Source organism: Fibrobacter sp. UWB1, assembly GCF_002210325.1.
In the GTDB taxonomy this organism is placed as follows: domain Bacteria; phylum Fibrobacterota; class Fibrobacteria; order Fibrobacterales; family Fibrobacteraceae; genus Fibrobacter.
In genome coordinates this window covers 1-91,014 of the sequence record NZ_MWQL01000015.1, presented here as the reverse complement: position 1 = coordinate 91,014, position 91,014 = coordinate 1, and the positions used below count along the sequence as shown (strand labels likewise).

General features: G+C 48.8%; 69 protein-coding genes and 1 pseudogene. 16 read left to right on the top strand and 54 right to left on the bottom strand.

Annotated features, from left to right (window positions below; all coding sequences use genetic code 11):
- Window positions 1–13: 13 nt before the first annotated feature.
- From B7988_RS11595 to B7988_RS11555, 9 genes are read right to left on the bottom strand one after another with little or no spacing between them, the layout of a single operon-like run.
- Window positions 14–2,920: a P-loop NTPase fold protein gene (locus tag B7988_RS11595; RefSeq protein WP_170930645.1), complete on the bottom strand. Its 2,907-nt coding sequence runs from the start codon at window positions 2,918–2,920 to the stop codon at window positions 14–16.
- A 29-nt stretch (window positions 2,921–2,949) separates the two neighbouring features.
- Window positions 2,950–4,362, bottom strand: coding sequence for a glycosyltransferase (locus tag B7988_RS11590; protein WP_088658034.1), 1,413 nt, complete (start codon window positions 4,360–4,362; stop codon window positions 2,950–2,952).
- Between the two features lie 27 nt (window positions 4,363–4,389).
- Window positions 4,390–4,743: a hypothetical protein gene (locus B7988_RS11585; protein WP_088658033.1), complete on the bottom strand. Its 354-nt coding sequence runs from the start codon at window positions 4,741–4,743 to the stop codon at window positions 4,390–4,392.
- A gap of 1 nt (window position 4,744) precedes the next feature.
- Complete coding sequence (locus B7988_RS11580) at window positions 4,745–5,176, bottom strand: hypothetical protein (RefSeq protein ID WP_088658032.1); 432 nt, start codon at window positions 5,174–5,176, stop codon at window positions 4,745–4,747.
- Window positions 5,177–5,199: 23 nt separating this feature from the next.
- Complete coding sequence (locus B7988_RS11575) at window positions 5,200–6,543, bottom strand: FISUMP domain-containing protein (protein ID WP_088658031.1); 1,344 nt, start codon at window positions 6,541–6,543, stop codon at window positions 5,200–5,202.
- 1 nt (window position 6,544) lies between these two features.
- Window positions 6,545–16,171 carry a neuraminidase-like domain-containing protein gene (locus B7988_RS11570; protein ID WP_088658030.1) on the bottom strand — a complete coding sequence of 3,209 codons (9,627 nt, stop codon included), beginning with the start codon at window positions 16,169–16,171 and terminating at the stop codon, window positions 6,545–6,547.
- Between the two features lie 35 nt (window positions 16,172–16,206).
- Window positions 16,207–17,895, bottom strand: a complete 1,689-nt coding sequence (locus B7988_RS11565) for a S8 family serine peptidase (RefSeq protein WP_088658029.1) — start codon at window positions 17,893–17,895, stop codon at window positions 16,207–16,209.
- A gap of 1 nt (window position 17,896) precedes the next feature.
- Entirely contained in the window at window positions 17,897–18,559 is a 663-nt protein-coding gene (locus B7988_RS11560) for a hypothetical protein (protein ID WP_088658028.1), read from the bottom strand.
- Window positions 18,549–19,385 carry a TIGR02147 family protein gene (locus tag B7988_RS11555; protein ID WP_088658027.1) on the bottom strand — a complete coding sequence of 279 codons (837 nt, stop codon included), beginning with the start codon at window positions 19,383–19,385 and terminating at the stop codon, window positions 18,549–18,551. The genes B7988_RS11560 and B7988_RS11555 overlap by 11 nt, the downstream gene beginning before the upstream one ends.
- A 204-nt stretch (window positions 19,386–19,589) precedes the next feature.
- Between B7988_RS11555 and B7988_RS11550 the strand changes: the two genes are divergently transcribed.
- The 3 genes from B7988_RS11550 to B7988_RS11540 are packed head-to-tail and all read left to right on the top strand — an operon-like array spanning window position 19,590 to window position 21,172.
- Window positions 19,590–20,159, top strand: a complete 570-nt coding sequence (locus tag B7988_RS11550) for a sigma-70 family RNA polymerase sigma factor (RefSeq protein WP_088658026.1) — start codon at window positions 19,590–19,592, stop codon at window positions 20,157–20,159.
- On the top strand, window positions 20,149–20,508 hold the full coding sequence (locus B7988_RS11545; protein WP_088658025.1) for a hypothetical protein: 360 nt from the start codon (window positions 20,149–20,151) through the stop codon (window positions 20,506–20,508). The genes B7988_RS11550 and B7988_RS11545 overlap by 11 nt, the downstream gene beginning before the upstream one ends.
- 4 nt (window positions 20,509–20,512) lie before the next feature.
- Complete coding sequence (locus B7988_RS11540) at window positions 20,513–21,172, top strand: Spy/CpxP family protein refolding chaperone (RefSeq protein ID WP_212668319.1); 660 nt, start codon at window positions 20,513–20,515, stop codon at window positions 21,170–21,172.
- Between the two features lie 69 nt (window positions 21,173–21,241).
- Here the strand turns inward: B7988_RS11540 and B7988_RS11535 are convergent, their stop codons facing one another.
- From B7988_RS11535 to B7988_RS11520, 4 genes are all read right to left on the bottom strand, one after another.
- Complete coding sequence (locus B7988_RS11535; RefSeq protein ID WP_088658024.1) at window positions 21,242–22,351, bottom strand: (p)ppGpp synthetase; 1,110 nt, start codon at window positions 22,349–22,351, stop codon at window positions 21,242–21,244.
- A 7-nt stretch (window positions 22,352–22,358) separates the two neighbouring features.
- Window positions 22,359–22,922, bottom strand: a complete 564-nt coding sequence (locus B7988_RS11530) for an HD domain-containing protein (protein WP_088658023.1) — start codon at window positions 22,920–22,922, stop codon at window positions 22,359–22,361.
- Between the two features lie 118 nt (window positions 22,923–23,040).
- Entirely contained in the window at window positions 23,041–23,682 is a 642-nt protein-coding gene (locus tag B7988_RS11525) for a hypothetical protein (protein ID WP_088658022.1), read from the bottom strand.
- Window positions 23,682–24,500: an FRG domain-containing protein gene (locus B7988_RS11520; RefSeq protein WP_088658021.1), complete on the bottom strand. Its 819-nt coding sequence runs from the start codon at window positions 24,498–24,500 to the stop codon at window positions 23,682–23,684. Before B7988_RS11520 ends, B7988_RS11525 begins: the two co-directional genes overlap by 1 nt.
- Before the next feature lie 506 nt (window positions 24,501–25,006).
- Between B7988_RS11520 and pgi the strand changes: the two genes are divergently transcribed.
- Window positions 25,007–26,671, top strand: coding sequence for a glucose-6-phosphate isomerase (pgi, locus tag B7988_RS11510; RefSeq protein WP_072800058.1), 1,665 nt, complete (start codon window positions 25,007–25,009; stop codon window positions 26,669–26,671).
- A gap of 211 nt (window positions 26,672–26,882) precedes the next feature.
- On the opposite strand, the gene B7988_RS11505 is transcribed toward pgi, so the two are convergent.
- The 3 genes from B7988_RS11505 to B7988_RS11495 form a co-directional block, all read right to left on the bottom strand.
- Window positions 26,883–27,878: a bile acid:sodium symporter family protein gene (locus tag B7988_RS11505; RefSeq protein ID WP_088658019.1), complete on the bottom strand. Its 996-nt coding sequence runs from the start codon at window positions 27,876–27,878 to the stop codon at window positions 26,883–26,885.
- Window positions 27,879–27,974: 96 nt separating this feature from the next.
- The gene (leuS, locus tag B7988_RS11500) at window positions 27,975–30,662 is read right to left on the bottom strand and encodes a leucine--tRNA ligase (RefSeq protein ID WP_088658018.1); all 2,688 of its coding nucleotides are present in this window, start codon (window positions 30,660–30,662) and stop codon (window positions 27,975–27,977) included.
- Between the two features lie 600 nt (window positions 30,663–31,262).
- Window positions 31,263–32,540: an O-acetylhomoserine aminocarboxypropyltransferase/cysteine synthase family protein gene (locus B7988_RS11495; RefSeq protein ID WP_088658017.1), complete on the bottom strand. Its 1,278-nt coding sequence runs from the start codon at window positions 32,538–32,540 to the stop codon at window positions 31,263–31,265.
- Between the two features lie 230 nt (window positions 32,541–32,770).
- On the opposite strand from B7988_RS11495, the gene B7988_RS11490 reads away from it, so the two are divergent.
- A complete protein-coding gene (locus B7988_RS11490) occupies window positions 32,771–33,664 on the top strand; it encodes a DMT family transporter (protein WP_249268980.1) in 894 nt (297 codons plus the stop codon).
- An 8-nt stretch (window positions 33,665–33,672) separates the two neighbouring features.
- Here B7988_RS11490 and B7988_RS11485 read toward each other — a convergent pair whose 3' ends face one another.
- The 6 genes from B7988_RS11485 to B7988_RS11460 are packed head-to-tail and all read right to left on the bottom strand — an operon-like array spanning window position 33,673 to window position 41,446.
- Complete coding sequence (locus B7988_RS11485; RefSeq protein ID WP_088658015.1) at window positions 33,673–33,924, bottom strand: DUF1653 domain-containing protein; 252 nt, start codon at window positions 33,922–33,924, stop codon at window positions 33,673–33,675.
- Between the two features lies 1 nt (window position 33,925).
- The gene (locus B7988_RS11480; RefSeq protein ID WP_249268979.1) at window positions 33,926–34,795 is read right to left on the bottom strand and encodes a patatin family protein; all 870 of its coding nucleotides are present in this window, start codon (window positions 34,793–34,795) and stop codon (window positions 33,926–33,928) included.
- Window positions 34,795–35,328: an NUDIX domain-containing protein gene (locus B7988_RS11475; RefSeq protein WP_073323000.1), complete on the bottom strand. Its 534-nt coding sequence runs from the start codon at window positions 35,326–35,328 to the stop codon at window positions 34,795–34,797. The genes B7988_RS11480 and B7988_RS11475 overlap by 1 nt, the downstream gene beginning before the upstream one ends.
- Window positions 35,312–37,816, bottom strand: a complete 2,505-nt coding sequence (locus B7988_RS11470; RefSeq protein WP_088658014.1) for a response regulator — start codon at window positions 37,814–37,816, stop codon at window positions 35,312–35,314. Before B7988_RS11470 ends, B7988_RS11475 begins: the two co-directional genes overlap by 17 nt.
- Entirely contained in the window at window positions 37,800–38,903 is a 1,104-nt protein-coding gene (locus B7988_RS11465) for a BMP family ABC transporter substrate-binding protein (RefSeq protein WP_073322996.1), read from the bottom strand. Before B7988_RS11465 ends, B7988_RS11470 begins: the two co-directional genes overlap by 17 nt.
- Window positions 38,900–41,446, bottom strand: coding sequence for a hybrid sensor histidine kinase/response regulator (locus B7988_RS11460; RefSeq protein ID WP_170930644.1), 2,547 nt, complete (start codon window positions 41,444–41,446; stop codon window positions 38,900–38,902). Before B7988_RS11460 ends, B7988_RS11465 begins: the two co-directional genes overlap by 4 nt.
- A 147-nt stretch (window positions 41,447–41,593) precedes the next feature.
- Here B7988_RS11460 and B7988_RS11455 point away from each other — a divergent pair, with 147 nt between their 5' ends.
- Together B7988_RS11455 and B7988_RS11450 are read left to right on the top strand one after the other, a co-directional pair.
- Window positions 41,594–42,682 (top strand): serine hydrolase domain-containing protein, encoded by a 1,089-nt coding sequence (locus B7988_RS11455; RefSeq protein WP_088658012.1) that lies wholly within the window; start codon window positions 41,594–41,596, stop codon window positions 42,680–42,682.
- 17 nt (window positions 42,683–42,699) lie between these two features.
- Window positions 42,700–43,473, top strand: coding sequence for a sulfite exporter TauE/SafE family protein (locus B7988_RS11450; RefSeq protein WP_073322990.1), 774 nt, complete (start codon window positions 42,700–42,702; stop codon window positions 43,471–43,473).
- Here the strand turns inward: B7988_RS11450 and B7988_RS11445 are convergent, their stop codons facing one another.
- Together B7988_RS11445 and B7988_RS11440 are read right to left on the bottom strand one after the other, a co-directional pair.
- A complete protein-coding gene (locus B7988_RS11445; protein ID WP_088658011.1) occupies window positions 43,474–44,424 on the bottom strand; it encodes a tetratricopeptide repeat protein in 951 nt (316 codons plus the stop codon). It abuts the gene before it with no gap.
- 15 nt (window positions 44,425–44,439) lie between these two features.
- Window positions 44,440–46,809, bottom strand: a complete 2,370-nt coding sequence (locus B7988_RS11440) for a fibrobacter succinogenes major paralogous domain-containing protein (RefSeq protein ID WP_088658010.1) — start codon at window positions 46,807–46,809, stop codon at window positions 44,440–44,442.
- A gap of 393 nt (window positions 46,810–47,202) precedes the next feature.
- Between B7988_RS11440 and B7988_RS11435 the strand changes: the two genes are divergently transcribed.
- Window positions 47,203–47,793 carry a mitochondrial large ribosomal subunit protein uL15m gene (locus tag B7988_RS11435; protein WP_088658009.1) on the top strand — a complete coding sequence of 197 codons (591 nt, stop codon included), beginning with the start codon at window positions 47,203–47,205 and terminating at the stop codon, window positions 47,791–47,793.
- On the opposite strand, the gene B7988_RS11430 is transcribed toward B7988_RS11435, so the two are convergent.
- Both B7988_RS11430 and nhaA read right to left on the bottom strand, forming a co-directional pair.
- Window positions 47,764–48,114, bottom strand: a complete 351-nt coding sequence (locus B7988_RS11430) for a GIY-YIG nuclease family protein (RefSeq protein ID WP_088658008.1) — start codon at window positions 48,112–48,114, stop codon at window positions 47,764–47,766. The genes B7988_RS11435 and B7988_RS11430 overlap by 30 nt on opposite strands.
- The gene (nhaA, locus tag B7988_RS11425) at window positions 48,114–49,460 is read right to left on the bottom strand and encodes a Na+/H+ antiporter NhaA (RefSeq protein WP_088658007.1); all 1,347 of its coding nucleotides are present in this window, start codon (window positions 49,458–49,460) and stop codon (window positions 48,114–48,116) included. Before nhaA ends, B7988_RS11430 begins: the two co-directional genes overlap by 1 nt.
- Window positions 49,461–49,985: 525 nt before the next feature.
- Between nhaA and B7988_RS11420 the strand changes: the two genes are divergently transcribed.
- Window positions 49,986–50,876: a DUF58 domain-containing protein gene (locus tag B7988_RS11420; RefSeq protein WP_073057186.1), complete on the top strand. Its 891-nt coding sequence runs from the start codon at window positions 49,986–49,988 to the stop codon at window positions 50,874–50,876.
- Between the two features lie 32 nt (window positions 50,877–50,908).
- On the opposite strand, the gene B7988_RS11415 is transcribed toward B7988_RS11420, so the two are convergent.
- The 10 genes from B7988_RS11415 to B7988_RS11370 form a co-directional block, all read right to left on the bottom strand.
- The gene (locus tag B7988_RS11415) at window positions 50,909–51,556 is read right to left on the bottom strand and encodes a CatB-related O-acetyltransferase (protein ID WP_088658006.1); all 648 of its coding nucleotides are present in this window, start codon (window positions 51,554–51,556) and stop codon (window positions 50,909–50,911) included.
- A gap of 14 nt (window positions 51,557–51,570) precedes the next feature.
- Window positions 51,571–53,541, bottom strand: a complete 1,971-nt coding sequence (locus B7988_RS11410; protein WP_088658005.1) for a TetM/TetW/TetO/TetS family tetracycline resistance ribosomal protection protein — start codon at window positions 53,539–53,541, stop codon at window positions 51,571–51,573.
- 12 nt (window positions 53,542–53,553) lie between these two features.
- Window positions 53,554–53,766 (bottom strand): hypothetical protein, encoded by a 213-nt coding sequence (locus tag B7988_RS11405; protein ID WP_088658004.1) that lies wholly within the window; start codon window positions 53,764–53,766, stop codon window positions 53,554–53,556.
- Window positions 53,767–53,895: 129 nt separating this feature from the next.
- Window positions 53,896–55,296 carry a DNA methylase gene (locus B7988_RS11400; RefSeq protein WP_073322974.1) on the bottom strand — a complete coding sequence of 467 codons (1,401 nt, stop codon included), beginning with the start codon at window positions 55,294–55,296 and terminating at the stop codon, window positions 53,896–53,898.
- A gap of 14 nt (window positions 55,297–55,310) precedes the next feature.
- Window positions 55,311–56,687, bottom strand: a complete 1,377-nt coding sequence (locus B7988_RS11395) for a sensor domain-containing diguanylate cyclase (RefSeq protein WP_088658003.1) — start codon at window positions 56,685–56,687, stop codon at window positions 55,311–55,313.
- A 112-nt stretch (window positions 56,688–56,799) separates the two neighbouring features.
- Window positions 56,800–57,870 (bottom strand): hypothetical protein, encoded by a 1,071-nt coding sequence (locus B7988_RS11390; protein WP_249268978.1) that lies wholly within the window; start codon window positions 57,868–57,870, stop codon window positions 56,800–56,802.
- Between the two features lie 140 nt (window positions 57,871–58,010).
- Window positions 58,011–58,730: a hypothetical protein gene (locus tag B7988_RS15075; protein ID WP_170930643.1), complete on the bottom strand. Its 720-nt coding sequence runs from the start codon at window positions 58,728–58,730 to the stop codon at window positions 58,011–58,013.
- Window positions 58,730–59,467, bottom strand: coding sequence for a tetratricopeptide repeat protein (locus B7988_RS11380; RefSeq protein WP_088658002.1), 738 nt, complete (start codon window positions 59,465–59,467; stop codon window positions 58,730–58,732). The genes B7988_RS15075 and B7988_RS11380 overlap by 1 nt, the downstream gene beginning before the upstream one ends.
- 83 nt (window positions 59,468–59,550) lie before the next feature.
- Window positions 59,551–61,299 (bottom strand): NPCBM/NEW2 domain-containing protein, encoded by a 1,749-nt coding sequence (locus tag B7988_RS11375; protein ID WP_170930642.1) that lies wholly within the window; start codon window positions 61,297–61,299, stop codon window positions 59,551–59,553.
- A 48-nt stretch (window positions 61,300–61,347) separates the two neighbouring features.
- Complete coding sequence (locus B7988_RS11370) at window positions 61,348–62,613, bottom strand: M18 family aminopeptidase (RefSeq protein WP_088658000.1); 1,266 nt, start codon at window positions 62,611–62,613, stop codon at window positions 61,348–61,350.
- A gap of 126 nt (window positions 62,614–62,739) precedes the next feature.
- Here B7988_RS11370 and B7988_RS11365 point away from each other — a divergent pair, with 126 nt between their 5' ends.
- Entirely contained in the window at window positions 62,740–63,714 is a 975-nt protein-coding gene (locus tag B7988_RS11365) for an MlaD family protein (protein ID WP_249268977.1), read from the top strand.
- A complete protein-coding gene (locus B7988_RS11360) occupies window positions 63,708–64,475 on the top strand; it encodes a hypothetical protein (RefSeq protein WP_073322955.1) in 768 nt (255 codons plus the stop codon). The genes B7988_RS11365 and B7988_RS11360 overlap by 7 nt, the downstream gene beginning before the upstream one ends.
- Window positions 64,476–64,589: 114 nt before the next feature.
- On the opposite strand, the gene B7988_RS11355 is transcribed toward B7988_RS11360, so the two are convergent.
- From B7988_RS11355 to B7988_RS11310, 10 genes are all read right to left on the bottom strand, one after another.
- Complete coding sequence (locus B7988_RS11355; protein WP_141225647.1) at window positions 64,590–65,456, bottom strand: hypothetical protein; 867 nt, start codon at window positions 65,454–65,456, stop codon at window positions 64,590–64,592.
- A 94-nt stretch (window positions 65,457–65,550) separates the two neighbouring features.
- Window positions 65,551–66,444 carry an orotidine-5'-phosphate decarboxylase gene (pyrF, locus tag B7988_RS11350; protein ID WP_088657998.1) on the bottom strand — a complete coding sequence of 298 codons (894 nt, stop codon included), beginning with the start codon at window positions 66,442–66,444 and terminating at the stop codon, window positions 65,551–65,553.
- Complete coding sequence (locus B7988_RS11345; protein ID WP_088657997.1) at window positions 66,444–67,694, bottom strand: RNA methyltransferase; 1,251 nt, start codon at window positions 67,692–67,694, stop codon at window positions 66,444–66,446. The genes pyrF and B7988_RS11345 overlap by 1 nt, the downstream gene beginning before the upstream one ends.
- On the bottom strand, window positions 67,691–69,559 hold the full coding sequence (gene dxs, locus B7988_RS11340; protein WP_088657996.1) for a 1-deoxy-D-xylulose-5-phosphate synthase: 1,869 nt from the start codon (window positions 69,557–69,559) through the stop codon (window positions 67,691–67,693). The genes B7988_RS11345 and dxs overlap by 4 nt, the downstream gene beginning before the upstream one ends.
- A complete protein-coding gene (locus B7988_RS11335) occupies window positions 69,559–70,446 on the bottom strand; it encodes a polyprenyl synthetase family protein (RefSeq protein WP_073322944.1) in 888 nt (295 codons plus the stop codon). The genes dxs and B7988_RS11335 overlap by 1 nt, the downstream gene beginning before the upstream one ends.
- A 138-nt stretch (window positions 70,447–70,584) precedes the next feature.
- Window positions 70,585–72,291, bottom strand: a complete 1,707-nt coding sequence (locus B7988_RS11330) for a carboxypeptidase-like regulatory domain-containing protein (RefSeq protein ID WP_088657995.1) — start codon at window positions 72,289–72,291, stop codon at window positions 70,585–70,587.
- Window positions 72,288–73,130 carry a TIGR02147 family protein gene (locus B7988_RS11325; RefSeq protein WP_072800019.1) on the bottom strand — a complete coding sequence of 281 codons (843 nt, stop codon included), beginning with the start codon at window positions 73,128–73,130 and terminating at the stop codon, window positions 72,288–72,290. The genes B7988_RS11330 and B7988_RS11325 overlap by 4 nt, the downstream gene beginning before the upstream one ends.
- Window positions 73,131–73,176: 46 nt before the next feature.
- Window positions 73,177–73,536 carry a hypothetical protein gene (locus B7988_RS11320; protein WP_088657994.1) on the bottom strand — a complete coding sequence of 120 codons (360 nt, stop codon included), beginning with the start codon at window positions 73,534–73,536 and terminating at the stop codon, window positions 73,177–73,179.
- A gap of 123 nt (window positions 73,537–73,659) precedes the next feature.
- A complete protein-coding gene (locus B7988_RS11315) occupies window positions 73,660–74,988 on the bottom strand; it encodes a GGDEF domain-containing protein (RefSeq protein WP_073322938.1) in 1,329 nt (442 codons plus the stop codon).
- 147 nt (window positions 74,989–75,135) lie between these two features.
- Entirely contained in the window at window positions 75,136–76,155 is a 1,020-nt protein-coding gene (locus B7988_RS11310; RefSeq protein ID WP_249268976.1) for a GDSL-type esterase/lipase family protein, read from the bottom strand.
- 206 nt (window positions 76,156–76,361) lie between these two features.
- Here B7988_RS11310 and B7988_RS11305 point away from each other — a divergent pair, with 206 nt between their 5' ends.
- Window positions 76,362–76,814, top strand: a complete 453-nt coding sequence (locus B7988_RS11305; RefSeq protein WP_088657993.1) for a cytochrome c — start codon at window positions 76,362–76,364, stop codon at window positions 76,812–76,814.
- Here B7988_RS11305 and B7988_RS11300 read toward each other — a convergent pair whose 3' ends face one another.
- Both B7988_RS11300 and B7988_RS11295 read right to left on the bottom strand, forming a co-directional pair.
- Window positions 76,815–78,671 carry a hypothetical protein gene (locus tag B7988_RS11300; protein WP_249268975.1) on the bottom strand — a complete coding sequence of 619 codons (1,857 nt, stop codon included), beginning with the start codon at window positions 78,669–78,671 and terminating at the stop codon, window positions 76,815–76,817.
- A gap of 70 nt (window positions 78,672–78,741) precedes the next feature.
- On the bottom strand, window positions 78,742–79,647 hold the full coding sequence (locus B7988_RS11295; protein WP_088657991.1) for a LysR family transcriptional regulator: 906 nt from the start codon (window positions 79,645–79,647) through the stop codon (window positions 78,742–78,744).
- Between the two features lie 116 nt (window positions 79,648–79,763).
- On the opposite strand from B7988_RS11295, the gene B7988_RS11290 reads away from it, so the two are divergent.
- Window positions 79,764–80,330 (top strand): FISUMP domain-containing protein, encoded by a 567-nt coding sequence (locus B7988_RS11290; RefSeq protein WP_088657990.1) that lies wholly within the window; start codon window positions 79,764–79,766, stop codon window positions 80,328–80,330.
- 48 nt (window positions 80,331–80,378) lie between these two features.
- Window positions 80,379–82,061 (top strand): putative transporter, encoded by a 1,683-nt coding sequence (locus B7988_RS11285; protein WP_088657989.1) that lies wholly within the window; start codon window positions 80,379–80,381, stop codon window positions 82,059–82,061.
- Window positions 82,062–82,175: 114 nt separating this feature from the next.
- On the opposite strand, the gene B7988_RS11280 is transcribed toward B7988_RS11285, so the two are convergent.
- From B7988_RS11280 to B7988_RS11265, 3 genes are all read right to left on the bottom strand, one after another.
- Window positions 82,176–83,345 carry a phosphoribosyltransferase family protein gene (locus B7988_RS11280; protein WP_088657988.1) on the bottom strand — a complete coding sequence of 390 codons (1,170 nt, stop codon included), beginning with the start codon at window positions 83,343–83,345 and terminating at the stop codon, window positions 82,176–82,178.
- Between the two features lie 248 nt (window positions 83,346–83,593).
- Window positions 83,594–84,856: a diaminopimelate decarboxylase gene (gene lysA / locus B7988_RS11275; protein ID WP_088657987.1), complete on the bottom strand. Its 1,263-nt coding sequence runs from the start codon at window positions 84,854–84,856 to the stop codon at window positions 83,594–83,596.
- 194 nt (window positions 84,857–85,050) lie between these two features.
- Complete coding sequence (locus B7988_RS11265) at window positions 85,051–85,509, bottom strand: glycogen-binding domain-containing protein (RefSeq protein ID WP_088657985.1); 459 nt, start codon at window positions 85,507–85,509, stop codon at window positions 85,051–85,053.
- Between the two features lie 124 nt (window positions 85,510–85,633).
- On the opposite strand from B7988_RS11265, the gene rpe reads away from it, so the two are divergent.
- Window positions 85,634–86,305 (top strand): ribulose-phosphate 3-epimerase, encoded by a 672-nt coding sequence (rpe, locus tag B7988_RS11260; RefSeq protein WP_088657984.1) that lies wholly within the window; start codon window positions 85,634–85,636, stop codon window positions 86,303–86,305.
- A gap of 17 nt (window positions 86,306–86,322) precedes the next feature.
- On the opposite strand, the gene B7988_RS11255 is transcribed toward rpe, so the two are convergent.
- Window positions 86,323–88,044, bottom strand: coding sequence for a DUF4832 domain-containing protein (locus B7988_RS11255; protein WP_088657983.1), 1,722 nt, complete (start codon window positions 88,042–88,044; stop codon window positions 86,323–86,325).
- 138 nt (window positions 88,045–88,182) lie between these two features.
- A pseudogene (locus B7988_RS11250) lies at window positions 88,183–89,910 on the bottom strand (glycoside hydrolase family 9 protein).
- A gap of 183 nt (window positions 89,911–90,093) precedes the next feature.
- On the opposite strand from B7988_RS11250, the gene B7988_RS11245 reads away from it, so the two are divergent.
- Window positions 90,094–90,753, top strand: coding sequence for a porin family protein (locus tag B7988_RS11245; RefSeq protein WP_088657982.1), 660 nt, complete (start codon window positions 90,094–90,096; stop codon window positions 90,751–90,753).
- Between the two features lie 58 nt (window positions 90,754–90,811).
- On the opposite strand, the gene B7988_RS15185 is transcribed toward B7988_RS11245, so the two are convergent.
- Window positions 90,812–91,014: hypothetical protein (locus B7988_RS15185; RefSeq protein ID WP_212668318.1), on the bottom strand; the 203-nt coding region annotated here is incomplete at its 5' end.

Below are 91,014 nucleotides of genomic sequence, written 5' to 3'. Positions count from 1 at the left end.
ACATCCTATTTTTTTACCCCCTTAGAGGAATTTGCGAAAGAAAATATACGTTACCACTTATTGACTTGAACGTCTTTTCAATCACATCAAATGTTTGATCTAAAAACAATCCCGCATGAACATTATCAAGCAAAATGTTTGCTACGAGACGTTTCTGGTCTTCGCGCCCTTGTTTTAATACAAATTGCAGGAATTCATAATTCCCCTTATACTGATCCAGCCTTTCTTTCGTAAAATCATTCAAAGCCAGAGGAACCAATTTTCCCGTTATTTCGATATCATTTCTTTGACTAAATTGATTTTTAACTATTTCGGCATACACAGGAATTTTATCTAGTTCGCAGATTAAGTCAACAACTTCGTCTTGAGCCAAATAGTTAAATAAAGCCGGAATTTTTGCAATTACAGAATCGCTATGCATATATTTCACAGTATCGCCATTTTCACCATGATTTTCTTGATATAAGGCAGCGTATCTTAATATATTCAGCTGTTCTCTATTTGAAAAATCATTCAAAACAGCAATAACATCAGCCATCGATGCGGTCACAACGCAACCTTCATCAATCAAACGACTATAGAGAGAGACCACATTAGGCGAAAAATCCGCCAACAAGTCATTCACAATTTTTGAAATATAATTTGATTCTCCAAAAAGCTTCATTCTTTCGTACAAATATTCACATAAGGAATCAATCTGTTTTTGAGATTTCCAATCGCTTAACAAAGTTTTATTGTTATTTGGAGCCAATCGTTGAACAAAAGTTTGGTCAATCATTTGAAATGATGTCTGGAGAGCTTGTAGCTCTGGGAAGTCCTCTTTCGCCTTATTTTTTATCACCAAAACAACATCACCAATCATCATGATGTGGTTCTCTATTGTTTTTTTCGCATTTAAAAGATTCAACATCTTCTCAAAGAAGGTGACATAACATTCTTTCGTTACACCCCTTTTCCTCGAAATAATTATAATGCACCTGGACAACTTTGGGTCATTATGATCTAATGAAGAGACCTCATTTACAAATAACGATAATATTTCATTCGTCACCAAATATTTGAAATGAATCGGTTCCAGTTCGTTCCAACTATTAAAGTTGTTATATTGAGCCAAAAGTTTTTCGGACAATTTCTTGAGCATCTTTTCCGAATGGCAACACAAATACTGTCCATCGCCAAATTCCGGCACAGGTTCTTTTTCACCAAGAAGATAATCTATAAACTTTTCTTGCGCATTCGGATACGACGGATTATCCAACGTCAGGAAATCAATGAACTTGCATATAGCAGCAGATTTCGTTAGCCCTCTGTATATTTCCACATATCCAACCCTTTCAAACAAGTCATCAAATCGTTTCCATTCGTTTTTCAGGCCAATCATTTCATAAATTTTAGAGTAAAATTCAAACGATGAGACGATAGCGGCATCCACATTATTGCGAACATACTTATCCAATGTATGATTTAAGTAGTCGACAATTTTGGATTTTGAGTCAACATATTTTTCCTTATTTTCAGTCAAATATTTATCATCAAATTTATCCAAAGCCTCTTTCAAATCAGGATTCAATGAAGTAAAATACAATTCCGTATGAGATAAAGTTTTAGACAACGCTTCTAACGGAACTCTTTTAAAAGACGGTGTGACAATTCGAAGAAACTGATTTTCTTCCTGTTTGCCCACATCTCGAAAATTTTCGTCCAGCAAAATTTGAGGATTACGCAAAATACTCCGATAACATTCAGGATAGTCCTCCCTTATTATAAGGAGAGCACATATTTGCGATTCAAATTTATTTGCAAACGATTCTTCGTAATTCAACTTTTCCGCTTCTAAATTATTGTATAGTTGGATAATACGCCTAGGATTTTTTGAATAGGCTATTGAGGCGAAATACAATGTTTCGGGCTTGAGATTTAACTTATTTTCGCTCGCTACATTCTTCGCAAATTCAAACATATCCATTTCTGCATATGGTTTTATGCGAATCACGGTATTAAAGAACTTTCGCAAAAACTCTTCTTTTTCCTTATCTTCTGAACACATTTCATCTTTAAAATTCTTTTTAAGGGCTACATCATCAACCGGGATTACAAAAATAACGTTCTTATTTATTGGAGCCAAGAATGTTTTTATATCAGTTAGCAAAGAATAAGCCAAATCATGATGGCACCGGTCAATATTATCAAATACAATTACCAACTTTTTTAGACCACGGGCACTACCATTCCCAATTCTCAAAAAGTTCATAACCTTTTTTATAGTATCTGAAGAAAAACACGCGTTTATAATTTCTGAAAAGCATTCCTGAAACTGCTCAGGAGCAAACAAATACGGCTTAGTAATTGAAATATCAAATTTTTCAAACGACCTAAAACACATTAAAATTGAAATATTTGCAATAGAGCAAGCCGCAGCAATCCCAATTTTCGCCTTATAATCTATTACATCAGAAAAAACAAGAACACATGCAATAGCCAGCAGAATAAAAAACATAATAGAAAGTTTTTTCAGAGAAAAAGTATATTTATAGTCAACTTTCTGAGATTCGTTTATATAGAACTTCCTCATCAAATCAGTCTGATCGTATTTTAATTCTTGTTGCATTTTAAGCAAGAACATTCTTCTAAACGAATCATTGACATACTGCCACGCATCGTACGTTACAAAAGCAACATCATGACGATTCTCTTTCTTGTAGGCATCTTTTACAGTATTAATTATGGAGGATTTTCCCGTTCCCCACCCACCAAAAAGGCCAACCGTATAGGACTTATTCCCCGATAAGGAATCTATAGTCGTCTTCAACGTTTTTGCGTATACTTTCGTATTAAGATAGTCTTTATTCTGAAGATTAATTTCTTCGTCTTCTATGTAGCGAACAACTCTCTTTATCGTTTTCTCATCGTCCTTTTTCATTTCTTCCCTCATTGAAATTCGGTAATAATTTACGGTTGCGCAGTGTTCAAATTATCCAACAGCACCTGTGTTCCCGGGCTTTCTGTTTCAACACTCTGGAACACATCACTCAATTTTTTCAGATTCCGCCGTGATTTTCTATCCGATTTCAATTTGACAATTGCGTCAATCAAAACTTTTGGACTGATTTTTTCAATGGGGAGCGTATTATTGATTCCGTATTTGCGCAGGCGCAGCGCGTTATCTATTTGGTCTTTGCCCAAAGGGAGAATCAGGAACTTCTTATTGTTGTAAACGCATTCCTTGATTGTGGCAAGACCTCCGTGAATCAGCGCGAATTCCAAATTATCCGCTTTTAAAATCCGACGTTGTGGGACCCAATCTGCGAAAGTAATGTTGGACATCGTTCTGAACTCGTCCCATTCATAATCATCGACAAGTTTTTTGCCCATTCCTATAATCAAATGATACCCGCTCAATTCAGCAGATTTCATCGCTTCACACATGCAATGGAATAGATGGCGGGCTTTCCCCTCGTAGTCCAACACCTGTGAACCTGCTGTTACGAAAATGATTTTTTCCTTATTTTCTGTAGGCTCATTTTCTTCTATGGTATCTTCTATCAAGTCGTCAAATAGGGAGGAATCATTGCTACCCAAATCCCTATCCAAAATGCAAGGTTCCACATAGTGGACTTTTTCGCCAGGGTTGTAATGGGCATATTCGTAATCTCGCGGACACGGTATCAACTCGTCAAAAGTCTCCAGATCCGAGACAAATTCTTCCATTTCTACTTCGGGATCTTGCAGCAGGTCAACCGAATCTTCCCCTGCAGCCAAGGCAGCTTTGAGATTCCCATACCTACAAAGGTTTACCAGCTTGAAGTATTCCGTCGGTGAAAAGGCCATCAGGTTCTGGATAGCACGCATAGCCGGGTCTTCACTTGGATGACGAAGATAAGTCGTGGAGATAACAACGTTTACTCCGTAAATCTTATGGATAAGCAAACTTTCTAGTGAAGTAAAGTACCCCGAAACAAGTAAATCCGGATTGACAGATGTCATCGCAGCTCGAAAATTTTGTGCGTCTTCATACAAATTCTTATTTAACTTATCCTTGTAATTTACCAAATCAGCACCGAGAGCGCTATAAGCGATAGCCCAAATATGATCTGGACGCCACCGTTCATTTGGACTTGTATGGCACTCGGTCGTATAACCTAAAGGATACGTATTCTGAAATATTGGAGAAAACGGGATAGGCACCAACGTGTCGTTTGAGTCTTTTATTGGGTACGCATCCACAACCCCTTTGCAGTCAAGAATTCCCATATACTTTATGGAATGTCCTAACTTGGACAGGTCTTCTGCCCACTTAAGCGTAGGCAGCCAGTGTCCCTGTTCCTTGTAAACATCTGGCCAAAAGAAAATTGTTTTAGGCATAAGTTGGTCCCTCAACTTTTATAACATTTAACGTTCCTTTGTTTCGTATTCACTTATCGAAAACAAAACAGCGCAATCTTCATCTTTATTCCATACTGTTTTTTCCAAGTTCCAATAAAAGAAATGACTTGTATGTCCCGAAATATTTATTTTTTCACTAATCTTACCTTTTTTTGTATATAAAATGACAAGATCGCCTTTTTTTACATCCTTATCGGGGAACCAATAAGTATTTCGCAACTTATTTGAAATATGTTCGCCGTTATAAGTTGTATCCATTATCAGGAAATCTCCCACATTACAATCTTCACGAACCCTTAACACGATTCGTTCCAATTCCTTACTTCCTGCATCACGAATTGCTCTTATAGACAAATCCATACTATGCCTCCTCTTTTTTTCTTATGTCTGGCAAATAATAGGAAAGAATCGCCCCTATCAATATGACTAATCCAAGAACTAGCATTGGTAAATTAAAAGGATTATCTTTAGAAAAATCATGCGTAGTTAATCCAAAAAAAACACCTGATATTGTCATAAAAAAATTCTTAAATACTTCATAGACCCAATTTCTTTTCTCACGCTCTTTATAGCGTGCAATAATTTCTTTCTGTTGATGATAATTCCTTTCAGTCTGTTCAAGTTGAGTCACTTTTCGTTTCAAGTCATCATTTTCATATATGAGACGTTTAGTTAAAACAGGATTCTTCAAATCCTTTGCCGTAAAACTGCACTTTATCTTTTCGTATGGATTGGATAATGGCGTTGCAATGGTTCCATTGTCCAAATCATCAGTTTGATCTATATCTGCCATGTTCTTTCCTCTTGGATAAATAATTAATCCTTTATACAACGAACAGAATACGCATTTTCTTTGGGCATTGTTGCTTTACCAAAAACATCAGTATTGCCCGCACGAAAAACTCTTGTACGAGCATATGACTCTGCAGGGTAAGCAGTTTGAATAGACTCAGAGGCAATCCAAAAATATGTATATCCATGATATAAATTCCCTTCATCATAGCCTCGACTTTTCCCACCCCAATAACCAGAACCATGTACCACACTATAGCCAAAGAAGTCATACGGAATATAAGATACTTTGCTATTACTTTTAGAACTAAGAATTTCTATAACTGAATTATTTGGTCGTTCTTTTGTGACATAATCTACTAACCGATTATATTCTGTTGAATCAGGTAGATGCCATCCTTCAGGGCAAGCAGTGATAGCATCATCCCATATGTATAATCGTCCAACAATTGAGCATCTTTCAATTGTATCACGATAACAACGACTTTTAATCGATGCGTAATTTAAATTTTGAGCCATCCATACTTGGGAACCTATTTGCACGGTTCTATATACCTGATTGTCGCGAGTATCCAAATATTCACCATATTCAATGTCTGGGTTTAAATGTTTTGTAGTGACACAATTATGCTCTCCACAGTTATAGATTTCTGACGAAATTCTTTCAGAACTAGATGTAACCGCCACGGAGCTTGATGATATCACCGTCAAACTTGATGAGGTTGCTTCCGAATTTGATGAAGCGAATTCGGAGCTTGAAGGAGCCTCCGCTGAAGAGGAAGAGACTATACCAGAACTTGATGAATTCTTATTCGAACTTGAAGATACCGCTCCTGAACTTGATGATATCACCGTCAAACTTGATGAGGTTGCTTCCGAATTTGATGAAGCAAATTCGGAGCTTGAAGGAGCCTCCGCTGAAGAGGAAGAGACTATACCAGAACTTGATGAATTCTTATTCGAACTTGAAGATACCGCTCCTGAACTTGATGATATCACCGTCAAACTTGATGAGGTTGCTTCCGAATTTGATGAAGCAAATTCGGAGCTTGAAGGAGCCTCCGCTGAAGAGGAAGAGACTATACCAGAACTTGATGAATTCTTATTCGAACTTGAAGATACCGCTCCTGAACTTGATGATATCACCGTCAAACTTGATGAGGTTGCTTCCGAATTTGATGAAGCAAATTCGGAGCTTGAAGGAGCCTCCGCTGAAGAGGAAGAGACTATACCAGAACTTGATGAATTCTTATTCGTCGAAGACGATAGAATAGGAGAAAGCGGATTTTGTTCGGAAGAATCATCGCCACATGAGAACAAACAAATATTAAGCAAAAAACAAGATAGAACAAATAATTTATTTTTCATATTAAGCACCCTTTCTTGCTGTGTATTTTATAGAAATAATAATGTTGAATATCTCACTTCCATTAATACCTGGTATTGACAATGACCAAGTTGAATCTATCCCAGCCCCCTCAAAAGGACAATACTTATCATTAGAAAACTTAAGATCAAATTGGTTTATGTGTAAATGGGCTTTACTTGTTGCTATAGTTTGTACGCCTATGCGATTTTCAACGAAATCATTATCGTTTAACCAAAGCTTATTACTTGTTAAAGATAACTCAGCGCTTACATTGCGGTGACTTGAAGGTTGTTTCAAAATTATTTGTATTTGAACATCGCGGATTCTTCCAAAATAGTGCGTGAAATCAAAAGCATCCTTAGAAATTTCAATTCGGAAATTCTGAACTTCCTTTTCTAAAGAATTTAAGGATTCCAAAAAATTACAATCATTATTTAAATCTATTAGCTCATCAAGGTAAATATCTTTGGTTATTTCTAGCTCATTCTTGTCATTCTCAAGATATGCCACTTCCATCGCATGCAAATCGGCTAGCAGTTTCTCGCCTGCGAGCAATCCGCTATGCAGGCCGTCCCAATAGACGCCACAGCCCTTGATAAAGGTCTTTGCTGTCTTGGGATTTTCATCGGTGTCGCCTATCTCGAAATGATAACACTTTTCCGCCTTACGGGCAACCTTCGCGGCAAGCTGGAACAGTGTTTTGTACACAGAGCCTGTTTCTTTTTTCAGCCATGTATACAAATCCTTGTTCGTGTACTTTTCTGAAAGGTGTTCGTACATCTCGTCCTTGAGCTCGATTTCGCGCTCATAGTTCTCGAGCAGCTTCTTGGCGTAGTCGATCTTAATCTCGGCAGTGGTCTTTTTCTTCTGCACGTTCTTAATCTGGTTCGCCTTGGCGGTCTTCTGTATTTCCCAAGATTGTTCAACGCGAGCCTGTTCGCCAAGAACCTTCTTGAGCGCCGCGCCCACTTGTTTTTGCGCAAACTGTGAGGCGTACCCCTCTGCCGCATTAACAAGATTTTCCGCAATCTTGGTTCCGCCCATAGAAATTGAATCAAAGGACGGGCCGCCCAAGCCATTAAGGATTGCTCCCACGCCTAGATCAGGAATCTTGTAAGCAACAGAAGCAGCTTTCTTCATGTTTTCGACAGTTTCTTGTACTTTTTTGACCTTTTCCATGGCCTTTTCGTACTGGATTTCCTGTTCAGACTTCTTGAAGAACGTCGTCTGCTGCTCCTGTTCCGCCTGCAGGTTCTCTTCTTCCGTCTCGACCGCCTCCAGCTCTTTTTCAAGTTCGGTTATGTCGAGTTCCGTGAGGGTCCTCTGCAAGGTAAGCGCCGTCTTTTCATGCGTTACGCGGAGCAAGGCTAACGATTCAGCGTCAATCTTCTCGATGGCATCCATCAGTTCTTGACCAACGCGCTGCACATCGCGAACAATCTCTATCGCCTTCGCTACCATCACCTTGAAGCGGTAATACGGCAGCGCAGACGATGCGTCTGCAAGGGCATCGCTAATAGAAACACCGTTCGCTTTAGCCTTCACGAGCATGGCCGGGTCTATCGGCGGCGCGAACAGAGCGAGTGTCCGTTTGACACCTTCAATGTTGAGGCTATTACGAATCTTGTACAGTCGGTCTGCCACGGTGTCCCAATAGCCCATCAACGTTTCGTTGCGAGGCACATTGAAGTAGAACATCATGCCCGTAGTGTGCGCCAACTGCATCGTATTGCCGGGCAACAGTCTCTGCGGGGTTTCCTTTTCGCGATAACGACCGGAAAGAATCGTATCCTCATAGGTAACAAAGGCATTGTTCAGCACACCATTACCATAATTGAGCAATTTTTTCACACTATACGCAGTGCTATTCTTTGGACCGGGAACCTCGGCGCTTTTCGGACCAAGGATTTCAGCCGCAAGAATGTACATCTGTACGGCAAGGTTTACCGATTCCGTGGTATCTTGTGTAAACAGCTGGTCGCCCCAGCCAATGAGAGCATCAAGATATTTCATCACCACATATTTCTGATAGGCAACAGGCCTATAGCGAGCAATCATTTGAGGGTCAAATGGATCATTTTTCCAACGGTCGATCAACAATTGTAACGATTGATAATCCGGCAATGCATCGTGTGGCGACGGGAACGACAAATCAACAAGAATGGATTTGTCTGCATCCTGATTTGCAAAGAACGGCAGGAATTTCCAATATTTCGCCCCCTTCGGAAGCGCTCGTACAAATCTCTTTGTTTTTTCGTAACTGGAAAGACCTATACGCGGGTCAAATACAAGTTGCATCCATTCAAGTGCAGCGGCATAATTCTGCTCTGCAAGCATCTTATCTGCCAAAAGCATCGGCACAAAGAAGAACAGTTCCCAGTTGTAAATAGACGAGGACGCGCCCCAGTTAAAGTCCACCATCGACGACGGGAAAGGTTCTGCAACGGATGATCCCGGCAAGTAATTATGTTCAAAAAGCGTCTGGGACAAGTCCCATGCCTGCCAGTCACCAGCCGTGTAATAGCCGAGGTATACGCTGAAATAGTAATTGTAGTAGGAATACGAATAGTAATAGCTATCGGAAACAGGCAAAGCCTCCGTCTCGCGAGAATAGAGCCATTTTGTTCCCCCGTACAGGAAACGTCTACGGAATTCGTTCGCCTGCGGATTAGAAATCATTTCTACATGATAGTTGGGAACACTGTTAGCCCCTGCACCACCATCACCGGAAACTGTACGAATCAAGTACGTACCCTGAGAATCCATGTAGAAAAATGGGGCATCAGCCTGATAAAGAAAGCTCATATTAACTGAGAGCAGCTTGAAAGGACCTCGCGTATTACCAAAAATTTCCGTTCCATCTTGCAACACAAGTTCGCCAGCATTACAATGGAAGATATTCCCTATTAACGAACATTTGAAGGGGCTATGATTTTCAAGAGGTTCGCCCATTTCAGGCCTGTACAGTTTCGCCATTGATTCCGCGACATCGAACCCATCCACAGACAATGTGAACTTGCCAATATCAACAATTCTCTGTCCTGATTTGTATTCTCGTCGTGTATCCGTTTTCAACACATACGTGGAAGCATTATTGGGATCAGAACTATTCCCAGCAATTCCAACGGCATACGTTTTGGGAGTATCAACAAAGTTAGAGAAAGTCCTCCACAGCAGTAACGTTAAACATTCAGAATTATCTGAAATATCAAACAAGAAATATCTATTGGCAAGAGTTTCGTTTTCACCCAAAATAAAGTCAAGCTGATTTTCGGACACATCGTACACAGCCTGTTTTCCGACCTTCACGCCGGTCCATTTCGTTCCGGTATAACTAGCCCATTTAAGCTTTATTTCGGCATAGTGTTCAACGGTCACGGCAGCCTGTTGTCCACCAGATTCCCCGGTTTTCTTCTGCCTCTGTCCTTGTACCACCTGCAACCACAAAATGTGCAGGTGCCCACCAAGGATTGCCGGCTGAATGGCCGCCCCATCAATTTCTATGGGCACTTCCTCCCATGGAGTCCAACTTCCGCCATAAAGAGCTGTAGCCTCGTAGGTGCGATAATAATAGGAATGGGGCTCGCCACGAGTACAACCAATAATATGCAACGTATAAAGTGTTCCAGCATGTACACCGCCATCCTGTTTACACGCACCCACAATATCGATCTCGGAAGTGTCCGTGACCTTTTTCAAGTAATCGCCGAGGGCGTCAGTCAGAGCATCCTGATCATTACCAATTTCGGCAAGGCGGTCTTCAAGATCCTTGAAGAAGGGAGTCTTGTCTTCGCGCAAGTCACCGTCTATCCAGTTTTCCGGGTACAGGAACACCTTGCGGTTTGCAACCCATACCTGATAGTTTTTCATCCATTCCCACTGTTCTTTTTGGGTATCGTTCAGTGTGTAGCCACCCTCAAGGCCCATCAATGCACGCTGCACGTATAGCTGAATACAAGATACAGCCTGGACGGTTCGAGAAATCGCCATGTCTGGCTCCATCTTCACGTCGAACAGGTAATAGGAATAAATGTCATTCTCGTCAACAAAAACAACAGGGTAATATGCAGCCGTGTTCGGCATCTGCGATTCATGACACACAACCGCAGCAAGAGCATTACGTTTTGACTGGCGGACTTTATCATGCACGCCTTGAACGAACTTGTTCCATTCTGAATTTGTGCGGACAAGTTTCAGATTGCTTTCCAATTTATCGACATAGCCAGAATACGTTCCTGATGCCGCAAACTGAAGCAAATTTTTCAAGTCACTTGGCAGGGAGTTTGTTTTCCTGTAGAGTTGGAGCAAATCAGCAAAAATACACCACACAAACGGACCTGATTCAGAAGCAGAACCGGCTTCTTGAACAAGATCATCAAAAGCCTCATCTGAAATTTGGATATGATCATTTTCGCTTGTCAAAGCATCCAATTCACCATACTTGTAGACATCCCCCATAATTTGTGAAGATGCGGCAAAGGCATAAAGGACGCTCTTGAACGAATCGTATTTATCGTTCAGTACTCCAAGGGCATTCCAGTCCCACTCAAATCCAAGTTCTACTGTCTGTGTAAATTGGTACAGGGCCGCGCAACGAGCAATACGGTCGCAAAGATTTTTCTGCGACATTTCCGTCGGCTCGTCCAAGGCGATATTTAACCATTCTGCAAAATCATCGCAATTTTCGTTCTTCAACTTGGAGAAAAGTTCCGCTACGACATCTGACGACATCGAGAATTTTTCTGCAATAAACGTCAAAGTCCGCTCGGCGGCAAGTTCTAGACGAAGCGCATCATAGAAGCACTCTTCGCTATTAATCATTGTCGTCCACGATTCATAGGAACCGTACCAATCAACAAGTATTGCATCATCAAAGGAAATATACCGGAATAGACCACTAAAACATTCTTCAGAAATATTTGATGAAGGATCTTTCCATTCACCGAACACTTCTTCTGCATCTTCCCTACCTAACGTTTTCAAAAGACCAAGAATCGCCGTATCATAATCGTAATCTGTCGTACTATTATCATCAGAAGAATTTCCCTGTTGAGAACCATCCGTATTTGGAATAGGCGGCAAAAGTTCCTTTTCTTGGACTTTACATTCATCCAGCGACTCCTGTACAGCAGAATTTAATTCGTGAGCAAAAGCGATAGCTTCTTCAGCACTCATCAATTCTGGATCCAAGATCGTTTTTAAATCATCAATCGACAGCGAGGATTTGCGCAAAACCTCCAGTTCATCAATAGCGCTATTACATAATTCGCGATTTTCAAATGCGATTGGGAACCCGACGCCATGCAAGAAGAGAAAATCTTCTACAGAAAGATTATTCTTGGTTATCCAAATATTGTACGTGTAGAGAACCCTTAAATTTTCCTCCAGCACGTCGTACATATTGTCAATTTGGGACGGTATCGAGTTTTCATTCGTTATCCCAAAGTTTTGCAGGACAAGTATGGCATCCTGCGGATCCATTCCGAGACAGGCCTTGGCTGCGGCCGCCACTTGGTAACAGAGAACATTGAGATTTCTGGCATTTCCCGCCTCCTGCACGGAAGCGTCCATGAGATTAGTAGAGAAAAGTGAATCTATCGGAAAAAGTTTTTTCAACTCATCACTGCCGAGGACACATTTCCCCAAAAGAAGCCCAGCCTCAAGGGCTGTCACACCAAGCCGAGTTTTCAATTCCTGAATAGAGGCGAGTTCAGCAACATCACATTCCCATGTTCTTGCAACTTCATCAACACTCCAGCCCAATGCGGCGCGACGACGGACAAAAACAGATAGTTTAAAGTAAAATTCCTTTTTCTTACTGTTTTCGGCGTCATCATTTTCAAATTCAATAGTGTATCCGTTGACATCGGCAAGCTGGTACAATACGGAATCGGCATTCACCGACACTCCGGTGCACGCCTGAAATACGGATGAATTGAAAATTTCCACAAATTCGTCATAAGTCAATTGAGCACGATCAAGGACAAAGGCTAAATAGCTCAGGACATTGAACCATTTTCCCACATCCGGATTCACAGAAGACAACGCCCCTTCACCTTTCACCCGCCTTGATTTATCTGGGAAGAACAATTCTTCGTTACCATCGTAGTTAAGCCCCCACAGCTCCCAGACATCTTTTGTGTATGTACTTGCATCATTAGAAAGGTATTCCGGAGCATAGCCATTCAACAGGATGGAAATATTTTCACCCAGATCATCGTGAAGTTTTCTTGACAAGGATACAAAATCAAGAGAAAGGTTTTCCAAAATACCCGAAGCACGCACCCTGTCAAAGTTCTTGAGCAAAAGCATCGGGTAGCATTTATTCCCTAGAGCAGCCATGGCCGCAGTTTCTATAACCGATCCCGAATTGTCTTCACCATCTTCACCTTTGTACCAAGGACATGGATTCGCCCTCAAATTTTCTACAGTGGCATCATCTGGAGTTTGATTGCAGAAGGGAACAACGATATCGTCGTATCTCTTACTTTCTTTAGAGACCAGGCTTTCTAAAAGTTCAATAGCCAAATCTATTGTCGGGAGCGAAACCTCGGCATTCGCCTTGGTCATATTCAATTTCAATATATCGGGACGGCGTTCAACAAATCGATTGTAAGCATGTCCCTGCTTCAAGAATTCCAACAAATCCAACAAATACGCCGACGGACTCAAAATAGACTGGTTTTGAGTTCCCGGATTACGATTGAGATTCTTAAACAAGGTTTTCCAGTTGGCATAGTCCTTGTTCTGCAACCTTTGCTTGGCAACATTACTTGAATTTGAAGATGAGCCGCGCAAGACGCCTCTCATTCCGGAAGGACCTTCGTTTCCACTTGGCTCGCCGGCGATATTGGGATCGACTTCTTCACCCTCATTTCTCTGGAATCCACGTGGAATTGACAGAATACTGTCCCCAGATTCATTTAGACTGCCATGATAACGTTCAACATCGAGAGTCGCATTGGCAACAAAATTCTTGGCAAGACGATGAATGTTGGTCGCGAGCTCCTTATCGCCCATGCCAAGCCCGTGCTCAGCCACAAATTGTTCTTCATCAATAAGCGCTATTTTGGCCGCAGAATCAAAATCATTCTTGATGAGATAGGCAACGGCCTCTTGATTATTCGTCAACCTAAATAATCTCTGCAAGGCTTTTATCTTATTAAATTCATCTTCACTAGCTTCCGCCTTTGGGATGCTGCCATCCTCTTCATGGGCATCAGCAGACGCATTCAGGAACAGTTCCAAATCGGAACTGTTTAAGTCAAAATTAGCCCATGCAGCATCATTCGCCAATTTTGCTATTAGATTAGACCAAGCATTTTGTTCATTTATCTCGTTTATTTCATGTATTTGTTCTTTTGTTAATTTTTCTTCCGGTATATTAGAATACGGATTCGGAATAATCGGGAATTTCTCTGTAAGGACATTAGTCAAATTCTTTTGAGGAAATTTTTTCCTAAGCCTGTTTTTTAATGTACGAAGGGCAATCTGCGTCTGTTCATCAGCAGTTGTTCCTGGGAAATAATCGGATGGCAAATCCAGCGGAGCCTTTGTACACCAAGCTTTGTAATGGTTTTTTGTTTGATTAATGACATAACCCCAGAAATATGTTTCATCATCGTCTTTTCTAAGTGTATGATCGATCCTAAATTCATTTTCAAGTTCAAAAATATCTTCAAGTTTTTTTATCCATGATTGGTTACTTTGATCGAGACAAATCGCGTATGTTTTGATTACATTATAAAGACCAAAAATTAAATCAGCGCACCCGTCACAGAAATCACGGATTTCAACCAGTAATTTCAAATTTTCAACATCTTCTTCAGAAATTGACTGTAAAAGTTCAGTTCCATTCGCAAGTTTATAAACATAGGAAAGTCCATTTTTCTCAACTATACGCACCATCTCATGATAATTGCAGTCTGAATCCTCAAACGTATTTACTAGCGCATACAACTTTGCTCGGAAAATGATATCATTAGTATCTGTACTATTTTCATTTAATAATGGAAGACTGGGCTTTTTGTTCGTCGAACCAAACCAATATTCCTTTGCCAGTAACAAATAGAAGAATGTCAATGGAGACAGTTGGTCATCTTGTCTTGTAACGACTTCCTTGGAAGTCTGCAATTTTTTCCATATTTTTTCGTCAAATTCTTCAGCCGACAGAGTAGAACTGATAACATTATCAGCAAGGGCGGCATTTACAAGCCCTATGCACTTGTCTAATCCCAAAGCAATTAATGAGGATATATCTGCAATCTTATTGTTCAGAATAAGAGAATAAAGGTATTGCGCAGCCAAAGCCAAAGGAATGTTGTTTTCGTCAAGGACATTCACAAAGAGCATTTCATGAGCCATTTGGAAAGCTTTGAAATACGCACGAACTTTTTGTTCATCTAAATTTTCGCGACCAACAACCAAAGGCAAACGCGTCACATCGTCCAAGAATTCGGCAATTCTGTCATGTGGCTCCGTCAAAATCGTTTTGTCATACGCGATTACCGTTTGATAGTAAATGTTCAGCAATTCATCAATTTTCTCAAATTCTGACTTATTGCGGCAACTTGATTCAAGGTCAAGAACAAAATTGATTTCTTGAGAGGATTGACCGTTAAATACAAGCGGAGCAGAATAAAAACTTCGTGGAAGGTTGCTGGATGGTCCAGTTCCACCCTCAGTATAATGAATTTCTGCGAAGAGAGAAGCCTTATCTTTTCCGTAGGCAACATTGCTGTCAAGCTTCAGCCCTGCAGGAATTTTAGACGAACTGTATTTTATTTCATAATAGCCATAAGCATCCGGTACAACAGGGGAACCCAGCATTACCTTTACAAACGAACCATTCTCCCCCTCTTGATAATACAGGCAAAATGCGGCAACTTCAATATTGTCTTTTAACGGATAATTCAGTGTATTTTTAATTGTGCCGTATATCTTGCAATCGCAATCCGACGAAGAACCGGAATCGCCACCGGATTCTTGAGCGGGCACCTCAATATTAATAATTTCAAAATTCGTAGCTACATTCGGCCCTTCAATACTTTGCACAACAGATTCATCGGATGAATATACTCGGACAAGTAAATTTGGCCTTTCAATAGATGTATCCCCTTGCTGGAACATGCCAGTCGTATAATTGACAGAATAAAAGCCTTCCTGATTTAACTGACATGAACCAAGTTCATTTTCAACTTCGTTCCGGACGTCAAAAACCTTGATACTGCCTACCGTATATGGGGAATTGTCCGAGTCGCAAATTATGCCGCAGACATTCCATACCTCATTAGCTCCACCATTGACTACGATATCGCCGACATTCATTTCTGCCGTAGGGGCTGTATAGATGTCAGAAATCCACAAAGGATTATTGCCATAATCAGTTACGCGAATTTGTAACTTAGGAAGATCAATAGGCGGAAAATCCAGCTTTTGAAAATTGCTTGTGTGAAACTCAAGTTCAAAAGCACCTGTATTGGAATCAATGTCAGCTTCCGCAATCCATTCCCATCCACTCTGAGGAATTACATGGTATGCCATAATTCGGCCTTGATTGTAGAAGACGGATCCGTCCGCATTGTGGATTGTACCGCGAACATACCAAATATTGGGTTCCTGAGACATATTTGACTCCTTCTTTTCTTTATAAATCCAATTATTTATTCATACCAAAAGTTATAACCAAGAGCGACATTCCCTGTGCCAGAATTCGCATAACGAACTATTCGGATTTTCAAATCGCTATTAGATTTCGCAGTAAACTCAACCGCTTCAAATGAATTCTCCACACTAATGGAAAGCGCAATAATCTCACCATCCTGAAATACATACAAGTCTATATCTTGAGAAACGGTCTTATTCGTAAACACATACGATCCTGGAACAAGCCAAGAAATTGCAATGCGGTACCTTTTATCCTTTACAATACCCGTTTCCGTGAATACTATCGAATCTCCCGTAAAGCAACAGGAATTAGCACCTCGCCAATATCTGGAACGCGTATTCCAACCAAGATCTTCGTACAACGGGATTCCCTTCGCCGCCGCACTATTATTGTCTTGATCAAAAGAAACCGCATTGGCAATCTGTTTCGTACTCCCCGTAATCAGCAGTGCCTTCGCCATTTCAGGGCGATGCTTAAAGAACGGATGCTGATGCAATACATCTGCCATAACACCTGCAGAAAAAGCAGCAGCATCGCTCGTTCCATGAGACACTCCGTTATAAGTAGAATTATAGTCATCTACAAAGTGAGCATCATTCGGAAACGAAAAATAGTCGTATGTTGCTATTTCCGGTTTTTGGTTTTCTACCTCTGAATTTTTCCACCGAGAAAATGTTTCATAGTTGTTTGTAAAGGGGTAAACACCCCCAACCGTAATGGCATTTAGAGCCTTTCCCGGGGTTGTCACATAAAAAGACCCCGTAGAAGACGTTTGGTTTCCGGCTGCAACAAAAGACGCAATATCATTTGCATAAATAAAATCATCTAAATCGCGATCATTTATTTTATATAAAGAATCTCCGCTTACAGAATAGGAGTGAAACCCTATTTCTATTTGTGGATAAGAAGCTATATTCGGCGACTCTCCTTGCGCATACTGGTACAAAACAGCATTGGGCGCCGTTGTCTGGAAAATACGCACCATAGACGTCGCATGTTTTGTGACCCCACTAGCACACAAAGTAGTCTGCACAAAATTAGCCGTATTTATTACAGATGTTTTTGGGCAACCATTTTCTGCAATATATGCCCCGATTCCGCTACCATTGTAGCCATTCGCAAAAGCCCATGTAGACACACGTGTCGTATCTAGAATTTGCGTATAGGCCGCAGCATCTTCTGCTTCCATAATTTCACTAATATAAACCGGTTCCGAACCATTCAGCAACGAATAGATTTCTTCAGCAGTCAATGACGCTGTATAACTCGGAATATAAAAGGACTGATTCGTCTGTATGCTATTAAAATAATCCGTTTCTGAAACAGATACTCCATTTAGCCAATAATGACGCACCCCATTTTCATATCGATATTCCGCAGATATAGTACGCTCATCTTTTTCAGGAATATTTAAAGAAGAAACTTGGACATTCATTTTCACTTGTCGAGGGATAAATGAATGGGTATTTACGGTTCGACTTGACTTCACTTTTCTGCCTAAGGCATCGTAGTTCGCTGCAGCAGAATCCGCGCCCCAATTTAGGCTTCTTGAAGATTCCAAGAATTCCTGAACTCTTGGCGAAACAGAACTATGGGGTTCATAAGGTGGCAAGTACGGGGTTTTCTCTTTGCCCGCACACACCGACAAAGAAACAAGAACTATTCCTAGTACCAATCTTTTCATTTTACCGATTCTCCAAGCACCTTGTTTTCATGTTTTCAGCATAATCATTCAAAATAGACTCAACACCTTCAGTCAAATGCCCCATTGATGCTGAACAAGTCAAATGCAGTTCTCCACCTTGGCAGTTTACAAAATGGATAAACAAGTCCCCACCACGATTCTGACAGTTTTTTTCAAAGTCCAAAAAATCATTTTCACAACCAGCTGGGTCATAATAACGATTGTCTAATTTTTCATGATAGACAAGTCCTTGTTCATCTGCGGTCAAGAAAAATGTCCGCGTATAGCTATCCCCAATCGGAAGATATTCTATAGTTCGCATACCAAAGTCCGACTGGTAAATATTGACAAAGCAATAAGAATAAGGGTTTTCTTCTTCGTAAGCGAAAAAGTTTTCATGTTCGCCGCTGAACCTAATTTCGAACCAGAACCTGGTAGTATCCCTTTCATAATCGTCAATATCTGCCGGTATGCCATCAACAAAGTTCTTGACAGAATCAACTTGATGTTCTAGAATCAACTTTTCATCCGCAGAAATTTCTGCCACAGAATTATCATCTACAGTTGCACCCGCCGTAGATTTTTCGGAACATGCGGCAAGTCCCAACAAGGCGCCGCACAAAGCAAGCCAAAGCGCAACATTTCCAAACATTTTACTTTTCATCGTTTGCACCTTCTATTTTCTGAGTCAACGGGAACAGTTGCAAATTCAGGCGCAGCACCTGATCTACCTTGTCATCGTTCGCAACAATTTCTAGAACCTGCTCGCGGCACTTTTTCAGGACTTCGACAACTTTTGCAATGGCATCATTAGAAACGCCCATGGTAACACCCGCGACATAGCGTTCATCCGCAGCAAAACGGTCAAGTGCATCTACCGCAAAGGTGGCCATTTGCCGGTTCATGGAACGCACTGCCAAAGACATAGACTGCGTGTCGCCACCCAGCAGCTTATCTGTCTGCGAATAATTGCCGTCATCCGTCTTTTTAAGAATTCCCGCACGGACCTGGAAGTTGATGGAGTCCCTTACCTCTTTCGCAGAAACTTCATGAACGCACTTGCCTGCGATTTCTTTTGGCATAGCCCCCGGCATGGCAGGCGCCAATTCACGCACTACCGGGTGCACCCAAGAGTCGTAATACTTGTATGCATCAACACCGATGAGGTTTACTTTACTGGCCTTTGCGATTGACTGCATTTCGGCATAAGCGAAACGTTTCTTGTCATCGGTCTTCGCCTGCGCAAACATCACCAAACTGAAGAAGTACTCTCGCTCGATACCGATAAAATTAAACGCATCCGCCACCTTGACGGTCGCTTTCTTTCCGAGGTTTGCCTTACCCTCGCAAACCTGTTTCATGAACACCGGCGAGGTAAACCCCGCCATTTTCGAATAATCACGCCACGAAAAAGCCGAAGTACGCTTTTTCCAATCGTAAAAGTCCTGTAGATAACGACGAAAATCTTGATATTGCAAAATAGGAGCCATATAGTTCTAAATCTATACAACAGGCTCCCCATTGTCAATAAATTTGATACAAAAAGCGTTTTTTTTTTACAATTAAACAAGTTTTTTACATTATTTTTTAAATTTAAAAAATTTGAATACGCTTTGAATACACCCATGAGAGTTTTCCTATTTTTTCTCTAGAAAATGCAACCAATGCAACTTTTGATGCATCTAAAGGGTACAATGGACGAAAAAGTGATACTTCAACACCTTAAAGGCGGCAGCCGCGAAGCGTTAAGCCTGCTTTGGCAGGCCCACAGCGCGAACGTGCTGAATTTGGCTTTTAGGATGATGAAGGACCGCGACGAGGCCGAAGACATTCTGATGGATGTCTTTGTGCAAGCCCCCAAAGCCGTCCAAGGCTTTCGAGGCGAATCGGCCCTCGGGACATGGCTTTATAGGCTCACGGTAAACGCCTGCCTCATGAAGCTGCGCGCCCAAAAGCGCCACCGCGAACTCGAAGAAGAACACTTGGACTCCATTATAGAAGAGGCTCTTGGAAAAGGCGATTTAAAGAACGAAAATTTCGATCCGGAACTTTTGGAAAAAGGTTTGGCAGAACTTCCGGCAGAATCACGCAGTATGCTCTGGCTCAAGGATGCCGAAGACTTGGATGTAAAGGACCTGGCCGAAATTTACAAGATGCCCGAAGGCACCATCAAGGCGCGACTCAGCCGCGCGAGAACTTTTGTCCGCAACTACTTGAGCGAGCGCAGAGAAAACGCAAAAAAGGAGCTTAACTATGTCTACTAAAATTGACTTCTCGAAAATGGAGCGGCTCACTCCTCGGGCTGACTCGTGGGACAAAGTTTGCGCCCGCCTCGACGCCGAAAATGCGAAGAGCAAGATTGTCTCTATCAAGAGCTGGTACAGTGCAATTCCGCTGGCCGCAAGTTTTGTGCTTGTGAGCCTGACTGCGATTTTGCCGTCTTTCACCAGCGAGATTGAACAAGAAAATTCTGTTTCGACCGAATACATTTCTATCAACAGCTCTGCTCCGTCCGAAGTATTGAGCTGGTATTCTAGCCTCGGAAATTCCACCAGCGACGAATTCGAAACTCTGGAAGAAACTGTCGGCTTTAATTATTTAACCAAGGAGTAACTCTATGAACGGAAACAAGCTCTTTATTGCAAGTATTATAGTGCTTGCTCTCGCCTTAGGCTTTTTCGCCGGAAGGTTCTGCAATTTCAATTGTTGCTCTAGTAGCACAACCTGTTGTCAAAAGGGCGGTCCTTGCGCATGCTCGCAAGGTTTGCCTTGCGCCTGCGAAAAGAACGGACAACCCTGCCATTGCCCGAACTGTGCAAAGCACAGCCACAAGGGTCCACATGGCGACTTCGACAAAGGCCATGGTCCCAAATTCAAGGGGGGCATGGACCCCGCTGCCATGGATTCCTTACTGCAGGTAACGCCGGAACAGAAGGCCGCTATTGAAGCTAGCCGCGCTAAGGGTGATTCCATTTTCAGGGAACTCCGCAAGCAAAAGCACGAAGCCGAAAAGGCTTTAGGCGAAGCTCTTGAAAGCAAGGATTCTGCCGGAATCGATGCCGCCAAGGCACGCGTACTCGATGTAGACAAGTCCCTGTTGGAACACCGCATCAACGGGATGCAGGCCCTTGCCGGAATCTTGACCGCCGAACAGCTTGAAAAGTTCAACGCCTTCCATAAGGAACAGATGAAGAACTTTAGGGAGCGCATGAAGAACGGACCGCACCGCGGTCCCCATGGCGGTCATGAACATGGCAACCCGCCTCCGCAGCAGTAATTTTTAAGCCCCTTCAAAACACAAAGTCCCCGACATCGCTGTCGAGGACTTTCTTTTATTTTTCACTAACTATTTCTTCATAAAAGGCAAATTCTGCGCGACACGGAAAAGACCTTCAGCACGATGCCTGTTGCCCGCAGATTCCCCATTCAAGGTCTCCAGGAAACGAGTCAGTTCCAGCACGCCACCACCTTGCTTGAGCACATACACGGAGCAAAGGGCGATTACGCCGAGAGAAGAATTGATGATATCAAGATCAGTACCCGCCAGCTGGAATGCCGCTAACTGGTATGCATCTTCCATATTTCCTTTTATCATTCTGTCAATGTCGCCGAGAGTCGTAAATCCAAATGATACGAATACAGCCAAGAACCGCGAAAGCGACGTCTCGTGGATTTCGGCCTGGTTAATAGAGGCGATACGCTTATTCAGCGAATCGAAAGGACGAAGTTCCAAGTAGTTGCCAAAGGAATCGCCATTCAGTTCCACTTCGTCAAAACTGCCCGAACTCACCAGGGACTGCACATGACGACGGTAATCATTGATACCCGAACGAATTAGGCAGAACTGCTCATCGACCAGTTCCAACATTCCCGCGAGGCGGTTCAAATTGCGCAAGTATTCCTTGGGGACTTCAAAACCCGACTTGTAACCCGTATCGTGATCCAGCACCGACCACACATGCTGTAAGGCCGTGCGCATCTGCACTTCGAAACGGATTTCGTTTAGTTGGGGGTAGTTGGGGTCAAAGTATTTTTCCCTGGGAAGCTTGCAAATGTAATGTAGTGAATTGTAGCCGAAACTGTGTATTTCGTGCATCTTGCGTTTGTCGATACTGTTTTCCCAGTCAATTGTAAAAATACGTCCGACAAGGGCTGCAATTTTATCCACTTCGTCGCTGTAAAAAGTGATAACGCGGACACCCAAAATATCCGTTAAGTCCGAAAGGGAGTTGTACTTACCCGACTTACGTTCGAGTTTTCCTGCAAGGCTGTCTTCTGCCTTGACGCGCCCTTCGATGGCGTTGATGTATATCTTGTTTTCTTGGATGCTCTCGCGAAGAATTCGCTTGACGATGCGTAGTAGCTTCTCGAAGACGATGTGTTGTTCGCGGTACTCCTCCAGGATAAGCGTTTCCTTGGGGGGCAGGCCGTAGTCCTTGTTGATTACCTGTTCCATGTCGTGTCTATTTCCCAAAGACTTTGTTGATAGTTTCGGCGAATTCGTCGTAAGCGAAAGTTCCCTTGAGGCTAGCGAGTGCACGGGCAAGTCCACGGAAATGCCATTCGTGCGAAACCTTGTCCTTGACACAGAACAAGTCCCACACCTTGTCGCCAATCGCCTGGTAATCGCGGTAGATGGCGCGGATATTACTTAATTTATCTGCAAGCGCTACAATCTTGACTTCGTTAGTCGCCGAAGATAAACGTTCAATCGCTTCTTCTTTGCGAAGGCGCCAACTTTCTTGGCGGCTCTTACCTTCAAATTCAATGTCGGATTCGGCCTCAACAAGTTCCGCAATGCGCTTGCCGAATTCGCGTTCTACGTCCTTGAGCGTCACAGCGGTATCTTCTACCGTATCGTGCAATGCCGCGGCGGCCAGAAGTTCCTGGTCGCTTGTCATGGTCGCCGCAATCGAGACAGCCTCCATCGGGTGAACTATATACGGGAAACCCTTCCCCTTGCGTTCTGCACCCTGGTGCGCCTTGACCGCAAAAACAATCGCTTTGTCGAGAATTGATGTATCCATGTCACTAAATGTATATAAAAGCCTCATTAAAATACATAAATGTTAAAAAATATCGCTGAATTTATTAAAGCTAACGAGATTTATATGTAAAAAAATTTTGAAAGAACTCAAAAAAGCACTACTGTTTATCCGACAAGGTCTTTATATCACTTCGTATTTTAAGAGATTCCTCTGATAACGCTTCAAGAACGCTTTCTTTTATTTCCTTTTTTATACTACGAGCATATTGACTCATCGCATGGACAACTATTACATACAAAAAAATCAACAAAAGAACCAACATCATTACTCCCCCTAATAAAACATCAAACAAACTTAATGGGTCTGTATTTTCCAACTGTATGGTATAATCATTGTTCAACAACCAATTAATAGGCCCCAAAAAAAGCCATCCATAAATAGATAATGTAAAAATAAACATCACGCAGAACGATATACGATTCACAATATTGTCAAAAATACGCAAAAACGGATGTTTCGTTTTGAAAGTTTCGGCGTGTTCAGTCTCCTCTAGGATAAAATCAATTTCTCCATTTTCATTTGAAATATCTTGTTTTACAATTATTTTTGCGAATCTCCAAGCAGAATACCCAGCAAAAAAACTCAACAATAGACATAAGACAAATACACAATAGAACCAAGCACCATCACATATATGAAGCGACGATAACTTCAATGGAAAAGAAAACGACAACACACAAGAAATAACACTTATTAAAAAAAATAATATATCACTCGCTTTATCTAAAATCTGTTTCATTATACAATCCTCCCATTTTCCTCAAGAAAATCGAATTTCATTTTTTTCATTAAAGAATCTTCATCACGATACAATGTGTAATGATTTATATTCATTTTATCAAGCTCCTTCAAAAGATTTACTTTTACAGACGCGGGAATTCGTATTTCCAAAATAGAATCTGATTCTTGACAAGCATCCTTTAAACTACCTTCTAAATCAAACGGGACAAACTTCCATTCGTTTTTATCTAAGTCGAAACAGCAAGCTATCAAGTATTCAGATTGTTGAGTAAGATGCCTTAAATCAGTTTCAATATAATGACCTATTTCATGGATTTCTTTATACCCACTAACCGCATGATTCCACAATTCACTTTGCAATACAAAAACTTTTCCACTTTTAATCTTTTTTGCAGAGTCAACAGCATCTTCACACGCAAAAAACAAAGCGATATATTCAGATAACGTAACATCTATTAAAGGTGATGGAAATCCATGATGTCTTAAATAGGTCAAATATTCTAAATCAGGAAACCTACCATAACTTATTTTGCTATAGTCAGAGAAGTCGAAATCGTAACCATTATATTTCACTTTTCGCTGAAACTTTTTCCCATAAGCATTTATTTCGGGCTTATAGGAATCAACCAATGTATAGTATTTGTTGAAGGTAATGTTATCTAATCCTATTCGTTCAAGAGAGGATTCTATTTTCCACTTTGCATTTGCCTGTCCGCGGAAAAGAATTTTTGTTGATGAATCAACTTGATTACGAAATCTATTGATTATATCAATATATCCAGAGATCGTTCTAACGGTTTTTCTCAAGCACTTCATCTTTTTCGCCTTTCCGCTAAAAGCGGATAGCGGATTATATACCAAATTTTCTGTAACCGGAACAAGAGCTCAGCTCTAATTCTATGTCATCCGAAATATACATTAATAAATCGATTAAACAACGACTATTCTTTTATTCCTACAAAAAACAAAACGAGAAATCAAGAATGTATTCAAAGAAGGAGAATTGGATTCACAAGTGGTATGTGCATTTTTTGCACACACCACTCTCCATGGAACAATTAGGGGGAATATGCGCACCATTCACGACCGATTTTCAATTGTTGACGAAACCAACGAGAAATAAGCCAGGCGTTACGGGCTGGCGTCTGAAGCCCGTAGAGGAGGGTGATGGAAGCCCCGGCTTGGGTGGGTTATAGGAGATCCCCGCCTTCGCGGGGATGACATTAGGGTGGGAGTCGGGGCTGCAATCAGGGGGAAACATCCCCCCTTTTTACTATATTTTCCCTCGCAACAAATAACCGCGCAGCGGAAAGGATTAATCTATGTCGAAACTGACTGATTCTCAGGAATGGAAGGCCCTTGAGGCCCACGCCGAAGTCGCAAAGACCTGGCACATGAAGGAACTCTTCGCAAAGGACCCGGCTCGCGCCGAAAAGTTCAGCGCCGAAGCCTGCGGCCTCTTCCTGGACTACTCCAAGAACATCATTACCGACGAAACCATGGCCAAGCTCCAGGACCTCCTGAAGTCTGCCGGTTTCGAAGACATGCGCCGTAAGTACTTTGCCGGCGAAAAGATTAACACCACCGAAAAGCGCGCCGTGCTCCACACCGCACTCCGCTACAAGGGCAACGATCCGATTTGCGTCGACGGCAAGGACGTGATGCCCGAAGTTCGCGCCGTGCTCAAGCACATGGAAGAATTCACCAAGCTCGTGCGTACCGGCAAGTGGAAGGGCCACACCGGCAAGTCCATCAAGTACGTGGTGAACATCGGTATCGGCGGTTCCGACCTGGGCCCCGTGATGGTCACCGAAGCCCTCAAGCCGTATGCCGACAAGCCGGCTGCTGGCGAATACTCTCCGGAAGTCTACTTCGTTTCTAACATCGACGGCACCCACATGGCCGAAACCCTCAAGAAGGTGAACATCGAAGAAACGCTCTTCATCGTCGCTTCCAAGACCTTCACGACTCTTGAAACCATGACGAACGCCGAAACCGCCAAGGCTGCCGTTCTCAAGGCCTTCAACGGCGACGAAAAGTCCATCGCCAAGCACTTCGTGGCTCTTTCCACCAACACCGAAGCCGTGTCCGCCTTCGGTATCGATACCGCCAACATGTTTGAATTCTGGAACTGGGTGGGTGGCCGTTACTCCCTGTGGTCTGCCATCGGTCTTTCGATTGCGCTGCGCATCGGTTTCGACAACTACATGAAGCTCCACCAGGGCGCCTACGAAATGGATCAGCATTTCAAGACCGCTCCGGTCGACAAGAACCTCCCCGTTATCCTCGCCCTCATCGGCGTTTGGTACAACAACTTCTTTGGCGCTTCTAGCTACGCCATGCTTCCGTACGACCAGTACCTGCACCGCCTCGCTGCCTACTTCCAACAGGCCGACATGGAATCCAACGGCAAGACCGTTGACCGCGACTCCAAGCGCGTGAACTACCAGACCGGCCCGATCCTCTGGGGCGAACCGGGTACCAACGGCCAGCACGCCTTCTACCAGCTGATCCACCAGGGCACCAAGATGATTCCGTGCGACTTCATCGCCCCGGCAAACAGCCACAACAAGGTCGGCGACCACCACCAGAAACTGCTCAGCAACTTCTTTGCACAGCCCGAAGCCCTGATGAACGGCAAGACGCTCGCCCAGGCCCAGGAAGAACTCCGCAAGGACGGCAAGAGCGAAGAAGAAATCGCATTCCTCGCCCCGCACAAGGTGTTCGAAGGCAACAAGCCGACCAACTCCATCATGATGGACTACGTTTCTCCGGAAACGCTCGGCGCCCTCATCGCCATGTACGAACACAAGATCTTCACGCAGGGCGTTATCTGGAACATCAACAGCTACGACCAGTGGGGTGTTGAACTCGGCAAGCAGCTCGCCAAGAAGATCCTCCCGGAACTTGCCAAGGCTGACGCTGAACTGAACCACGACAGCTCTACCAACGGGCTCATCAAGTGGTACAAGGCTCATCAGAAGTAAGTTGAATGTCATTGCACTTCGTGCATGACTGCGTCGGTTATCCAATGCGTGTGCAAGCACTCGCGCTGTATAACCTAGCATGTCATTCTGGAGTGTCCGCAAGGACACGATAGAATCCAGGAACTTAAAAGGAAAGGCCGCGACGAAAAATCGTGGCCTTTTTCATATTCACTTTGTTCGAAAAAAAGCGATTTTACGGATAAATGCTATTTTACTCCGCCTTTTTCTTGTCGCGCCAAGCGAAGATATTCGCGAGCACCGTTCCGCTAATGGAATGGTAGGCGCAACTCAAGGCGCAAGGGACCATGCAAAGCACCGCTTCGGGGTTCTTCGCCACATTTACGGGGTCTGCAAAGAAGGCCATGGCAAGCACCGTCGCCATACCGGCATTCTGCACGCCGACTTCGATGGCGATGGTTCGCTTCTTGGCTGTATTGAATCTGAAAAGCTTACCCACGCCGTAACCAAGCACATAGCCCAGCGCATTGTGGCAGAACACCACCGCAAGCACCAATAAAATCAGGCCGAGGCCGTTTGCGAACAACTGCGGGCGCACGGTCACGACGACACCGCCCACAATCATCATCAAGCCTACCACACTCACTGCAGGCATGTTCGACTGGATTTCCTTGAACACAGCGCGCTTGCCCAAGAAGTAGTTGCAAAGGAATCCGATGGTAATCGGGGCGATCGTCACGTACAGAATATTCAGGAACATGCCCTTCGCATTCACATCAATGCTGGTGTCAGCAAGCCAAAGCACAAGCAGCGGCGTCATAATCGGCGCAAGGAGCGTGCTCACCATGGTCATGCTCACGGAATAGGTGACATCGCCATGGGCCAAAAAACTCATGACATTGCTGGAAACACCGCCCGGGCAGCACCCCACCAGAATGATACCCACGGCAAGGTAGGGGTCCAGCCCAAACACCTTCGTAAGCCCGAAAGCGACAAACGGCATAATCGTGTACTGGGCAACCGCACCAAGCAAAATATGAAGCGGTTGTTTCATCAAGTTCCGCACATCATCTATTGAAATGGTTAAACCCATACTCAACATGATGACACCGAGGATGATGGAAGATACATTCCCGTGAACCCAGCCAAATGCGACCGGAACGAAGAATGCGACTACTGCGCTTGCGATAACAAAGGGGGAAGCGTAGTTCGAAAGCAGACGGCTAATAGCCTTGATTATCTTGAACATGACTTAAATATAAAAAGACCGCAGCGTTTTTGCTACGGTCTGAATTTCTATGGATCCTATCGCGTCCTCACGGGCGCTCCAGGATGACAATCGTAATTACTTCACCACAATATTGACGAGCTTGCCGGGGACGACGATGGACTTCACGACGGTCTTGCCAGCCATGAACTCCTTCACGCGGTCGTTGTCCATGGCGAGCTTTTCCAAAGCGGCCTTGTCCATGTCCTTCGCGACACTTGCCTTCGCGCGGACCTTGCCGTTCACCTGGAACACGACTTCCACGGTGTTTTCCACGGCCTTGGAGTGGTCGGCTTCCGGCCAGGCGACGTTCGTGAGTGATTCGTTGTGGCCGAGGATGCTCCACATTTCTTCGGCGATGTGCGGGGCAAACGGGTGCAACAGCTTCACAAAGGTTTCGCACGGTTCGCGGTAGCGCTTGTCCATCTTCATCATTTCGTTGTTGAAGATCATCAGCTGGCTAATCGCGGTGTTGAAACTCATGTTCTCGATGTCGCTCGTGACCTTGATGACGGTCTGGTGCATCACCTTCTCGATAGCTTCCGGAGCGGTTTCATCAACGTAGACCGGAGCGGCATCGTCATCGCCCACCACGGAGCGCCAGGCGCGGCCGAGGAAACGGTTCATGCCTTCGATGCCCTTGGTCTGCCACGGTTTCACGGCGTCGAGCGGGCCCATGAACATTTCGTACAAACGAAGGCTATCGGCACCGTAGTCGCGCACCACGTCATCGGGGTTCACGACGTTCTTCAAAGACTTACTCATCTTCGCCACAATCTGCTTGAGCTCGATGTCGGTTCCCTTCTTGAAGAACTTGCCGTTCTTCTCCTCGACTTCGTCAGTCGGGACCTTGGAGCCCGCGGCATCTTCGTAAGCGAAGGCGAGAATCATGCCCTGGTTGAAGAGTTTCTGGAACGGTTCGTCGGTAGAGACGAGGCCGAGATCGAAGAGCACCTTGTGCCAGAAGCGGCTGTAGAGCAAGTGGAGCACGGCGTGTTCGGCGCCGCCCACGTAGAGGTCCACGGGCATCCAGTACTTTTCGAGTTCCTTAGCGACGAAGGCGTCGCCATTGCAGGCATCGATGTAGCGGAGGTAATACCAGCAGGAGCCAGCCCACTGCGGCATGGTGTTCGTTTCGCGGATACCCTTGCGGCCGTTCTTGTCCGTAACCTGGAGCCATTCGGTGGCGTTTGCGAGCGGGGACTGTCCGCCGTCACCCGGCTTGTAGTCCTTGAGTTCCGGCAGAAGCACCGGAAGTTCGGCGTCATCGACGGTAGAGATTTCGCCATCTTCCCAGTGGATAATCGGGAACGGTTCACCCCAGTAGCGCTGACGGCTGAAGAGCCAGTCGCGGAGCTTGTAGTTCACGGTGGCCTTACCGATCTTGTTCGCTTCGAGCCATTCAATGACCTTCGCGATGCCCTGCTTCTTGTTGAGGCCGTTCAGGCAAAGCGTGTCGTTCTGGCTGTTGATGTAGGTGCCGTCGGCAGCCCAGCAAGCTTCGCCAGCGAGAACCTTCGGGCGAACGTCTTCGGGGCAGCTTGCATCGGGTTCCATGATGCAGATGACAGGCAAATTAAACTTTTTCGCGAAATCGAAGTCGCGGGTATCGTGAGCAGGCACGGCCATGATGGCGCCGGTGCCGTAGCCGGTCAAAACGTAGTCAGCAACCCACACCGGAATCTTCGTGCCGGTGAGCGGGTTCACGGCGTAGCTACCGGTAAACACGCCGGTCTTTTCCTTGGCGAGTTCAGTACGGTCGAGGTCGCTCTTCAATGCGGCGGCGTGCACGTATTCTTCCACGGCGGCCTTCTGTTCGGCAGTCGTGAGTTCCGGCACCATCGCGTGTTCCGGGGCGACGACCATGTAGGTGGCACCGAACAACGTATCGCAACGGGTGGTGTAAACGCGGAGCTTCTTTTCGGTCGGCTTGCCGTTAGCGTCGGCAATCGGGAAGTCCACTTCGGCACCGTAGCTCTTGCCAATCCAGTTCTTCTGCATGTCTTTGACGCCCTGCGGCCAGTCGAGCTTATCGAGGCCCTTCAGCAGGCGGTCGCCGTACAGCGGAATGCGCATGAGCCACTGCTTGAGGTTACGGCGTTCCACTTCCTTGGTGCCGCACTTTTCGTGAGAACCATCGTTCAAGACTTCTTCGTTAGCGCACACAATCTTGCAGTGCTTGCACCACCACACCTGAGCGTCGGCATAGTAAGCGAGGCGCTTAGAGTCCTTGTATTTGCGGACTTCGGCAACACCCTTGGCTTCCACGTCAGCAGGAATCGGGAGTTCTTCGATGGGGCGGCCCTTCTGCTGGTCTTCATCGAACCAGGTGCCGTAAAGGCGCTTGAAAATCCACTGCGTCCACTTGTAATACTTGGGGTCGGTGGTGTTGACTTCCTTGTTCCAGTCGTAAGAGAGACCAAGGCGCTTGATCTGGCGGCGGAAATTGTCGCAGTTCTTCTTGGTCGTGATGGCCGGATGCGTACCGGTCTGGATGGCGTACTGTTCAGCGGGGAGGCCGAAAGCGTCCCAACCCATCGGGTGCAACACATTGAAACCGCGGCTGCGCTTGTAGCGGCAGATGATATCGGTAGCGGTGTAACCTTCGGGGTGGCCCACATGGAGGCCTGCGCCACTCGGGTACGGGAACATGTCCAGGCAGTAATACTTGGGCTTGGACTTATCGGTGCCCGTCTTGAAAGTCTGATGTTCTTCCCAGTAGGCCTGCCACTTGGTTTCGATCTCTTGCGGATTGTACTTAGCCATTATTTTATACCTCTAGTAGGAGCTGCAAGGTATGAGGTTTGAGGTCGCCGTGCCCATACCTCATAGCTCTATAATTTTTCGGGCATAAATTTAGAAAAAAGGCGAGAGCCGCGGCAAAAGTGCGCAAGGCGACAAAGCGCAAAAAACAAGTTTTTGCATTTTTTGACAGCGGGTTTAAGCATGTAATGAATATCGCCAACTCGCTTTAATAAAGTCCATATTTTAAAATCGTTTTTTCTCGAACTCTTACACAAAATCACACAAAATTGTAAAAAAGGAAGCCCCGCCACTTGCGCAGCAGGACTTCCCGAGGTGTTTGATGGACTCCTAGCCCTCAAAAACAATATTATTGTGAACAAAGTTACAATAAAGGGTATTTATTGACAAGGGGTGCAACTGAATTTATTTTATACAAAAAACTTACACTTCATTTTTCTTTTTTTGTCCACAATTTTTACACAAATTAAAACACTTTTTTATTAATCTATACACAAAATTTTTTTTGATACATTTATTAAAATACGTTATTTTATAAGTAATTTGAGTACAAAAAAAGACTCTTGGCATAGCCAAGAATCTCTTTTTGAATGTTAAAAACAATTACACCTTGTCGAGGGCCTGCGTGAGGTCCGCGATAATGTCTTCGACATTCTCGATACCCACGCTGAAGCGGATCAGGTCCGGTGCGACGCCTGCTTCGATGAGCTGTTCGTCGCTGAGCTGACGGTGCGTGTGGCTTGCCGGGTGCAGCACGCAACTGCGGGCGTCGGCCACGTGGGTCACGATGCAAATCATCTTGAGATTGTCCATGAACTGGATGCTCTTTTCACGGCCACCCTTGATACCGAAGGTGAGAACGCCGCAGGGGAGCCCGCCCTTGAACTGCTTCTGGGCAAGTTCGTGGTACTTGTTGCCCTCGAGGCCCGCGTAGTCCACCCAGGCCACCTTCGGGTGGTTCTGCAGGAACTTCGCGCAGGCGAGAGCGTTCTCGCAGTGGCGCGGCATGCGCAGGTGAAGCGTTTCGAGGCCAACGTTCAGGAGGAACGCATTCTGCGGAGCCTGGATGCTGCCGAGGTCGCGCATGAGCTGGGCCGTAGCCTTCGTGATGAAGGCGCCCTTGCCGAAAGCCTTCGTGTAGGCAAGACCGTGGTAGCTCGGGTCCGGTTCGGTTAAGCCCTTGAACTTGTCATGATGGGCTTCCCAGTCGAAGTTTCCGCTATCCACGATGCAGCCACCCACGGCCATCGCGTGACCGTCCATGTACTTGGTGGTGGAATGGGTCACGATGTCCACGCCGAATTCAATCGGGCGGCAGAGAATCGGAGTCGGGAACGTGTTATCGACAATCATCGGCACGCCGTGCTTGTGGGCGATGTCCGCGAAGCGCTTGAGGTCCAGAATCTTGCCGGCCGGGTTTGCAACCGTCTCGCCAAAGAAGCACTTGGTGTTCGGGCGGAAGGCCTTCTCGATTTCCTCGTCGCTAGCGTCCTGGTCCACGAATGTGCATTCGATGCCGAGCTTCTTCATCGTCACGGAGAAGAGGTTGCTAGTACCACCGTAAATAGCGCTGGTGCTGATGAAGTGGTCGCCCGCCTCGCAGATGTTGAACACGGCGAAGAAGTTCGCCGCCTGACCGGAACTCGTGAGCATCGCTGCCACACCGCCTTCCATGGCCGCAATCTTGGATGCCACGGCATCGTTGGTGGGGTTCTGCAGGCGCGTGTAGAAGTAGCCGCTGGCCTTCAGGTCGAACAGGTCGGCCATCGCGTTGCTGGACTCGTACTTGAAAGTGGTGCTCTGGTAGATGGGAAGGACGCGCGGTTCGCCGTTTTTCGGCTGCCAGCCGCCCTGTACGCACAAAGTTTCGATCTTGGACATTTTTGCCTCTTGTTAAAAACTTATCTATAGGTAGTTGCTCATTTGGGGCGACTAACATATTTTATTTATGGTTAAATATAGAAAAACACTATCGCTTGGCAATGCACTTATGCAAATATCTGCATATATAATTCCGATATCTACCCATAGCTTTTTTCTATAACTAGAAATTCACGATTATTTGATCTAAAAAACTATTTTTTTTCACAATGACTCCCGCACGCAATAATATGGCCCTATGGCATTTACTCGCCATTATAACTATCACCTTTTGGGGCACGAGCTTCGTAAGCACAAAAGTGCTCTTGAATCACGGGTTCTCGGCGGTGCAAGTTTTTTCGCTGCGTTTTGCGGTTACATACCTGATTCTTCTGGCAGCAAGCCACAAACAGTTCCGTTCTGAAAACTGGAAACACGAACTGATTCTTTTTATTTGCGGCATTACCGGATGCACGCTCTATTTCTGGACAGAGAATACGGCCCTCACGCTTTCGCAGTCAAGTAACGTCTCGCTCATCGTCTGCACCAACCCATTGCTTATCATGATTCTCGGCGGTCTCATTTACAAGAGCGAACGGCTCGGCAAGCGGCAAATTCTCGGATGCCTGATCACGTTTGTCGGAATGGTGCTCGTGGTCTTGAACGGAAAATTCATTTTAAAGCTTTCGCCTGTGGGTGATTTACTCGCCTTCAGTGCCGGGCTTATGTGGGCAACCTTTTCGCTAATCATTAAACAACTAAACGGCAAATACAGTTCCCTGTTCATCACGCGCAAGATGTTCTTTTACGGAACGCTCTCCTCTATTCCCGCCATGATTGTCGAAGCCCACGGTAGCGTTTCTAAAGCCCTGGACATTCCGTGGCACCATTTTACGGAACCCGTCGTAACGCTCAACTTTCTATGTCTAACCGTATTCTCGTCGCTATTCGGCTATCTTATCTGGAACAGCGTTCTTAAGCGTTTGGGCGTCGTACTTGCAAGTAACTACGGCTACGCCGTCCCCATGGTGACAATGATTACGGCAACCATCGCCCTCAGCGAGCAAATCACCGCCGTTGCCATCGTGGGTGCGGTAGCGATTATCGCGGGCATGGTCCTTGCGGAAATGAGACGCAGCAAATAAAATCGGAATTAGGGATTCACGGTCATATCGGTAAAGCGGTCGACGATAGTACCGTCGGCAAGCGTCACCTTGCTCTCGAAATCTTCACGATCGCGCACCCATAAAGTTCCCTTCGGGTGGTCGGGAGTCTCGTATTCGCTGCGGTAAACCACGAGCGGCTTGACCGATTCACAATCTAGAGCGTCGGCGGTGACGACGGTGTAGATCATCGTTTCTTTTTTGTAATGGCGATAGCGGTGACCGGCAATTGCTTTCGACATATTACTTTTCCAGAAATGCGAGCAGTTTAGGCATGAGTGCGGTTGCGTCTTTTACGCCGAGATCGTACAGTTTTACGAGTTTGGACTTGTCTTTTTCCAAGCGATCGATTTTGAAGCTTTCGCTCGGACGGATCATGAACGCAGAACCTTGAGCGACACGTTCCTCTAGCGTGCGCAGGCACTGGTTGTAGCGAATGTGGCGGTTTCTTGCCGCTTCGATAAACTTGGGGTACTTGCGGTAGAAAAGCTTGAACAGGGGAATCATGGAGTTCGGTTTCTTGACAAAGCCTTCGGGCTGTGTGACGATAACGACCTGTTTTTTGTAACCCATGCCCGTAAACACTTCGAACGGAATGCTGTCGCCGACACCACCATCCAGAAGCTTCATGCCGTCAACTTCTACGATATGGCTCATGAGCGGGAGCGAGGCCGAGGCGCGAATCTTGTCCATGTCTTCGGGCTTGTCTAAATCGCGGGTGAGCAGATATTCCGCGTCGCCCGTTTCCAAATTCGTAGCGACTGCGTAGAATTTTGTTTCGGATGCATTCTCGCGGAATTTTTTGAAGTCAAACGGATCGATGACACGCGGGATTTCGTTATAGCAGTATTCGATTTCGAAAAATTCACCGGTGCGAATCAGGTTGCCCCAGCTCATGTAGCGCTTGCTTGCTGAATGAATGGTGTCGAGGCGCTTGTTGCGTTCGCGTTGTTCCGACAGATAACTGCAAAGGTGCGTGGCTCCCGCCGAGGTTCCGGCGCATGCTCCAAACTTGATTCCGTTATCTAAAAATACATCCAGTACGCCGGCCGAATACGCGCCACGCATGCCGCCGCCTTCAACAGCAAGCGCAATATCCTTATACATCGCCATTAGGCATTCTCCATGAGCCACAAATAATCTTTCGGATGTTCAACGAACTTTTCAGGGTGTAACTTATGCTTTGCAAAGAATTCTTCGCGAGTCATCCAGGTAAAGCTATCGACCTCGCCGGGTTGCGGCACAAGCGAATTCGCTTCTTCGTCGTTTAACGAAATCTTGTAGACGTCGTAGTATTCGTTGTCGAGGTAAGAGCCGCCGTTAAGCACGCTTTCGTGCTTAGCCTCGAATAGATATTCGAGGTCGCGCGAACTCTTGTGCACGCCCAGTTCTTCGCGCAGTTCGCGCACGGCGGCATTCACGCTGGAATCGCCTGCCGAAATATGGCCCGCGCAACTCGTGTCGAAAAGTCCGGGGTTGTTTTCTTTCACGCGACTGCGAAGCTGGAACAGAATGCGGCCTTTGCTGTCAAACGCCCAGATATGCACCGTGCGGTGCCACAATCCCTTGGCATGAACTTCGGTACGCCCACGAGAATATCCGGCAGGAGTCCCATCCGCATTCAAGATATCAATTTGTTCTTCCATCCATCACTCGCTCTTTAATCGCTTTGACAATGCGTCTGTATTCGCGCATCAAGTCATCATGGCGAACCCGCACATAGTCGTAGTCGCCTTCGTTGCAGGCAAATTCCATCGCCTTTGCAATACTTGCAATCTCAACCGCACCAATGTAAAGCGAAGAACTCTTCAGCATCTGCACCATCAAACGGTAACTTTCGAAGTCTTCGTCCTTGAACAACTTGTTCAAGACCACATCGTACTGTTTATCGACATAAACCATCATCTTCTTGCGATAAAGGGCTTCATTCCTTTCGCAACAGAACAGGCCAACCGAGATATCCAACACATCGCTAGGTAGGTTCTCGTTCGTCTTTTTCGGTTCCTGAATCAGCATCGGTTTCTTTACAGGCTTTTCTTCTGCAGGCGAAGGCTCTTCCACTTCTTCTTTCTTGGGCAATTCATCGTAATGCTTAATCAACTCCTTCGGCAAGAACTTCAGGAGAATCGTAAACAGGGCATCTTCGTGAACCGGCTTCGTCAAGAAATCGGCAAATCCCGTCGTCTCGCAAATCGTCTTTGCAGAAGCGCTATCTTCGGCAGTAAGCATCACAATCGGCGTATGCTGATTCGGGTGATCGTCCAGCGTCTTCATGATTGTCAGAATATCCAAGCCATCGACAATCGGCATCGTATGGTCAAGGAATATCATGTCGTAATGGTTACGCCTGAACTTTTCAATCGCCTCCATACCGTTCGAAACCGAATCAAAGCGGGCCAATGTTTCTTTTATAAGTCCGCTCATCACGCGCAAATTCATGGGCACATCGTCAATGGCCAGAATTGATGCATTCGGTGCAAAGAAATGAATGGACTTGTTTTCGGACACATGCACGAATTCGTTGTACCGCGTCTTAAAATCACCCATCAGTTCGTTTTTGACGACTTTCTGCGGGATTGCAATTTCGACAACCGGAAGCCCATCCGCAATATGGCTACTCCTGATTGTACCGCCGAGAGCGCCCACCAGCATCTTGACAAGCGTCAGCGAAGCCCCCGTCCAGCTGACGCCCGCATCCGGCACATCAATCACCAAGTCAATCTTCTGAGTACTTTCTTCACCGTTTTCGTCTTCGGCCCAGCGGTAACCAATTTGAACAATGTTTGCACTGTTGACGACCAGGCGTTCTGCGTTGAACAAGATATTACTTACAATCTGCCACAAGCGCGATTCATCGCCTTCAAGCTGAGTCGGAATCGAAGAATCGACCAACAGTTCGAACTCCACCGGCTTTTTGCGGTTACGGGCCGCACTGTAACAATCACAGAGGACAGCAAACAGGTCGTATTCCTTGATCGAAATTTCAAGGCTGTTCGTGCGGATTTTGTTCATGTCCAAAATATCGTTCGAAAGCAAAAGCAGTTCCTGGCCCGAAGCGCGCATTTCCGAAACGTATTCCTTGAGCGAAGAATTAGCCGATTCCCTCAAGACAATCGCGCCCATATTCAAGACATTCATCGCCGGATTGCGAATATCCTGGCCCACGGAATCCATCATGCGCAAGCGATCCAGTTCGTCGCTTACCAAATGTCCCTTCAAGTGAGATTCCCGATTCCTGCGAACCAAGAAGAATCGAATTCCAAGGCCCGTCAAGAACAGCAGCATCAAGAATCCGACAACCCAGAACACCAAGAAAGATAACTGGTTCAAACCGTCCGATACATCTTCGCCGGCAACCATTCCCGCAAGCATGAAATCGTCTTGCGAAGGCTTCGCCATATAGAAGTAATAGGTCTCGTTTCCTACTTGGACATTTCTTGCCGAGGCAAGTCCGCCATGGTCCATATCCTGACGGAGCCAGCCATAAATCTTGCCAACATCGACTTCACTCCACACAGAATCCTGGCGCCACTTTCCGGTATTATTCTGGATCAGGACCCGGCCATCGTTATCGATTATCTGAGTAAAGCATTTCTTCTCAAAGCAATCCGCATCGAAGAAATCGTTTATCGGGATTTCGTCGTACTGCAAGTACAGCACAAATCGGACGTTATGGCCATGGAACACCGGAACGCCAAGCAAAATCCCCATCCTTTCGCTGTAGCAAACCGATTGTCTGCCGCGGAACGATCCCATGATACACCGGTAAGTTTCGTCCGGCAGCATGAACCGCGAAGAATCCACGTACACCGTTCCATCAAGCGCAATCAAGCCATAGCTAGAATTTTCGTCCTTCACGTCCGACAGGGCTAAGAAATCTTCCACGCGCGCGCCGTCAGTTTCTATTTTACGCGCAACCATCGAAAGGGCATCCAGCTGTGCATGCAATTTTTCGTCCACAAGATGGGCGGTCAATACGGCTTGCTGCGACACATGCTTTGTTACATAGGCATCCAAAAGTGTATCGAGCTTTACTCGAAGCAATACGCAAACAAGACACAGGACAAACACGACGGAGGCAAGCCAAACCACCATCTTGATGTTGATCTTCGCGCTTCTAGGGGTTAGTTCCATCGACTACCCCCTTGACGAACCAATCGAACCGATTCAGCATCTCATCGTCGGTCATGCTTTCGCCTTCGCCTACACGGATTTCACCTTGGTTATCTTCGATTGGACCGTAAAACACATCGAACTTGCCTTGCGTCAAGTGAATTTTTTCTTCTTCGACAATCTGACGTATCGACGCTTCGACATTGCGAGTCATCTCGGCCAAGTCCATCATGCCGCTTTCTAGCCCAAGCCAATAAGAACGCCCTTCAAATTTATCCTGGAGGACCTCGCGAATCTTGGGAACATAGAAATTTTCCCAGTGCCAAACCGGCGCCGTCAAGAACCTATCCGGGAACCTTTTGGAATTGTCCCTATTGTAACCGATAATCCAGACGTTTCTTTCGTCTGCAATGTTGTACGGAGACAACGCATCCAGATGAGTCGTCAGGACATCGATATTGTGATTATCAAGCAACGAGCGGGTCGAATCGGCAGCCCTGTTTTCATCGTTCCACGATCCGGTCCAGCTGACAAACACCTTCGCTTCGGGATTAACCTTCTGAACACCAAGCGCAAACGCATTGATGCCGCGATTCACTTCAGAAATATTGAGCCCGGCCACATAACCGATTTCGTTCGTTTTCGTCTTCAATCCGGCCACAATTCCCGAAAGATAACGTAGTTGGTACATACGGCCAAAGAAACTGGACAAATTCGTCATCGATTTCAGTCCGGTCGCATGAAAGAACGTGACTTCCGGATGGTTTCTCGCCACAGCCATTTCGGCCGCGCCATAACCAAACGAAGTCGCTATGACAATCTTGGCTCCTTTGCGAACAGCTTCTTCCATAGTATCCTGCGCCGTTGAATCGAGCGGGACATTCTCATAATAGGTAACTTCCAAATTCAATAGGGCTTGGGCTTGCGCTTTCTGAATCGCTTCGCAATGAGATTCGTTCCAGCTATGGTCATTACAGAGCCCCGCCATAATCACGGCAACACGAACTTTTTCCGGCTTTTCCTGGAATCCCGTTTCGGAGCCGAACATGAGCAACACGCCCACAATCATTGCAATCGCCAGCGCAGATGTTAGGACCATCCATTTCATCGTTCGTCAAGCCCCCTCTGGATGTTTTCAATCAGTTCAGCATGCAGAGCCATGGCGAGCTCATGAGTATCTTGAACAATTTTCATTCGAGATTCGCGGCTTGCCGTTTCCAGATTACGGAATATTTCCGCCATCGAGATTGCCCCAATGGCGACAGACGAATCATAAAGCACATGCATGTAGAAACGGTAATTGTCCCAGTCGGAATTCTTGTAGCAGGTATCCACGTTTCTACACAGCGGAGAACCGACGTATTCCTGTAGCATTTCTACGTAGATTTCTTCGTCGTCGGCGCAGTAGTTCAAACCGGCCTTGATATCCAGGAACTCACTGAAGGCCTTGAAGCGGTCAAGCAGCGTCGGCGCCGTAATCGACCGCAGTTCAAGTTCGTCATCTCCGAACGTCGTTCCAATCTTGTTGCTAGACGTACTGCCCACTCCGTTCATCAAGTTCACCGTCGGGACCACAGGTTCCGTCAAGTCCTCGGGAGTCAGCACTAGCTGCTTGGGCAAGTACCACTTCATGGTGCGACGCAGGTCACGTTCCTTGACCGGCTTAAGCAAATAATCGGCAAAGCCTTCGGCAAGGAACGAATCCTTGGCAAACGATTCCCCTTCAGACACAAGGGCTATCACAGGCGTATCCTTGTTCGGATACTTGTCCATCATCCTCATTTTTCTAAAGACATCCACACCGTCCATCACCGGCATCATGTGGTCCAAGAAAATCAGGTCGTAATGTCTGGATTCTACCAGTTGCAAACACTGGTGACCGCTCAGGGCTTCGTCAATCTTCACTCTCGAATTGTTCAAGAAGCCGCGGAACATCTTGATATTCAGTTCAACGTCATCGACAATCAAAATTCTTGCTTCAGGTGCCAAGAACACTTCGGCCACTTCCTTGTTCTTGCGCGAGGCATTCCTGTAGCGCATCACAAAGTCGCCCATGGGTTCTGTATTCAGCACCAGCTGCGGAATTTCTACCAGGAACGAAGATCCTTCGCCGTAGCGGCTGTTAATCGTTATTTGCCCGCCGCACTTCGCCAAGAGCTCTTGTGTTAGGCTAAGTCCAAGACCCATCCCCTCGATATCGCTTTCATCTTTTGGATTCTTGGGAAGGTACCTTTTGAATATGGTATCGCGGTCTTCCTTGCGGATGCCGACACCAGTGTCCTTGACGGCTATCTTCAACATGATGTAGTCGTCTGTCCGGAGCGAACCAATCGGCGGCAAGTTGTCAAAGCCCACCGACAAGGAAACACCACCCACTTCGGTAAACTTGACCGCATTCGAAAGCAGGTTGTTGATAATCTGGATAATACGATTCTGGTCGCCCCACAGGCAAGACGGAATATCGGGATCGCAATCAATGTGGAAGGTCAGGCCCTTCGCCTTCGCCTTCGGTTCATTTTCATTGTAGCATTCCTGCAAAACCGTAAAGACGTCGTATTCCATCGATTCAATACTCAGGCGGCCCGACTCGATTTTCGAAACATCCAGGACATCGTTCACCAACGAAATAATGCTTTGACCCGCACTCTGGATGTTATTGGAATATTCCTTCATGTTGTCATCGTGCAGTTCCTTTTGCACAATGGAATTCATACCGAGAATACCATTCACCGAAGAACGAATCTCGCGGCTCATGCTCGTAAGGAACGCCGTCTTGGAGCGGTTCACGCGAATAAGCCTCAAGTATTTTGCAAATACCGCCGTGAACAGCAATACAAACAATACATAAATCAAGAAGATAAGAATCGCATTGCGCAAGACAGCAATATTCAAGGTCTTCCAGAGAGTACGTTCTTCAACAAGGCGGACTACATACCAGTCACCCTGCACCAGCGCCGAGAATACGCGATAGTCCCTGCCTCTCAGGTTAAAGACAAACGGTTCTTCGCTGGCAAACGAAATCGCCCGGGCCAGTTTTTCCTCGTCCGTGCCCCAGAAATCAGCCGACAAGTAGTTCTTTCCATTCTGGGTAATATCCGTGTGCGAAATAACCACACCCTTCTTGTCGATAATGACCAACATGTTCGACAAGTCACTCTTCTTGACATCGGCAATTAAGTCTTTCAAGAACAGATCAACCGCAAGAACGCTTTTCTTATCGGAAAGGCGCAAACTGATGGTCACCACCTGTTCGCCACTGTGCGGATCCAGGTGAGTCGGAATCAAGGCAACCTTGTCCTTTTCCATAGGGGCATTCTGGTACCAGGGTCTAACCGAAGGTACATAACCTGCGGCAGGAGTCCAACGGCCGCCGCTCAGGAATTCATCGCGGAGCAATCCAAACATATTGCACAAGACAATATCGTTCGAATGTCTGTAATATTCCGCTTCGGAAACCAGCAGCGATTCCATCTGCGCCAACGTAGCCCCATGATCCAAACTCTTTTCTGCGATGCGAGTGGTTACGCGCAGCACCGATTCGCCGCGGGCCAAGAATCCGTTGATCGCTTCTGCATCCTTGGCATTGGACATCTTGCCCGCGAGCAAGGTTTCTTGTTTTACGGATTCCAAATAATCTTTGAATATGTACACGCCGACTGTGGCAAAGGCCAGCCCCACCACAACAAGGATTATCCCGTAAAGAACTCTTACGCGATTCTCGTTTTCTATAGTCCTAGAGAACACAATCAAAATATAAGATATTTCGGAATAAAAATTCACTATGCTATATTTCTATACATGAAGTTCGAAAAAGAAACATTAGAAGGCCTGCTCAAGAGGGCTGAATCCGAGGGAATTTTCAACAAAGCAGTCGCCGGATTCATTCTACCCGACGGTCGCCGTGAAATTTTGACGCTAAACACGCCCAAAAATACGGTTTTCGACATCGCAAGCCTCACCAAGGTGTGCCCCACCTCCACACTCGCCCTGAGTTACATTCTCGAAGGCAAGCTCTCGGTCGATACAAAGGTCATTGACTTCATTCCCGAACTCCAGACCAATTACCGCGAAGACATTCGTGTTTTCCACTTGCTGACGCACAGTCTCGATTACCGTGTGCCCATGAAGACCCTGCGCACGTTGCCCGCCGAAGGCATTTTGAACGCACTGTATACATACCAGTTTGAGAAGGCGCCCGGCGCAGATTTTAATTACGGCAACCCCGCCAGCGTACTTCTTGGAATCATATTGCAGCGCCTTATGGGCAAGGACTTGCAGCAGCAAGGCCGCGAGCGTTTCTTTATTCCGCTCGGCATGACACGCTCCGGCTGGGATCCGCTAACCCGCGACTGGAATCCGATTCCGAAAGCAGAAATCTCGCCGACCGAAATTTGCAGTTTCAGGGGCCGCGAAATCCAGGGTGAAATTCACGACGAAAGCGCCTGGGTGCTGCGAAAGCTGTTCCCCGTCGGCAGCGCCGGCATGTTCAGCTGCGTGCCCGACTTGCTGAATTTTGTACAAATGATTTTGAACGATGGTGTGATTGCGAATGGATGTGGCGGGGAATGCGCACGGGTCGCTCCGGCGGGAATTCTCAAGATGGTCAGCGAAAACGCCTTTGCGCTCGATTCGGCCAGCAAGTATTCCACCGCCAAGGACGCCTGCACCGCCCTCGGCTGGGAACTGAGCAACGCAAAATTCATGGGCACAAAAATTTCGCCGCGTACCTTCGGCAAGACGGGATTCACCGGCGCAAGCATCGTAGCCGACCCCGACAAGGGTGCTGCCGTGGTGCTGCTCAGTAACTTTACCTACCCGCACCGCGAAGCGAACGCCGACCGCATCCACGCCTTCCGCGCATCCCTTAGCGACGCCTTCTTCGGATAATTCTATATTTGGGCGCGATGAATTTCGAGCCTACAGCACTTGCACTTTACGCCGCCTATTTCGTATTAGGCGCAGTGGTAAGTCTTATCAATAGTATCGCAGGCGGCGGCTCTACCTTGAGCCTTCCTATCATGATTTTTCTCGGGATGCCCGCCACTGTTGCAAACGGTACGAATCGTATAGGACTCATTATCGGGAATTTCAGCAGCGCCTTCAACCTGGCGCGTCATGGCTACCTGAACAAGCGCATTTTCTTTCAACTGCTCACGCCCACTATCCTCGGAGCCCTTCTTGGAGCGTGTTTCCTAGTGCGTATCGGTGACAAGCTGTTCCAGGCAATTCTTGCCGTCGTCATCTGCCTTGTGGTTATCATGAGCAACCTGCGCAAGGATATTCTAGGCAAGCCTCCGGTGGCACCGCCCGAAAAACTCACCCTCAAGGGCGCACTCGGCTTTTTCGGCATTGCCGTCTACGGTTGCATCGTGCAAGTCGGTGTCGGATTCGTGCAGATTTTTGGACTCACGCGCTACACCGGACTTTCGCCAATCCAGATTAACGCCCTCAAGAATTCCCTCACCAACGTGTTCTTGGTGGTAAGTACCGTCACCCTTGGAATCAACGGCAAAATCAACTGGCCCATTGCGGTGTTGATGGCAGGTGGCGCCTGGGTTGGAGGCTATTTCGGAAGCTTTTTGCAGCGTAAAAAAGGCAACAAGTTTATTCAGCGATTCATTAGCGTCTGCAGCATCGGCATGGCTATAGCGCTCGTGGTGGACTTGATTGTGAAATAATCAACTCTTGATGTTCTTGTAATGTTCAACCAGCTGTTTTAAGTTGAACGCTTCCTTTTTTTCTTGTACGGTTTTTAAACCCGACATGATTTCGGCGAAGTAATTCGCCAATTCCGCGTCGCCGGCCAAAAAAGCTTCTTCACAATTCTTTTTTGCCACCGCCACGACTTCCGGATTAAATCCGAGTGTAACGCCAAAGCGCTTTAAAGACTCCGTCATGCTCCCGTCATTCGATTGATCAAGCTCAACATCGACCATCGTGGCATACCCCAAAATGTCGTCGACGATTTCATCTAGAACACAGCCGGAATCCGTATAATTCAACCGCGCAAAACTGCAGTATACCGCTTCCAGATACATCTTTTTGTAAAGGAAGTAATTGCGCAGGAATCTAAAACAGAGAATCAAGTCGTTTGTCCTGTAGGCGACTTTCATGGCAGCCACTGCATCTTCTACTACATTCTCCCAACGTCCTTGATCGCTATGGATTCGTGCAAGCATGAGCCTGTATTTTGCCGAAACCGGGTTCCATTTTGTCGCATTGGACATTGCCTTTTCTGCGTCAGGATAATTTGCCAGGTTCAATTCCAAAAGGCCTGCCTGCCGCCAAATAAATTCCATCGGGCAGCAGGAATGAACGTTCTTTACCAATCGACTTGACTGAGCCTCAAAATAATGCTTGTAAAGCGCACGCTCCATTCTGCTAGAAACAGAAATATATTCAACAGAACCGTCAGAAACAAACGGATGATCTTCAGCCACCTTCATCAAAGGCCTGATAATGTCCAATGCAGTCTGGTAATCCCTTTCGTTAGTTTGCACATCGAGCGATTCCTGCAAAAGGCTCATCACGCCATCTCGCCCTTCGAAAACCTGGAGCTTTTTCCCAAAGATGACCGTCCGAACACGGAACAAGGCTTCAAGCGTATTTATTCTGTCAGTAAAAAACATGTCATCCCCTTAGACTTAATCCTTAACACAGCGTACAGAATATCCCCAATGTTTCAAGCTAATGGCAACCTTGACATTTTGGGTATAATGATGAAATTCCATGACATATCCGTAATGGAGGCCTTCTTCTGTGGGACTCCAATAACTGACAAGCTTGTCTTCGGCGGTGTAACCACTTGCATTTTCCATCTGATAGCCCACAGGAATTGCATTGAATCCGTACAAATCCGTCCCATTGCTGCTGACACCATCATCCGTGTCGGACCACCCCTCTTTAGACTTCAAGGGAATTGCGCCATTTTTTGCACCACCCACAGCAGCAATCAAAGTTTCCCATTCACTATTTTCGGGTAAATGCCAACCATCAGGGCATATACCTTGTACAGGATACTTTGGAGTGCATTCGTATTTCCATCCACACTTACTATTCGCCGTATCCATCACAGCAGCCCAAGTGTAAAGGCGTCCATATTTATCGCAATTCTTAGAGTCATCATCATAGCAAACACTGCCATAGCTAACACCATCAATTTGGTAATCGTAATTCAAGTTTTCAGCCATCCACATTTGGCCTTTTATTCCTATCGTTTTATACGTCTTACCATCTCTTGCATCCTTAAACGAGCCCGTATTCAAATGATCAAAATCAAACGTCCAGCCATCTTCGGTACATTTGTAATAAGAATACTGATTTGCAAGTAAAACACTTTCATTTTTCAGATAACTGACACAACCCTTTTCCCCATCAATTTCCTCCTTTGATGCAGGGCGCAACGTATCCTTGTCAAAGACATATTTCTTCCCAGAAATGGGACCTGTCAAAATTGTACCATCCTTGTCATTTTTCGGTTTCCATTCAACAGTATCTTTTTCAATATCAGTTGCAAGGCGCCACTTGGAATCTCCCACGCAAACAAAGCGTTCTTGCGTCTTACTAGTATCCGCATATTTTGCAGCATAATACTTGGACTTGCCATTCAACACATTTTTGACAGTTCCCTTGGGAACGCTATCGCTACCGCAAACACCAAGACCATTTTCTACACTCCAATACTGATGGATGTATTTTGCAAAAGCCGCATTTGATTTCATCAATGCCACGGAATCCTTTTCATCTATTTTCTGTGCCCAATCAGCAATGGCAGCTAATGTTTTCTCATCATCCCACTTGCCGTCTTCCTTGATATCATCAGATATTTCAGTCAAAAGAACGGACAAATCTGCTTCGTTTCTATCTCCTTGCAACAACACTGATACCGCCAACAGAGCTGCATCAGCGTTCGTCTTGCCCATTACATCTAGTCTTTCAGATTTTTCGAACTCTGAAGCATCAATATAGAACTGTTTAAATATTTCGGATTGGGCGATAGTCTTCGCCGAATCAACACTCATTTTCTTTTGGGTGACCAAATAATGAACACGTTCAAATTCCAAATGCGTCAACAAATTCACATTCGCAAATTTGTCTTTGGAAACATCAATAAGACTTTTTAACTTTATTGAAGAACTCGTAACAGTCTCTGTTAATTCATTCTTATAACGGCCTTCCGCCAAAAGCATTGCATATTGGCAAATTAGATCTATATCTGAAAATTTAAAGCGACCATCATCAGACTTGATGGTGGTTTCAAAATTCCCTTTAGTCTGCTTTAAGGTTTTTCCGTCAGCCAATTCATACAGATAAACAGAAGATCCTTTCAAGAATGGACCTTTTTGAGCAACTCCTGTAAGTGAATCGATTGTCACAGCAATATCGTCAGAGGCGCCCCCGATAAAAAATGTGAGAGAATCCGAGCCGCAAACAATACGGGCATTCGTATCATCAATTTTCTTTATTGAACAACCCACTCCATCTTTTCCGTCCTTACCATCTTTTCCATCCTTGCCGTCGCGACCATTATACACAACACCGACTGAATCTGCACCACAGAGAATCTTCAAGCCGCTATTATCTTGCAAAGGTACAGCATTACAACTTTTTCCATCCTTGCCATCAGCGCCGTTCTTTCCGTCTTTACCATCAACGCCATCTTTACCATCCTTACCATCGATCCCATCTTTTCCATTCAACAGAACCGCAACGGAATCACCATCGCACAAGACCTTTATTCCAGAATCATCTGCCAAAGGTTCCATCAAACAACCTTCTGGAGTCTCATCTTCTATCGGGAAAACATCGGTAGTATTTTTAGAAGTTGAGTCACTACAAGCAAGCAAACCCAGCGATCCAAGCGAGCAGAACGCCATTATGCTTTTAAGAAAAATTTTGTACACCATCATTTTGCTCCCATTTTTAGGCGATTTACTCTTTGCTGAAATATACATTATCAGAAGATGAATCTGAGAATCCCATTTGCCGAGAAATAAATATTCCCCAAAATTCACTCAGTATCTGCATTTTCCCACCCTTTTTGACGCAAAGTACTAAAGCTTGACTAAACTCTTATAAAAAGTTATATTAATAGTTGTATTAGGATCCCCCATACGTGGGGCAAGTTAAACTCTCTGCTTGATGTCGCAGCATACACTGCAGGACCCCTATGAGGAGACAGGCCTCAGACTTTCAACGTAGAGCATCAAAGGCATAATGCTAGGAGTAAGGTATGGCTACATCGAGCATTACACATAATTTTGTGATTAGTCCTGAAGGCTCAAAGCGTTTTGCGGAGTCTTTGGAACACGCAGAAAAGCTTGCATCTATACCAAGACCCCATTTTAATGGGCGTATATTGACCGACTCGTCGGAAATCTTGGCATTTTTGTCCAAGAACCGACCCAATGGAAAATAGATACGTCACTTTTCCCATTTCAAAATATCTAAACACCTCAAATGAAACAGGAAACGATGTGCATCGGCTCATCGATTCTTTTAGATGTCCAATTAATCAAGATGTGGAAAAATTTCTTCATCATAATGCGGTAGAATTTACGCAAAAGAAGCAGTCCATCACGCACTTGATATGCAACGACAATGCTGAATTATTGGGCTATTTCACGACCGCATTGAAACCATTAACAATTCAAGCATGCAAATTTTCAAATACTGCAAAAAAGAAAATTGAACGTCTTGCAAAATACGATTCAAAAAATGATTCCTATACTGTGTGTGCTTATTTGATCGCCCAGCTTGGGAAAAATTATGGAATAGAGCCTAAAAAAAGAATCAGCGGACAAGTACTTTTGGCTCGTGCACAAGATGTCATTGAAGACTCTCAAACAAACGTAGGCGGAATTATTGAATTTTTAGAATGCGAAAACAATAAATTCCTCAAGAAGTTTTATGAAGACAACCACTTCACATACTTTGACAGCCGTTATACAGAAGGCCTAAATTCAAAACTACTTTTGCAGTATTTTAAGTTTATTTGACTTTTCCTTCCGCACTCGAGCTTTCTGCGTTTCAAGCGTTTCGCCGAGACCTTCAATCAACTGCGCCGCCAAGGCGTCATCCCCTGCGGCGAGTAGCTCTTTTTGCGGGCGGGGGAGTTTCTTGATGCGCGCCTCCAGACGCAGCGCCTCTTCGTGGGAGGAAAGCTCGAATTTTCGCAGAATGCACTGCGGCGGGAATGCCTTGGTAAACTTCGCTCCCTTGCCGGATTTATGTTGTTCAAAACGAGCTTCTACATCCACAGCATACCCCGTATAAATGCGGTTGCCCGCACAACGGAGCATGTACACGAAGTGCGACATTACGATTCTTCGTGATGCGCCTTCGACACGAGGTTCATGTAGATGGTGCCAAGGATTGCGGCACAGAAGCTACCCAAGAGAATACCGAGCTTCGCGGAATCCTGACGGTCGCCCACCTCGAAAGCGAGGTTAGCTACAAACAAGGCCATGGTAAAGCCGATACCGGCAAGCATACCGCCGCCCCACAAAATCTTCCAGCTGTAGCTCGGCTTCACCGACACGCCAATCTTTACGGCAAGCAGGCTGAACAGGAAAATGCCTATCGGCTTACCCAGAATCAAGGCCAAGGCCACCGCACCCATCACAGGCACTTCCACGCCGCCCAGCTTGATTTCGACACCCGCGTTGCTGAGCGCGAACAGCGGCATGATAAAGAAATTCACCCACGGAACGAGCGGCTTGAAGAAGCGTTCCTGCATCGAAATACTTTCGCGGGCACCGCGCTTCAAAAGCGTAAACACTTCGTACTGTTCGTTGCGGTCCTTGGCTTCGCCCGAAAGAGCTCCACCCACGCTGCCGGCGAAATGGGCAAGTTTACCCTTCGCAAGCACAGGCTTTGCCGGCACCGAGAGTCCAAGCAGCACGCCCGCGATAGTCGGGTGCACGCCACTCTTCACAAAGAACGCCCACACCGCAATGCCAATCACGCCATGCAACAGCAAGTTGCGCACGCCAATTCTAAACATCACGTTGATCAAGGCGAGCAAGGCAAAACCCGTACCGAGCGCAATAAAGTTCACGCCATCGCCGCTCGGGTAACCGATCGCAATCACTAGGATGGCGCCGATATCGTCGGCGATAGCCAGAGTCAAAATCATCACACGCAGGGCATGCGGCACCTTTTTGCCAAGGATAGCCATGCAGCCCACCACAAAAGCAATATCAGTCGCTGTCGGAACACCCCAACCGTGGGCCGCACTATTGGCGCCATGCGGGCAAAGCAGCAAGTAAATCAAGGCCGGGAACAACATGCCGCCAGCCGCCGCGATAATCGGCAGGCTCGCCGCCTTCGGGTTCCTGAGTTCGCCATAGGTCATTTCGCCCTTGACTTCAAGCCCGATATTGAAGAAGAAAATCGTCATCATGGCGTCGTTAATGAGCCAATGCAAATCGGCCGAACCGACCCAACTGCCAATCGTCAAGGCAAACGGCATGTGCCAAACATGATGGTAAGATTCAGGACTGACATTCGCCCAGATCAGGGCCGCAATCGTCATGATAATCAAAACGATGCCACCGGTCGTTTCCACCTTCATCAACCGTTCCATCGGCGTGATGATTTTGCGGATGGGGGTTTCCGGGAACAAATCTTCAATCTTGTCGCTGCTCGTTACTTTTGCCGACATAGCTACCTGTAATTAGGGTTGAGTGATTCAGCCTTTCGCCTAACAAAATAATCATTTTTTTTGCGGGCGGCCGCCCCAAGTTGCTTATTTTTCCGTTTTTTATATATGTGATTCGCCCCAAAAGACACTTGTACAGGCCAAACAGCTCTGAAAACCGATTTTAGCCTGTACAAAGCCCCCGAAAAAGCATTGTGTTTGTCTCTAAAACAGCCTCTGTACAGGCTAGATGTACAAAGACACCTCGCTTAGCCTGTACCACGCCGCAAAAAATCACAATTTTTTCTTCAAAAGTGCACTTTGGTACAGGCTAAACCGATAAAAGTACCACATTTGGCCTGTACAACATCAAAAAAATCAGATTTTTTTTCTTAAAAATCGGCTTGCGTACAGGCCAATTATCAAAGTCACCCACGCCTAGCCCGTACATACCGATGTTTCGAGGTTGCAACAACTTCATTCCCTGCTCATTGGCGACTTTTTCTTTCGCACTTTTGTATATTCTTAGCGTAAAAAAGAGACTTTGAAATGCTAGATAAAGAAGTTTTAAAGACCGTGAGCCGCATTGAACTTAGCGTTCGCGGCACGCTCGACACCGTGATGACCGGTGCCTACCACAGTTCCTTCAAGGGGAACGGTATGGAATTCAGCGAGGTTCGCGAATACATGCCGGGCGACGACGTGCGTACCATTGACTGGAACGTGACGGCGCGTACCGGCACGCCGTACGTGAAAAAGTTTATCGAAGAGCGCGAGATGACCATGCTTTTGATGGTCGACGCTTCCAGCAGCTCGGAATTCGGTTCGGGCAAGCAGATGAAGGGCGAAGTCATGGCGACGCTCACCGCACTCCTCGCGTTTGCCGCCATCAAGAACAACGATAAGGTCGGCTTGCTGATTTACACCGACCAGGTCGAACTGTTCATCCCGCCGGAGAAGGGCCGCAAGCACGTGCTGCGGCTCATCCGCGAAATCCTTTACTTCAAGCCGCAGCACCACGGCACGAACACGCAGGTGGCCCTTGAGTATGCAGGCAAGATTTTGAATCGTCGTGCCGTCGTCGTGGTGATGAGCGACTTCCTGGACGAAGGTTTCGAGAACGCGTTCAAGATTCTCCGTAAGCGCCACGACGTGCTTGCGGTCTCCGTCGTAGACCCGCGCGAAATGGAACTCCCGCCCGCGGGCCTCGTAGAACTAGAAGATCCCGAAACCGGAGAAACACTCCTCATTGATACCGGCGATGCGACTTTCCGCGAAGCGTTCGCCCGCGAGGCAAAGCGCCAGGGCAAGGCGACCAAGGAGCTGTTCCAGCGCATGTCCATCGACTTCGTACGCATCGAGACTCACGACGACTTCAAGGAAACCGTCGCCCCGCTTATCGAGCATTTTAGGCGCCGCGCCCGCGCTGCGAGAATGTAACGCGCCAAAAATTGCAAATTAAAAAGGTGGTTTTAAACCACCTTTTCTGTTAATTCCCGAATTTTGTTTTTTACGAATTCCAAATCGCTGTTCGTGAGAATAGGAATCAGCGCGTTGATTTCTTCGACGGGCTTATCCCACCACTTGAATTTCAAAAGGAGCGAAGTCAGTTCGCCGTCAAAGCGATAGCGGATTGTTTCAGCAGGATTCCCGACCACGACCGCGTAGGGTTCCACGTTGCTGCCGACGACGCTGTTTGCACCAATGATGGCACCGTCGCCAATATGCACGCCAGGCAAAATAGTCGCGTTCTGCCCAATCCACACATCGTTCCCGATAACGGTATCGCCCTTGAACGGCATATCGCTTGCAGCAGGTGGCTTCATGTCCCAGCCTTCAAGCGTATAGAACGGGAAAGTTGAAACGGCATTCATCTGGTGGTTCGCGCCATTCATCACAAATTCCACGCCAGCTGCAATTTGGCAGAACTTCCCGATGATGAGCTTGTCGCCGATAAAGTCGTAATGGTGCGTCACATGGCTTTCAAATTCCGAGTCAGCGATGTAGGTAAAATCCCCGACGATGATGTTCGGATTCTTGATGGTCGGCTTGACGTAGATTTCCTTGTCGTAGCCAGCGATGGGATGAATCGTATTTGGATTGGGGATTTGGGCGCTCATGTTTTAAATATATATCAAACTGTCGCGGGGCGGTAGCCGAGCAACTTCATGCTGTAAAGAGCCGTACCTTTGCTGATGCTGCGGACGCCTGTCGCATAACCGAAAATCTTACGCAGCGGGACTTCGGCCTTCAAAAAATGGGTCTTGCCGTCGCCACCGATTTCTTTCACCTTGCCATCGCGAGACTGGATATCGCCCGTCACAAGGCCTGCAAAATTCACAGGGCATTCCAGCGACAGCTCCATGACAGGTTCGTACAATTGAACATCGGCAGGCTTAATCAGCTTGGTCACGGCATCGGCGCACGCCTTCTTGATCATCGGCGGCAGAGCGCCTTCGGTCCATGTGAACTCGCGGACTTCAAAGCACACACCCACAAGCGGGCCCTTACCCAAAATTCCCACTTCGGTTGATTCCAGGAGAGCCGAACGCACGCCTGCCAGAATCTCGCGGGGAGCATTTTCCAGAAATTCTGCGGCGAGGCGAATATCGTGCGCATCGCCATCGAGCGGTGTCGCCGAAAGCTTTATCGAAATCTTGTGCGGGCCAAGCTGGAACGTATTCTCGACAGGGCCCACATTGCGGCAGAGGCGTTCCTGCCAACGGACTTCAGGTGATCCTGCCTTGACTTCGCAGCCGAATTCACGCTTGAGTCGGGCAAGCAATACGTCGAGTTGCACTTCGCCCACCGTATGCAAATACCAGAATCCGCCATCGTCTTTTTGCACGCGGAAGCTGGGGTCCATGCGAGCCAAAACATTCAGGCTCTTTTCAACATGATGGTAATCTTCAGCACCCAAGCATTCCACGCGAGTCTGCAAGAGCGGCTGGTACTTATCGCGGATAGAGGAATGAGCGCGCTCCCCTTGGTCGCTTTGAGGTATGGGGTCGCTCCGCCCTTCGGGCGTCACTTTGAGAATTTCACCCAGTTCCGTTTCGAACGGGGTGCGCATCGCGTAAATATCGCCCGAACGGATTTCGTCAACAGGCTGTAACAAGTTCGCCTTCAGGCGAGAAAATTCAAAACCCGCGGGCCATTCCTTGCGCTCCATGTTCGTATGACTGCGGAACAGTGAAATCTCGCCCACGCCCTTAAAGTGGCGCAAGCGAATCACCTGTCCTAATTCATTGTCTGCAAATTCAGGTACGTCAGGCAAGAAGAATGTCAGTGCCGTTGTCAGGCTGCGCACGCCAAAACCTTCAATAGCCGAACCTGCATAGCAAAGCGCGTAATCATTGCTCTTTGCCAGTTCCTTGAGCCCGCGCAAAAGCGTCTTGGGCGAAACCGGTTTTCCTTCGAGCGCAAGTTGCAATACTTCGTCGTCAAAATTGCTCGCGAATTCCACCGCCTCGGCGTAATGCTTCTTGATTTTCTCGGTAGAATCGCTCACCTCGCCTGCTTGCGGCCAGGAATCATCCACAATTTCTTCGCCTGTATCCGAATGAATCAGGCGGCTCTTGCTCAGCACATCGAGTACGCCCGACATGCGTCCGCCCTTGTATTCCGGGAGCGTCATGAGCACCGGGCGCACGCCCAGAACTTCTTCAATATTAATTAGCGTTTCGTCAAGCGAATAGTCGGGATTGTCGAGCTTATTGACAAATAGAATCGTCCGCACGCCCGCTTCGCGCAGTTTACGGAAGGCAGCCACCGTCTGCGTTTCCACTCCGCTCGCAGCGCTCACCACAAGTACAGCGCCCTCGACGGCTGTAAGCGCCGTGTCGACTTCGGCGCCAAAATCCACATGCCCTGGCGTATCGATAAAATTGAACCAAGTGTTCTTCCATTCAAAATGCGCCACGCCGCTCTCGATGGTAATGCCGCGCTCTTTTTCTTCGGGCATGTAGTCCATGGTGGCAAGGCCTTCTTCCACCTTGCCCGGCCGGCGAACCTCGCCCGCCGCAAAAAGAATACGCTCCGAAAGAGTCGTCTTTCCGGCATCTACGTGGGCAAGGATTGCAATGTTGCGAACAGGCTGTGACATGATACCACTAATTTAAAAATTCTCGTCTAGCGTGAGTTCGTTCGCGACCGCCTCAAGCTTGCGTTCGGCCGTCGCGTCAAGCGCCTCGGCATGCCCGCGCAACGCCGCAAATGGGTGGAAAATCTTTGCGCGGTCTTCCACTTTCATGCGCGGATGCTTCATCATGAAATTCCAGTCGTTCCGCGGATACGGCAAATCGATGATGTCTTTGTAATTATCAATCATAAAAGGCGGTGAGCTCGCGCCGTTGGCGCTTTGAGGTATGAGGAGCGAGGTATTAAAAGTTAAAAATTTTTCATTATCCACAAACCTCAAGCCTCAAAGCGACCCTGCAAGGGGAGCGACCTCACACCCCTAGGCACGGTGTCCTCCGATTTGTCCGTTGCGTTCGATGGTAGTAGCACCTTCTTGCAAGTCCATTCCTTTTACAATCGCGTTCTTGCCAAAACGTTTCTTGATTAAAAGTTCCGCCTTCAGGCGCTTCTTTTCTTTTTCCTGCTTTTGCACGTCAGTGAACAAGTCGTACTGTTCATGGCTCGCATCCACGATGTCGGCGGCCACCAAGTTCAAGCGGCGCACTGTCAATTTCGGATCCACGATGCGGTCGAAAAGCTTCATGACCGCATCGGCCATCACCGATTGTGAGCTGGTATAATAACCGATACTTGCCGTGCCATGAGCGGGCTTTGGAATCGTGCGCCCGTAAAAATCCGTCACGGTCACGCCGTGGTAAATCCCCTTGTCTACGTTTTCGCGGTCGTAGCCCACCGTGAGTACCATCGCGTTTGTCACAAGGTCGTGCGCAATCAAAGTCATCGAAACCGTATCGACCATTTCGCGTACCACAAGACGCGCCTTGTCGAACGGATACGGATCCTGCAGCACCTGGCCTTCGCCCGTGCTCCTGTTCCGCGGCTTCGACTTCTTGATGTCCGCAATCGTGCAAGGCTCATAACCCCAAGCATGGTCAATCAAAATCTCCGCATTCACGCCGAAAAGCTTGTACAGCGCTTCGGGATTTTTCACACTCACGCGGGCAATGTCACCCATCGTGTAAATGCCGCGCCCCGCATTCAGCCTGCAATTTTCCAGGCGCTCTGCAATCCCGCGGCCCACCTGCCAAAAACTCGTGAGCGGCCTGTGCGCCCAAAGTTGCTTGCGGTAACTCATTTCGTCAAGTTCTGCAATGCGCACGCCGTCGGCATCCGCATCCACATGCTTCGCCATCACATCCATCGCGATCTTGCAAAGGTACAAGTTCGTGCCAATTCCACCCGTTGCCGTTATTCCCGTAGTCGCAAAAACATCCTGGATAATCGTCTTCACCAATTCCCGTGCAGTCTTCTTGTACAACTTCAGGTATTTCGTCAAGTCCAGAAAACATTCGTCGATGGAATACGCGTGAATATCTTCGGCGCTCACATACTTCAAGTAAACATTGTACACCTTCGTGGAATACTCCACGTACTTTGCCATCTGCGGCTTTGCGATGGTAAATTCAATCTTTTCGCCTGTACGACGCAGCACCTCGCGCACCTTCTGGTTCACCTCGAAAAGTCGCGCACGCCCCGGAATTCCGTAAGCCTTGAGCGCAGGCGTCACCGCTAAGCAAATCGTCTTCTCGGTACGGCTTTCGTCGGCCACTACAAGTTTCGCTTTAAGCGGATCAAGGCCCCGAAGGATACATTCCACCGAGGCAAAGAACGACTTTAAGTCAATGGCCGCGTAAGTTCGAGATTCGCGAGGCTGATTCATGAAGCCTCACGGTCTTATCTGTATTTTAATTCAGGGTGTTCGATGTAAAAAGACTTCTTGTCGACATACATTCGTTCGTCTGCAATATGCATTGCTCTGCGAACATCAGGTTCACCACAACATACGCCAATAGAGAAATACACGTTTTCGGACAGTTTTGCCATCGTGCGTATTTTGGCAATGCGGGTATTCAATTCGTCTTCCGAGATGCCCGAGACAAGTACCATAAATTCATCGCCACCGGCGCGATACACGTCTTCTTCCGGGAAAACGTATTGCAGAATTTCTGCCGCCGAGCGCAACACTTTATCGCCAGAGAGATGTCCCTGTTCGTCGTTTGTGTACTTGAGTCCGTTTAAGTCGGCAAATATAACGGCCTTGGGAGTCGGCTTGCGCCCCGCCACAATTTGGTCAATGCGGTTGTTCATTACATTACGATTTTTCACGCCAGTAAGCGAATCGATCGTACTTAGCGTTTGAAGCTTGTTCAAAAGCAAGTAACTCGAAATTTCAGATGCGATAAGGAACGTTGTAACTTCAAGCGTTTCCTTGATAATCAGCGTATTGTCGACATTAAAATTAACCGTCCACAAGTAGCCAAGCAATTCACCGCCATGACGCAACGGGAAAAGCATAATCGTCTTTACGCCGGAAAGGTCAAGCATCGAGCCCCAAATCGGGTTCGTCAAGCGCAGCTTTTCCATATCGCGTTCGTCTTTCACAATAATGCATGTACTGCCGGCAAGCGTTTCCGGCCATGTTTCTGCAATCGCGTAAAAGCCTTCAACATATCGAGACATCGGCTGTACTTTCAGACCTTCTCGAGTCGATTCTGCAAAAATGGAGCACTCGCGATTTTCAGCATCGGTGAGCAAAATGCAGCATTGATCGGATTCGCAAGATTGACGGATATCCTCGACCACTTCCTGGAAAGTCTGCTTGACATTTTCTGCACCGCGCAGCTTGATACAAGCCTTGAGAACGTTCGAGGCGGTGTCTCCGGAAAGGTCTGCCATGGCCGAAGAATCAGCCTTGGGTGCGACATCGTAACAGTAAACGCAGTAACCGACGTCTTCGCGGTCGGAATCCAGCGGCATCAAGAACATGTTCAGCCAGAGGCCCATCATGTACAGGTTCACATAAGCATGGAGAGGCTTGCCCGACTGCACGCAGCGGAAACAGTGGTCTTCGAAGTTCTGGTTTTTCGGGAAGCAAAACTCATACGGACAATCCGGCACAAACGGGCGCCCCTGAGTTGACTCCATTTCTTCGCAATGAGCCTTGTTCCCAGCCACAACGCGGATATTCCCATAAGATCCATCCGGGTACAGTTCCACGGACATCACGCAGGCATTCGCCTTATAATGCGATAGAATCTTATCAAAATCCATACAAGTTTGCCCTCCCACGGCATTATGCATTTTTCTACAATCAATTTAAAAAGATTTTGAGTAAATATATCGTCATCCGTTCATTATGCCTGAAATATCATATACATACGTCTTAATTGCGATGCTCGTACAAATACAGATTCGCTTCGGGCTCTGCTAAGTCAGAGCCTTTTATTTTCCACTCGTCATCGGTTCCGGTGCGGTACTTGACCACGACACGATAGCGGTTGTCCGTTTGCAGCACGCTTTGTGGAACCGTCCAGAAGTTTTCGGTGCCCACGACCATTTCGAGTTCATGAACATCGCGAGTATCTACGCCGTAAATCGTAATGGATTTGACCATGTCTTTCGGGTTGCGCACATGGATAATGCTCCAGAATTCGCTGGCACCTTCCTTGACCCAGATAGAGGTGGAGTCGCCCCACACGCCCTCTACACCTTCGCAACTCACAAATTCCCATTCGCCGGAATAACGGCCAACGTTAATCCCCATAATATCAGAGGCCGGAGCACCGCCCAAGTCTACTCCGCAATTTGCATCGGGACAACGGTCGGTAATGCGCACCGTGACTTCTTTCCAGCCATCAGGTGTTCTCGCCTTCACATGCACGCAGCCACCGCAAGCGGCGCCACCATTCCACGGACCCTTTTCATCTCCGGGAGAAACGTTCACGTGAATCGCCGCGTAATACTGGATATTAGTTTGTCCGTAGTTGCAAGCGCCACCCAGGCTCGTTTCTTTTGCCGTGATGCTCCCGTAAGTCGTCACGGAACCCTTGCCGCCCTTCTCGGTGAGTTCAGGGTCTGCAGCGGTAAAGCTATCGCAATTCGTGCACTTGCCGTCATCGGGGGTGCTATTGCCAGAAGACGCGGGCGCCAAACTCGACGAAGAAACCTCCGACACAACGGATGAAGACGACACCGAAGTCGATTCAGAAGATTTCGCGACATTCTCCGAAGAATTCGGCTCTGCACTTGACGAAGAAGGCTTTGATTCAGAAGATGCTTTTTCCGAACTCGAAGACTTGTCTCCAGCAGAATGATCCGCCGAAGAACTGGACAAGAGCGAGCTTTCGCTCGAAGGCGTATCGGCGGCATTTGCCGACGAAGAATCGTCACCGCAGGCGACAATGCCCGCACTCACCAAAGCGCTAAAATAAAAAACAAGGGCAAGATTTCTCATACAATCCAATATAAAAAAGGAAGCCCCGGCACTGCGGCCGGGGTAACAAATGAGTGCCTTACCAGTCGTTGCGCTCTTCCGGCGCAAAACTTGGCGGCTCGGCCATAGAAAAATGCAAGCATTTTTCTGCGGCGCTCGCCTTACCAGTCTTTGGCAGGTCTTGCTTGGCCGCGGATAGGTTTCCAGGGCTTGCGTTCGCCGTTCTGCTCGTCGAAATCCTTCAACAGCTGTGCCGCTTCTTCAGGGCTCATTTCACCCATCTGCATCGGCTGTTCCTGCGGTTCTTCGCCACCATTGCTGTCGCTGGATTCGCCTTCGGGTTGCTGTTCAGGCTGCTGCTCGGGCTGTTGGCCGGCACCGCCTTCGTTGCTGTCGGAACTTTCGGACTTCGAATCGCTGGATTGACCATTTTGACCATTCTGCTGGTCTTGATTCTGGTCAGATTCAGAACTGCTGGACTGCCCGTCACCATTCTGATTCTGGTCTTGGTTTTGCTGGTCCTTATTCTGGTCCTGCTGATTTTCGTCCTTGTTCTGGTCCTGATTCTGATCTTGGTTATTATCCTGGTTCTTGTCGTTTTTCTTGTTTTCGTTCTTCTGCTCGTCCTTGGCCTCGTGAATACGGTCCAGGAGCATTTGCAGTTTTTGGTCGTTCGGATAATATTGCAGGCCTTCGTTACAAGTAATTTCTGCCGAGGGCAAGCGGTTTTCAATATACTGGAACGCCGCATCGCTGTAGTAGGCGCTTGCCGACTTCGGCGCCGCAAACGCCGCCACTGCAAGGAAAAATACAACTGCACAAATCTGAATAGCTCGCACCTCGAAGCGACCGAAGGGAGCGTGCCCATAGCTCATAGCCATTAGATTACCTCCAGGTCGTTGTCGGTGTTACTGGCGTCAATCTTCGCCTTGGGCTTGCGGCCGGCCTTGATTTCGATGACGTCGTCAATGCGCTGTACGTGTCCGCTGAGCTGGCCGGCGGTCTCGTCTTCGGCAATCAGATTCTCGAGCATTTCCTTTGCTTCGGCGTACTTGCCGTCTTTGCAAAGCTGCAAGGCTCGCGCCAGAACTTCCTTGGCCTTGTCGCTCAAAGGCGGCTGCTTCTGGTCGTTATTCTGGTCTTGGTTCTGGTCCTGATTCTGCTTTTGCTTGTCGAGTTCTTCTTTCAGTTTGCGCTGAACGATTTCCACGTTCTTTTTCGCATTTTCAAAAGTGTTGTCGAGGTCAATGGCCTTCTTCAAGTAAGCGACCGATTCGCGCCATGCGGCAATGCGTTCGCTACCTTCGGCCGCTTTTTCGCCCATGCGGAAATGCGTATTCGCCAAATTGTAGGCAGCCTTCGCCGCCATCTTTTGGTCGGGCATGCGCACGGCGCTCTCAAGCTCTTTCTTGGCTTCGTCATAGTTGCCGAGCTTGTACTGGCAAGTTCCGATATTGTAGAACAAAAGCGGGTTTGCAGGCTCCGATTCACGGGCCTTCATGTACTTTTCGAGCGCACCGGCGTAGTCGCCGTTCTTAAACAATTTATTGCCGTCATTAATGGGGCGCGCCCACAGCCCGGCAGCAAGTAAACACATCAAAAAAACAAGTAATCGCATTCTAATACCTTCGACTAAGAATATACAAAAATGCCTAGCGCACGGCCAGACATTCTCTTAGGTAAAGATATGGCTTGACTTTATTAATCTACATGCACCACCGGGTTCACCCAGTCAATGTGGTCAAAATTCTTGGAGCCCAGTTCATCGGTTTCAAGAGAAATTTTTTTACCACCGCGAATGTCCAAGTCGGCAGTTGCCGTCTGGCGGCCCTCCATACGTCCACTGCGCCAAATTTCCTTGTCGTCAATGCGTACAATAAACTCTACCACACCATTGCCCGATTCGTCATCAACGCCACAAGTCACGGTAAAGCGAGAAGCGTTTTCCGGAAGCGCATAAACATGTTTCGACGGCGCATGCGATCCGATTCCGTTCAGGTAAAGCGTTCCGTTCAAATGCAATGGATTATTGTCGACCGTTTTGCCAATATTCGTATTGCCGTAGCCTTGAGACTGGTGTAGCAATTTCAAGTCATAAACAAAACTTTCGCCCTTCTTGAGGTGGTAAGCAGTCTTTGCCTGCTGCAAATAGCTGCCGCCTACATCTACCAAGTAAATCAAGGCAAACAATGCATACGGCACAAGTGCGGGCAACTTCACCTTGCCGCAAACTCGCAAAGCCTTGTCGAGCCCGGCCGGCGCAAACGTATGCACCATGTAGGCAAGCATTACCACGATTCCCGCCATGGCAATCCAGAACCAAAGCGCGCTTCCGCGAATGGATGTCATCATCGAAATGTTCAAGAAGGCGACCATCGAAAGGAGTACCGCCCAAATCACCACCGGGCGATTCTTGCAGGCGACACCCGCAATGGCAACGACAGCGGCGGCAAGCACATAACGTTCGTGCATGCAAGGCAAAATCATAAAGAAGGCTAACGCATTCAATGCCGCCAAGGTCATCACGCGCGATACCGGCAAGCGCTTGAAGAAGGTCAATGCCATTACCGCGACCGAAACAACCACAAAGAAAATCTTCCCCAAGAGCCCCGGATTCATGAACGAGGGTGCCCATTCAAAAATCGGCCTCGATTGCGGCGTCATGTTCCCCGAGAATACCATCCACAAGTTACCCGCATTCATCGATGCATAAGGATATTCGTCAATCGTACTCAGGTAAGCCTGGGTAAATTCCTTGCTAAAATTCCCCGCGATAATAAACGGCAAGAACACCAGCAGGAACACGCCCGCCATCGAGAGAAGTCCTTGCCACATCACCTTGCGGTAACGCAAAGAAAGTGCGCCGAACACCGGCAAGAACATAATCATCTGGAACTTTGTCAAAAGTCCGAGCATAAAAAGAGCCATACCCAAGCCATAAGTTTTAGGCTTGCTGGCATACCAAAGGCCCCACACGCAGAACGTCACCGGCAATACGTCGACCTGTCCCCAAATGGGGCCGTCCAAGTAAAACGCCGGGTTTGCCACCACCAGGAGCATCACGATGGTTTTGACTTCGGGAAGCCAGCTCTTTTTATGAATGCGAAGCCACACAAAATGAGCAAGCGAAATATGCGCAAGAATCACCGGGAAAAGGCAGAACTGCTTGAGTTCGTATTCCAAATCCATATTGAGGCCGGTCACCTGATAAATGGCGCCAACCACGCGAAGCCACAACACATAAAGCGGCGGGTAGTTGCCGGTAAAGTTCCCGACACCCTGCTGCAAGTCAGTCACCCAATGGCGCCAGAACGTCAAATCCGACGCGAACCCGATTCCGTGCAGCATCACGAAATTGAGCAGAATAACCAACAGTCCCCAAAGGGCAAAAGAATCCTGCTTAAAACAACCCTTGACTTTTTCAAGAATAGCCGGCACAAGATTTTTCAATGTAAACTTTATCGGTAAACGCATGAGGGTAAATATAATTATTTGAGGCTATTTCCAAAATGCAAAAAGCAGACTTGTCATTTTTTCGTGATCTGCAACGCTTGTCATTTCGCGAATGCTGTGCATGCTGAGCATGGGCTCGCCAATGTCTACCGTCGGGATCCCGAGCGAGGCCGAAATGGCGGGGCCAACCGTCGAGCCGCAGGGCATGTCGTTACGCATCACGAAAGTCTGGCACGGGACATTATTTTGTTCACAAAGCAGCTTGAAACGGGCGTTCGAAAACACGTCACTGGCATAGCGCTTTTGAGAATTCATCTTCAGTACCACGCCTCCACCCAGAACGGGAGCGTGGTTGGGTTCATGCTTTTGCACAAAGTTCGGGTGTTCGGCATGTGCCATGTCAATAGAAAGGGCGAAACTAGACGAAAGAACGCTCGCAAGCTCGCTACAGACGAGAGACGAAAGTGACTTGTCATTCTGAGCGGAGCGTAGCGAAGTCGAAGAATCTAGAGCAGCAGACATAGCAACGTTTTCTAGTACGCTCTTCAAGAAATTTCCGGCGGCGCCTTCGCGGGTCTCGGAACCGACCTCTTCGTTATTGAAGAATGCTGCTACCTGAAAATCCTTTTCCAACGCGCCTGCCGCAGCAAAAGCCTCGGCAATGGCGTGGCAACTGCTCAAGTTATCAAGGCGACCCGAATAAATCCATTCGTTTTCAAAACCGCCAAACTGCGCCGGCTGCGCATCAAAGAGCTGCACGTCAAAATCAAGTAGCTTCGCCCCCGCAGGGAGTTCCGCCTGCAGGGCTTCCACAAAGCGTTCCTTGCCGCCCACGGCCGTCCACAATGCATTCAAATCGGTCTGCGGGTTCACCTTAAGGCCGTCCTGGTTCACGCCACGGTTCAGGTGGACCGCCAGTTGCGGAATGCGGAACAACTTATCGCCGCGAATCAGCTTGGTCTCTAACTTTCCATCCAGTTCATAGGCCAGCAATCCGGCGTAGCCCAAGTCGCGGTCCAGCCAACTCGTAAAAAGCGGGCTTCCGTAAATCTCGGGGTGCAAAGTGCGCACACCTGCCGCTGCAGCATCCGGATTCGGCGTAATTTTCAACGTCGGAAAATCCGTATGCGCAAGGGCAATCCTAAACTGGGAGTCCGAACAAATTTGTTTTGGCACCCGCACCGCTATCAAGGCGCCACCGCGCTCAAAAAAACGGGCGTTTTTTCCACATTTTGCGTCAAAAAGGGCCTTTAAGGCCTCAACCGTATGGTACGGAGTCACCGATTTGTTCAAAAATTCAAAGTATTCCATACCCTAAAAATAGATATTACAATGATTTACAACTATTTCGCATACTTTTTTTTACCTAATGAATTTATTGACAAGTCTTTAATCTATATTCTTGACATGTCTTTTACAAAACCTCACGTTAACTGGATGGAAATTTCCGGCCTCCTGGTCGGTATCTTCTCTGCCGTCGCTGTGATGGTTTTTGGTATCGTGCTTTATGCAAAGCTTTTCTCCTCCGGCATGATCGGTGTGGAAGAATATCACCTGCATAGCCGCTTCGAAAAGGCATTCGGCATTCGCCCGGGCACCCAAGTCCTGATTAGCGGCGTAAAGGTGGGCCGCGTAGACAGTATGTCTGTCGAAGGCGATGGCGTCAAAATTCAGTTTATTATCGAGAAAAAGTTTCAGAACCTGATTACGGATAGCGCCAAGGTGTTCGCCATGCGCGACCAAAACATGATTGCGGCACGCGTTATCAACATCGACATTCGCCGTGGCAAGGGCTCCGTATTGGAAGATAACGGTTTCTTGCCGCCAGGAGAATCCCAGGATATCGAAACCGTCTTGGAAAGGGTCGACATGGTTCTGGGCCGCGTAAACGGATTGATCGATGCCGCCGACACCATTCTCGGTATGGCCAAGGATACGGGTACAACCATTGGTGCTCTGTTTGGTTCCAGACTTTTGTATGACAACTTGAACCGCCAGCTTATGCGTCTCGACGACATTACCTATCAAGGCACAAAAGTTTTGCACCAGGCTTCCGGTTTGTTCGATACTATCCAATATCACGTTCCGGTCTTGCTTGAAAAGGTGGATACCATTGCAACGACTGTCTCTGAAATGATGGTTGAGGTCAGGCCCTTGCCACAAAAGGTGGACAACGTGATGGGCCGCGTCGATGGCTTGATGGGTCAGGTGGACAAAACCTTCGGCCGCGTCGACGGTCTCCTGAACGAGGTAAGCCTCGTTACCTCTGGACTTTCAGACTTTATGGAAGCGACGGAGCAGACACTCCAGAATGCAGACGACTTGATGGCAGGCATTTCGAACATGTGGATCGTGAAGCGTTCCATGCCTAACCAAGATTCCGTGCCCTTTATGGTGGAGACGTTATGGTAAAGTTTAAAACTGCCATTATCGCACTCCTTGCCGCGGGCTCCATTGCAAGTGCTTCCGATTCGGGCGTTTACTCGTTCCGTGCCCAAAGATCTTTAGACAAGGGTAAATTCGCAAAGGGCTACAACCAGCTCGAACGAGCCCTGCTTGCAAGCCGCAAAGAAGCAGACTTGCTTTCGGAAGGCCGCGTACTTATCGCCATGGCGCAAATCCGTACCATGAGCCTCGACCTGGATTTTGCAGACTCGTTGCTCTCGGTCGTCCGCAAAGAAGTTTTGGACCAAGGTACGCTCTTGCAATACACGAAGGTGAAAATCAGCCTTTTGAATGCCCAAGAAAAATACAGGGAAGCGACAAAGATCTGCAGCGCCTACGACGAAAAAGCTTTAAAGAAAAATGAAGAAACCGCACAGGCTGCCTTCTACGGAGAATGCGCCATTGCCTATGCGGCTGTTCGCAGCGACCGCGCTCCCGACGCCTTAAAGATGACCGGCAAGCGTTCCGACAAGAAGGGCGGCTTTTACGCCTTCATCGCCGCCCGCATGGCAGACCTTTCCGGCAGCGGCGAAGCCGATTCCCTTTACCGCGTTGCCGAAGAAAACGCAATCAAGGCAAACAAGCCCTACAACACGGCAACCATTCTTTATTACCGCTCTAAATTGAAAAGCACTCCTAAAAACGAAGCAACAGACTTGAAAGCCCGCTGCAAGAACGCTTTTGAATTGATGGGACTTCCGAACAACGCCAAGCGCTGCGGGGAATAGCTTTAAAATTCGGAATTCGGAGTTCAGAATTCAGAGTTAAAATTCGGATTTCGGAATTCGGAATTTAAATCTCTTGGAAGTAATTTATACTCCCTCATTCCGAATCTTTTTGCCTTAGTTTTCTGCCTTCGGCTCTACAGCGGCAGTCGTATCTTTTGTCGCCGTAGAATCAGCAGCGGCTTCTTTCGCCTTAGCTTCTGCGAGCTCGTCGTCACGAATCTTCTTCATGGCAAGGAGTTCACGGTAAACGATTGCCGGGTGGATCTTGCCATCGGCCATGCCATCGACGAGATACTTTACCTTCTGGTAATGCTCGTCCTTTTCCACATCGTTAATCAAGCCCTTATAGCCGATCAACCTTAAAATCTTTGAATAGAAACTCGCGCGGAATTTCTTGAAGCGCGGCTGCATCACGTCGTTCAACACCGTTTCGAGCGCAGTTTCCGTCTGCATTTCGTCAATTTCAAAACTGCGGTAAATCGTGCGAATATGGTCGGGAATGGTCGTGTCCGGGCTATCGAAATACTTACGCATCACGTTAGCGGCCTCAGTCCTGTTCGGGTAAGGTCCGCGAGCCAGGCGAAGCGCATAGTAAAGCGACAGGCGCCAGTTCTCGGGATACACGCGGCTTGCGCGGCGGAGTACCGAAAAGTCCGAAGTATCGGGAGCATCGACAGGTGTCACGCCACCGACAAAGTAATACGGCGTGTAGAACAAGGAATCGAGACTCGTCGAAAGTTCCGCCACGTGACCGAGGTAAGCATATTCCTTACCGGTCAAGTAGCTTTCGCCAAGTTCAGTCAAGCCCTTAATCCAGAAGAGTCCCGCGACCGATGCGTCGTGCCCCGCCGCCACATAATGCACTGTCGAGGCCTTCGGCAAGAATGACTCGTCGAAGTTTGTACCGGGCAAGGGCTTCGCAAAATGAAAAGCCGCTGCGATAACCGCGATAGCGAACAATATGACAACTAGGAAACGCATAGGCAATTCAGATTTCAGAGTTCAGAATTCAGAGTCGAAAATAATTCAATGGTTAATATAAATTAATTCCGAAATCTGAATTCATAATTCTGAATTATAACTGGCAGGCCTCCGCGAGTTTTTCGAGAGCGTCCACGCAGTCGTTTGCGAAGTTTTCGGGCTTGCCGCTGCGCTGGTAGGCAAAGTTCAAGCCACTGGAGCTGTTGAGCACGTGGAACTTGCGCTTGCCGCCACCGTTGGCGATAGCGGTAAGCACCGTCTTTGCGTCACCACCCTGACCGCCCGGAACACCCGGAATAGAAACACCCGGAATCAGGAACGGAATTTCGTGCTTGTGGGCCACCGTGTAAGCGGTAATCTTTTCGAGTTCTTCAGGATGCGTTGCACCGACCACGGCACCGAGGTAACCGAGGTTGGCGTCCCATTCCATAATCTTGTCAGCTACAGAATAGAAGGCTTCGGCAACATCGCGTGGATCATCGCTACGGGACACCGGCAAATCCTGGAAGTCGTGGGCGCCCTTGTTACTCGTGCGGAGCAACACATAAGCACCGTTTTCAGAATTTTCGCGAATGAACGGACCCACGGAATCAGCCCCCATCCACGGGGAAACCGTCACGGCGTCGGCCTTGTACACATCGTAAGCGGCGGTTGCATAAGCGGCGCTCGACTTACCGATGTCACCACGCTTTGCATCCAAAATCACGGGAATGCCGGCACTCTTGTAGTCGGCAATCAGCTGCTGCAACACGAGCATCGCCTGCACGCTCACGCATTCGTAGTAAGCGCTGTTCGGCTTCACCACGGCGGGCGTCACGTTACGCTTTAAACAGCATTCCAGAATTTCGGAATAAAAACGCTTAATCTTGTCTTCGGCAGTACCTTCAGGGCAGCACGGGTCAATCAGCTTCATGACCGGATCCATGCCGAGGCAAATCGGGTTACCGCACTTGGCGATACGTTCTTCTAAGCGAGCCTGGAAGTTCATTACTTAAGTTCCTCTTGAATCTGTGCAGCTTCGTAGCTGAGGATACCGTGAGCGACAGCGACGTTCAGGGATTCGAGTTCGCTGCTCATCGGGATCTTCACCGTTTCGTCGGCGAGTTCAATGAAGTACGGGTTGGTGCCAGCACCTTCGTTACCCACGAGGAAAGCCATCTTGCGAAGCTTGTTCGTAGGAATCTGGCGCAGGGACTGCTTGGCATGCAAATCGGTTGCGATAATGGTGTAACCCTTGCTGCGCAAGAAGTTAATCTGGTCCACGAGATCCACGTCAAATTCAAAAGGCACACGGAGGAAGGTGCCCGAGGAACCGCGCACCACCTTCGGGTTGAACGGGCTCACGGTACCGCGACCAAGAATCATGCCATCGGAACCAAAGCCGAGGCTCGTGCGGAAAATCGTTCCGAGGTTACCCGGATCCTGCACGGCGTCCACAAGCGTAATCACGCTGCGGCTCGATTCATAAACCGGCTTCTTGCTTGCGATGCGGGCTACGGCAATCACGCCCTGCGTGGTCATGGTCGAAGACAGACGTTTCATCTGTTCGTCAGTGAGCACGTTCAGTCTGATTTCGGCTTCGTTAATCTGTTCAATCAAGGCTTCGTCGTTAAAGGATTCCGTCACATAGACGCCCATCACGAGTTCGCGGTGATTGCTCACGAGTTCCTGCACCACATGCACGCCTTCACCAAGGAACTTGCCTTCGCGTTCGCGGCCCTTTTCGGTTGTGAGAGCCAAAAGCTTCTTGTACCAGGGCGGGTTGAAGTTGGAATCTTCGCTGGCTTCGGCCTGGGCCACGCGTGCTTCGAGTGCAGCTTCGTCCAATACTTCTTCGACTTCTTCCTTCTGTTCTTCAGGACGCTGGCGGTAAATCGGAGCACCTGCAGATGCAAATTCGCGGCGCGGGCGACGGTCGCCACCAAAGCGACCCCTGTCACCGAACGGGCGGCGACCAAAGGAGCCACGGTCATCACCGTCGCGACGCGGACGGCGTTCACGGTCAAAGCGGCCTTCGCCTTCACCATCACGGTTAAAGCGACGTTCGCCACGATCGCGGTCACCAAACGGCTTACGGTCGCCAAACTTACGTTCGCCACGGTCAAAAGAACGGCCTTCGCGGCCACCGCGTTCTTCACGGTCATCGTCACGGCGCGGACGACGTTCAGGCTTTTCGCTCACTCCGAACTTACGGTCCAGAGTCACTTTTACGGTGCGGTTTTTATTTTCTTCGCTCATACTTTTTCCATGATTTGTTTGGCGACGGATTCCCCGTCAATTTTCAAAAGCTTGAACAAGGCAGGAATTTCGCCCTGTTCCACAAAATGATCCGGCAGGCCGAAACGCAACAGGCGCTTGTCGGTATAGCCGAGATCGGCAATGAGTTCAGCCACGGCAGAACCGAAACCGCCTACCAGCGTATTGTCTTCAAGCGTCACAATCACCTTGTGGGCGTCAAAGAGCTTGCGGTAAGCCTCGGTATCCAGCGGCTTGATAACGCGGGCATCGACCACTGTGGGGTTCTTGCCGTTTTCGCGGAGAACGGCAGCCGTCTTCTTGAGTTCGTTCGTCATGAATCCTGCACCCAGGAGCAAAATGTCCTTGCCTTCTTCCAGAACTTTCGGGAGTTTCACGTCCACGGTTTCGGGAGCGGGTTTCAGGTGTTCTTCCAGTGCGGTCCCGCGCGGATACCGGATTGCGACAGGGCCCTTCATGTCGATAGACGCGCGCACCATGTCGCGCAGTTCGTTTTCGTTGCTCGGCGCCAAGATGGTGATACCCGGCACCGTGCGCAAGAATGACAAGTCGAACGCGCCATGGTGGGTCGGGCCATCGGCACCGACCAGGCCCGCACGGTCAAGCACCATCACCACATGCAAGTTCTGCAAGGCAATGTCGTGCATAATCTGGTCGTAGGCGCGCTGCATAAAGCTCGAATAAATCGCGACCACCGGAACCACGCCGTCGCAGGCAAGACCCGAGGCAAACGTGAGCGCATGTTCTTCGGCAATGCCCACGTCAATCACGCGGTCCGGAAGTTCCTTCGCCACAATGTCCATACCGCAACCGGTAGGCATGGCAGCCGTAATGCCGATAATGCGGTCATCCTTCTTCGCGAGTTCAAGCAACGTCTGCCCGAACACATGCGTGAGTGACGGGTTCGGCTTTCCCGGAGCAAGCGGAAGTCCGCTTTCAGGGTCGAAAGGTCCAATGCCGTGCCACTTGGTCGGGTTCTTCACGGCCGCATCAAGCCCGCGTCCCTTCTCGGTCAAGATATGCACCAAGCACGGGCCCGGCTGTTCCTTGACACGCTGCAACAGCATAATCAGCTCGTTGATGTCGTGACCGTCGATCGGGCCAAAATAACGGATGCCCAAATCTTCAAAGAAGCGTCCCGGCTTTACCGCAGTCTTCGCGGCGCGTTCCGCCTGCAAGAACAAGTCACGGAAACGCGATCCCAAAATTCCCGGAAGGCGCTTCATCAGGCGGTCCAAGTCCGAACGCATCTTGTTGTAGACCGGGTCCGAAATTACGCGGTTCAGGTACTTGCTGAAGTTACCCACGTTCGGGGCGATGCTCATCTTGTTGTCATTCAAGATGATGGTCATGTTCTGCTTCGAAAGACCGGCGTTGTTGATGGCTTCGTAAGCCATACCGCCCGTCATGGAGCCGTCACCGATGACTGCGACCACGCTGTTCTTGCGCTTGAAGTGGTCGCGCGCCACGGCAAAGCCGAGGGCTGCAGAAATAGAGGTCGTCGCGTGTCCGGCGCCGTAGCAGTCGTACTCGCTTTCGTTCCTCTTCAAGAATCCGGAAATGCCTCCCTGCTGGCGAAGCGTCTCGAAACGGTCGAAACGTCCCGTCAAAAGCTTGTGCACGTAAGCTTGGTGCCCTACGTCCCACACGATTTTATCGTCAGGAGCATTGAACACGTAATGCAAGGCAAGCGTCAGTTCCACGACACCCAGGCTAGAAGCCAGGTGACCGCCATGCTTCGCCACTTGACCGATGATGGTCTCGCGGATCTGCGACGCCAGGTGATAAAGCTCCTCGACAGAGCAATGCTTTATGTCCTGGGGGGACTTGATATTCTTAAGGTCCATTAGTTAACCCTGGTAATGATGAATGCGGCAATGGAGCGCAGAATCGTGGTGTCGCACTTGAGGCCATCCAAAGCCTTGAGCGATTCCTCGTACAGTTCGTGTGCACGCTCGCGGGACTTGTCGAGACCCACGAGAGCCGGGTATGTCGCCTTCCCCTTTTCGATGTCGGAACCGGCATCCTTGCCCAGTTCTTCGGTCGTAGAAACAATGTCCAGAATGTCGTCCACAATCTGGAATGCAAGGCCGATGGAACGGCCATAGTCGCGAATAGCCTCGATAGACTTGTCGTCGGCACCGGCAAGCATCGCACCCACCTGGAGAGCCGCCTCGATGAGGGCCGCCGTCTTGTGGTAATGGATGTAATCGACCGTATCAAGGTCCACCTTCTTGCCTTCACACTCGATGTCGATCATTTCGCCACCGATAAGGCCGTAGGTGCTGAGCAGGTGCGCAAGCACTTCGATCGCCTTCGCATTGCCCGTCTTGCCCATCAGTTCAAAAGCCAAAACGCAAAGGGCATCGCCCGCCATGACGGCGGTGGCTTCGCCGAACTGCTTATGGCTCGTGGGCTTTCCGCGCCTAAAGTCATCGTTGTCGATGCAGGGCAGGTCATCGTGAATGAGGGAGAAGGTGTGAATCATTTCAAGGGCGCTCATGGCGTAGTCCACCGATTCGCCCTTGCCGCCGAACATGTCAAACGCAGCGCGAACAAGTGCCGGGCGGAGCCTCTTGCCGCCTGCAAACATCGAATAACGCATCGCCTCGTGAAGCCTTTCCGGACGGTCGGCTACGGGCGGCAAAAATTCATCAAACTTCTTTTCCGCTTCTTTCGAGATGCGGGACAGGTAATCGAGGGCAACAGCCGCTTCTTTTTCAAGGGTTTCCATATAACCCCAAAGATACTTAATTTCGTGATTGTATACAAGACTAAACAGAGCGAAACAAGGCCTCAAGATGCGAAAAAACACATAAAAAAACCGCCCTTTTAAGGCGGCTTTTACTTGTAAGAAAATTGTATTTGATTCCTAGAACAGAGCACCGTAAATCGTCACGTTGTCGATGTAGAATTCGGTGCCGTCCTGCGGGAAAATGTGGAGCTGCTTGACCAAGTATTTTACGCCACTCCAAGAGGTAAAGCAAGTTTCCGTCTTGGCGTTTCCGACACAGAGTTCTGCCGGGTTCACGTTAATGTGTTGCCATTTTTCAGTGATAGGCATCCAATCGGTAGCTGCCTTCAGGCTCTTGGTGTCATTGATGTAGTTTTCAAGCGAAAGGCGAATGTTGCCATCGCCCTTGACGTCGAACACGACGGAATCGATCGCGGAGAAATTCATCTCGTGTTCGAAGGTCGTTCCGACAAGCACCCAGGCGTAATCGTCATCGGCAAGCTTGTATTTGCCATGGAACACCTTGGACTTGCGAGTCGAATCGTATACAATGCCGTCGGCCACGTTTTTCGCCAAAGGCGTAAGCGTCGTACCCTTGAAGAGTGCGTCCGTATTCACGTACCAGCTCTTGATACCGTCTTCAAAGTCCTGCAGCACCATCACGGGGTTCGTGAACTTGGTATTGTACGGCTCGGCAATCGCCTTCCATTCGGCATACAGGGTCTTTGCGCTATCCGGCATCACAAAGTAGATATCGAGCGAATCTCTTGCCGGCACGCTAGGCAACACATAAGAGCCCGCGTTATTTGTCTTGACCAACAAATCGAGGCCGTAAACGCCCACCCACAGGAATTCTTCACCGGTACGGAGCGTTACTTTGCTCGAAATAGAGGCAGTCGCTTCCAGGCGGAGCGTGTCGAGCTTCGCGAGGTCCTTGGCCTTGTAGACTTTGGAGTATGCAAATCCGTCCTTGGTAACCGTCAGGCGGTAATTGCCCGAGTCAGGCCATTCCATTTCAAAACGGCCATTCTTGTCGGTACGCAGGTCAGATTCCACCATCGTGTTCTGCACGGCGTAATCCTCAACCTTGGCATCGGCGGCGCGCAGGGCGACCGTTGCATACGTTGCCGGAGTTCCGTCCTTGAGCAAAGCCAAGACCTGCAGCAGCTTTTCAGGTTCAACCGTATCTTCCGGAGTCGTATCTTCAGGGGCCGCAGTTTCGCGGTAATCCAGCATAATCGATTCCATCGGAGATACAAAGAGGTCCTTTTCGCCCAAGCTCTTGTCGAAGTCCTCGTTCACGAAGTACAGCTGCAAGGAGTCATTGGCCGGAATAGACGAAAGCGCGAACCAACCGGATTCATCGGTCTTCACCAAGACATCGGTACCCACGATACCGACCCATACCGTAGACGATCCTTCAGGAACATCCACGACACCGGTAAGCACGGCGGTCGGTTCGAGGCGCACGGTATCTGGCTTGAGCGAAACACCCGCTTCTGCAAATTCATTGCGGGTCAAAACCCTGGAATAGGCCACACCGTCGCGAACCACCGTCAATCGATACTTGCCGTCAGCCGGGATTTCAACCTTGAAGTTGCCCTTTTCGTCGGCATAGGAATCCGCAATCACGAGGGCATTCACTTCGTCAGCGGACGATTCCTTATAGTCCACCTTACGGAGAGCCACAGTCGCATAAGATGCAGGCTGGCCATCAATAAGAGCAAGTCCGTTCGTAGTAATACTACCCGGACCACCAGCCACGTCATCCTTGTTATTGGAACAGGCAACCAAACCCGCTAACGACAGCGAGAGCAAAGGCAAAAGAAAGAGCGATTTTCTCATTTTTCTTTCTCCTTTTCCTTCAGGGGTTTGGTGAATGCCAAGGGGAACATCTGGATGTTCAACTGGAATACAGTATCGTCATCCGTCCCTTCTTGGGATAAACGTAGTAAATCTTCGCGGAAAGCGTTAATCTTTTCGCGCAGGAGCTGGATATCGTCCATGCAAAAAGTCATGGTGACCGTGCTAATGTCCCTGAGGAACGGCTGGTGCCTGTCCAGGGATTCGTCGGCAAGGCGGATTGTTTCGTGCTGGAATGCACGTACAGCCTGAGAACGCCAGTTCCCCCCCGTCGATACAAAGGTGTCGTTCACCTTCCAGTAGCCGTCGCGGTCGGTCGAAATCATGTTGAGGTCCGCAAGCAGCTTGACGGCGTCGCGGGCTTCTTTTTCGGTAATATTCGGGGTGCAACTTTCGGCAAGCCCCTGGTAGTCGTCCTTGAACTTGCAAATGCCAATCACGGAACGTATGGCATTGTAGTACCAGTGACGGTAGAATTCCAGTTCCTTCTTTTGCAACAACTTAAGAGAAACGCCCTTCAGGGCCTGCATGCGTTCGTAGTGTTGCAAGGCGTCGGCGTCGGTCTTGGCGCGGCCGAAGTACACCATTTCAGCCCAATAGTCGGCTTCTTTGCCTTCAAGTTCGAAGAATTCCGCTGCGGGCTTAATCAGACTAAGGGGCAAGTGGATCTTGCCCTGCGATACGCGAAGGAGGTTGCCAGGATCAGCGCCCATCTTCATGGCCATGTAGCGCCACGAAATGACAGTCTTACGCTGCTTAAAATCCTCAAAAGCATCCCTCAACCATTCGCGATAGTCCGTATATTCAAAAATCTTCTTCATAACTATAAAGATAAATCATTGACTATCAAAACTCTATGCCACAGAATCAATCTCCGTTGTGGAAGTTTACAACGACTTTACAATCGGCATCACAGGTAGCCTCCCAACGGCATTCCGGCTTGTCCATTATGGACAAATCCTTGCAAATTCCGTCAAATTTGAGGATTTTGGGGTTTTCGGGGCTACGGCCGTAGGTGACCTTGTAGCTCAGTTCGCCGGCGCTAGAGGCCTGCACCGGCGGTTCGGCCATCAGGCGTGCCGTGAGCAAAATCACACACTCGTCCTTGCGGGGCATCAGGGTTTCATCTTCGCCCTCGGCCAAGACCCAATGCATCTGGAGCGGCTTGAAGTCGACCTCGGGTTCGTGCTTGGCACAACTGGATAATAGGAGAATAAGAAATGCCAAGAGCACGCAGCTTCGCTGCTTTGAGCTATGAGCGCGGGGCTTACGCCCCTTTGAGGTCTTAAGAAAACATTTCACGATAAAACTCACCGCTCAAAGCCCCCATGGGGGCGTCCTCATACCTCATCACCTGGTATGGCGGAACGTTGCACTCGTGACGCGGTTACGGCCATTTTCCTTAGAGGCGTAAAGGGCCTTGTCGGCGCGTTCGAACAGGCGCTTCGGGTCTTCGCCGGCGATCATTTCGGCAATACCGAAGGAGCAGGTAATCTTCTGCTGCTTGATCAGCTGCGAGTTCTCGATTGCCATACGGAGCTTTTCGGCAAGGAACTGGGCATTCTGGATCGGCGTATCGCCGCACAGAATCACGAATTCTTCGCCACCCCAACGCACCAGGGCGTCGGTATTACGGATCTTGCTCTGGATGAGCTTGGCGAGGTTCACAAGGACTTCGTCGCCCACCATGTGGCCGTAAGTATCGTTCACATGCTTGAAATGGTCGATATCCAGAATCACGAAGGACACCGGACTGTCGTTCTTTTGCAGGTTTTCCTGTTCGCGCATGAGCACACTGCTAAAGCCGGCACGGTTCAGGCAACCCGTAAGCGGGTCTTCCTTGCTGGACTTTTCGTATTCGCTCTTCTCGATTTCGAGGGCGCGCAAGTTCTTTTCAAGTTCTTCACGCTTCTTCTTGCTTGCCGTACGTTCGCGGCTGTAGTCAAAGAAGCGGATCATCAAAATCACGAAGAAGGTAATGAACCAGAGGGCCACGAGAGCCGTCGAAAGTTCAGCCTTCGAAATCTTCTTGCCCTTGAAGCAGAGACCCTTGATTTCAAGCGTTCCGTAACCAAGCGGAGCATTCGTACCCGTTTGGATTTCAATCAGCGGAATGTTCGAAAGGTCGACCCTTGCGTTATGGACGTTAACACCGTTCTGGGCGACCCACCAGCTGGCCACGCGGAATTCCTGCGGAACGAACACGGCCGGGTAGGTTTCTTCCAGCGGGAAGAATTCAATTTCGTTGAACTTAAGCGAAAGTTCATCGTCGGGGCGGGAGAACGTGCTGTCGTAGCCGCGCATGTAAAGACGTACGGTTCCTTCGCCACGGGGTTTCACCCATACAAAAATACTGTCGAACTTGGAGAGGTCCTTACCGCGGGTCTTGCCGTCACCCAAGAAAATCTTGACGCCCACATACGGGTAGGCGTAGCCTTCCTTCAGTTCGTAGTCCACGATAATGGAAGAATCGGTACGGGAAAGCTTTACAGCCGACGCACCGCCATCTGCAGAGTCCGTCTCGGCAATAATATACGGATAGTCATGCAGGTACAAAGGCTCAATCACGTCTAGGCCATTCTGATGCGCAAAAAGAGCAATGACGGTGATTGCCAAAAGCACGAAAATCAGAATGTTCATCCTGAACAGAACGTATATCTTCTCAAGTATCCTAGACATGGGAACTATCCTACCAAAATCCTCAATTTAAATATACAAAAAAGACAAAAAAAGCAATAATCTCTGTAAAAAAGAGTGTTGATACTTACGCAATAATGCGCAAAAAAGGGTCTTTTGTATGAAAAGAAGGACCCTTTGCACAAAAAACTAGCGGGAAAGCCACCTTCCGAGGCGCCCGATCAGGGGTCGAACCGCCTTCGCCATGTCTTCGTGTGAATGTATGTCGGGGTGTCCCAGGAGTCCCACATTCGCCGTCGTGAGCGTCATGAATTCCAGGTCGGACTTTCCGGCCGCCTTTTGGGCGTCATAAATCGCCTTGACAGTCGGGGTCAAGTCATCGTTAGGCCACACCTTGGTCGACAAAAGCAGGAACTTGACTCCCGGATGGGCCTTGCGGAGCTTGTCAAGAAGTTCGGCATAGGCCTTCTTGAAGGCGTCGTACTTTGCGTAAGGCGGATTCCCCTGGAAATCGTTGATTCCAATGAAAAGGACTATGACCTGCGGATGGAAAGAATCAAAATCGTAACGAATGGACTGCTCGGAAACACCGTTTGCAAGATCCCCCGGGGCTTCACCCGGTACTGTAAAGTCATACAAACGCGGAATCGGCCATTCCGGCACGATGTTGTCGTAATTGCGCACAAGTCCACGCCCGCTAAAGGCATTCACCTGAAAATCGGCCTTGTAACCATCGGCAATCAGGAATGCGAAACTCTTGGAAGCGTTCGTCTTTTCGAACACCAGGGATTCGTCCTGACCGTTCTGGCCTTCGTCGCCAAAGCCCACGGTAAACGAGTCGCCAATGAATTCAATGCGGCGGTTAGACGCCTTCGGAGGTTCGTCAAATTTGCCCGATTTGTCGGTGGCTACCCTATACAGGCGGACGCCGCCCGGATTGCTTTCGCTGATCTTGATGAGGCGATAAAGGTGCGGACCTGCACCGCCGGTCGTTTTTACTTTATACACATTTCGTGTGTTTGTTGTAAACACGGCAATCTCTCTTCCGTCTTCGTCGACACGGAATCTGGCTTCACCTTCCAATTCAAATTCCAGCGACTTGGCCGCCGCCTTGAACTGCACCATGGCAGCCGGAGCACTTGTACGGCTATAAGCATTTCCATGTTCCCAGCGACCGCTGAACAACAGATTCTTAGAGAACTGATCCACGGAGACCTCCGCTCCAAACGAGAATGATGACATGAAGGCAAGGCCCGCCAATGTCGAACAAATCCAATTCAAACAACGCATAGGGAAATAGTAGTAAATGTGTGATGTTTGATGAGGAATGTGCAATGAATAATCGCACATTTCACATTCAACATTTTATTACATTGATTTGCATGAAATTCGCTCGGTTAGCATCTACAGGAATCTTGGCTTTAGCGGCCTACGGGTTGCTGCTCGGAGTTTCGGCATTTGCAGGCGATACGAACGCAAAACCGCAAGACGGAAAGACTGTTGCCACGCAAAAGCCCGAACCAGGTTCCCCGGGCGACACGCTCACGCGCGAAGATGCCCGCATGGCGCTGCTTGTGTACAAGTTGCTCGACAAAGACGGCAAAATCAAGGGCGCGAACCTTGAACGCGGCGAAGAGCTCTTCATGCAAAACTGCAGACCGTGCCACGGCAACGACGGCAGGCGCTTCAACTTTTCCCCCTATTACGAAAAGCCGGCTTTCCTCGGAGACCGAGCCCGCGAAGAAATGCCGACTTTCTGGTATCATGTCAACTTTGGTGATAGCGAACGCGGCATGGCCGCCTACATCGACGAGTTCACGCTAGAAGAACTCATCGACATTGCAGGCTTTGCCCAAACGCTGCCGTAATCACTGCGGCTGGCGGCCGTTATAGACCTTGACTTCTTGAATAAACGAAAGTTCCAACAATTCGGGGACTTCGCTTCCGTACGGTTGAATCTCAATTGTCTGCGGGGACTTCGCAAGCTTCAATGCATGCACAAAGAAGCTTCTTTCGACTTCGTTGTCGCCACGCTTGGTCGGGTTCTTGACCTTGGCCCCAATGAGAGCGCCCACGGTCTTTGCATAGCGCAACACCTTCACCAAGTCAAACGTGCTCAACTTCTGGTAGTTGTTGCCGTACTTCGTCGAATTGAGCGCCGTCTGCAAGGTTTCCGAATTGGCGGTGTCCTTGAGTTCGTAATCCGGAGCCTTCGCTTCGGGCCAGGCGACCACAAAATCCTTGCGCCATTCTTCGGTCGGAGCGCTCGAGCGATTCACGTTCTTGCGTTCCACGAACGGGCAATAGCCGTAGTTCGTAAGAATTTCAAAGGCGCGCGATTCCATTTCGGGCTTGAGCACAAAGCCGTAGCCGGCAATGTACTCGTTGGCGCATTCCATGAACTGCGGGAACCTGGAAAGTTCGTTCAACACGTCGGCATTTTCGATTTTGAGCAAGCGAACCGTCTGCACGCGGGCGCCGTAATAAGACGTATTCCATTCGGTAATCGTCGATTCCACGTTGACCGGCGGCTTAATCCAACCCTTGAAGTTTTCGATTTCGGATTCGGCAATACCGCACTTGAGACCGCGGAGATAGCTTTCGCGATTCAGCGAGAAGCGCAAATACACTTCATCGTTTTCAACCTTCGCAAGGCAGGCAAGCATCAAAAGCACGCGCGGCGAGGTTCCAGTCGAAGCGATCAATTCAAAGTTCGGCAAGCAAGAGATATTCTGTTCCGGCACCGACGCAATCGATGATTCCAGCCAGTCGCGGCCGGCCTGTTCAAGCGTAACAGCCGCCACCTTGCCGCCCACCATGGTAAAGCGGACAAGGCCCAAGAGCCAAAGTTCGCGCAGCGGGCGCGGCAAGTATTCCCAGGCAATCAGGCCATCTTTTTCTTGCAGGCGGAACGTCGGATCCAGCACCCAGAAAATAGAAGAAGCAAAGAGAGCCGTACGCGGCTTGTCGAGCATTCGAAGCAAACGCACGCAATGGCTGCGGTCGCCGCGGAAACGTTCCTTGAGCCACCAGGAAACCAAGTCCTGATGCAGGCGGAAACCGTTCTTGCGGATAAATTCAAGAGCCTTCTCTGTAGGGACAAGGCATGCGTCTTCCTGTTCCAGCCAACCGTTACCGGTCAGGAAACTGAAAATCAGGGAGACTTCGTTTTCGGCAGTCTTTTCGGAGATGCGCCTTGCAGAAGCAAACGCTTCGGTGCAAATCTGGTAGCTGCGACGGTGCAATGCATTGCTGTTATTGACTTTCAGGTCGCCGGTCATGGCCAAGGCGAGCACTTCGCAAATATGCCAGTCAATCAGGTTCTGGTAGAACAAGTCCGCACCCTTTACAGCGGGAGCTTCCACAAGCGGTTCATCAAAGATACCGAGGAAGTTCGCAAAGCCGTAATACACCGAGGTGCTTGTAGACGGACTGCGCCAGAGCACATACTCGCGGCACATTTCGAGCAAGAAGGTCTGCAGGTCGCGGCACTTGCTCACAGGAACCGTCAGTCGAAGTTCGTTAAAGGTAAGACCTCTAGATGCACTATTGTAAATCAAAGTCATGCAGTGGCGCTGCCACGGTTCCATTTTCTGGAACAGGCCTGCGACACGTTCTTTGTCGTTATAAAAACCGAGCGTTTCATCTTGGATGAGGGCGTTGTTCAACAGACCCTTGTGGCCAAAAGCCTTCGCATGAGCATTGCGAAGCAGCGGCTTGGACATCCCTTCAAAAAAAGCATTCAAATCAAACATCAAATCAACCTTTATTGGGGAGCCAAATATAGTAAAAAATTCACCTTAACGGATTCTTACGTTTCTCCGTCCTTTTCAATAAACCCGTCAAAAAAAGGAAAAATCTTTCTGAACGCGAATTGTCCTGCTTGTTCCGGCGCAGCGTAATCACGATATCGCGCTTGAATTCGGCATCTGTAATTTTCAGCAGGCGTATCCGGCGGTTATTCACGCGACCCCAAGAATATTCGGGCCAGAATCCTACACCGATTCCGCTGGCGATAGCATCCTTTACGGCAAGGGCGTTATCGCTTTCAAAAATAATATGAGTCTTAAAGCCCACGCGTTCACAATATTCATTACAGATATTGCGCAATTGCTTGGATCCATAAAGCCCGATAAAGTTCGTCTCTTGCAATTCCTTGAGACTGATACTGTCGCGCTTTCGGTACTGGGCCGTATTTGGAACCGCAAGGTAGATATTCTCGGTGCAGACAAAATTTTCCTCGTCGGGATCTTCTCCGCCGTAGTGGCGGGAAGCCTTGTAGTTAGCGTAGGTGCGCACGCAGATATCGTATAGTGTCGTTTCTTCGTTCTGCACCAGGTTAAAACGCAAATCGGGATCGTTTCGCTTGTAAAGAATCACCGCATTCGTCACAAAAGAGGACGCCGCAAGCACATTCAAGTTGACCGTCGCGGACTGTTCGTTTTCCATGGCACGGAGCTGCGCCGGCAACGACTCGATATCTTCGTAAAGGGGCTTTACCTTCTTATAAAAATATTCCCCTATTTCGGTCAGCTTGATGTTTCTCCCCTGCGTCTTGAAAAGCTTTACGCCGAGCTCTTCTTCCAATTTGTGGAGGGCGTGCGTAAGCGCAGGCTGCACGATACATAGGGTTTTCGCACTCTGCGTCACGTGCTCGGTGCGGGCCACTTCCAGGAAATATTTGAGGTGCGTCAGTTCCATACGATTTTATTACGAAAAGCAATCCATCAATTTTATTGATGAATTAAATATAAATAATCTATTAGACAATATGAATAGGCAGTTCTAAATTTGCTCGCGAAAACAAAGGAGTACTTATGAAAACGATCTTCAAGACCATCACGACCGTCGCCGCCACCCTGTGCGCCGTAGCCACCTTTACCGCCTGCGAACAGGCCAACACCTGCAACTACGACGAAGCTTCCAACACGCTTTCGTGCCCCGACAAGGTCTACAAAACTGTCAAGATCGCCAACAAAATCTGGACCGCCGAAAACATGGCCGTCTACGTTCCCGATTCCAGCTCCTGCTACGACAACAACCACGCAAACTGCGAGTCGACCGGCCGACTCTACACCTGGAACGCCGCCAACAACAACCTCTGCCCCACCGGCTGGACGCTCCCGACCCTCGAAGACTACAAGGCCGCTTTCGCCGACAAGAACGCCGAAGCCCTCAAGGACGCCGCCGGATTCAATCTCCAATTCGCCGGCTTCAAGTACTACGACGGCAAATTCGCCGACAAGGATGCCAGCGCAAGTTTCTGGACCAGCGACAAGTATGACGATTCCAGGGCCTATCTCGCACGCGTCACCGATACCCGCACCACTTACGAGCACTACAACAAGAATATTTTCGCCTCCGTCCGCTGCATTAAGAAATAGAACTATCTTTAAAAAGATATTCCACCCTTAACCACGGATGATAAAAATATGACTTGGCTCATTGACTTATTCACAAAGCCCTCCGTCGCGCAACAAGTTCTCGCCATCGCCCTCACGGCATCCATCGGCCTCATGGTCGGCAAGATCAAGGTCAAGGGAATTAGCCTCGGGGGTGCAGGGGCACTCTTCGTGGGCATCCTGCTCGGACATCTCGGCCTCCGCGTCGAAGGAAACGTCCTCCACTTCATCCAGGAATTCGGCCTCATTCTCTTCGTATATACCATCGGTATGCAGGTGGGCCCCGGCTTCATGGATTCCATACGCCGCCACGGCCTGGTCCTGAACGTCCTTTCGACCGGCATCGTGCTCCTCGGCGTCATCACGACGCTCTGCCTGTATTTCTTTACTGATATGCATAACAACGTACCCGTGCTCATCGGAATGCTCTGTGGCGCTGTCACGAATACGCCCTCCCTTGGAGCCGCTAATTCAGCCTTTGCCGCGGCCGGGGTGGACACATCCCTTACGGGTATCGGGTACGCTGTTGCATATCCGTTCGGCGTCATCGGCATCATTCTGGTAATGATCCTGATGCGAGTCATCTTTAGGCAGAATCCGGCCAAGGCTGCCGAAAACTACGCCAAGGACATCGCGGCGAACGCCAAGGAAATCGAATCCTGCAGCCTTACGGTTGACAATCCCAACCTGTTCGGAGTGACGCTCAAGGACATTCCCGACCTGATTTCAAGCGGAGTCGTGGTCACGCGCCTCCTGCGCAACGGGAACATCACTACCCCGAACGGAAAAACCGTCATCGTGGAAGGCGACAAGCTGCATATCGTAGGCATGCCCGAAGCGGTCGCCGCCATGGAAAAGATTATCGGACACCGCCTCGAAAAGCCCATCACGCAAGAAACGAGCAATGCCGACAAGCCGATAGTTGTCAAGACGATCCTCGTCACCAACAAGAAAATTCTCGGCCGCACCATTGAATCGCTTGCACTCGCGGAACGCTACGGAGTCAACATCAGCCGCGTGGTCCGCAGCGGATTCAAGTTCACGGGACGCCTCGACCTGCGCATCAAATTCGCAGACAAATTAAGAGTCGTCGGTACCGCCGAAGGCATCGAAGCCGCCGAGAAGGAACTAGGCAACTCGCTCACCGCGCTTGACCACCCCGAAATACTGCCCGCGTTCCTGGGAATCTTCCTCGGAGTCATCGTCGGAAGCATCCCGCTCGCCCTCCCCGGAATGCCGACACCGCTGAAGCTCGGTCTCGCCGGCGGCCCGCTGATTGTGGCCATCCTCCTCAGCCGCAAACGCAAGATCGGCCCGCTGAACTTCTTCATGGCGAACAGCGCAAACCTCATGCTCCGCGAATTCGGCCTCACGCTCTTCCTCAGCTGCGTCGGCCTGAATGCAGGCATCAAGTTCTTCGACGTGCTCCTGAACGGCGACGGACTCTACTACATGGGACTCGCCGCCATCATCACCTTCGTCCCGCTCGCCATCATGGCAACCGTCGGACACCTGGTCTTCAAGGTCAACTTCCTCTCGCTCTGCGGTGTACTCGCGGGCGCCACCACTGACCCGCCCGCCCTCGCCTTCGCGAACAGCCAGGCTGACAGCGAAGCAGTGAACATCGGTTACGCCTCGGTCTACCCGCTCACCATGCTACTACGAATCCTGAGCGGACAGGTGCTCGCGATTCTCTTGCTGCAAGCGATGTAGGCGAAACGAATAGCTGAACAGCCTTTAAACCTTTAAAGTACTCCATCTAGAAACAGCAAAGGCTCCCCCAAAAAGGGGGAGCCTTTTAAACGCATTCGCAGTTTCACCTACAAATTAAAAGAACTGAGGGGGCCAACGCGGGTTCTTGGAACTCATGTCGATCTTGTAGAAGTCCTTCTCGAAGCGACCGTCATCCAAGCCGTACATCTGCATCACGTGGCGTGCGATCCACTTGCCGAGCTTCATCACGGTGAGCTTCTTGCGGAGGCGGCCCTGGCAGTCGCGGTTCATGATATCCGGGAGAGTCGAGGTCGTGAGGATTTCGTCGATAGCGTGGCTGTTAAGCTTTTCACGGGCTTCGGGGCTCGTGTGGAAGTGCGTCACGCCGAAGCACACGCGGTTCGGGTTACCCTTCTTGATGTGTTCGCAGCACTGCACGATCGTCGTACCGGTACGGACCATGTCGTCGAACACGATCACGTCCTTGCCCTCGATTTCCTCGATGCTGATGTCGGAAAGTTCCGGGTTGAAGGTCATGCTGATTTCGCGTTCGCCGGTACGCACCTTGTCCATCACCACTCGCTTGCATTCGGGCAGGTCGAGCGCTTCGTAAACGGCGTTCATGAACGGGCGTGCGCCCTTGTCCGGGGAAACGATCACGAGGTTGTTGCCGTCCTTGCCGGTCTGAACAAAGTTGCTGTTCTTGATGTAGTGGGCGTAGACGTCGGTCGGGATCAGGTTGTGGAAGTTGTTTTCGCCGAAGATTTCAGCAAAGAGCTTCTGCACCTTGATGCTGTGGTTGTGAACGGTGACCACGGCATCGACGCCGGAGGTCTTCAAAAGCTGGGCGTAAAGGAGGCTCGTGAAGGCCTGGCCATCGAACTTCTTGAGGTCGACATCCGGACGGTCCTTTTCGAGTTCGCCGATGCGGTGGGGGCCTCTGTCCTGAGCGCTGTAGAACAGGTCGGGTTCAACAAGCACCACCTGCTCGGCACCGTTGTCCTTGGCGGCACGGGCCAAAATGCAGTTACGCATGGCGTAGTCGTTACGGCTGCGTTCATGGTTCGAAACCGAGCAAATCAGCACGATCTTGCCTTCCAGGCGGCGGCCGATATGTTCCATATCGTCCACGTCCAGCATGTAGCGGGGGCAGAATTCGGAGTTTGCGAAGGTCTTCAAGGAGACCACGTCGGAAATATCTTCACGGAGTCCGATGTACTGCGCCATGTCGATGGCGAACGGATCGTCGGTGAAGTTACCGGTCACGATAAAACGATCTGACATTTTGTTGCCTTGATTTAAGGGTTGAACCATTGGGTAGGTACAAATATAGAATATTCCGATAGCCAAATTCAAGGCCACCCGCCAATAGTCAACATTTCAAAAAAAAGACTTTCGCCAATATCTGACGAAAGCCTTAAATATTACTTTTAAAATTTTCTTATCGAGCTAGAAGCGAGCAGAGCGAGGCGCCGAGCCTCCGTAGCGTACAAATAGTACGTGAGGAGGCGAGCAACGAAGCTATGCGAAGCTTATAGTTCGATAATCCTGTCGTTCTGGAGAAGCTGCTCGAAAGTCTGCCTTTCGCGGATTACCTTGAGTTCGCCGTTCGTGTACATGGTTTCGGCGGCGTAGCGGCGGCTATTGTAGTTGCTGCTCATGGCCGCGCCATAGGCGCCTGCGTCATGGAGAATCAGCAAGTCGCCGACCTGCGCCTTCGGGAGCTTGCGGGTCACCACAAAGCCACCTTCTTCCTGCGTGAACACGTCGCCGGATTCGCAGAGCGGGCCTGCCACAACGGCGTCGACCGTTTCGTTGAGTTCGCGACCGTCGCGGGCGATAATCGATATGGCATGATAGCTACCGTAAAAACTCGGACGAACGAGATCGGTAAAGCCGGCGTCCACCAGGTAGAACAAGTTGTCGCCCTGCTTCTTGACGGCGCGGATTTCAGCCATCAGGTAACCGCTTTCGGCCACCAGGTAGCGACCGGGTTCCACTTCAAGGTGTACCTCGTGGCCGATGCTCTGCTGGATGCGCTTGCGGGCATCGTCCCACAGCTTGTAGTAGGCGTTCACGTCGATGCGGTTGCCCTTTTCTTCTTCGTGGTAAGGAATCGGGAGGCCGCCCCCTGCACTGATGGTGCGCAAATGAGAGCCCAGGCGGCGGCTAGCGTCAACCATGGCATCGCAAACCTGAGCGAGGTGTTCAAAGTCCGTACCGGAACCGATATGCATATGCAGTCCCGTAATCCACATGCCGTTAGCCTGAGCGAGCTTGATGCAGTCCTTGATCTGTTCGTGCCAGATGCCGTGCTTGCTGAGGTCGCCACCGGTGTTGGTCTTGCGGGAATGACCGTGGCCAAAACCCGGGTTCACGCGGATAGTGAGTTCGGACTTCACGCCGAAATCGGCGAGTTGCTGGATCATGTCCGGCGAACCCACGTTCACGGCGATGTTGTGTTCCTTGACGAGTTCAAGAGCGTCCTTGTCGAAGATGTCTGCGGTGTAGACAATTTCAGGAGTCTTGCCCTTCTGCTGGCCACCCTTAAATCCGGCCTTGAGGGCGCGCACGATTTCACCTGCAGAAACGGCGTCGACGACGCAGCCGAGCTTGCGGATGAGCGAAACCACGGAAAGGTTCGGGCATGCCTTCTGGGCAAAACGAACGGTGTCGAAAACCTGGACATCCTTCACGCACTTTTCAATCGTGGCGCGGTCATAAATCCAGAGCGGAGTGCCGTACTGTTCGGCAGCCTTCACAAAAACTTCTTGAGGAATAGAATAATTTGTCATACGGAGAAAATTTAGAAAATGGCTATGAGGTATGAGGTCGCACTGACGTGCTTTGAGGTCGCTTCGCTTTGGGGAAAGAGAAATGGATGGCGTGGGATTTGTGCAGACTTTACACAAAATGAAAAAGGCTTCGGCAAACCGAAACCTCTCTCGTTTTTCGTCTGTAGGGCCGAAGGCCCGTCCTTTCATCTAGATTAGACGTGCTTGACCTTGTTGTCGCCTTCGTCCCAGTACTGGCCATCGCAAACGAACTTGTATTCGTAGTCGCCAGCATCGAGGGTGATCTTGCCAGTCCAAAGACCGGTCTTCTTGTCCTTCTTGAGCATGTCCTTGTCAACAGCCCAGTTGTTGAAAGAACCGGCAACGGACACGGTCGTTGCGAGCGGGCAGTTGGCTTCGAACACAACCGTCACCTTCTTGGGAGCCTTAGCGGCAGCCTTAGGAGCGGCGGGCTTGGCGGCAGCCTTAGGAGCGGCCTTCTTAGCAGCCGGCTTGGCTACAGCAACTTTCTTTTCAGCGGCCGGCTTAGCAGCAACAGCCTTCTTGGCCGGGACCTTCTTTTCGGCGGGCTTTGCGGCAGCCTTAGGAGCGGCCTTCGGGGCAGCCTTCTTGGTAGCGGGCTTAGCTACAACAGTCTTTGTTCCTTTGGACATATTTATCTCCTTGCATTGTTTTTGCGCGCAAAGATAGCAAAAAAAAAATATTTTGTCTAATAAAAATTTACTATCCCGACCAATCAGCAATTTTGCGTGATGAACGTTTTTCTATATTTGGAATATGCTTAAGCAAATTATCGCCCCTAGCGTGTTGAACGCAAACTTCCTCGAACTCGGTAACGGCCTCAAGGCCATCGAAAACGGTGGTGCAGGCCTCGTCCACCTCGACATCATGGACGGACACTTTGTCCCAAATATCAGCTTCGGCCCGGGAATCTCCGCCTGCGTGGGCAAGGGAACCAAGCTTCCGCTCGATTGCCACCTGATGATCGAAAACCCCGAGAACTACGTGGGCGAATTTGCAAAAGCCGGCGCAAGCATCATCAGCGTGCACGCTGAAACTACGAACCATCTCGACCGTCTGCTGCACCAGATTGCAGAACTCGGCGTCAAGCCCGCCGTGGCCATCAACCCGGCAACTCCGCTCGAAAGCATCAAGTACGTGCTCGACATCGTGGACATGGTTTTGGTGATGTCGGTGAACCCGGGATTCGGCGGACAGAGCCTGATTCCTTACTGCCTCGACAAGATCCGCGAACTGCGCCAGATGAAGCCGGAACTCAACATCCAGATTGACGGCGGCGTCAAGCTCGACAACATCCTCGCCTGCAAAGAAGCCGGCGCGAACGTGTTCGTGGTCGGCTCCGCTATCTTCGGCAAACCCGATCCCGAAGCCGTGTGTCACGAGTTCGTGGTCAAGGTAGGAGCCTACCAAGTAGACGAACGCCGTTAGGCGCCATCGAAAAAAATCTACCTAAGCGTAGCTCCATTTACTTTATAGCGTTTTTCGCCATCGCGAATAATTGCATTATGCCGCTCCCTCTGAACGAAGGGGGCGTTTTTCTTTTGGGCTCCCAATGAACCAGCCGAAGGCTCGCGAGCCGCAAAGCCCGTCGTCTTCACACTTTCATCGACATAGATCTTGCCCAAATAAACGGCAGGCTGTTCTAGGCCACAAGTACCCTTTCCACTAGGCTTATCATTGGCAAACTCAATGTTGCCCACCTTCAAATACACCTGATAATTACGATAACGAAGTTTGCCCAGTTTAACGGAAACCTCAATTTCGTTGTTACCGTCAAAAGTCATCACAGTATCACCGCCCGCAATAGAGATGGTGCGGCTATGGATGTTGCGGGAATCAACGTCCGGCAGCTCATAATAAGTCGGCATCGGGCACTCCAACAAATCGCTACCTTCCAGGTCTTCCAAAACGGCAAGCTTTACCGGAGCCTTCCAAGTGAGGTTGCCAAAGCCCACGTTCTGCACGCGGAATTTTGCATGGAGCACATGGTCAAAACCCACCGTATCGCTCATCCACGATTCGCGCAGCACAAAGCGGTAACCCAGGTGGTCGTTGACGTACTTGAAACCTGTCAATGAATCTATTTTCGAGCCGTCATATTCAAAATCTTTCCCTTCAAAATGCGATTTTTTCCAGCCGTCAATCAGGTTGTTGTTCCACTGAATATTCAAATAGCTCGTGTGCGTGCGGAAACCTTCGTACGCCAAAAACTCCGGCGTATTGATGACCTCGTAACCGCCTGCCGTCGTGAGCGCCTCGCCACCGTAGGGCGTGTTGATGCCGTACTTCTCGAGCCAGGCCACTCCCTCTTCGCGACAGATGGAAGTCTTGCAGTCAGCTCCCCAGGTGCCGTAATCGTATTGCGTACCCAAGTAGCCATCATTGAACATTCCCACGCGGTACATCGTATCGCCCTTGGCCTTTGCAATTTCCGCAAACTTTTCGCCGTCGATGTGGAAGTCGACGCCCCAGTTGTCAAAGCCGAGTACCTTCGCGGAATAGTTTCCCGTTCGCGTGAGAATCTTGAGTTCGGGCGGTGTATTGCGCAGCATCAGATTTACCGCTTCGGCAACGCGATCATAAGTGATGCTCGTGTCGGAATGCATCTCGCCGTAGGCGCCGTGCATGCCCATTTCGAGCGCCACGATTACGTCGGTATTCTTCGAGAGCACAGGAGCGAGCTGTTCCACATGGCGCATCACCCACTTGTGTTCCGGGGTCACGTTGCTGCGGCCATTGTACCACGGGTCGTAACAGATACGCACGATTACGTGCCCGCCAAAGCTGCGGATGTTGTCGAAGGTCTGTTGCAATACATTCAGGGCGTCTTCGGTCAGGTCCTGGCTCACGCCGCGCACCGTATCGCGCTTTCCGCCCGTCGTATCAATCGAGAGCCATGCGTTACTGCTGAATTCCGAAATTTCCGCACGCAGGTGCAACAGCTTGCCGTACGGCTTTTCAATTGGCTTGCTACCCGATGGCTTTAAGTGCAGAACCTGCGGCGTATAGAATCCGCGGTCGAAATTGTCAAGCGTCGCCATCGCATCAGTCGTGTCGATAGACTGCTTCACAAGACCTGCCGCAAAGAGCGATGCTGGCGTAAACAGGAAAATGCCGAGCACGGCAATCTGCACGACATTCTGCGTAATCACAGAAATTTTCTTCATCGACACCCCCTAATAAAAAACGGACACAGCCTTAAGCCATATCCGTAATATATATTTTTGTAGGAAGTTTGAAGCCGGAAGTTAGATGTAGAATGCTGTTTTTACAACAAATCCTTCATACTTCCTACCGTCTACTGCCTACTTGTTATAAATCGCTTCGAGGGCGGCGGCGAGATATGCAAGCGGAGCGTTCCAGTTGATGGCCACTTCGTTGGTCGCGTAGCTACAACGGTTGTCGATATAGGCAAGTGCCGGTTTGTCTGCGGCGGCATAGTTCGGGCACTTCCAATTTTCCTTGCCATCCAGGTTAATATCCTGCTTGCCTAAGTGCGGGCCACCCACGAGCATTCCCGGCACCGGATCGTCGACCATGTCCGATTCGCTCGGGCGGTGGTGCGGATTGCGCGGGCTCCTGTAACCGAATCCGGTCACGTAAGTCATGTCTTGCGGGTTCTTGCCGAGCAAGTAGTCAAGACACTGTTGTGCGCCATCCAGGTAGCTCTTGTCTTTGGTAAGCAGGTAGGCGTGCACCAGCACCATGCCGTTGTTTGCCATGGCGCTATTAGAGCCCCAGTTCCAGCTCCAAGGGAATGCTGGCAAGCGGTAGGCGCTCGTGTCGCCCACGGTACGGAGGTTGTTGGCTTCGTCCAAGACAGTCTTCTTGGCTGCAGCGACAACTTCCTTGTCGAAGTCGGCGGAATCCAGTGCCACGCGGAAGGCGGCAAGCATGTTCACGTTACCCCACCAGGCGCCATCGGGTGTGAACAGGTTCTGCTTCAGGTCATCCTGATAATACTGCTTCTTGGTGGCGCGGAAAAGTTCAGCGGCAGCCCAGCGGAATTCATCTTTACCATCTTCGCCATCATGCATGTAGTTGCCCGTCTGCACGTCGGCGGGCTACTTGTAGAACTGCTGCGGATGCATCTTGGCCCATGCGTAGGCTTCTTCGGCGGCCTTGAGCACTTTGTCGGAATAGGCCTTGTCGATTGTTTTGTAAACAACACTTGCCTGGGCCATCACGGCGGCAAAGTCGAGTGTTGCTGTTACATTCTTGAGAATTGCATAACGGGCTTCGCGATCGTTTTCGGGCAATACGCTTCCGCCGAACTTAAGCGTAGTCACCTTGTGGTAAACGCCTCCGTCCTTATCCTGCATGGTCAGCATCCAGTCCAGATTGTAACGGACTTCTTCGAGGAGTTCCGGGTACTTGGGGAATTCGCGCGGAATGTTCCAAGTCAGCGAATCCATGTATTTCGGGAAGTTTTCGTAAGCTTCGAGCAAAGTAAATACGGTAATGCCGGAATTCACGATGTACTTGCCGTAGTCGCCGGCATCGTACCAGCCTCGGTCGGATTTGATCACCTGACCGTTACCCTTGCCGCCAGTCGCCTTGTCTGTGCCGTAAACGATCACTCGATTATCTTTATGGCCTGCAGCGCGGGCCCATTTGCCCGCATACTGGGGTTCAAGCGGCATGCTGGCGCGCTGGTAGTAGAACCACTTAAGGCTAGCCTTTACCAAGTCGTCATAGACGTTCTTGCCCACTACGATGGGAGTACCCACATATTCCTTGCCGCGGAAAAGGCGGTAAGTGCCAGGTTTCTTGACTGCAGAAATATCGAAAGTCTGTACTTCTTCGCCGCTGTATTCCCAATCATAGACCATGGGGGCCTTGAGTTTCAAGACAGTCTTTCCGTTAAGGTCACGGACTTCGAGCCCATTGGCATCGCTACCGGGGTAAACGACGATCTTTTCGGCATCGGGGGCAAAACCCAGCTGATTTACGAGGGGGCCTGCAAAAGCAGACGAAAAAGACACGGCTACAGAAGCCGCTCCTGCAAAAAATGCGCTTTTAGAGAAATTCATACCTAGAATATACCTAAAAAGCGCGCCTAAGAGCGAGAAAAACCAACCATTTTCTGTTTTCAAGGGAAACCAGAAAGGGACTCACTAAAATACAAATAAATGATTTTTTTTGAACAAAAACTTCCGCTTTCGTAAACTTTTTGTTATATTTCGGTTACTAACCTTAAATTAAGAGGAAAACAAATGAAAAAGTTATCTCTCATTGTTGCTGCTGTTCTGCTTGCAACTGGCCTTTCTTTCGCTCAGGTTCATGTCGGTGGACGCGTTGCTGGTACTATGAGCACCTTCAAGGGTGACGACAGCGATGACGCTCCCTGGGGCGTCGGTTTCAACGCAGGTGTCGCCGCCAAGTATAACGTCAACGAAATGATCGCCGTCGTTCCCGAAGTCGGCATCGACTTCCGCCGCATTGCCGACGACGAAGCCACCGCTTCTTTCTGGGTTCTGAATATCCCGGTTCTCGCCCGCATCAGCCCGGTTGCCAACCTCTATGTGGAAGCCGGTCCGACCATCGGCTTCATCCTCAGCAACGACGTTGAATATGACGAACCGTCCTTTGACGATGCAGACTTTGGTGGTTACAACCTGAGCGATTACGGTATAGATCTTGATGATATGCTTGATGATGCAGGCAGCTCGGGCGCGGGCGAAGACGCCAACACTTTTGAATTCGGCCTCGCCTTCGGCCTCGGCTACTCCGTTCTGCCGAACCTCGACGTGAACTTCCGCTTCGCCATTGGCCTCACCAACCTGTACGAAGATGTCAAGACCGAAGACTACACCTTCGAAAGCGATCTGCAAAACATGCAGCTGTCCATCGGTGCAACCTACTGGTTCATGTAATCAAGCCTAAAACGCTTTTAAAGGAGTCCGCATTCGCGGGCTCTTTTTTTAATTAGAATCAGTCCCTCACACAGCGGATAGATAGATAGTCCCACTCATCATAGTATGTAGTTATCCGCGCCCCCAAGGCTTGTGTTTCAAAAACAACACCGTCCATTGTATAATCGTTAGTAGACGCACGATTGCTCGTCCACAACAAGGCTACATAGCCATCATTTTTCTTTCCGCCAAGGCCGTTACTAGCAATCCCCGAAACAGGTA

Coding starts and splice junctions, on each gene's coding strand:
- B7988_RS11595 (WP_170930645.1), bottom strand. CDS start 2,920: ATGAAAAAGGACGATGAGAAAACGATAAAGAGAGTTGTTCGCTACATA.
- B7988_RS11590 (WP_088658034.1), bottom strand. CDS start 4,362: ATGCCTAAAACAATTTTCTTTTGGCCAGATGTTTACAAGGAACAGGGA.
- B7988_RS11585 (WP_088658033.1), bottom strand. CDS start 4,743: ATGGATTTGTCTATAAGAGCAATTCGTGATGCAGGAAGTAAGGAATTG.
- B7988_RS11580 (WP_088658032.1), bottom strand. CDS start 5,176: ATGGCAGATATAGATCAAACTGATGATTTGGACAATGGAACCATTGCA.
- B7988_RS11575 (WP_088658031.1), bottom strand. CDS start 6,543: ATGAAAAATAAATTATTTGTTCTATCTTGTTTTTTGCTTAATATTTGT.
- B7988_RS11570 (WP_088658030.1), bottom strand. CDS start 16,171: ATGTCTCAGGAACCCAATATTTGGTATGTTCGCGGTACAATCCACAAT.
- B7988_RS11565 (WP_088658029.1), bottom strand. CDS start 17,895: ATGAAAAGATTGGTACTAGGAATAGTTCTTGTTTCTTTGTCGGTGTGT.
- B7988_RS11560 (WP_088658028.1), bottom strand. CDS start 18,559: ATGAAAAGTAAAATGTTTGGAAATGTTGCGCTTTGGCTTGCTTTGTGC.
- B7988_RS11555 (WP_088658027.1), bottom strand. CDS start 19,385: ATGGCTCCTATTTTGCAATATCAAGATTTTCGTCGTTATCTACAGGAC.
- B7988_RS11550 (WP_088658026.1), top strand. CDS start 19,590: ATGGACGAAAAAGTGATACTTCAACACCTTAAAGGCGGCAGCCGCGAA.
- B7988_RS11545 (WP_088658025.1), top strand. CDS start 20,149: ATGTCTACTAAAATTGACTTCTCGAAAATGGAGCGGCTCACTCCTCGG.
- B7988_RS11540 (WP_212668319.1), top strand. CDS start 20,513: ATGAACGGAAACAAGCTCTTTATTGCAAGTATTATAGTGCTTGCTCTC.
- B7988_RS11535 (WP_088658024.1), bottom strand. CDS start 22,351: ATGGAACAGGTAATCAACAAGGACTACGGCCTGCCCCCCAAGGAAACG.
- B7988_RS11530 (WP_088658023.1), bottom strand. CDS start 22,922: ATGGATACATCAATTCTCGACAAAGCGATTGTTTTTGCGGTCAAGGCG.
- B7988_RS11525 (WP_088658022.1), bottom strand. CDS start 23,682: ATGAAACAGATTTTAGATAAAGCGAGTGATATATTATTTTTTTTAATA.
- B7988_RS11520 (WP_088658021.1), bottom strand. CDS start 24,500: ATGAAGTGCTTGAGAAAAACCGTTAGAACGATCTCTGGATATATTGAT.
- pgi (WP_072800058.1), top strand. CDS start 25,007: ATGTCGAAACTGACTGATTCTCAGGAATGGAAGGCCCTTGAGGCCCAC.
- B7988_RS11505 (WP_088658019.1), bottom strand. CDS start 27,878: ATGTTCAAGATAATCAAGGCTATTAGCCGTCTGCTTTCGAACTACGCT.
- leuS (WP_088658018.1), bottom strand. CDS start 30,662: ATGGCTAAGTACAATCCGCAAGAGATCGAAACCAAGTGGCAGGCCTAC.
- B7988_RS11495 (WP_088658017.1), bottom strand. CDS start 32,540: ATGTCCAAGATCGAAACTTTGTGCGTACAGGGCGGCTGGCAGCCGAAA.
- B7988_RS11490 (WP_249268980.1), top strand. CDS start 32,771: ATGGCCCTATGGCATTTACTCGCCATTATAACTATCACCTTTTGGGGC.
- B7988_RS11485 (WP_088658015.1), bottom strand. CDS start 33,924: ATGTCGAAAGCAATTGCCGGTCACCGCTATCGCCATTACAAAAAAGAA.
- B7988_RS11480 (WP_249268979.1), bottom strand. CDS start 34,795: ATGGCGATGTATAAGGATATTGCGCTTGCTGTTGAAGGCGGCGGCATG.
- B7988_RS11475 (WP_073323000.1), bottom strand. CDS start 35,328: ATGGAAGAACAAATTGATATCTTGAATGCGGATGGGACTCCTGCCGGA.
- B7988_RS11470 (WP_088658014.1), bottom strand. CDS start 37,816: ATGGAACTAACCCCTAGAAGCGCGAAGATCAACATCAAGATGGTGGTT.
- B7988_RS11465 (WP_073322996.1), bottom strand. CDS start 38,903: ATGAAATGGATGGTCCTAACATCTGCGCTGGCGATTGCAATGATTGTG.
- B7988_RS11455 (WP_088658012.1), top strand. CDS start 41,594: ATGAAGTTCGAAAAAGAAACATTAGAAGGCCTGCTCAAGAGGGCTGAA.
- B7988_RS11450 (WP_073322990.1), top strand. CDS start 42,700: ATGAATTTCGAGCCTACAGCACTTGCACTTTACGCCGCCTATTTCGTA.
- B7988_RS11445 (WP_088658011.1), bottom strand. CDS start 44,424: ATGTTTTTTACTGACAGAATAAATACGCTTGAAGCCTTGTTCCGTGTT.
- B7988_RS11435 (WP_088658009.1), top strand. CDS start 47,203: ATGGAAAATAGATACGTCACTTTTCCCATTTCAAAATATCTAAACACC.
- B7988_RS11430 (WP_088658008.1), bottom strand. CDS start 48,114: ATGTCGCACTTCGTGTACATGCTCCGTTGTGCGGGCAACCGCATTTAT.
- nhaA (WP_088658007.1), bottom strand. CDS start 49,460: ATGTCGGCAAAAGTAACGAGCAGCGACAAGATTGAAGATTTGTTCCCG.
- B7988_RS11420 (WP_073057186.1), top strand. CDS start 49,986: ATGCTAGATAAAGAAGTTTTAAAGACCGTGAGCCGCATTGAACTTAGC.
- B7988_RS11415 (WP_088658006.1), bottom strand. CDS start 51,556: ATGAGCGCCCAAATCCCCAATCCAAATACGATTCATCCCATCGCTGGC.
- B7988_RS11410 (WP_088658005.1), bottom strand. CDS start 53,541: ATGTCACAGCCTGTTCGCAACATTGCAATCCTTGCCCACGTAGATGCC.
- B7988_RS11405 (WP_088658004.1), bottom strand. CDS start 53,766: ATGATTGATAATTACAAAGACATCATCGATTTGCCGTATCCGCGGAAC.
- B7988_RS11400 (WP_073322974.1), bottom strand. CDS start 55,296: ATGAATCAGCCTCGCGAATCTCGAACTTACGCGGCCATTGACTTAAAG.
- B7988_RS11395 (WP_088658003.1), bottom strand. CDS start 56,687: ATGGATTTTGATAAGATTCTATCGCATTATAAGGCGAATGCCTGCGTG.
- B7988_RS11390 (WP_249268978.1), bottom strand. CDS start 57,870: ATGAGAAATCTTGCCCTTGTTTTTTATTTTAGCGCTTTGGTGAGTGCG.
- B7988_RS15075 (WP_170930643.1), bottom strand. CDS start 58,730: ATGGCTATGAGCTATGGGCACGCTCCCTTCGGTCGCTTCGAGGTGCGA.
- B7988_RS11380 (WP_088658002.1), bottom strand. CDS start 59,467: ATGCGATTACTTGTTTTTTTGATGTGTTTACTTGCTGCCGGGCTGTGG.
- B7988_RS11370 (WP_088658000.1), bottom strand. CDS start 62,613: ATGGAATACTTTGAATTTTTGAACAAATCGGTGACTCCGTACCATACG.
- B7988_RS11365 (WP_249268977.1), top strand. CDS start 62,740: ATGGAAATTTCCGGCCTCCTGGTCGGTATCTTCTCTGCCGTCGCTGTG.
- B7988_RS11360 (WP_073322955.1), top strand. CDS start 63,708: ATGGTAAAGTTTAAAACTGCCATTATCGCACTCCTTGCCGCGGGCTCC.
- B7988_RS11355 (WP_141225647.1), bottom strand. CDS start 65,456: ATGCGTTTCCTAGTTGTCATATTGTTCGCTATCGCGGTTATCGCAGCG.
- pyrF (WP_088657998.1), bottom strand. CDS start 66,444: ATGAACTTCCAGGCTCGCTTAGAAGAACGTATCGCCAAGTGCGGTAAC.
- B7988_RS11345 (WP_088657997.1), bottom strand. CDS start 67,694: ATGAGCGAAGAAAATAAAAACCGCACCGTAAAAGTGACTCTGGACCGT.
- dxs (WP_088657996.1), bottom strand. CDS start 69,559: ATGGACCTTAAGAATATCAAGTCCCCCCAGGACATAAAGCATTGCTCT.
- B7988_RS11335 (WP_073322944.1), bottom strand. CDS start 70,446: ATGGAAACCCTTGAAAAAGAAGCGGCTGTTGCCCTCGATTACCTGTCC.
- B7988_RS11330 (WP_088657995.1), bottom strand. CDS start 72,291: ATGAGAAAATCGCTCTTTCTTTTGCCTTTGCTCTCGCTGTCGTTAGCG.
- B7988_RS11325 (WP_072800019.1), bottom strand. CDS start 73,130: ATGAAGAAGATTTTTGAATATACGGACTATCGCGAATGGTTGAGGGAT.
- B7988_RS11315 (WP_073322938.1), bottom strand. CDS start 74,988: ATGTCTAGGATACTTGAGAAGATATACGTTCTGTTCAGGATGAACATT.
- B7988_RS11300 (WP_249268975.1), bottom strand. CDS start 78,671: ATGTCCAAGCCGCTGCTTCGCAATGCTCATGCGAAGGCTTTTGGCCAC.
- B7988_RS11295 (WP_088657991.1), bottom strand. CDS start 79,647: ATGGAACTGACGCACCTCAAATATTTCCTGGAAGTGGCCCGCACCGAG.
- B7988_RS11290 (WP_088657990.1), top strand. CDS start 79,764: ATGAAAACGATCTTCAAGACCATCACGACCGTCGCCGCCACCCTGTGC.
- B7988_RS11285 (WP_088657989.1), top strand. CDS start 80,379: ATGACTTGGCTCATTGACTTATTCACAAAGCCCTCCGTCGCGCAACAA.
- B7988_RS11280 (WP_088657988.1), bottom strand. CDS start 83,345: ATGTCAGATCGTTTTATCGTGACCGGTAACTTCACCGACGATCCGTTC.
- lysA (WP_088657987.1), bottom strand. CDS start 84,856: ATGACAAATTATTCTATTCCTCAAGAAGTTTTTGTGAAGGCTGCCGAA.
- B7988_RS11265 (WP_088657985.1), bottom strand. CDS start 85,509: ATGTCCAAAGGAACAAAGACTGTTGTAGCTAAGCCCGCTACCAAGAAG.
- rpe (WP_088657984.1), top strand. CDS start 85,634: ATGCTTAAGCAAATTATCGCCCCTAGCGTGTTGAACGCAAACTTCCTC.
- B7988_RS11255 (WP_088657983.1), bottom strand. CDS start 88,044: ATGAAGAAAATTTCTGTGATTACGCAGAATGTCGTGCAGATTGCCGTG.
- B7988_RS11245 (WP_088657982.1), top strand. CDS start 90,094: ATGAAAAAGTTATCTCTCATTGTTGCTGCTGTTCTGCTTGCAACTGGC.